Annotated in this window: 107 protein-coding genes, 1 tRNA gene, 1 other RNA gene, 1 pseudogene and 1 riboswitch (1 of these 111 cut by a window edge); of the genes and pseudogenes, 57 read left to right on the top strand and 53 right to left on the bottom strand. The window is 67.4% G+C overall.

The window, feature by feature from the left end; genetic code table 11:
* The 3 genes from DIE13_RS12030 to nadC all read left to right on the top strand — a co-directional run.
* Positions 1-18: the 3' end of an acyl-CoA desaturase gene (locus tag DIE13_RS12030; RefSeq protein WP_124827350.1), read on the top strand. 1,179 nt of this gene lie to the left of the window's left edge; 18 of the gene's 1,197 nt are visible here — the last part of the coding sequence; the start codon falls outside the window, past its left edge; the stop codon is at positions 16-18.
* A gap of 305 nt (positions 19-323) precedes the next feature.
* Entirely contained in the window at positions 324-1,460 is a 1,137-nt protein-coding gene (gene nadA, locus DIE13_RS12025) for a quinolinate synthase NadA (protein WP_096502508.1), read from the top strand.
* On the top strand, positions 1,457-2,338 hold the full coding sequence (gene nadC / locus DIE13_RS12020; protein ID WP_124827349.1) for a carboxylating nicotinate-nucleotide diphosphorylase: 882 nt from the start codon (positions 1,457-1,459) through the stop codon (positions 2,336-2,338). Before nadA ends, nadC begins: the two co-directional genes overlap by 4 nt.
* Positions 2,339-2,432: 94 nt before the next feature.
* Here the strand turns inward: nadC and nadB are convergent, their stop codons facing one another.
* The 4 genes from nadB to radC all read right to left on the bottom strand — a co-directional run bounded on the left by nadB (position 2,433) and on the right by radC (position 5,613).
* On the bottom strand, positions 2,433-4,019 hold the full coding sequence (gene nadB / locus DIE13_RS12015) for an L-aspartate oxidase (RefSeq protein ID WP_124827347.1): 1,587 nt from the start codon (positions 4,017-4,019) through the stop codon (positions 2,433-2,435).
* Positions 4,020-4,179: 160 nt separating this feature from the next.
* Positions 4,180-4,347 (bottom strand): 50S ribosomal protein L33, encoded by a 168-nt coding sequence (gene rpmG, locus DIE13_RS12010; RefSeq protein ID WP_006478046.1) that lies wholly within the window; start codon positions 4,345-4,347, stop codon positions 4,180-4,182.
* A 17-nt stretch (positions 4,348-4,364) separates the two neighbouring features.
* Positions 4,365-4,598, bottom strand: coding sequence for a 50S ribosomal protein L28 (rpmB, locus tag DIE13_RS12005; RefSeq protein WP_004186391.1), 234 nt, complete (start codon positions 4,596-4,598; stop codon positions 4,365-4,367).
* 238 nt (positions 4,599-4,836) lie between these two features.
* A complete protein-coding gene (radC, locus tag DIE13_RS12000; RefSeq protein WP_124827345.1) occupies positions 4,837-5,613 on the bottom strand; it encodes a RadC family protein in 777 nt (258 codons plus the stop codon).
* Positions 5,614-5,749: 136 nt separating this feature from the next.
* Here radC and DIE13_RS11995 point away from each other — a divergent pair, with 136 nt between their 5' ends.
* The 8 genes from DIE13_RS11995 to DIE13_RS11960 all read left to right on the top strand — a co-directional run bounded on the left by DIE13_RS11995 (position 5,750) and on the right by DIE13_RS11960 (position 13,104).
* On the top strand, positions 5,750-6,205 hold the full coding sequence (locus tag DIE13_RS11995; RefSeq protein WP_014896285.1) for a peptidylprolyl isomerase: 456 nt from the start codon (positions 5,750-5,752) through the stop codon (positions 6,203-6,205).
* A 2-nt stretch (positions 6,206-6,207) separates the two neighbouring features.
* A complete protein-coding gene (ispH, locus tag DIE13_RS11990; RefSeq protein ID WP_124827542.1) occupies positions 6,208-7,188 on the top strand; it encodes a 4-hydroxy-3-methylbut-2-enyl diphosphate reductase in 981 nt (326 codons plus the stop codon).
* Between the two features lie 271 nt (positions 7,189-7,459).
* Positions 7,460-8,293: a branched-chain amino acid ABC transporter gene (locus DIE13_RS11985; protein WP_124827541.1), complete on the top strand. Its 834-nt coding sequence runs from the start codon at positions 7,460-7,462 to the stop codon at positions 8,291-8,293.
* 211 nt (positions 8,294-8,504) lie between these two features.
* The gene (locus DIE13_RS11980; RefSeq protein ID WP_124827344.1) at positions 8,505-9,455 is read left to right on the top strand and encodes a branched-chain amino acid ABC transporter permease; all 951 of its coding nucleotides are present in this window, start codon (positions 8,505-8,507) and stop codon (positions 9,453-9,455) included.
* A 19-nt stretch (positions 9,456-9,474) separates the two neighbouring features.
* On the top strand, positions 9,475-10,644 hold the full coding sequence (locus DIE13_RS11975; RefSeq protein ID WP_124827343.1) for an ABC transporter permease subunit: 1,170 nt from the start codon (positions 9,475-9,477) through the stop codon (positions 10,642-10,644).
* A gap of 23 nt (positions 10,645-10,667) precedes the next feature.
* The gene (locus DIE13_RS11970) at positions 10,668-11,444 is read left to right on the top strand and encodes an ABC transporter ATP-binding protein (protein ID WP_059233415.1); all 777 of its coding nucleotides are present in this window, start codon (positions 10,668-10,670) and stop codon (positions 11,442-11,444) included.
* Positions 11,444-12,160: an ABC transporter ATP-binding protein gene (locus DIE13_RS11965; RefSeq protein ID WP_124827341.1), complete on the top strand. Its 717-nt coding sequence runs from the start codon at positions 11,444-11,446 to the stop codon at positions 12,158-12,160. The genes DIE13_RS11970 and DIE13_RS11965 overlap by 1 nt, the downstream gene beginning before the upstream one ends.
* A gap of 272 nt (positions 12,161-12,432) precedes the next feature.
* A complete protein-coding gene (locus DIE13_RS11960) occupies positions 12,433-13,104 on the top strand; it encodes a DUF2278 family protein (RefSeq protein WP_124827340.1) in 672 nt (223 codons plus the stop codon).
* A 19-nt stretch (positions 13,105-13,123) separates the two neighbouring features.
* On the opposite strand, the gene DIE13_RS11955 is transcribed toward DIE13_RS11960, so the two are convergent.
* The 3 genes from DIE13_RS11955 to DIE13_RS11945 all read right to left on the bottom strand — a co-directional run bounded on the left by DIE13_RS11955 (position 13,124) and on the right by DIE13_RS11945 (position 16,100).
* The gene (locus DIE13_RS11955) at positions 13,124-13,579 is read right to left on the bottom strand and encodes a GNAT family acetyltransferase (protein WP_124827338.1); all 456 of its coding nucleotides are present in this window, start codon (positions 13,577-13,579) and stop codon (positions 13,124-13,126) included.
* A 13-nt stretch (positions 13,580-13,592) separates the two neighbouring features.
* Positions 13,593-14,777, bottom strand: coding sequence for an acetylornithine transaminase (locus DIE13_RS11950; RefSeq protein WP_124827336.1), 1,185 nt, complete (start codon positions 14,775-14,777; stop codon positions 13,593-13,595).
* A gap of 291 nt (positions 14,778-15,068) precedes the next feature.
* Positions 15,069-16,100 (bottom strand): CDP-6-deoxy-delta-3,4-glucoseen reductase, encoded by a 1,032-nt coding sequence (locus tag DIE13_RS11945; RefSeq protein ID WP_124827334.1) that lies wholly within the window; start codon positions 16,098-16,100, stop codon positions 15,069-15,071.
* A 106-nt stretch (positions 16,101-16,206) separates the two neighbouring features.
* Between DIE13_RS11945 and DIE13_RS11940 the strand changes: the two genes are divergently transcribed.
* A complete protein-coding gene (locus DIE13_RS11940; protein ID WP_124827332.1) occupies positions 16,207-17,244 on the top strand; it encodes an SDR family NAD(P)-dependent oxidoreductase in 1,038 nt (345 codons plus the stop codon).
* On the opposite strand, the gene DIE13_RS11935 is transcribed toward DIE13_RS11940, so the two are convergent.
* The gene (locus DIE13_RS11935) at positions 17,227-17,415 is read right to left on the bottom strand and encodes a hypothetical protein (protein WP_059527680.1); all 189 of its coding nucleotides are present in this window, start codon (positions 17,413-17,415) and stop codon (positions 17,227-17,229) included. The two genes, DIE13_RS11940 and DIE13_RS11935, sit on opposite strands and share 18 nt — an antisense overlap.
* 104 nt (positions 17,416-17,519) lie before the next feature.
* Positions 17,520-18,236 (bottom strand): pseudouridine synthase, encoded by a 717-nt coding sequence (locus DIE13_RS11930; RefSeq protein WP_124827331.1) that lies wholly within the window; start codon positions 18,234-18,236, stop codon positions 17,520-17,522.
* 114 nt (positions 18,237-18,350) lie between these two features.
* Here DIE13_RS11930 and copC point away from each other — a divergent pair, with 114 nt between their 5' ends.
* The 4 genes from copC (at position 18,351) to DIE13_RS11910 (ending at position 21,369) form a co-directional block, all read left to right on the top strand.
* The gene (gene copC / locus DIE13_RS11925) at positions 18,351-18,725 is read left to right on the top strand and encodes a copper homeostasis periplasmic binding protein CopC (RefSeq protein ID WP_124827329.1); all 375 of its coding nucleotides are present in this window, start codon (positions 18,351-18,353) and stop codon (positions 18,723-18,725) included.
* Between the two features lie 73 nt (positions 18,726-18,798).
* Positions 18,799-19,299: a DinB family protein gene (locus tag DIE13_RS11920; protein WP_124827327.1), complete on the top strand. Its 501-nt coding sequence runs from the start codon at positions 18,799-18,801 to the stop codon at positions 19,297-19,299.
* Between the two features lie 182 nt (positions 19,300-19,481).
* Entirely contained in the window at positions 19,482-20,255 is a 774-nt protein-coding gene (locus tag DIE13_RS11915) for an SDR family oxidoreductase (protein WP_124827326.1), read from the top strand.
* A 184-nt stretch (positions 20,256-20,439) separates the two neighbouring features.
* Entirely contained in the window at positions 20,440-21,369 is a 930-nt protein-coding gene (locus DIE13_RS11910) for a LysR family transcriptional regulator (protein WP_124827324.1), read from the top strand.
* Between the two features lie 51 nt (positions 21,370-21,420).
* On the opposite strand, the gene DIE13_RS11905 is transcribed toward DIE13_RS11910, so the two are convergent.
* Complete coding sequence (locus tag DIE13_RS11905) at positions 21,421-22,317, bottom strand: LysR family transcriptional regulator (RefSeq protein WP_124827322.1); 897 nt, start codon at positions 22,315-22,317, stop codon at positions 21,421-21,423.
* Between the two features lie 105 nt (positions 22,318-22,422).
* Between DIE13_RS11905 and DIE13_RS11900 the strand changes: the two genes are divergently transcribed.
* A complete protein-coding gene (locus tag DIE13_RS11900) occupies positions 22,423-23,313 on the top strand; it encodes an alpha/beta fold hydrolase (protein ID WP_124827321.1) in 891 nt (296 codons plus the stop codon).
* Positions 23,314-23,465: 152 nt separating this feature from the next.
* Here DIE13_RS11900 and DIE13_RS11895 read toward each other — a convergent pair whose 3' ends face one another.
* The 4 genes from DIE13_RS11895 to DIE13_RS11880 form a co-directional block, all read right to left on the bottom strand.
* Complete coding sequence (locus DIE13_RS11895; RefSeq protein ID WP_233409923.1) at positions 23,466-24,143, bottom strand: SDR family oxidoreductase; 678 nt, start codon at positions 24,141-24,143, stop codon at positions 23,466-23,468.
* Positions 24,144-24,208: 65 nt separating this feature from the next.
* A tRNA-Leu gene (locus tag DIE13_RS11890) sits at positions 24,209-24,293 on the bottom strand.
* A gap of 92 nt (positions 24,294-24,385) precedes the next feature.
* A complete protein-coding gene (locus DIE13_RS11885) occupies positions 24,386-25,543 on the bottom strand; it encodes an ABC transporter substrate-binding protein (protein WP_124827317.1) in 1,158 nt (385 codons plus the stop codon).
* Between the two features lie 64 nt (positions 25,544-25,607).
* Positions 25,608-26,549 carry a CysB family HTH-type transcriptional regulator gene (locus tag DIE13_RS11880; protein WP_124827311.1) on the bottom strand — a complete coding sequence of 314 codons (942 nt, stop codon included), beginning with the start codon at positions 26,547-26,549 and terminating at the stop codon, positions 25,608-25,610.
* Positions 26,550-26,765: 216 nt separating this feature from the next.
* Here DIE13_RS11880 and DIE13_RS11875 point away from each other — a divergent pair, with 216 nt between their 5' ends.
* The 6 genes from DIE13_RS11875 to cobA all read left to right on the top strand — a co-directional run bounded on the left by DIE13_RS11875 (position 26,766) and on the right by cobA (position 32,963).
* Positions 26,766-28,445, top strand: coding sequence for a nitrite/sulfite reductase (locus tag DIE13_RS11875; RefSeq protein ID WP_124827309.1), 1,680 nt, complete (start codon positions 26,766-26,768; stop codon positions 28,443-28,445).
* A gap of 25 nt (positions 28,446-28,470) precedes the next feature.
* A complete protein-coding gene (locus tag DIE13_RS11870) occupies positions 28,471-29,013 on the top strand; it encodes a DUF934 domain-containing protein (protein ID WP_124827307.1) in 543 nt (180 codons plus the stop codon).
* Positions 29,010-29,759, top strand: a complete 750-nt coding sequence (locus DIE13_RS11865) for a phosphoadenylyl-sulfate reductase (RefSeq protein ID WP_124827305.1) — start codon at positions 29,010-29,012, stop codon at positions 29,757-29,759. The genes DIE13_RS11870 and DIE13_RS11865 overlap by 4 nt, the downstream gene beginning before the upstream one ends.
* A gap of 76 nt (positions 29,760-29,835) precedes the next feature.
* Positions 29,836-30,798, top strand: a complete 963-nt coding sequence (gene cysD / locus DIE13_RS11860; protein ID WP_124827303.1) for a sulfate adenylyltransferase subunit CysD — start codon at positions 29,836-29,838, stop codon at positions 30,796-30,798.
* A gap of 22 nt (positions 30,799-30,820) precedes the next feature.
* Positions 30,821-32,137, top strand: a complete 1,317-nt coding sequence (locus DIE13_RS11855) for a sulfate adenylyltransferase subunit 1 (RefSeq protein ID WP_124827301.1) — start codon at positions 30,821-30,823, stop codon at positions 32,135-32,137.
* A 76-nt stretch (positions 32,138-32,213) separates the two neighbouring features.
* Complete coding sequence (gene cobA, locus DIE13_RS11850; RefSeq protein WP_124827299.1) at positions 32,214-32,963, top strand: uroporphyrinogen-III C-methyltransferase; 750 nt, start codon at positions 32,214-32,216, stop codon at positions 32,961-32,963.
* A gap of 116 nt (positions 32,964-33,079) precedes the next feature.
* Here cobA and DIE13_RS11845 read toward each other — a convergent pair whose 3' ends face one another.
* From DIE13_RS11845 to lptF, 3 genes are read right to left on the bottom strand one after another with little or no spacing between them, the layout of a single operon-like run.
* Entirely contained in the window at positions 33,080-33,463 is a 384-nt protein-coding gene (locus DIE13_RS11845; protein ID WP_124827298.1) for a sirohydrochlorin chelatase, read from the bottom strand.
* Positions 33,464-33,488: 25 nt separating this feature from the next.
* Positions 33,489-34,637 carry an LPS export ABC transporter permease LptG gene (lptG, locus tag DIE13_RS11840; RefSeq protein ID WP_096502259.1) on the bottom strand — a complete coding sequence of 383 codons (1,149 nt, stop codon included), beginning with the start codon at positions 34,635-34,637 and terminating at the stop codon, positions 33,489-33,491.
* Between the two features lie 3 nt (positions 34,638-34,640).
* The gene (gene lptF / locus DIE13_RS11835) at positions 34,641-35,732 is read right to left on the bottom strand and encodes an LPS export ABC transporter permease LptF (protein WP_098550886.1); all 1,092 of its coding nucleotides are present in this window, start codon (positions 35,730-35,732) and stop codon (positions 34,641-34,643) included.
* Between the two features lie 122 nt (positions 35,733-35,854).
* Here lptF and DIE13_RS11830 point away from each other — a divergent pair, with 122 nt between their 5' ends.
* Genes DIE13_RS11830 through DIE13_RS11820 form a run of 3 tightly spaced genes read left to right on the top strand, consistent with a single transcriptional unit; the run spans position 35,855 to position 38,595 of the window.
* Positions 35,855-37,366: a leucyl aminopeptidase gene (locus DIE13_RS11830; protein WP_124827297.1), complete on the top strand. Its 1,512-nt coding sequence runs from the start codon at positions 35,855-35,857 to the stop codon at positions 37,364-37,366.
* 34 nt (positions 37,367-37,400) lie between these two features.
* Entirely contained in the window at positions 37,401-37,817 is a 417-nt protein-coding gene (locus tag DIE13_RS11825; RefSeq protein ID WP_059527631.1) for a DNA polymerase III subunit chi, read from the top strand.
* A 25-nt stretch (positions 37,818-37,842) separates the two neighbouring features.
* Positions 37,843-38,595 (top strand): DUF2486 family protein, encoded by a 753-nt coding sequence (locus tag DIE13_RS11820; RefSeq protein WP_124827296.1) that lies wholly within the window; start codon positions 37,843-37,845, stop codon positions 38,593-38,595.
* A 91-nt stretch (positions 38,596-38,686) separates the two neighbouring features.
* On the opposite strand, the gene DIE13_RS11815 is transcribed toward DIE13_RS11820, so the two are convergent.
* Together DIE13_RS11815 and ilvD are read right to left on the bottom strand one after the other, a co-directional pair.
* Entirely contained in the window at positions 38,687-39,016 is a 330-nt protein-coding gene (locus tag DIE13_RS11815; protein ID WP_124827295.1) for a c-type cytochrome, read from the bottom strand.
* Positions 39,017-39,143: 127 nt separating this feature from the next.
* A complete protein-coding gene (gene ilvD / locus DIE13_RS11810; protein WP_124827294.1) occupies positions 39,144-40,817 on the bottom strand; it encodes a dihydroxy-acid dehydratase in 1,674 nt (557 codons plus the stop codon).
* 135 nt (positions 40,818-40,952) lie between these two features.
* Here ilvD and DIE13_RS11805 point away from each other — a divergent pair, with 135 nt between their 5' ends.
* Together DIE13_RS11805 and lgt are read left to right on the top strand one after the other, a co-directional pair.
* A complete protein-coding gene (locus tag DIE13_RS11805) occupies positions 40,953-41,870 on the top strand; it encodes a LysR substrate-binding domain-containing protein (RefSeq protein ID WP_124827293.1) in 918 nt (305 codons plus the stop codon).
* An 80-nt stretch (positions 41,871-41,950) separates the two neighbouring features.
* On the top strand, positions 41,951-42,841 hold the full coding sequence (gene lgt, locus DIE13_RS11800) for a prolipoprotein diacylglyceryl transferase (protein WP_124827292.1): 891 nt from the start codon (positions 41,951-41,953) through the stop codon (positions 42,839-42,841).
* 130 nt (positions 42,842-42,971) lie between these two features.
* On the opposite strand, the gene DIE13_RS11795 is transcribed toward lgt, so the two are convergent.
* From DIE13_RS11795 to DIE13_RS11775, 5 genes are all read right to left on the bottom strand, one after another.
* Positions 42,972-43,712 carry an SIMPL domain-containing protein gene (locus DIE13_RS11795; RefSeq protein ID WP_124827291.1) on the bottom strand — a complete coding sequence of 247 codons (741 nt, stop codon included), beginning with the start codon at positions 43,710-43,712 and terminating at the stop codon, positions 42,972-42,974.
* A 180-nt stretch (positions 43,713-43,892) separates the two neighbouring features.
* The gene (locus DIE13_RS11790; protein ID WP_124827290.1) at positions 43,893-44,354 is read right to left on the bottom strand and encodes an EVE domain-containing protein; all 462 of its coding nucleotides are present in this window, start codon (positions 44,352-44,354) and stop codon (positions 43,893-43,895) included.
* Between the two features lie 69 nt (positions 44,355-44,423).
* Positions 44,424-44,605, bottom strand: a non-coding RNA gene (gene ssrS / locus DIE13_RS11785) — 6S RNA.
* Between the two features lie 80 nt (positions 44,606-44,685).
* Positions 44,686-45,000 (bottom strand): cell division protein ZapA, encoded by a 315-nt coding sequence (locus DIE13_RS11780; RefSeq protein ID WP_011885730.1) that lies wholly within the window; start codon positions 44,998-45,000, stop codon positions 44,686-44,688.
* Positions 44,997-45,347, bottom strand: coding sequence for an ATPase (locus DIE13_RS11775; protein ID WP_124827289.1), 351 nt, complete (start codon positions 45,345-45,347; stop codon positions 44,997-44,999). Before DIE13_RS11775 ends, DIE13_RS11780 begins: the two co-directional genes overlap by 4 nt.
* Positions 45,348-45,512: 165 nt before the next feature.
* A riboswitch (cobalamin riboswitch) is annotated at positions 45,513-45,767 on the top strand.
* 633 nt (positions 45,768-46,400) lie between these two features.
* Here DIE13_RS11775 and DIE13_RS11770 point away from each other — a divergent pair.
* The 5 genes from DIE13_RS11770 to cobC are packed head-to-tail and all read left to right on the top strand — an operon-like array spanning position 46,401 to position 50,651.
* Positions 46,401-47,399, top strand: coding sequence for an iron ABC transporter permease (locus DIE13_RS11770; RefSeq protein WP_124827540.1), 999 nt, complete (start codon positions 46,401-46,403; stop codon positions 47,397-47,399).
* Positions 47,396-48,208, top strand: coding sequence for an ABC transporter ATP-binding protein (locus tag DIE13_RS11765; protein ID WP_124827288.1), 813 nt, complete (start codon positions 47,396-47,398; stop codon positions 48,206-48,208). The genes DIE13_RS11770 and DIE13_RS11765 overlap by 4 nt, the downstream gene beginning before the upstream one ends.
* Positions 48,209-48,260: 52 nt before the next feature.
* A complete protein-coding gene (cobT, locus tag DIE13_RS11760; RefSeq protein ID WP_124827287.1) occupies positions 48,261-49,316 on the top strand; it encodes a nicotinate-nucleotide--dimethylbenzimidazole phosphoribosyltransferase in 1,056 nt (351 codons plus the stop codon).
* Positions 49,306-50,082 (top strand): adenosylcobinamide-GDP ribazoletransferase, encoded by a 777-nt coding sequence (locus DIE13_RS11755; protein ID WP_124827286.1) that lies wholly within the window; start codon positions 49,306-49,308, stop codon positions 50,080-50,082. The genes cobT and DIE13_RS11755 overlap by 11 nt, the downstream gene beginning before the upstream one ends.
* A complete protein-coding gene (cobC, locus tag DIE13_RS11750) occupies positions 50,067-50,651 on the top strand; it encodes an alpha-ribazole phosphatase (protein WP_124827285.1) in 585 nt (194 codons plus the stop codon). Before DIE13_RS11755 ends, cobC begins: the two co-directional genes overlap by 16 nt.
* A 75-nt stretch (positions 50,652-50,726) precedes the next feature.
* Here cobC and DIE13_RS11745 read toward each other — a convergent pair whose 3' ends face one another.
* The 4 genes from DIE13_RS11745 to cobU are packed head-to-tail and all read right to left on the bottom strand — an operon-like array spanning position 50,727 to position 54,151.
* Positions 50,727-51,644, bottom strand: a complete 918-nt coding sequence (locus DIE13_RS11745) for a cobalamin-binding protein (RefSeq protein WP_124827284.1) — start codon at positions 51,642-51,644, stop codon at positions 50,727-50,729.
* Complete coding sequence (gene cobD, locus DIE13_RS11740) at positions 51,641-52,660, bottom strand: threonine-phosphate decarboxylase CobD (RefSeq protein ID WP_124827283.1); 1,020 nt, start codon at positions 52,658-52,660, stop codon at positions 51,641-51,643. Before cobD ends, DIE13_RS11745 begins: the two co-directional genes overlap by 4 nt.
* Entirely contained in the window at positions 52,653-53,597 is a 945-nt protein-coding gene (cbiB, locus tag DIE13_RS11735) for an adenosylcobinamide-phosphate synthase CbiB (protein ID WP_124827282.1), read from the bottom strand. Before cbiB ends, cobD begins: the two co-directional genes overlap by 8 nt.
* Complete coding sequence (cobU, locus tag DIE13_RS11730; protein WP_124827281.1) at positions 53,591-54,151, bottom strand: bifunctional adenosylcobinamide kinase/adenosylcobinamide-phosphate guanylyltransferase; 561 nt, start codon at positions 54,149-54,151, stop codon at positions 53,591-53,593. Before cobU ends, cbiB begins: the two co-directional genes overlap by 7 nt.
* Positions 54,152-54,226: 75 nt before the next feature.
* Here cobU and DIE13_RS11725 point away from each other — a divergent pair, with 75 nt between their 5' ends.
* The 4 genes from DIE13_RS11725 (at position 54,227) to DIE13_RS11715 (ending at position 57,315) form a co-directional block, all read left to right on the top strand.
* Positions 54,227-55,729 carry a cobyric acid synthase gene (locus DIE13_RS11725; RefSeq protein WP_124827280.1) on the top strand — a complete coding sequence of 501 codons (1,503 nt, stop codon included), beginning with the start codon at positions 54,227-54,229 and terminating at the stop codon, positions 55,727-55,729.
* Positions 55,730-55,811: 82 nt separating this feature from the next.
* Entirely contained in the window at positions 55,812-55,952 is a 141-nt protein-coding gene (locus DIE13_RS32865) for a hypothetical protein (RefSeq protein ID WP_175751026.1), read from the top strand.
* A 164-nt stretch (positions 55,953-56,116) separates the two neighbouring features.
* Entirely contained in the window at positions 56,117-56,530 is a 414-nt protein-coding gene (locus DIE13_RS11720) for a DoxX family protein (protein WP_124827279.1), read from the top strand.
* Positions 56,531-56,655: 125 nt separating this feature from the next.
* Entirely contained in the window at positions 56,656-57,315 is a 660-nt protein-coding gene (locus DIE13_RS11715) for a ParA family protein (protein ID WP_124827278.1), read from the top strand.
* Positions 57,316-57,435: 120 nt separating this feature from the next.
* On the opposite strand, the gene panD is transcribed toward DIE13_RS11715, so the two are convergent.
* The 4 genes from panD to DIE13_RS11695 all read right to left on the bottom strand — a co-directional run bounded on the left by panD (position 57,436) and on the right by DIE13_RS11695 (position 60,008).
* The gene (panD, locus tag DIE13_RS11710) at positions 57,436-57,822 is read right to left on the bottom strand and encodes an aspartate 1-decarboxylase (RefSeq protein ID WP_096502215.1); all 387 of its coding nucleotides are present in this window, start codon (positions 57,820-57,822) and stop codon (positions 57,436-57,438) included.
* Between the two features lie 41 nt (positions 57,823-57,863).
* Complete coding sequence (gene panC, locus DIE13_RS11705) at positions 57,864-58,703, bottom strand: pantoate--beta-alanine ligase (protein ID WP_124827277.1); 840 nt, start codon at positions 58,701-58,703, stop codon at positions 57,864-57,866.
* 239 nt (positions 58,704-58,942) lie between these two features.
* The gene (locus DIE13_RS11700) at positions 58,943-59,815 is read right to left on the bottom strand and encodes a ScpA family protein (protein ID WP_096502211.1); all 873 of its coding nucleotides are present in this window, start codon (positions 59,813-59,815) and stop codon (positions 58,943-58,945) included.
* A 4-nt stretch (positions 59,816-59,819) separates the two neighbouring features.
* Positions 59,820-60,008, bottom strand: coding sequence for a DUF3460 family protein (locus DIE13_RS11695; RefSeq protein WP_044849219.1), 189 nt, complete (start codon positions 60,006-60,008; stop codon positions 59,820-59,822).
* A 244-nt stretch (positions 60,009-60,252) separates the two neighbouring features.
* Between DIE13_RS11695 and DIE13_RS11690 the strand changes: the two genes are divergently transcribed.
* Entirely contained in the window at positions 60,253-62,070 is a 1,818-nt protein-coding gene (locus DIE13_RS11690) for an autotransporter assembly complex protein TamA (protein WP_124827276.1), read from the top strand.
* Positions 62,071-62,097: 27 nt separating this feature from the next.
* Entirely contained in the window at positions 62,098-66,132 is a 4,035-nt protein-coding gene (locus DIE13_RS11685) for a translocation/assembly module TamB domain-containing protein (protein WP_124827275.1), read from the top strand.
* Positions 66,133-66,213: 81 nt separating this feature from the next.
* Here DIE13_RS11685 and DIE13_RS11680 read toward each other — a convergent pair whose 3' ends face one another.
* The 4 genes from DIE13_RS11680 to DIE13_RS11660 form a co-directional block, all read right to left on the bottom strand.
* On the bottom strand, positions 66,214-67,353 hold the full coding sequence (locus tag DIE13_RS11680; RefSeq protein ID WP_124827274.1) for a DNA methyltransferase: 1,140 nt from the start codon (positions 67,351-67,353) through the stop codon (positions 66,214-66,216).
* Positions 67,337-68,545 carry a hypothetical protein gene (locus tag DIE13_RS11675; protein ID WP_233409922.1) on the bottom strand — a complete coding sequence of 403 codons (1,209 nt, stop codon included), beginning with the start codon at positions 68,543-68,545 and terminating at the stop codon, positions 67,337-67,339. The genes DIE13_RS11680 and DIE13_RS11675 overlap by 17 nt, the downstream gene beginning before the upstream one ends.
* 210 nt (positions 68,546-68,755) lie before the next feature.
* Positions 68,756-70,918 (bottom strand): methionine--tRNA ligase, encoded by a 2,163-nt coding sequence (gene metG, locus DIE13_RS11670; protein WP_124827273.1) that lies wholly within the window; start codon positions 70,916-70,918, stop codon positions 68,756-68,758.
* A 378-nt stretch (positions 70,919-71,296) separates the two neighbouring features.
* Positions 71,297-71,941, bottom strand: coding sequence for an OmpA family protein (locus DIE13_RS11660; RefSeq protein WP_124827272.1), 645 nt, complete (start codon positions 71,939-71,941; stop codon positions 71,297-71,299).
* A 352-nt stretch (positions 71,942-72,293) separates the two neighbouring features.
* On the opposite strand from DIE13_RS11660, the gene apbC reads away from it, so the two are divergent.
* From apbC to DIE13_RS11635, 5 genes are all read left to right on the top strand, one after another.
* A complete protein-coding gene (gene apbC / locus DIE13_RS11655; RefSeq protein WP_124827271.1) occupies positions 72,294-73,385 on the top strand; it encodes an iron-sulfur cluster carrier protein ApbC in 1,092 nt (363 codons plus the stop codon).
* A gap of 133 nt (positions 73,386-73,518) precedes the next feature.
* Positions 73,519-74,055: a superoxide dismutase [Cu-Zn] gene (sodC, locus tag DIE13_RS11650; protein WP_124827270.1), complete on the top strand. Its 537-nt coding sequence runs from the start codon at positions 73,519-73,521 to the stop codon at positions 74,053-74,055.
* 195 nt (positions 74,056-74,250) lie between these two features.
* Positions 74,251-74,820 (top strand): dCTP deaminase, encoded by a 570-nt coding sequence (gene dcd, locus DIE13_RS11645; protein WP_006398615.1) that lies wholly within the window; start codon positions 74,251-74,253, stop codon positions 74,818-74,820.
* An 81-nt stretch (positions 74,821-74,901) separates the two neighbouring features.
* On the top strand, positions 74,902-77,181 hold the full coding sequence (locus DIE13_RS11640; protein ID WP_124827269.1) for an arginine/lysine/ornithine decarboxylase: 2,280 nt from the start codon (positions 74,902-74,904) through the stop codon (positions 77,179-77,181).
* The gene (locus DIE13_RS11635; protein WP_124827268.1) at positions 77,181-78,008 is read left to right on the top strand and encodes a lysozyme inhibitor LprI family protein; all 828 of its coding nucleotides are present in this window, start codon (positions 77,181-77,183) and stop codon (positions 78,006-78,008) included. Before DIE13_RS11640 ends, DIE13_RS11635 begins: the two co-directional genes overlap by 1 nt.
* 89 nt (positions 78,009-78,097) lie before the next feature.
* Here DIE13_RS11635 and DIE13_RS11630 read toward each other — a convergent pair whose 3' ends face one another.
* The 3 genes from DIE13_RS11630 to DIE13_RS11620 all read right to left on the bottom strand — a co-directional run bounded on the left by DIE13_RS11630 (position 78,098) and on the right by DIE13_RS11620 (position 81,201).
* Positions 78,098-78,781, bottom strand: coding sequence for an HAD family hydrolase (locus DIE13_RS11630; protein WP_124827267.1), 684 nt, complete (start codon positions 78,779-78,781; stop codon positions 78,098-78,100).
* Between the two features lie 94 nt (positions 78,782-78,875).
* Positions 78,876-80,285, bottom strand: a complete 1,410-nt coding sequence (gene argH / locus DIE13_RS11625; RefSeq protein ID WP_124827266.1) for an argininosuccinate lyase — start codon at positions 80,283-80,285, stop codon at positions 78,876-78,878.
* Between the two features lie 106 nt (positions 80,286-80,391).
* Positions 80,392-81,201, bottom strand: coding sequence for a helix-turn-helix transcriptional regulator (locus DIE13_RS11620; RefSeq protein ID WP_124827265.1), 810 nt, complete (start codon positions 81,199-81,201; stop codon positions 80,392-80,394).
* Between the two features lie 175 nt (positions 81,202-81,376).
* Here DIE13_RS11620 and DIE13_RS11615 point away from each other — a divergent pair, with 175 nt between their 5' ends.
* The gene (locus DIE13_RS11615) at positions 81,377-82,129 is read left to right on the top strand and encodes a class I SAM-dependent methyltransferase (RefSeq protein ID WP_124827264.1); all 753 of its coding nucleotides are present in this window, start codon (positions 81,377-81,379) and stop codon (positions 82,127-82,129) included.
* A gap of 128 nt (positions 82,130-82,257) precedes the next feature.
* Here the strand turns inward: DIE13_RS11615 and ppc are convergent, their stop codons facing one another.
* Positions 82,258-85,254 (bottom strand): phosphoenolpyruvate carboxylase, encoded by a 2,997-nt coding sequence (gene ppc, locus DIE13_RS11610; RefSeq protein WP_124827263.1) that lies wholly within the window; start codon positions 85,252-85,254, stop codon positions 82,258-82,260.
* A 217-nt stretch (positions 85,255-85,471) separates the two neighbouring features.
* On the opposite strand from ppc, the gene hemC reads away from it, so the two are divergent.
* The 3 genes from hemC to DIE13_RS11595 are packed head-to-tail and all read left to right on the top strand — an operon-like array spanning position 85,472 to position 89,633.
* Positions 85,472-86,473 (top strand): hydroxymethylbilane synthase, encoded by a 1,002-nt coding sequence (gene hemC, locus DIE13_RS11605; RefSeq protein ID WP_124827262.1) that lies wholly within the window; start codon positions 85,472-85,474, stop codon positions 86,471-86,473.
* On the top strand, positions 86,473-88,443 hold the full coding sequence (gene hemDX, locus DIE13_RS11600) for a fused uroporphyrinogen-III synthase HemD/membrane protein HemX (protein WP_124827261.1): 1,971 nt from the start codon (positions 86,473-86,475) through the stop codon (positions 88,441-88,443). Before hemC ends, hemDX begins: the two co-directional genes overlap by 1 nt.
* A gap of 2 nt (positions 88,444-88,445) precedes the next feature.
* Positions 88,446-89,633, top strand: coding sequence for a heme biosynthesis protein HemY (locus DIE13_RS11595; protein WP_124827260.1), 1,188 nt, complete (start codon positions 88,446-88,448; stop codon positions 89,631-89,633).
* A 101-nt stretch (positions 89,634-89,734) separates the two neighbouring features.
* Here the strand turns inward: DIE13_RS11595 and DIE13_RS11590 are convergent, their stop codons facing one another.
* From DIE13_RS11590 to DIE13_RS11580, 3 genes are all read right to left on the bottom strand, one after another.
* Positions 89,735-91,039 (bottom strand): MFS transporter, encoded by a 1,305-nt coding sequence (locus DIE13_RS11590; RefSeq protein ID WP_124827259.1) that lies wholly within the window; start codon positions 91,037-91,039, stop codon positions 89,735-89,737.
* Between the two features lie 134 nt (positions 91,040-91,173).
* Entirely contained in the window at positions 91,174-91,932 is a 759-nt protein-coding gene (locus DIE13_RS11585) for an SDR family oxidoreductase (RefSeq protein WP_124827258.1), read from the bottom strand.
* Between the two features lie 64 nt (positions 91,933-91,996).
* On the bottom strand, positions 91,997-93,436 hold the full coding sequence (locus DIE13_RS11580) for an aldehyde dehydrogenase family protein (RefSeq protein ID WP_124827257.1): 1,440 nt from the start codon (positions 93,434-93,436) through the stop codon (positions 91,997-91,999).
* Between the two features lie 232 nt (positions 93,437-93,668).
* Here DIE13_RS11580 and ppa point away from each other — a divergent pair, with 232 nt between their 5' ends.
* Positions 93,669-94,196 (top strand): inorganic diphosphatase, encoded by a 528-nt coding sequence (gene ppa, locus DIE13_RS11575; protein ID WP_006753432.1) that lies wholly within the window; start codon positions 93,669-93,671, stop codon positions 94,194-94,196.
* A gap of 57 nt (positions 94,197-94,253) precedes the next feature.
* Here ppa and DIE13_RS11570 read toward each other — a convergent pair whose 3' ends face one another.
* A complete protein-coding gene (locus tag DIE13_RS11570) occupies positions 94,254-95,072 on the bottom strand; it encodes a GIY-YIG nuclease family protein (protein ID WP_124827256.1) in 819 nt (272 codons plus the stop codon).
* A gap of 307 nt (positions 95,073-95,379) precedes the next feature.
* Positions 95,380-96,558 (bottom strand): GNAT family N-acetyltransferase, encoded by a 1,179-nt coding sequence (locus DIE13_RS11565; protein WP_124827255.1) that lies wholly within the window; start codon positions 96,556-96,558, stop codon positions 95,380-95,382.
* A gap of 109 nt (positions 96,559-96,667) precedes the next feature.
* Between DIE13_RS11565 and DIE13_RS11560 the strand changes: the two genes are divergently transcribed.
* Both DIE13_RS11560 and DIE13_RS11555 read left to right on the top strand, forming a co-directional pair.
* A complete protein-coding gene (locus DIE13_RS11560) occupies positions 96,668-98,398 on the top strand; it encodes an NAD+ synthase (RefSeq protein ID WP_124827254.1) in 1,731 nt (576 codons plus the stop codon).
* An 80-nt stretch (positions 98,399-98,478) separates the two neighbouring features.
* The gene (locus DIE13_RS11555) at positions 98,479-98,817 is read left to right on the top strand and encodes a P-II family nitrogen regulator (RefSeq protein WP_006398637.1); all 339 of its coding nucleotides are present in this window, start codon (positions 98,479-98,481) and stop codon (positions 98,815-98,817) included.
* Between the two features lie 139 nt (positions 98,818-98,956).
* Here DIE13_RS11555 and DIE13_RS11550 read toward each other — a convergent pair whose 3' ends face one another.
* Complete coding sequence (locus tag DIE13_RS11550; RefSeq protein WP_124827253.1) at positions 98,957-100,042, bottom strand: porin; 1,086 nt, start codon at positions 100,040-100,042, stop codon at positions 98,957-98,959.
* Between the two features lie 572 nt (positions 100,043-100,614).
* Entirely contained in the window at positions 100,615-101,586 is a 972-nt protein-coding gene (locus DIE13_RS11545) for a LysR family transcriptional regulator (protein ID WP_233409921.1), read from the bottom strand.
* A gap of 89 nt (positions 101,587-101,675) precedes the next feature.
* Here DIE13_RS11545 and DIE13_RS11540 point away from each other — a divergent pair, with 89 nt between their 5' ends.
* Positions 101,676-102,173 (top strand): GNAT family N-acetyltransferase, encoded by a 498-nt coding sequence (locus DIE13_RS11540; protein ID WP_124827251.1) that lies wholly within the window; start codon positions 101,676-101,678, stop codon positions 102,171-102,173.
* Between the two features lie 52 nt (positions 102,174-102,225).
* On the opposite strand, the gene DIE13_RS11535 is transcribed toward DIE13_RS11540, so the two are convergent.
* The 4 genes from DIE13_RS11535 to DIE13_RS11520 all read right to left on the bottom strand — a co-directional run bounded on the left by DIE13_RS11535 (position 102,226) and on the right by DIE13_RS11520 (position 105,426).
* Complete coding sequence (locus DIE13_RS11535; RefSeq protein ID WP_124827250.1) at positions 102,226-103,005, bottom strand: ABC transporter ATP-binding protein; 780 nt, start codon at positions 103,003-103,005, stop codon at positions 102,226-102,228.
* An 18-nt stretch (positions 103,006-103,023) separates the two neighbouring features.
* Entirely contained in the window at positions 103,024-103,737 is a 714-nt protein-coding gene (locus DIE13_RS11530) for an ABC transporter permease (protein ID WP_096502157.1), read from the bottom strand.
* Positions 103,734-104,423 (bottom strand): ABC transporter permease, encoded by a 690-nt coding sequence (locus tag DIE13_RS11525; protein WP_124827249.1) that lies wholly within the window; start codon positions 104,421-104,423, stop codon positions 103,734-103,736. Before DIE13_RS11525 ends, DIE13_RS11530 begins: the two co-directional genes overlap by 4 nt.
* A 226-nt stretch (positions 104,424-104,649) precedes the next feature.
* A complete protein-coding gene (locus tag DIE13_RS11520; RefSeq protein ID WP_148094085.1) occupies positions 104,650-105,426 on the bottom strand; it encodes an ABC transporter substrate-binding protein in 777 nt (258 codons plus the stop codon).
* Between the two features lie 366 nt (positions 105,427-105,792).
* Here DIE13_RS11520 and DIE13_RS11515 point away from each other — a divergent pair, with 366 nt between their 5' ends.
* The gene (locus DIE13_RS11515; protein ID WP_124827247.1) at positions 105,793-106,491 is read left to right on the top strand and encodes a pirin family protein; all 699 of its coding nucleotides are present in this window, start codon (positions 105,793-105,795) and stop codon (positions 106,489-106,491) included.
* A 71-nt stretch (positions 106,492-106,562) separates the two neighbouring features.
* Here DIE13_RS11515 and DIE13_RS11510 read toward each other — a convergent pair whose 3' ends face one another.
* Entirely contained in the window at positions 106,563-107,111 is a 549-nt protein-coding gene (locus DIE13_RS11510; protein WP_124827246.1) for a periplasmic heavy metal sensor, read from the bottom strand.
* Between the two features lie 226 nt (positions 107,112-107,337).
* On the opposite strand from DIE13_RS11510, the gene DIE13_RS11505 reads away from it, so the two are divergent.
* Both DIE13_RS11505 and DIE13_RS11500 read left to right on the top strand, forming a co-directional pair.
* Positions 107,338-108,063, top strand: a complete 726-nt coding sequence (locus DIE13_RS11505) for a response regulator (protein ID WP_009693256.1) — start codon at positions 107,338-107,340, stop codon at positions 108,061-108,063.
* On the top strand, positions 108,047-109,363 hold the full coding sequence (locus tag DIE13_RS11500) for an ATP-binding protein (RefSeq protein WP_124827245.1): 1,317 nt from the start codon (positions 108,047-108,049) through the stop codon (positions 109,361-109,363). Before DIE13_RS11505 ends, DIE13_RS11500 begins: the two co-directional genes overlap by 17 nt.
* Positions 109,364-109,403: 40 nt before the next feature.
* Here the strand turns inward: DIE13_RS11500 and DIE13_RS11495 are convergent, their stop codons facing one another.
* Positions 109,404-109,670 (bottom strand): hypothetical protein, encoded by a 267-nt coding sequence (locus DIE13_RS11495; RefSeq protein WP_027786765.1) that lies wholly within the window; start codon positions 109,668-109,670, stop codon positions 109,404-109,406.
* Positions 109,671-110,161: 491 nt separating this feature from the next.
* Here DIE13_RS11495 and DIE13_RS11490 point away from each other — a divergent pair, with 491 nt between their 5' ends.
* Both DIE13_RS11490 and DIE13_RS11485 read left to right on the top strand, forming a co-directional pair.
* Entirely contained in the window at positions 110,162-111,919 is a 1,758-nt protein-coding gene (locus DIE13_RS11490) for an ABC transporter permease (RefSeq protein WP_124827244.1), read from the top strand.
* A 22-nt stretch (positions 111,920-111,941) separates the two neighbouring features.
* Positions 111,942-112,114: pseudogene (locus DIE13_RS11485) on the top strand (ABC transporter ATP-binding protein); the annotation flags it as partial.

Genomic DNA, 112,114 nt, shown 5'->3' with positions numbered 1-112,114 from the left:
CTGCGTCGCTACGCCTGATTCGAAATCGATTAGAATCTCAGGACGTCACAAACCCCGCGTTGGCGGGGTTTTTTCTTTTGGGCGGCCGGTTTTTACAGGACGACCGGACGTGCCGGAATTCGTATGAGGATCGGGGCAGCGCCGACGTGGCTCCCCGGGGGCGAGCGCAGGATAGGGCCGAAGCAGGCGCCAAAGGGCTAACTCGGGTCGACCGCGAAGCATGGGACCGGAGTAAGCGCTAAAGGGCTAACTCGGGTCGACCGCGAAGCATGGGACCGGAGTAAGCGCTAAAGCGCTAACTCCGGTCGACAGGAGATATGGAGATGCAATCGACGATCAAATCCGTCGAGTATGACCGGCCGGTCTCGGCAGGGACCGTCTGTGGCGTCGGGCAAGCATGGGCCAAGGTGCCCGATGCACCGTCCGCGGAAGAGCGCGCCGCACTGAAGGCGCGCATCAAGGCGCTGCTCGTGCGTGAAAAAGCCGTGCTGGTCGCCCATTACTACGTCGATGCCGAATTACAGGAACTGGCCGACGAAACCGGCGGCTGTGTCGCCGATTCGCTCGAAATGGCCCGCTTCGGCCGCGATCACGATGCGCAGACGCTCGTCGTCGCCGGCGTGCGCTTCATGGGCGAAACCTCGAAGATCCTGAGCCCGGGCAAACGCGTGCTGATGCCCGATCTCGATGCGACCTGCTCGCTCGACCTCGGTTGCCCGGTCGACGAATTTTCCGCGTTCTGCGATGCGCATCCCGACCGCACCGTCGTCGTCTATGCGAACACCAGCGCCGCGGTGAAGGCGCGCGCCGACTGGATGGTCACGTCGTCGATCGGCCTCGAGATCGTCGCCGACCTGCATGCGCGCGGCGAGAAGATCATCTGGGCTCCCGACCGCCATCTCGGCAGCTACATCCAGAAGAAAACCGGCGCGGACATGCTGCTGTGGCAGGGTTCGTGCCTCGTGCACGACGAATTCAAGGGCATCGAGCTCGACCTGCTGCGCGCCGAATATCCGGATGCGAAGGTGCTGGTTCACCCCGAGTCGCCGGAAAACGTCGTCGCGCAGGCGGACGTCGTCGGCTCGACGACGCAACTGATCGACGCAGCCGTGAAGTTCGACGCGAAGCACTTCATCGTCGCGACCGATCTCGGCATCCTGCACAAGATGCAGCTCGCGGCGCCCGGCAAGACCTTCATCGCCGCGCCGACGGCCGGTAACAGCGCGACCTGCAAGAGCTGCGCGCATTGCCCGTGGATGGCGATGAACGGCCTCGCCAATCTCGCCGACGTGCTCGAGCGCGGTCACAACGAGATCTTCGTCGATCCCGCGATCGGCGAACGCGCGCGTCTGCCGATCGACCGGATGCTCGATTTCGCGGCCGCGCACAAGAAACGCGTGCAGGCGAGCGGCGATCTGCAGCGCGACCAGCAACTGTTTGCGAACGTGGGGGCGGCATGACGACAGCAGTCTCCCCGCTGTTCGACAGCGTTCGTGCGCAATACGGCGCGGCATTCGACGAAGCGATCGCGCGCAACGTCGCCGATGCGATCGCGGAAGACGTCGGCACTGGCGACCAGACCGGGCGGCTCGTGCCGGCCGGCGAGCGTCGCCGTGCGCGCATCATCGTGCGCGAAGAAGCAGTGTTGTGCGGCGTGCCGTGGTTCGAGGCCGTCATCGCACGGATCGATCCGTCGATCGTCGTGCAATGGCGCTATCGCGAAGGCGACCGGATGTCGCCGGATTCGACCGTCTGCGAACTCGAAGGGCTGGCGCGCGCACTGCTGACGGCCGAGCGCAACGGGCTGAACTTCCTGCAACTGCTGTCGGGCGTGGCGAGCGCGACGCGCCGTTACGTCGACCGTGTCGAAGGTACGCGCGCGAAGATTCTCGATACGCGCAAGACGCTGCCGGGCCTGCGGCTCGCGCAGAAGTACGCGGTGCGGGTCGGCGGCGGCGAGAACCAGCGTCTCGCGCTGTACGACGGCATTCTGATCAAGGAAAACCACATCGCGGCAGCGGGCGGCGTCGGCGAGGCACTCGACGCGGCGTTCGCACTCGAGTCGGGCGTGCCCGTGCAGGTCGAAGTCGAGACGCTCGCGCAGCTCGACACGGCGCTCGCACACGGTGCGCAGTCGGTGCTGATCGACAACTTCACGCTCGACATGATGCGCGAAGCGGTGCGCGTGGCGGCGGGCAAGGCCGTGCTCGAAGTATCGGGCGGCGTCAATTTCGATACGGTGCGCGCGTTCGCGGAGACGGGTGTCGACCGCATCTCTATCGGCGCGCTGACGAAGGACGTGCGCGCAACCGACTACTCGATGCGGATCGTCAACTGATCGCAAGTCGTGCCGCCTGACGAAAAAAGCCGCTGGCGCGAAACGCCAGCGGCTTTTTTTCCGGGTGCGGCAGCCGGAAGAAGGGTGTACCCGCTCAGCGTCGCGCGCGCGGCGTGAGCACGCTCGGCAGGGCCTTCGGCAGCGTATGCGGCCAGTCGCGGCTGTAGTGCAGCCCGCGGCTCTCGCGGCGCGAGTACGCGCTCTTCACGATCAGCGTCGCGACGTCGACGAGATTGCGCAGCTCGAGCAGGTCGCGCGTCACGCGGAAGTTCGCGTAGTACTCGTGGATTTCGTCGCGCAAAAGCGACAGTCGGTGCTTCGCGCGTTCGAGGCGCTTGTCGGTGCGCACGATGCCGACGTAGTTCCACATCAGGCGGCGCAGTTCGTCCCAGTTGTGTGCGACGACGACTTCCTCATCCGCATCCGACACGCGGCTTTCGTCCCAGGCGGGCAGCGTGGCCGGCGTGTCGGCATCGTAGCCGGCCGCCTCGATCGCTTCGGCCGCCGCGCGGCCGATCACGAGGCATTCGAGCAGCGAGTTGCTCGCGAGTCGGTTCGCGCCGTGCAGCCCCGTGTATGACGTCTCGCCGACCGCATACAGGCCCGCGAGATCGGTGCGCCCCGCGAGATCGGTGACGACGCCGCCGCACGTGTAGTGTGCGGCCGGCACCACGGGAATCGGCTGCTTCGCGATGTCGATGCCGAATTCGAGGCAGCGCGCGTGGATCGTCGGGAAATGTTCGCGCAGGAACGCTTCCGGCTGATGGCTGATGTCGAGATACACGCAGTCGATCCCGCGCTTCTTGATTTCGAAGTCGATCGCGCGCGCGACGATGTCGCGCGGCGCGAGTTCGGCGCGCGGATCGTGCGCCGGCATGAAGCGCGTGCCGTCGGGCAGCTTCAGCAGGCCGCCTTCGCCGCGCACGGCCTCCGAAATCAGGAACGACTTCGCGTACGGGTGGAACAGGCAGGTCGGGTGGAACTGGATGAATTCCATGTTCGACACGCGGCAACCCGCACGCCACGCCATGGCTATGCCGTCGCCAGTCGCGGTGTCGGGGTTGGTGGTGTACAGGTAGACCTTGCCTGCGCCGCCGGTCGCGAGCACCGTGTGCGGCGCCTCGATCGTGATCGTGCGGTCGTTGTCGACGTCGAGCGCATACAAGCCGTGACAGCGGCGCCCGGGCAGGCCGAGCCGGTCCGACGTGATCAGGTCGATCGCGTGGTGGTTTTCGAAGAAGGTGATGTTCGGATGCTGGCGCGCGCGCTCGGACAGCGTCGCGAGCACCGCATGGCCGGTTGCGTCGGCCGCGTGAATGATCCGGCGGTGACTGTGGCCGCCTTCGCGGGTCAGATGGAAGCCGAGCTCGGCCGCATCGTCCTTCGTGAACGGCACGCCCTGCGAGATCAGCCATTCGATCGCTTCGCGGCCGTGTTCGACGATATAGCGCGTCGCGCCTTCGTCGCAGAGTCCTCCACCGGCGACCAGCGTGTCGTCGACGTGGTTCTCGATGCTGTCCGCGGAGTCGAGGACGGCTGCGATGCCACCCTGCGCGTTATCGCTCGCGCCCTCCATCATCGAACGTTTCGCGATCAGCGCGACACGTCGCGTGCTGGCCAGGTTGAGTGCGACCGACAGCCCTGCCAGGCCGCTGCCGACGATCGCCACGTCGAATTTCATGCTGCATCTCCATCGTTACGCTTTAGATTTTGTGCGTTCCGTCGGCCGTGGCCGCGGAAAGGGGAGAGCATACCGCGTCGGGCTCATGCGTGCGCGCAAAACAAAAAGCCCCGCATGTGCGGGGCTTTTTGGTCGCCGTCAGGCTGGCAGAAACCGGAGATTACTTGATCTTGGTTTCTTTGTATTCCACATGCTTGCGGACGACGGGATCGAACTTCTTGATCGCCATCTTTTCCGGCATGTTGCGCTTGTTCTTCGTGGTCGTGTAGAAGTGACCCGTACCAGCGGTCGACTCGAGCTTGATCTTGTCGCGTGCGCCTTTTGCCATGATTGTGCTCCTTGGGCTTAGGCTTCGCCGCGTGCGCGCAGGTCAGCGAGCACGGAATCGATGCCGTTCTTGTCGATCAGACGCAGGCCGGCGTTGGAAACGCGCAGGCGCACCCAGCGGTTTTCGCTTTCAACCCAGAACCGGCGGTTTTGCAGGTTCGGGAGGAAGCGGCGCTTCGTCTTGTTGTTTGCGTGGGAAACGTTGTTGCCGCTCATCGGCGCTTTCCCAGTTACTTGGCATACGCGTGCCATGAGAGCACTCCTAATACGCTAAATTCGGGGTTCGATCGCCGATGAAGGTTCCATCGTACCGCCACGTGATCCATGGCTGCACTCAGAACGCCGAAGCCCTTACAGACAAGGCCCTTCGATGGCTAGAACTGGTTGGAAAAAAGACAGACGGCGATTCTAGCAGAAAAAGTTCAGAGAAATCAAACCCAATTTCGCATCGCCGTTGCGGCGGCCCCGGGGCGGGTCGCCGGGCCACAGTCTACAGCCAACCGGCGCGTGCGAACGAAAATGTATCGGCCGCGCCGACGACGACATGATCGAGCAGCTTCGCGTCGACGAGCTGGAGCGCTTCGTGCAGGGCGCGCGTGAGCCGGCGATCCTCCGCGCTCGGCTGCACTGCGCCGGACGGATGGTTGTGCGCGACGATCAGCGCGGCGGCATTCAGCGTCAGCGTGCGGCGTACGATCTCGCGCGGATAGACGGCCATCCGCGTCAGCGATCCGCGCGCGCTTTCTTCCACGTCGATGAGGCCGTGTCGGGCATCCAGGTACAGCGTGACGAATACTTCGTACGGACGTGTGCCGATCTTCAGTCGCAGATAGTCCTCGACCGCGCCGGGCGAATCGATCTGCACCCGCACGCGCGCCTTTTCGGCCAGCGCGCGCCGCGCGATTTCGGTCACGGCGATCAGCAGCGCCGAGCGCGCGGCGCCGATACCGGGGTGCGTGGCGAACACGTCGGGCTCCGCGTCGAGCATGTCGCGCAGCGAGTTGCCGAACCGCGCGAGCAGTGCGCTCGCGCTGTCGAACACGTTGAGGCCGCCGCCGCCGGTGCCGAGCAGCAACGCGATCAGCTCCGCGTCGGTCAGCGCGGCCGGCCCGCGTTCCAGCAGCCGCTCGCGCGGCAGATTCGGTTTCCAGTTGCGCGGGCGGCGCTTGCGCGGCCGGGCAGGGGCCGCGCGGCGGGCCGCAGCGGCCGGGGGATCGGCGGTATCGCGACATTCGGTCGCCGCGACGGCGAGGCGGGATGACAGCATGCTTGAACTCCATTGGCGGCGGGGCGTGCGCGCGACCTCGTCGCACTTTCAGCCTTGCGCGCTCAGGTGACTTACAATATTGGCTTTGCGCCGGGCCTTTCGGCCCATTTCGGGCGCCGACGAACACGAGTAATTCATGAGCCTCATCGATCTATCCGAAGTGAAGCCCGGTTCCCATGTCACGCTGCATTACCGGCTTGCACTGGCCGACGGCGCCGATATCGTCAACACGTTCTCCGACAAGCCCGCCACGCTGCTGCTCGGCGCGGGGCAACTGGCGCCGTCGCTGGAACAGATTCTGATCGGGCTCCGGGTCGGCGACCATTCGACTTTTCAGCTAACGCCCGAACAAGGGTTCGGTCCCCGCAATCCCGACATGCTCCAGCGCGTGACGCTGTCGACGCTGCGCGAGAACGGGATGGTCGGCGACGATTTCACGCCCGGCGAGCTGATCGAGTTCAACGCGCCGGACGGCGGTCGCTATGCAGGTGTGCTGAAGGAAGTCAGCGAAACCTCGGCGCTGTTCGACTTCAATCATCCGCTCGCGGGCCAGGCGCTCACGTTCGAAGTGAAAATCATCGGAATCCTGTAATCATGAGCACCACCGATACGCTGTCCGGACAGACCGTCGCCGCCGACGCCGAAATCCTGCTGGCCCAACCGCGCGGTTTCTGCGCGGGGGTGGACCGAGCGATCGAGATCGTCGAGCGCGCGATCGCGATGCACGGTGCCCCGATCTACGTCCGTCACGAGATCGTCCACAACAAGTACGTGGTCGAGGATCTGAAGAAGAAGGGCGCCATCTTCGTCGAGGAACTCGAGGAAGTGCCGGCCGGCAACACCGTGATCTTCAGTGCGCACGGCGTGTCGAAGGCCGTACGCGACGAGGCCGACGTGCGCGGGCTGCGCATTTACGATGCAACCTGCCCGCTCGTCACGAAGGTGCACGTCGAAGTGGCGAAGATGCGCCAGGACGGCGTCGATATCGTGATGATCGGACACAAGGGGCACCCGGAAGTCGAGGGCACGATGGGGCAGGTCGAACGCGGCATGCATCTGGTCGAAAGCGTCGAGGACGTGCAGAAACTGCAGCTCGCCGACCCGGAACGCATCGCACTCGTCACGCAGACGACGCTGTCCGTCGACGATGCGGCGGAGATCATCGGCGCGCTGAAGGCGAAGTATCCGAAGATCCGCGAGCCGAAGAAGCAGGACATCTGCTATGCCACCCAGAACCGTCAGGACGCGGTGAAGTTCATGGCGCCGCAGTGCGACGTCGTGATCGTCGTCGGCAGCCCGAACAGCTCGAATTCGAGCCGCCTGCGCGAAGTGGCCGAAAAGCGCGGCGTGGCGGCATACATGGTCGACGCACCCGACCAGATCGATCCGGCATGGGTTGTCGGCAAGCGCCGCATCGGCGTGACGGCCGGCGCATCGGCGCCCGAAGTGCTCGCCCAGGCCGTGATCGCGCGACTGCGCGAACTCGGCGTGCGCAATGTCCGCGCACTCGACGGGATCGAGGAAAACGTGTCGTTTCCGCTGCCCCGCGGGTTGAACCTGCCGCCTGCCGCCTGATTGCCGCATCGCACCCGAGATACACCCGAAGCGCGCCTCACGGCGCGCTTTTTTTTGCACCGCATAATTCACATCGCAACCATTATTCACATTAATAGTGCAACCCGGTTGCTATGGCGCCGCTTAACCGTCTCTCAAAATTGGTTGCAATGCAGGAAAACCCCATCGAATCAGGATTATTGGCGTCCTATAAATGGAGTTACAATGCGCCCGTTTTCAAGCCGGAATGGCTTTGAAATCGGGTTTTGGCAAGGCGCGGGAGACCTACTCGATGCATGTGAAGTTGGCTTACGCCATGTCCGTCGCCGCACCGGTTGCAATGCTTGCCGGTTGCAGCAAAAAGAGCGACGACGGGGCGGGCAGGGAGGCTGCGGCACTCGCAGAACCGGCGGCCAGCGACGTGCGCGCTGCCACGACCGCTGGTGCGGTGCCGTTGGCGTGCCGCATTGCGCAATCGGACAGGAACAAGGATAACGGGGCACGTTTGGCGATCGAGGAATTCAACGCGCAAGGCCCGAAGTTCGGCATGCAGGCAGCCCGGCACGCAGTACCCGCCGACGCCGCGGCCAACCGGGCAACGGGCACGCGAGTGGCCCGACAACGCGCTGCCGGCCGCGATGCGGCCGCAGCGGGGCGCGTCGATCGACGGACGCCCTGGTTTCGGGGCAACGCAGGCAACGTGCAGATGTCGCTGATCCCCTTTCATTTCGATTCGACGAAACAGCATGTCGCCGCGCCCCGTCGCGTTGCGGCAGGCGCGCTGTTTCATTCGACGGATTCCGACGGACTCCTGACGAAAGTCGGGTGTCGTCTTCGCGATGCCGGTGACGGCGTCGCGCGGGCGGCGGACGGCGCGCTTGCGAAGCAGGCGACGGCGTCCGGCATCGGAGCGCAAACCCTTGGCGGCAATGGCATGTGCGCCGCCAAGGTGGTCGAGCCCGCGCACGACGCGGCGCAGAACCTGATCTGTCCGGTTGCGGGTTTCATCGCGGCCCGGACGGAAAAAGGCACGGACTTCGGGAAACCGGACGACGGCTGTTTCGGCACGCAGCTCTACGACTTCAAGGAGGCCAAGTACACCGTCCTCGATGTCGTGACGATTTAGCGACGGGACTCATGATGGCACCGGAACAGTGCGGTGCCGTTTTTGTATCCGCTCCGGCGGCAGGTCCGGCTGTACAGGCCGGGCGGCGCGCGCCGGGACGATCCACCCTTACCGGTATCGACTAGTACCCGCAGTGTCGCCGAGAAGGCGCGATTCCTCGCTTACCCGCGGGGCGCAACGTCCTCCGGCAGCACGGGCCAAGGAGCTTTAAATGGATATCTTCGTCCAGCAGGTTCTCAACGGGCTGGTGCTCGGCAGTGTCTACGCCATCATCGCGTTGGGCTACACGATGGTGTACGGCATTCTCGGCATCATCAACTTCGCGCACGGCGACGTGCTGATGATCGGTGCGATGGTCGCGCTCTCCGCGATCACCGTGCTGCAGAACCACTTCCCCGCACTCGGCAACGTCGCGACGCTGACGATCGGTCTTGGCATCGCCGCGGTCGTCTGTGCATTCGTCGGCTTCGCGATCGAGCGGGTCGCATACCGGCCGCTGCGCCGCGCGCCGCGCCTCGCACCGCTGATCACCGCGATCGGCGTGTCGATCCTGCTGCAGACGGCTGCGATGATCATCTGGTCGCGCAACCCGCTGCCGTTCCCGCAACTGCTGCCGACCGATCCGATCAACGTGATCAAGGCCACCGACACGACGCCGGGCGCCGTGATCTCGGTGACCGAAATCGTGATCATCGCGGTGGCGTTCATCGTGATGGCAGGCCTCCTGCTGCTCGTGCACAAGACCAAGCTCGGTCGTGCGATGCGTGCGATCGCGGAAAGCCCGAACACCGCGAGCCTGATGGGCGTGAACCCGAATTTCGTGATTTCGGCGACGTTCATGATCGGCTCCGCGCTCGCCGCGCTGGCCGGCGTGATGATCGCGTCCGAATACGGCAACGTGCACTTCTACATGGGCTTCATCCCCGGCATGAAGGCGTTCACGGCCGCGGTGCTCGGCGGGATCGGCAACCTTGGCGGCGCTATGGTCGGCGGCGTGCTGCTCGGCCTGATCGAGCAGCTCGGCGCGGGCTACATCGGCAACCTCACGGGCGGCGTATTCGGCAGTAACTACCAGGACGTGTTTGCATTCATCGTGCTGATCATCGTGCTGGTGTTCCGTCCGTCGGGCCTGCTGGGCGAACGTGTCGCGGATCGCGCGTAACGGAAGGGGAGCAAACAACATGACATCCATTCAACCGATCGAATCGTCGACGTCGCTCGTCGAACAGCGCAACACGGCCAAGACCGTCACCATCGGCATCCTGACCGCGGCCCTCGTGATCGCGGCACCGATCGTGATCGGCTCGGCCGGCGGCAACTACTGGGTCCGCGTGCTCGACTTCGCGATGCTGTACGTGATGCTTGCGCTGGGCCTGAACGTGGTGGTCGGCTTCGCCGGCCTGCTCGACCTGGGCTACATCGCGTTCTACGCGGTAGGCGCTTACACGGCGGCATTGCTGAGCTCGCCGCACCTGACCACGCAGTTCGAGTGGATCGCGGCGCTGGCGCCGAACGGATTGCACCTTCCGTTCTTCATCATCGTGCCGATCGCGATGGCGCTCGCGGCGACCTTCGGGATACTGCTCGGCGCGCCAACGTTGCGCCTGCGCGGCGACTACCTGGCGATCGTTACGCTCGGCTTCGGTGAAATCGTCCGGATCTTCATGAACAACCTCGACCGTCCGGTGAACATCACCAACGGCCCGAAGGGGATCACGGGCATCGATCCGGTGCACGTCGGCGGCTTCAGCCTCGCGCAGACGCATACGCTGTTCGGCTTCCAGCTGCCGTCGGTCTACCTGTACTACTACCTGTTCGTGCTGTGCTCGCTGCTGGTGATCTGGGTCTGTACGCGTCTGCAGCACTCGCGTATCGGCCGTGCCTGGGCGGCGATCCGCGAAGACGAAATCGCCGCGAAGGCGATGGGCATCAACACCCGTAACGTGAAGCTGCTCGCGTTCGCGATGGGCGCGTCGTTCGGCGGCCTGTCGGGCGCGATGTTCGGCGCGTTCCAGGGCTTCGTGTCGCCCGAGTCGTTCACGTTCTGGGAATCGATCGTCGTGCTGGCCTGCGTCGTGCTCGGCGGCATGGGGCACATCCCGGGCGTGATCCTCGGTGCGGTGCTGCTCGCGATCTTCCCGGAATTCCTGCGCTCGACGATGAGCCCGCTGCAGCACGCGCTGTTCGGTCACGACATCGTCGATACCGAAGTGATCCGTCAGGCGCTGTACGGCCTCGCGATGGTGGTCATCATGCTGTACCGCTCCGAAGGCCTGTGGCCCGCGCCTAAGCATGAGGACAAGATCGCGAAACTGGCGAAGCGCAACAGCAAGAAGCCGGTGCGCGCTTAACCAACGGACAAGGGGATATACACATGAGCGACAAGCAAATCCGACTGTCCGTGCAGGGCGTGAACAAGCGCTTCGGCGGGCTGCAGGCACTGTCCGACGTCGGCCTGCAGATCAAGGAAGGCGAGATCTACGGCCTGATCGGCCCGAACGGCGCCGGCAAGACCACGTTCTTCAACGTGATCACGGGTCTCTACACGCCGGACTCCGGCGACTTCAAGCTGGATGGCACGAACTACACGCCGACGGCCGTGCACCAGGTGGCCAAGGCGGGCATCGCGCGCACGTTCCAGAACATTCGCCTGTTCGGCGGGATGACGGCCCTCGAGAACGTGATGGTGGGCCGCCACGTACGCACCAAGCACGGGCTGCTCGGCGCGGTGTTCCAGACGCCGGCCGAACGCCAGGAAGAGCGCGAGATCAAGGAGCGTGCGATCGAACTGCTCGAGTACGTCGGCGTGCTGCAGTACGCCGACTATACGTCGCGCAACCTGTCGTACGGCCACCAGCGTCGTCTCGAAATCGCGCGGGCACTGGCCACCGACCCGAAGCTGCTCGCACTCGACGAACCGGCGGCCGGGATGAACGCGACCGAGAAGGTCGAACTCACGCGCCTGCTCGACAAGATCCGTTCGGACGGCCGCACGATTCTCCTGATCGAGCACGACGTGAAGCTCGTGATGGGGCTGTGCAACCGGATGACGGTGCTCGATTACGGCAAGGTGATCGCCGAGGGTCTGCCGCAGGACGTGCAGAAGAATCCGAAGGTGATTGAGGCATATCTCGGCGCAGGGGTGCACTGATGGCAGCGGCAATGTTGAAAATCAAGGGCTTGCAGGTCAACTACGGCGGCATCCAGGCCGTCAAGGGCGTTGACATGGAAGTCCGTCAGGGCGAGCTCGTGACGCTGATCGGCGCGAACGGTGCAGGCAAGACCACGACGATGAAGGCGATCACGGGTCTCAAGGCTTATTCGGCGGGCGACATCGAGTACGACGGCAAGTCGATCAAGGGCGTGCCGTCGCACGAGCTTCTGAAGCGCGGCCTCGCGATGGTGCCCGAAGGCCGCGGGATCTTCGCGCGGATGTCGATCATCGAGAACATGCAGATGGGTGCGTATCTGCGCAACGACAACGAGCAGATCAAGAAGGACGTCGACCGGATGTTCGGCTTCTTCCCGCGTCTGAAGGAGCGCGCGACGCAGCTCGCGGGCACGCTGTCGGGCGGCGAGCAGCAGATGCTGGCGATGTCGCGCGCGATCCTCTCCAAGCCGAAGCTGCTGCTGCTCGACGAGCCGTCGATGGGCCTGTCGCCGATCATGGTCGAGAAGATCTTCGAAGTGGTGCGCGAGATCTCGAAGGAGGGCATCACGGTGCTGCTGGTCGAGCAGAACGCACGCCTCGCGCTGCAGGCTGCCGACCGCGGCTACGTGATGGACTCTGGCACGGTCACGATGGAAGGCGACGCGAAGCAGATGCTCGACGATCCGAAGGTGCGGGCCGCGTATCTGGGTGAATGAGCGAGTGAACGAGCGGGCCCGGCGGCGCGCGACGGCGGATGCCGGGCGCGTCGCACAAGAGCTTTCGAAAAGCTGTCACGGGATGCCGTGACAGCTTTTTTTTCGTGCCGGGCGATTCGGGCCGAACTTGTGCGTGCGTGCGGGACTCCATTCGACTGTCGTGCCGCGCCCGCGGCGCGGGAACGATCGGGCGGCCGTCCGCGGCAGGTCGCCTGCAAACCGACACACGGGCCGTGTAGCATCGAGGTCCCACCGGGACACGGAGAGCACGCATGAGTCTGGACTACGGTTTCGTGAAGGCGAAGGTGACATCGGTGGCGAAGCTGAAGGGCTCGCCGCACGGCAGCGAGATCCAGTATCACATCCACCTGACGCTGGCGTTACCGGGCGGCAACTGGGACGTCGCGATCAACGTCGGCACCAGCGACGCGGACGACTTGCTGAACTACAAGCTCGTTTACGATTTCCATCATCCGGTCACCGCGACGCTCGCGGCCGCGCCCGAAGGCTATACGGATCTCACCGGGCAGGCCGCGCTGCCGGCGCTCGACTATCTGCGTAGCGACATCCTGAACGAGACGGGCGCGTGGCGCGCCAGCGCGGTGATGGACGGCACCGAGAATCCGGAGCCGATCCCGTCGCTGCTGCGGCTCGTCAATGCCGCGCAGTCGCAGGGGCTCGATGTCGTCGTGTTCGGCCGCACGTATTCGGAAGGCAACGGCATTCACGACACGCACATGAACCAGGGTTCGACGGGCTCGAACTACCTGCATCGCGCGGGTGACGACCACAACGATCACAACGACGTGTGGCAGGACGGCGCACTGATCGTGCGCGTGAGCGATACGCAGTGGGCCGCGTATTTCGCGGCGTTCGAGCAGCAGGCCGTGCCGACCGACGCGCTCGGCAATCCGTTGCCGGGCGCGGGGCCGATCACGCGCTGACGAGGGTGGCTGCCGGCCGTCAGGCGGCCGGCAGCGTCTTGCCGAACGAGATGCGTTCCTCGACGCGATAGCCGAGCGCCGCATAGAAACGGCACGCATCGTCGTTGCCGGGCAGTACCTGCAGATTGATCTTCAGGCAGCCGCGCGCGGCGAGCGCACTTTCCGCATGCGCGATCAGCGCGCGGCCGATGCCGAGCCGACGTGCATCGTTCGATACGCCGAACGAGTAGAGCCAGCCGCGATGTCCGTCAAAACCCGCCATCAGCGTGCCGACGACCCGCGCGCCGCAGGTCGCGACGAAGAACAGCTCCGGCTGTGTCGCGAGCTTCAGCTCGATCGATCGCAGCGGATCGCGGTGCGGCGGCGCGCCGGTTTCATCGTACTGCGGGAACGCGTCACGCCAGACCGTGAGCACGGCATCGGTGTCGGCACGTTCGAACGGGCGGATAGCGACAGCATCGGCGGCGGCATCCATCGCGGCGGTCTCCTTACAGCGTGTCGAGGATCGACCGCAGCATCGCCATCATCTGGTCGATCTCTTCGGTCGTGACGTTCAGTGCAGGCATGAAGCGCAGCAGGTTCGGGCGCGCCGCGTTGAGCAGCAGGCCGTCGGGCTGCATCTCGCGAGCCTTCTCGACGATCTGCGGGCCGATGTCCTTGCCGAGCAGCAGCGCGCGCAGCAGGCCTTCACCGCGTTCGCCTTCGAAGCCGCGCTCTTCCGACAGTTCGAGCAGCTTGCGCTTGAGATACTCGCCGCGGGCGCGCACGCCTTCGAGGAAGCCGGGTGCGACGAGTTGCGAGATCACCGAGTAGCCGGCCGCCGTCATCAGCGGGTTGCCGTTGTACGTGCCGCCCTGGTCGCCGGCCTCGAACACCGCGACGTCGGCCTTCGACAACAGCGCCGCGAGCGGCACGCCGCTGCCGATGCCCTTGCCGAGCGTCATGATGTCCGGCTCGATGTCGGACAGTTCGTACGCGAACAGCGTGCCCGCGCGGCCGCAGCCGCTTTGCACTTCGTCGACGATCAGCAGCAGGTTGTGCTGCTTCGTCAGCGCGCGCAACTCGCGCATGAATTCGCGCGTCGCCGGAATCACGCCGCCTTCGCCCTGGATCGGCTCGAGCATCACGGCGACGGTCTTGTCGGTGATCAGCTTCTCGACCGAATTGATGTTGTTCAGTTCGGCCTTCGGGAAGCCCGGCACCTGCGGTGCGTAGATCGTGTCCCAGCCCGGCTTGCCGCTGGCCGACATGGTCGCGAGCGTGCGGCCGTGGAAGCTGTGGTCGAAGGTGATGATTTCGTACGCACCGTTGCGGAACTTGCGGCCCCACTTGCGCGCGAGCTTGATCGCGCCTTCGTTCGCTTCGGCGCCGCTGTTCGTGAAGAACACCTTGTCGAACACGCTGTGCTGCGTGAGCAGCCCCGCGAGCTTCGCCATCGGCTCGTTGTAGAACGCCGGCGACGGGTTCAGCAGCGTTTCCGCCTGCTTCTTCAGCGCTTCGACCACGCCGTCGTTGCAGTGGCCGAGACTGTTGACGGCCCAGCCCTGAATGAAGTCCAGATATCGCTTGCCCGTTTGATCGTAGAGCCACGAACCCTTGCCGTGCGTAAACACGATGTCGGGGCGGTTCGTGATGTACATCAGCGAGTCGATCGGGTAATCGTTCAGGGGCATGGCAGCAGACTCCAGCGGACGTTGAAAGGGAAACGGGCAATAAAAAAGCCACGGAATGCCGTGGCTGGTGGATCGAACAGCTGGTGCGTAACCGGTGAAGCGGGGAAAGGTTACGCGCGAGTCCGTGACGAGCCGGCGGCATCCGGGCGGAGCGGCGAGCGGCGACGTCGGAGAGCGGACAGGAAGCGGTTCATGTGCGCAAGCATAAGGCATCCCGCGCCCCACTGTAAACCGCCGCGATGCCACGGATGTGACACGGCGGCGCGCAGCGGGGGCGCGGGCGCCCGGTACTCAGACCGGATGTGCGAGATCGGCGGCGCTCGTGAACGAGTCCGCGTAGAACTCGTCGGCCGGCAGCGCGTGGTGCTGCGTGAAGTCGCGCTGCGCGGATTCGACCATCACCGGCGCGCCGCATGCGTACACCTGGTGGCCCGACAGATCGGGCAGGTCCTCGATCACCGCGCGATGGACGAAGCCGGTGCGGCCGGTCCACTGGTCGGCGTCTTCCGGTTCGGACAGCACCGGCACGTACTTGAAGTTCGGGATCTCGCGCGCCCACTGCTCGGCGAGCTCGCCGAGGTAGATGTCCTTCTTGCGGCGTGCGCCCCAGTAGAGTGTCATCGGGCGCGTGATGCCCGAATGCCTGACGTGCTCGATGATCGCCTTGATCGGCGCGAAGCCCGTGCCCGAAGCAAGCAGCACGATCGGCTTGTCGGAATCCTCGCGCAGGAAGAACGTGCCGAGCGGGCCTTCGAAGCGCAGGATGTCGCGTTCCTTCATCGCGCCGAACACGTGATCGGTGAACTTGCCGCCCGGCATGTGGCGGATGTGCAGCTCGATCGGGCCTTCCTCGTGCGGCGCGTTCGCCATCGAGTAGCTGCGGCGCGAACCGTCCTTCAGGATGAACTCGACGTACTGGCCCGCGAGGTACTGCAGGCGTTCGTTGGCGGGCAGTTGCAGCTTCACGATCATCACGTCGTCGGCGCGGCGCTCGAGCGCCGCGATCCGGCACGGCAGCTTCTTCACTTGCACGCCGTCGACGCCGGCGATTTCACGTACGTCGATCTCGAGGTCGCACTGCGCCTTCGAGCAGCACAGCAGTGCAAGACCGCGCGTGCGTTCGTCGTTGGACAGTGCCGACGCGGCGTGCGGACCCTGTTCGATCTGGCCCGACACGATCTGGCCCTTACAGGAGCCGCACGCGCCGTTCTTGCACCCGTACGGCAGATGGACGTTCTGGCGCAGCGCTGCCGCCAGCACGGTTTCGTCCGACTCGACCTGGAACTGCCGGCCGCTTTGCTTGAGAGTAACGTTGAATGCCATAGAACCAAATAGAACAAAATGTGGGGACCGTGCATATCGCGCACGGCAGCTACAATGCAAGCCCGTTGCGCGCCGCGCAACGGTGGCTACTGATTTCGCAACCAACATGATCGCGACTCGAATCCTGCGCCGGCCGCGTGTACTGATCGTCGGCTGCGGCGACGTCGGGCTGCGCTGCGTCGCGCAATGGCGCGACGCGCACCGCAACCTGCGCATCGTCGCGCTGACGAGCCATCCGGGCCGCTGCGACACATTGCGCGCGGCGGGCGCGACGCCGATCGTCGGCAACCTCGATCGCCGGGAGACGCTCGGTCGTCTCGCCGGGCTCGCCCGGACGATCCTGCATCTTGCGCCGCCGCAAGCCGACGGTCGCGACGACCTGCGCACGCGTGCGCTGATCGCCGCATTGTCCGTGCCCGCGCGGCGGCCGTCCGTACCGGCGGTATCGTCGGTCGGCCGGCTCCGCACGCTGCGCGCCGCTGCCCGACAGGCTGGCGCGCCGGTTCGGGCAGCGCGTATTGTACCCGACGCCCTTCGTGCGCCGACGCTCGTCTACGCCAGTACGACGGGCGTATACGGTGACTGTGGCGGCGCGCGAATCGACGAAACCCGGCCGCTGCGCCCTGCAAATTCGCGTGCGTTCCGGCGCGTGTCGGCCGAGCGTCAATTGCGGGCGGCGACGGTGCGCGGCGTGCTGTCCGCGCGCATCGTACGCATTCCCGGCATCTATGCGGCGAACCGGCTGCCGCTCGCGCGGCTCGAGCGCGGCACGCCGGCGCTCGACGCGGCCGACGACGTGTACACGAACCACATCCATGCGGACGACCTCGCGACGATCCTGCGCCGGGCAGCCGTGCGCGGCAGGCCGGCGCGCGCGGTGCATGCGTCGGACGACAGCGAACTGCGAATGGGAGAGTATTTCGACCGGGTCGCGCAGGCGTTCGGCCTGCCGCCGCCGCCGCGCATCAGCCGCGCGGACGCCGAGCGTCAACTCGAGCCGACGCTCCTGTCGTTCATGCGTGAATCGCGGCGCTTGTCCAATGCCCGGCTCAAGGCCGAATTGTGCGTGACGTTGCGCTATCCGACCGTAGACGAATTCCTTCAAACGGTCGCGCCGAGCGGTGCATCAGGTGAGCGCGGGTAACGCTTCGATCAGCAGGAAGCACAGCAGCGCACCGATCAGCGCGCCAATCAGGTTCGGATGATATTTGTGCTTCATGTGCATCGTGGCCAGCAGCCCGCCGATCACGATGGCGCCCACGACCGCGAACGCGATCGTCACGTACGAAAGTTCGAACGAATGGTTGATGTTCATGATGTCCCCCTGCGTCGCTGCTCGTACAGCTTGTGATTTCAGTATAGCGGGGGATGGCACGGCCGCGATGCGGCCGGACGTCGAACGATCGTGCGGATTTTCCCTTACAGGGTTTTGACGGAATTGCGCAGTGCTGAAAGGTCCGCTTCGCCGAGCCAGCGCCATGCGCCCGGTGCGAGGTCGTCCGGCAGCGTGAAGCCGCCGATGCTTTCGCGGTGCAGCGCCTCGACGCGATTGCTGGCCGCGGCGACCATTCGTTTCACCTGATGATATTTGCCTTCGAGCACCGTCAGCGCGAGCGCGTGCGTGTCACGCGCGTCGGCGGCGACCGCCGCGATCGGCTTCGGCTCGCCGTGCAGTTGCACCCCGGCGCGCAACGCCGCGAGCTGCGCGTCGTCGAGCGGGTGGCGCACGGTGGCGACGTAGGTCTTCGGCACCTTGCGTTTGGGGGACGTGTACGCATGCACGAACTGGCCGTCGTCGGACAGCAGCAGCAGGCCCGTCGTGTCCTGGTCGAGGCGCCCGACGCACTGCACGCCGCGCGCGACGAGCGGCGCCGGCAGCAGGCTGAACACGCTCGCGTGGTGCTGCGGGTCGCGCGAACACTCGTAGCCGGCCGGCTTGTTGAGCGCGAGATACGCGTGCGCGTGAAACGGCCATGCCGCGTCGTCGACCGAGAACACCAGGCCGTCGGTGTCGAACGATGCGTCGGGGTCGGTCGCGCTCGCGCCCGCGACGGCGACGCGGCCCGATTCGATCAGGCCGCGGCACTGGCGGCGCGAGCCGAAGCCCTGTGTGTAGAGAATGCTTTCGAGATCCATAGCGCGCGCATTCTATCAAGCGGCGCGCAGGCATCGGCGCGAATCGGTGCGCGCTGGTAAGCTGCCGGGACGTCGCGCCGCGCGCGGCGTTCGTTCATTCTTCACGGAAAGTCCATGCAATTCGATCCGCTGCAGTTCGGCCGCAAGGCCGCCGTCGTCGTGCTGGCCGCAATGGTCTCTTCGGCGGCATTCGCGCACGCGCACATCGCGAACAGCAATCCGGCCGCGAGCGCTGCGCTGGCCGCCGCACCGGCCGCCGTCACGATCGATTTCACCGAGCCGCTGGAGCCGGCGTTCAGCTCGATCGTCGTCGTCGACGGCGAAGGCAAGACCGTTTCCAACGGCCGCGCGAACATCGATGCCGCGACCGCCAGGCGGATGACGGTGCCGCTCGCCGCGATCGGCACGGGCGCCTATACGGTGAAATGGGTGGCGGTTGCGACCGACGGGCATCGCACGCAAGGGGCATACGGCTTCAGCGTGAAGTAGCGCCATGACGGCGGCTGGCTCGTGCCGGGGTTGCCGCCGTCTTTCCGTCTTCATCCGGCACGGAGCCTGCCGCATGAATCAGACGACGCTCGACGCACTCGCCGATTTTCCCCGCCTGCTCGAAGCCCATTTCGCCGCCGTGCCGGACGGCTATGCGCGCTGGATGCCCGACGACTGGAGCGGGATCCCGAGCGAGCGCTTCTCGCCGCTCGGGCAGCTCTGCCATGTGCGCGACATCGAGATCGACGGCTATCACGTGCGGCTGCGGCGCATGCTCGGCGAGGATCGTCCGCTGCTGATGTCGATCGACGGCGATGCGCTCGCGACCGAGCGCCGCTACGACGCCGCCTACGCGTCCGACGTGCTCGCGGCGATTCGCGATGCGCGGCGCGACACGCTCGACGTGCTCGCACGCCTCACCCCGGAACAGTTCGCGCGCACCGGCGAGTTCGAAGGCTACGGCCCGCTGACCGTGCGTGGTCTCGTTCATTACCTCTGCAGCCACGACCAGCAGCATCTGGCCGGCATGCAATGGCTGCTCGGCAAGATCGATGCAACGCTGCATGCGCGCTGAATTGCGCGGCCGCCCGCAATCGTCTCGAGCGGATTTCGGGTCGGTTGTCGGTGGGGCATGACACCGTTCCCGTATTCCGATTGGGTCATTTTTCTGGATAATCCATCCAGCCGCGCCCGGCTGACCGGTGCGTCGCGCGTGCCTACACTCCTAGTTTCATTCAACGCAAAAAGGAGTCAACCGTGGCCACTCACACGCTCGCAGACAAGGTCGTCCTGATCGCAGGCGGCGCCAAGAATCTCGGCGGCCTGATCGCCCGGGACCTGGCGAGCCACGGCGCGAAGGCGGTGGCGATTCACTACAACAGCGCGGCGTCGCAGGCGCAGGCCGAGGAAACGGCTGCGGCCGTGCGCGCGGCCGGTGCGCAAGCCGCGACGTTCCAGGCCGACCTGACGACGGCTGCCGCGGTCGAGAAGCTGTTCGACGACGCGAAGCAGCGCTTCGGCAAGATCGACATCGCGATCAATACCGTCGGCAAGGTGCTGAAGAAGCCGTTCACCGAAATCACCGAGGCCGAATACGACGAGATGTTCGCGGTCAACAGCAAGTCGGCATTCTTCTTCATCAAGGAAGCGGGGCGGCACCTCGAGGATCACGGCAAGCTCGTCACGCTCGTGACGTCGTTGCTCGGTGCATTCACGCCGTTCTACGCGGCCTACGAGGGGTCGAAGGCGCCGGTCGAGCACTTCACGCGCGCGGCTTCGAAGGAGTACGGCGCGCGCGGGATCTCGGTGACGGCGGTCGGGCCGGGCCCGATGGACACGCCGTTCTTCTACCCGGCAGAAGGCGCCGACGCGGTCGCGTATCACAAGACCGCGGCCGCGCTGTCGCCGTTCAGCAAGACGGGCCTGACCGACATCGAGGACGTCGTGCCGTTCATCCGCCATCTGGTGACCGACGGCTGGTGGATCACCGGGCAGACGATCCTGATCAACGGCGGCTATACGACGAAGTAACCGGCGAAGTCACGCCCGGCTGCGGTCGTTGCGGGCGCGTGGCGTACCGCAATGGCGCGTTTGCATGGACAATGGACGGGCGCGCGGGCACGAGGCCGCGCGCCCGTTCCTTCTGTGCCGCCGGAGCCGGCCGCTGCGCGCGACGGCGGTCGGTGACGGTTGCCCGAACCCACGTTTTCCGCCGATGGACAAGCTGGACCAGGTCAGGATCTTCCTTCAGGTTGCCGAGATGGGCAGCTTCATCAAGGCCGCGCATGCGCTCGACGTGCCGCGCGCGACCGTGTCGGCGGCCGTCCAGCAGCTCGAGACGGCGCTCGGCACGCGCCTGCTGCATCGCACGACGCGGCAAGTCCAGCTGACCGCCGACGGTGTGCTGCTACTCGAGCGCGGCCGGCGTCTGCTCGCGGAAGCCGACGAGCTCGACCGGCTGTTCCGGCGGCGCGATCGCGACGTGGTCGGGCGGCTGAACGTCGATGCGCCGAGCCGGATCGCGCGCCGCGTGATCGCGCCCGCGCTGCCGTCGCTGTTTCGCCGCCACCCGAAGCTGCAACTGTCGCTCGGCTCGACGGACCGCTCGATCGATCTGGTACAGGAAGGCGTCGACTGCGCGATTCGGGTCGGGCGGCTCGCGGACAGCAGCCTCGTCGTGCGGCCGCTCGGGCAGTTCGCGCTGATCAACTGCGCGAGCCCAGACTACCTGCGCGAATGCGGCGTGCCCGAGCATCCGGACGCGCTTGCGCACGGGCACTGGGCGATCGGCTATGCGTCGCCGACGACCGGGCGCGAACTCGACTGGGAATACTGCGCGGACAGCGGGCGGCACACGCTGGCGCTGCCGAGCCGCGTGATCGTCAACAACGCCGAAACCTATATCGCGAGCTGCATCGCCGGGATGGGGCTGATCCAGATTCCGCGCTTCGACGTCGCCCATCTGCTCGACAGCGGCGCGCTCGTCGAGGTGATGCCCGGTCACCGGGCCGCGCCGATGGATGTGTCGGCGGTCTATCCGCATCGTCGCCACCGGTCGCGGCGGCTCAACGCGTTCATCGAGTGGTTCGGGGCGCTGATGGCGGATGCGTTGAACGAAACCGGCGCGGCTACGGGCGCCCACTGAAGGGTGTCGGGCGCGAGCCGCGCGGGATTTGCAGGGCAGGGTAGCGAGGGATCAGCCCGTCTGCACGGCGAACCGCCGGGTGCGCCCCGTGGCGCGTACCGCATCGATCAGCGCGGCACAGGTCCCGTCGGGCTTCGACGCGAATGCGTAAAAGCGCGCGGCCGGCAGTGCCGGCAGCCCGTCATCCGGCCCGCACGCGCGCAGGCCGTCGCGCAACTGGCTGCGCGCGAGCGCCGTGACCGCGAAGCCCGCGAGTGCGGCCGACACGCAGCCGGCCATGCTGCCGCTTTCGAACTGCACGCGAAACGGCCGCAGCGCGGCGGCGAGCGCGGATACCGCCGCTTCACGGTACACGCAGGGCTCCGGAAACAGCGCGAGCGGCACGTCGCCTTTGGCCTCGAGTGCGGTGTCCGACGCGAATGCCCACACCAGAGGCTCTTCCCACAGCAGTTCCCCGGCCGAGTCGACCTGCCGGCATTGCTTGCCGAACACGACGTCGAGCCGGCCCAGCGTCTGCTCGCGCAGCAGCGATGCGGTGACGCCGACCTTCAGCTCGATCGACGAGCGTGGATGGCTGTCGCGGAACGTGCGCAATACCTGCGGCAGCCACGTGCCCGCGAAATCCTCCGACGCGCCGACCCGCAGCGGGCCATGTGCCGGAGCGCCGCGCAGCCGGGCCCGCACTTCGCGCTCCATATCGACGATGTTGCGTGCGTACGCGTAGAGGGTGTCGCCGGCCGGCGTCAGAGCGACGCGGCGCGTCGTGCGTGCGAGCAGCACCGTGCCTGCTGCCTGCTCGAGCCGCTTGATGTGGCCGCTGACCGCGGACGGCGTCAGCGCGAGGCGCTCGGCGGCCGGCGCGAAACCGCGGTTGTCGACGACTTCGAGGAAGGTGCGCAGCAGCGCGATGTCGAGTGCGGTCGACGCGGGGTCGGTGAGCGGTTCCATCGATCGATTCAACGCAATATTCGAAGAATGAATCATGATACTCCGCGAATCGTGATGAGATACGGATCTACCATCGACCTTCGGGTTCACTTGCCGGAGTACACGATGACCGCTTATCGATTTGCGACGACCGCGTCGCTCGAAGTCGCCTATCTCGAATGGAACCCGCGCGGCCAACGCGTGGCCGTGCTGCTGCACGGCTGGCCGGACAGCCCGGCTGGCTGGGCTGCGGTCGCGCAAGCGCTCGCCACACGCGGCTATCGCGTGCTCGCGCCCGCGCTGCGCGGCTTCGCGCCGACCCGATTTCGCGATCCGGCGGTGCCGCGCAGCGGCCAACTGGCGGCGCTTGGTCGCGACCTGCTCGACTTCGTCGACGTGCTCGGCATCGAGCAGCCCGTGCTGGTCGGGCACGACTGGGGCGCCCGTGCGGTCGCGAACGCGTGCGGCTTGCGCGACGGAGCGGCGTCGCATCTCGTGATGCTGTCGGTCGGCTATGGCACCAACGATCCGCTCCAGCCGCTGTCACTGCAGCAGGCGCGCAACTACTGGTATCACTGGTTCATGGCGACGCCGCGCGGCGAGCAGGCATTGCGCGACGACCGTCGCGCGTTCGCGCGCCTGATGTGGGACACGTGGTCGCCGCCGGGCTGGTATGGCGATGCGGAATTCGACGCGGCAGCCGACGCGTTCGACGGACCGGACTGGATCGACGTTGTGCTGCATTCGTACCGGCAGCGATGGGGTTTCGCGCCCTGCACGCCGGCCTATGCGGACGACGACGCGCGGCTGAACCCGGCGCCGGTCCTGTCGGTGCCGACGCTCGTGCTGCATGGCGGCGCCGATACCTGCAATCATCCGGACAGCTCGGCCGGGCGCGAGCGCTTCTTCGCCGGGCGCTACGCGCGGCAGGTGCTGGACGGGGTGGGGCATTTCCCGCAGCGCGAGGCACCGTCGGCGGTCGCGGAGGCAATCCTCGGGTTCTGCGAACGGAGCTGAGACGCACCGACCGGCCCGGCGCGTTGCGGCCGGCGCTTTCGCACGTCGACGAGCAGACTACATGGCGCGGCGCGCGACAATGACTTCCTTCGTGATCGATCTCCCGCAGGCGGCCGGCCCCCGTATGCGTTGTGCGCGATTCCCGGCGTCGGTCAGCACATGCCGCCGTTTGCGCGCAGGATCTGGCCGTTGAGCCACGCGCCGTCGGGGCCCGCGAGGCAGGCGACGACGCGGGCGATGTCCTCGGGTTGGCCCAGCCGCTCGAGCGGGTTCGTCTTCGCCATCCGCTCGACGAGTTCGGGGCTCTTGCCCTGCAGGAACGGCTCGGGCGCGCCGGCGCTCACGCTGATGCCGCGGCCGCGCAGCTCCTGCGCGAGTACCTGCGTCATCCCTTCGACGGCCGCCTTGTTCGCGATGTACACGCCGTAGGTCGGCAGGCGCATGCCGATCACGCTCGACCTCAGGTTCACTATGCGGCCGCCGTCGCGCACACGTTTCGCTGCCTCGCGGCTGACGTTGAACGTGCCCTTCAGGTTGATCGCGACGGTCTGGTCGAAGGCCGCGTCGTCGAACTCGGCGAGCTTCATGACGCCCGCGCTGTTGACGACCACGTCGATGCGTCCGGACGCGTGCTCGGCCGCATCGAACAGCGCACCAACCGCTGCCGGGGCGGCGACGTTCGACTGTACCGCGATGGCTTCGCCGCCGTCGGCGACGATCGCATCGACCACGTGCCGGGCCGGCCACGCGACGCGATGCGGGATATCGTCCGGAAACGGACGGGCGCCGAGGGGCGCGCGTGTTGCGACTTGTGCGGAGAGATGGGGCAACAAAAAACCCGCGAAGCGATGTGCTTGCGCGGGTTTCGAGTGCAGCGCGTGACGCTGCGAAATGCTGGTGCCCAGGGCCGGAATCGAACCGGCACGCCTTGCGGCGGGGGATTTTGAGTCCCCTGCGTCTACCAATTTCACCACCTGGGCCTTGATCCTGGCCGCGCATGCGATTGTGCGCGGCGAAGCGAGGATTATGGCGGAAAACGGGGCACCGGGCAAGCTGCCCGATACCGGCCGCGTTACTGGCTCAGATAGACGAATTGGCCGTGCCTCACGATCCCCATCACGCTCGCGCGCTGATCGAGCCCCACATGGTCCTTCTCGCTCGTATTGACCACGCCGTTCGGCACGACGAGTTCGTGCGCGCGTTCGAGCTCGCGCCGCAGCGCCGTGCGAAATGCCGGCGTGCCGGGCTGCGCGGTCTTCAGCGCGCGGCCGACCGCGTCCGCGAGACGCGGGTACACGCCCGCCGCGTCGCCCGCGAACTGCGTAACCGTGCCGGCGCCGTATTTCGCTTCATACGCGTCGACGAATGCCAGCGCGGCCTTGCGGGCCGGATGGTCGGCGGGCAGCGTGCGCGCGACGACCACCGGCTGGGTCGGGAACAGCGTCCCCTCGACATCCTTGCCGCCGAGCTTGATGAATTCCGGCGTCGCGATCCCGTGCGTCTGGTAGATCGCGCCCTTGTAGCCGCGCTCGATCAGCGTGCGCTGCGGCAGCACGGCCGGCGTGCCCGAGCCCGCGATCAGGATCGCGTCGGGCTTCGCAGCCATCAGCTTCAGCGCCTGGCCCGTGACGCTCGCGTCGGTACGGTTGAAGCGCTCCGTCGCGACGACGCGGATCTTGCGCACTTCGGCGAAGCGCGTGAATTCGTTGAGCCAGCTGTCGCCGTAGCTGTCCGCGAAGCCGATGAACCCGACCGTCTTCACGCCGTGGTTGGCCATGTAGCGTGTCATCACGTCGGCCATCGCGCTGTCGCTCTGCGCCATCTTGAACGCCCAGGTCCGCGCGCCTTCCTGCGGCTCGACGATCGCGCCGGAGCCGACCAGCGTGATCATCGGCGTCTGGGCGGCCGCCACCGCGTCGAGCGCCGCGAGCGCGGCGGGCGTGATGTTCGGCCCGACGACGACGTCGACATGATCCTCGTCCACCAGCTTGCGGATGTTGCGCACCGCGGCGCCCGGGTCGGACGCGTCGTCGAGCACCGTCACCTGCAGCGGCTGTCCGGCGATCGTCTTCGGCCACATCAGGATCGCGTTCTTGCTGGTGATGCCGATCGCGGCGGCCGGGCCGGTCGACGACAGGTCGACGCCGACCTTCAGGTCGGCATGCGCGGCCGCGCACGCGAGCACGAGGGTGGCACCGGCAGCGCGGCGCAACAGGGCGGGAAGCGTCATGCGGGAATCTCCGTCGGACAACGAAAAAGGGGCGCGATATGCGCCTCTCGTTTATACACGTCGGTCAAAGCTCGTACGATTCGGATTCGCCCTTGAGCGCCTGCTCGATCAGCTTGCGGTTCAGCGTCGGCGACAGCAGCTCGACGAGCGTATACACATAGCTGCGCAGGTAGGCGCCCTGCTTGAGCGCGACGCGCGTCACGTTGCTGCCGAACAGGTGGCCGACCGGGATCAGCCGCAGGCTGCGGTCGCGCTCGGGGTTGAACGCGATGTCGGCCATGATCCCGACGCCGAGGCCGAGCTCGACATAGGTCTTGATCACGTCGGCGTCGATCGCTTCGAGCACGATGTCCGGCGACAGCCCGCGCAGCGCGAATGCGTGGTTGATCTTCTTGCGGCCCGCGAACGCGTCGTCATACGTGATCAGCGGGTACTGGGCGAGATCGTCGAGCGTGACCGGCTTGCGTTCGAGCAACGGGTGGTCGGCCGGCACCACGGCCGCGTGGTGCCACTGGAAGCAGGGCAGCGACACGAGCTCCTTGTAGTCGGCGATCGCCTCGGTCGCGATCGCGAGATCGGCCTGGTCGTGGATCACCATCTCGGCGACCTGCGTCGGGCTGCCTTGCAGGATCGACAGATGCACTTTCGGGAAGCGCTTCTTGAACTCCGCGATCGCGGCCGGCAGCGAGTAGCGCGCCTGCGTGTGCGTCGCGGCGATCGTCAGGTTGCCCTGGTCCTGCGCTGCGTAATCTTTTCCGACCCTTTTAAGGCTTTCGACCTCCTGCAGGATCCGCTCGACCGACGCGAGGATGATCCGGCCCGGCTCGGTGAGCGAGCGCACACGCTTGCCGTGCCGCGTGAAGATCTCCACGCCGAGCTCGTCCTCGAGCTCGATGATCGCCTTCGATACCCCCGGTTGCGACGTATACAGTGCCTTGGCGGCCTCGGTGAGGTTGAAATTCTGCCGGACGGCCTCGCGCACGAAGCGAAATTGGTGCAGGTTCATTTATAACCCTTCCGCATATCAACAGAATTTTTTAGTCGTTTGAAATATAAGGCGAGTTTATTACGATTCACCGGAGTTTTTCAAATATGGATATCTGTTTTCGTCATTAGCAATCCAGCCGGGCAGCGGAAGGCCGGCGATGGCGGCGGAACGGAGATTCGGGCGCGACGTGGCTAGGACGTCGCGCGGTCACCACGAAAACCCTGGGGTCCCCGAATGTATCAGTACGACCAATACGACCAGACGATCGTCGACGAGCGAGTCGCACAGTACCGCGATCAGGTGCGCCGCCGCCTGTCGGGCGAGTTGAGCGAAGACGAGTTTCGTCCGCTGCGCCTGCAGAACGGCCTGTACATGCAGCGCCACGCGTACATGCACCGCATCGCGATTCCGTACGGTAACCTGCGCAGCGAGCAGCTCCGCATGCTGGCGCGCATCGCCCGCGAGCACGACCGCGGCTACGGCCACTTCTCGACCCGTTCGAACATCCAGTTCAACTGGGTCGAGCTGGAAGAAACACCCGAGATCCTCGCGAAGCTCGCATCGGTGCAGATGCACGCGATCCAGACGTCGGGCAACTGCATCCGCAACATCACGGCCGATCAGTTCGCTGGCGTGGCGCAAGACGAAGAGATCGATCCGCGTCCGTGGGCCGAGATCCTGCGCCAGTGGTCGACGTTCCATCCCGAATTCGCATGGCTGCCGCGCAAGTTCAAGATCGCGGTGTCCGGCTCGAAGGACGACCGTGCGGCCGTGCAGATCCACGATCTCGGCGTGTACCTGAAGAAGAACGCGCAGGGCGAAGTGGTCGCGAGCATCCTCGCGGGCGGCGGCCTCGGCCGTACGCCGATCATCGGCGCGGTGATCAAGGAAGACCTGCCGTGGCAGCACCTGATCACGTACTGCGAAGCCGTGCTGCGTGTATACAACCGCTACGGCCGCCGCGACAACCTGTACAAGGCGCGTATCAAGATCCTCGTGAAGGCGCTGTCGCCGGCGAAGTTCGCGCAGCAGGTCGAGGAAGAGTGGCAGCACCTGAAGGACGGTCCGTCGACGCTCACGCAGGCGGAAATCGACCGCGTGTCGCAGTACTTCAAGCCGCCCGTCTACGAGAAGCTGGCCGACACCGACGCGTCGTTCGAACAGCACCTGCTCGAGAACAAGGCATTCGCGCGCTGGGTCGAGCGCAACGTCGCGCCGCACAAGGTGCCGGGTTATGTGGCCGTCACGCTGTCGCTGAAGGATCACCGCGTGGCGCCGGGCGACGCGACGGCCGAGCAGATGGAGCAGGTGGCCGACTGGGCCGACGCGTACTCGCTCGGCGAACTGCGCGTGTCGCACGAGCAGAACCTGATTCTCGCGAACGTGAAGAAGCGCGACCTGTTCGCGCTGTGGGAAAAGGCCAAGGCGGCCGGCTTCGCGACGCCGAACGTCGGCCTCCTGACCGACATCATCGCGTGCCCGGGCGGCGACTTCTGCTCGCTCGCGAACGCGAAGTCGATCCCGATCGCGCTGGCGATCCAGCAGCGTTTCGACGATCTGGACTACGTGTACGACCTCGGCGACCTGTCGCTGAACATCTCCGGCTGCATGAACTCGTGCGGTCACCATCACGTCGGCAACATCGGCATCCTCGGCGTCGACAAGGACGGGGCCGAGTGGTACCAGGTGTCGCTCGGCGGCGAGCAGGGCACGGGCCGCAACGGCGCGCGCCTCGGCCGCGTGATCGGGCCGTCGTTCTCCGCTGAAGAGGTGCCGGACGTGATCGCGAAGCTGATCGAGACGTTCGTCGAAGCGCGCATCGACGGCGAGCGCTTCATCGACACGTACGACCGCATCGGCATCGCGCCGTTCAAGGAGCGCGTGTATGCGGCGCGCCAGGCAGTGAACGCGTAACCAACCGGGTAGAAGGAATTTGCAGATGGCTTCGATTATCAAGAACCGCGCAGTGATCGACGATGCATGGCAGGTCGTGCGCGCGGCACAAGACGGCGCGCTGCCCGCGGTCGACACGTTGCCGGCCGGCAAGGTGCTGGTGCCGTTCGCGCTGTGGCAGGCCGAGCGCGCGGCGCTCGTCGCCGCGAAGACGAAGGACGAACTCGGCGTATGGCTCGCGCCGGACAGCGAGCCGGCCGATCTCGTGGCCGACTTCGGCGCGATCTCGCTGATCGCCGTCGATTTCCCGCGCTTCGCGGACGGCCGCGGCTACAGCATCGCGCGCCTGTTGCGCGAGCGTCACGGCTGGACGGGCGAGCTGCGCGCGATCGGCGACGTGCTGCGCGACCAGCTGCTGTACATGTCGCGCTGCGGCTTCGACGCGTTCGCGGTGCGTGCCGACAAGGACATCCACGACGCGCTGAACGCGTTCGGCGAATTCACGCAGCGTTACCAGGGCGCATTCGACGAGCCGGCTCCGCTGTTCCGCCGTCGCGAGGCTGCGGCCGACACCGAGGTGAGCGCATGAGCACCGCGACCGCCATCGCGCTGACGCCGGAACTCGCCGCGAAGGTCGAGCGTCTCGATGCGCTGCTCGCGCAGATCGGCGCGCGCCACGACAAGGTGAAGTTCGCGAGCAGCCTTGCCGCGGAAGACATGCTGCTCACGCACGCGATCCTGTCGAAGGGCGCGTCGATCGGCATCTTCTCGCTGAACACGGGCCGCCTGCACGCGGAAACGCTCGGCATGATCGACCGCGTGCGCGAGCGCTACGGCTACGAGATCGAGCAGTTTCACCCGCAGCAGGACGCGGTCGACCGGTACGTCGCCGAGCACGGCCTGAACGCGTTCTACGAAAGCGTCGAGCTGCGCAAGTCGTGCTGCCACATCCGCAAGGTCGAGCCGCTGAATCGCGCGCTGGCCGACGTCGGCGCGTGGGTCACGGGCCAGCGCCGCGAGCAGTCGGTCACGCGCGCGGAGCTGCACGAGGAAGAGCAGGACGAAGCGCGCGGGATCGCGAAGTACAACCCGCTCGCCGACTGGACGGAAGCCGACGTGTGGGCGTACCTTAAAGCGTTTGACGTGCCGGTCAACCCGCTGCACGCCCGCGGCTACCCGAGCATCGGCTGCGAGCCCTGTACGCGTGCGATCCGCCCCGGCGAGGACAGCCGTGCGGGCCGCTGGTGGTGGGAGTCGCGCGACACGAAGGAATGCGGGCTGCACATCACGATCACGCCGATTCCCGCGGCAGCCGTTGCCGGCGCCGCGCACTGAAAGCCCGATAAGAAACTGAATATTGCGCCGCCTGCGACAGCGGGCGGCACGAACCCAGAAGAGAAGGACTGAAATCATGAGCACGACGCTCGAGCAATCCGCCTTTGCCCGGCCCACCGGTGCCGACAACCGCATGGGCCACCTCGACTGGCTCGAAGCCGAGTCGATCCACATCCTGCGCGAACTGGTCGCCGAGTGCAGCAAGCCGGCGCTGTTGTTCTCGGGCGGCAAGGATTCGGTCGTCGTGCTGCATCTTGCGCTGAAGGCATTCGGCCTCGGCGCGAACCGCAAGACGACGCTGCCGTTTCCGCTCGTGCACATTGACACGGGTCACAACTACGAGGAAGTGATCGACTTCCGCGATCGCCGCGCGAAAGAGCTCGGTGCCGAGCTGGTGGTCGGCCACGTCGAGGATTCGATCAAGCGCGGCACGGTCGTGCTGCGCCGCGAAACAGATTCGCGCAACGCCGCGCAGGCCGTCACGCTGCTCGAGACGATCGAGCAGCACGGCTACACCGCGCTGATCGGCGGCGCGCGCCGCGACGAAGAGAAGGCGCGTGCGAAGGAGCGGATCTTCTCGTTCCGCGACGAATTCGGCCAGTGGGATCCGAAGGCGCAGCGCCCGGAACTGTGGAGCCTGTACAACGCGCGCCTGCACAAGGGCGAGCACCTGCGCGTGTTCCCGATCTCGAACTGGACCGAACTCGACGTGTGGCAGTACATCGCACGCGAAAACCTCGAACTGCCGTCGATCTATTACGCGCACCAGCGCGAGATCGTGCGCCGCAACGGGCTGCTCGTGCCCGTCACGCCGCTCACGCCGATGCGTGACGGCGAGACGAGCGAGGTCGCGCAGGTGCGCTTCCGCACGGTCGGTGACATCAGCTGCACGTGCCCGGTCGAGAGCGACGCGGACGACGTCGAGAAGATCATCGCCGAGACGGCGGTGACCGAGATCACCGAACGCGGCGCGACCCGGATGGACGATCAGGCATCCGAAGCCGCGATGGAACAGCGCAAGAAGCAAGGTTATTTCTGAAGCACACGAGGACATTCACATCATGAGCATCATCGAGAACAACGAAGACCTCGGCGTGCTGCGCTTCATCACCGCAGGCAGCGTCGACGACGGCAAGAGCACGCTGATCGGCCGCCTTCTGTACGACAGCAAGGCCGTGCTGTCCGATCAGCTGTCCGCGCTGTCGCGCGCGAAGAACAAGCGCACGGTCGGCGACGAGCTCGACCTCGCGCTGCTGACCGACGGCCTCGAAGCCGAGCGCGAGCAGGGCATCACGATCGACGTCGCCTACCGCTATTTCGCGACCGCGAAGCGCAAGTTCATCATCGCCGACACGCCGGGTCACGAGCAGTACACGCGCAACATGGTGACGGGCGCATCGACCGCACATGCGGCGATCATCCTGGTCGACGCCACGCGCGTGACGGTCGAGAACGGCGTCGCAGAACTGCTGCCGCAAACCAAGCGCCACAGCGCGATCGTGAAGCTGCTCGCGCTGCAGCACGTGATCGTCGCGATCAACAAGATGGACCTCGTCGACTACAGCGAAGCGCGCTTCAACGAGATCCGCGATGCGTACGTCGCACTCGCGAAGCAGCTCGGCCTGACCGACGTGCGCTTCGTGCCGGTGTCGGCGCTCAAGGGCGACAACATCGTCGGCGCGAGCGAGCGCATGCCGTGGTACGCGGGCGAGCCGCTGCTCGACGTGCTCGAATCGCTGCCGGTCGAGACGCAGGCGCATGACGCGCTGCGCTTCCCGGTGCAGTGGGTCGCGCGCCAGGACGGCAGCTCGGCCGACGACTTCCGCGGCTACATGGGCCGGATCGAATCGGGCGAAGTGAAGGTCGGCGACGAAATCGTCGTGCTTCCGTCGAACCGCACCGCCACGGTCGCCGAGATCGTGGCACCGGTGCCGGGCGGCACGGCTTCCGTCGCACATGCGTTCGCGGGCCAGACGGTTACGATTCGCCTCGAAGAGGACGTCGACGTGTCGCGCGGCGACATGTTCGTCACGACCGCCGAGCCGGTCGCGCCGGCGAAGAAGCTCGAGGCCGACCTGTGCTGGTTCGACGAGACGCCGCTCTCGCCGCAGCGCAAGTATCTGCTGAAGCAGACCACGAGCACGGTGTTCGCGAAGATCGGCGCGGTCAAGGAAGTGCTGGACGTGCATACGCTGTCGCATGCCACCGACCGTCAGGAACTGAAGATGAACGACATCGGCCGCGTGGCGCTGACGCTGCAAAAGCCGATCGTCTGCGATACGTACGACGCACATCCGGGTACGGGCGCTTTTGTGCTGATCGACGAGGCGACGCACCACACGGTCGCCGCCGGCATGATCCGGGCGTTCTCGGCGTAACCGGCGTTGCGCGCCGCCCTCGCGGCGGCGCGCGCCGGTCGCCTTCCGCAGGGGCAGGACAAGCGAAGCGACAAACATGGGCAAGGTGTATCTGATCGGAGCAGGGCCGGGCGCTGCGGACCTCATCACGGTGCGCGGCGCACGGTTGCTCGCGCAGGCCGACGTCGTGCTGCACGACGCGCTGGTCGAGCCGGGGATGCTGGACTACGCGCCGAACGCGCGGAAGATCGCGGTCGGCAAACGCTGCGGGCAGCGCTCGACCGCGCAGCACTTCATCAACAAGCAGATCGTCGATGCGGCGCACGAGCATGTGTGCGTCGTGCGGCTGAAGGGCGGCGATCCGATGCTGTTCGGCCGCGCGGAAGAGGAAATGCGCGCGCTCGAGGCGGCGGGCATCGACTACGAGGTCGTGCCGGGCATTACCGCGGCGCTCGCGGGTGCTGCGACGCTGAAGCGCTCGCTGACGTTGCGCGGCGTGTCGCGCAGCGTCGCGTTCGCGACGCACAGTCGCGCGCCGGGCAGCGACGAGATTCGCGAAGCGGCACGCGCCGATTCGATCGTCTACTACATGGGCCGCGACAGCGCGCCCGGCATCGCGCAGGAACTGATCGACGCAGGCCGTGCGCCCGCGACGCCGGTGGCGATCGTCGAGGCATGCAGCACCGCGCGCGAACGCACGCTGACGCTGACGCTCGCGCAGATGGCGGCGGGCGATGCGCAGGCGTGGCTCGATCCGGCGGAGCCGAGCCTGCTGATGATCGGCGATGCGTTCGCCGAGCGTGCGCGGCTCGTGAAAGCGGGCGATGCATTGCGGGACGCTGCGTGAGTCGACGCGGCGGTGCGCACATGTGGCGCTCGTCTGTTGTTGCCCGGTAGCGGGCGAACCGCATAAAAAAGCGCTGGCAGAAGCCAGCGCTTTTTTCTTTGGAGCCGCGGAAGCCGCTACGCGTCGCCGCCGAGCTGATCGACGCAGTAGCGCGCGATCGCATCGAGCACGCCGTCGTCTTCTCCGACCGCGGTTGCGCAGCGGATCTCGACACCCGGATGCGCGGCGCGGCATGCATCGACGAGTTGCGGCAGGTCGCGGCGGACATGGCCGCCCTGACCGAAGAATACCGGCACCACGGTGATGCGTGTGCAGCCGGCCGCGACCTGGGCGGCGACGGCCGCATCGAGCGACGGCGTCATCAATTCGAGGAACGCGAGCGACACGTGCGGCGCAGACTCGCCCGCGCCGCGCAGCCGCGCGGCCAGCCGCTCGAACGGCTCGGCCCAGCGCGGATCGCGTGCGCCGTGGCCGAACAGGACGATGCCTTGCGAACTCATGTCGAAGCCTCCGCCGTCATGGCGCTCAGTGCCGGTCGACCCACTTCAGCGCGAACAGGCCGAGCGCGAGATAGATGAGTCCCGGCGTCGCCGCGGTCAGCGGCGCGGGCCAAGTATTCAGCGTGCCGATGTGCGAGAACAGCGTGTTGAGCAACTGGAAGCTCATGCCGAGCATGATGCCGCCGAACACCTTCACGCCGACCACGCCCGCACGCGTATGCAGGTACGCGAACGGCAGCGACAGCACGAGCATCACGAACACCGCGAACGGGTACAGCAGCTTGCGCCACAGCGCGATGTCGTAGCGCTGCGTGTCCTGCTGGTTCTCGCGCAAGTGCTGGATGTAGCGGAACAGGTTGATGATCGACATGCGTTCCGGCGACACGAGCAGCACCGACAGGATCTGAGGCGTCAGGTCCGAGCGCAGCCGGTATTCGGGCAGCGTGACCTGCTGCGACCGGTACACGGGGTTCAGCGCGTCGGCCGGCTGGCCGCTGATCGGCTTGATCGGGGTCAGCACCGTTTCCGTGACACCCTTGAGCAGCCAGTGGCCGGGCGGCTCGTAGCGGCCCGTCTGCGCGATCCGCACGTTCTGCAGCTGGAATTTCGAGTCGAACTCGTAGATGCGCACGTTGCTGATCGTCGAGTCCGGGGACAGGCTGCCGACGTTGACGAAGCGCGTGACCTGCTCGCCGTTCTCGCGCGCCGCGAGTGTGTCCTTCACCCACACGCCCGACTGGAAGTTCGACGACACCGATGCGCCGAGCGCCTGCAGCCGCACGCGTTCGGACAGCTGGTCGGCGTACGGGCCGACGAATTCGCCGATCAGGTAGGTGACGATCACGAGCGGAATGCCGATCTTCAGCAGCGAGCGCAGCGCCTGGTTGGTCGCGAGGCCCGACACGCGGAAGATCGTGAATTCCGAGTTCGCGGCCATCTGCGCGAACACGTAGATCGCGCTGATCAGCGCGGCGACCGGGATGATTTCGTAAAAGCGCGACGGCGTCTGCAGCGCGACGCGCAGCACCGCATAGCCGAACTTGTAGTTGCCGTGTCCGACCGAGTTCAGTTCGCTGATCAGGTCGAAGAAGAAGAACAGACCCGAGAACGCGAACAGAATGAAGACGAACGTGACGTAGATCTGCCGTGCGAAGTATTTTTCATAGAGCCGCATCGATCATGCTCCCGAGCGGCCGAACAGCGCGCGTGTAAACAGCGGACGATTGCGCACACGCAACCAGAAGATGAACGCGACGATCACCGCGACGATCGCATGCAGGCCGACGAGGCCGACGCCGAACGACATCTTGCCCTGTTCGATCTGCGACTGGACGACGTTCAGCAGGTTCGAGTACGTGAGGTAGATCAGCACGGCCATCACGAGGTTGATCGTGCGGCTGCGGCGCGGGTTCTGGTACGAAAGCGGGATGCCGAGCACCAGCAGGTTGATCGCGATCAGCGGCAGCCCCGCGCGCCATGCGAATTCCGCGAGGTTGTCGCGCGTCGGGTTGCGCAGCAGGTCCAGCGTCGGCGTGCTGTTGGTGGTCGGCACGTTGGTGACCGGGGTGCTCGTGATCTTCACGCCGTAGCGCTGGAACTCCATGATCTTGAAGTTCGGCTGGCCCGGCGTGCCGTCGTAGCGGCGGCCGTCTTCCAGCACGACGAAGCGATCGCCGTCCTTCGTCTCCGTATGGCCGGTGTGCGACACGACGACGTTGACCTTGCCGTTCTCCGTCGACGTGACGAATACGTTCTGCACCTTGCTCTGGTCCGGCGACATCTTCTCGATGAAGAACACGCGATGGTTCGTCGCCGATTCGCGGAACTGGCCCGGCGCGAGCAGCGAGATTTCGTCGCGCTGCTGGAAGCGTGCCTTGATCATCTTGCTCTGCTGGTTCGACCACGGCCAGCCGACGAATGCGAAGAACGCGATCAGCACGATGATCGGCGTCGCGAATACGCCGATCGGCTTGATCAGGCGCGTGAGGCTCACGCCGGACGCGAGCCACACCACCATTTCGGAGTCCCGGTACCACCGGGTCAGCACGAACAGGATCGACACGAACAGCGTGACGACGAGCATCACGGCGAGATAGCCGATCACGGTCAGGCCGATCAGCACGAGCACGTCTCGCGGATCGATTTCGCCGGACGCGGCGTAGCCGACGATGCGGATCATCATCGTCGTGAGCATGATCGTGAGCAGCACCATGAACACGGCGCCAGCCGTATACGCAAGCTCGCGCTGGAGGGAGCGTTCGAAGATCATTCTTGATGAGAAGAGGGCGGGAGGCTGCGCACGCGTGGTGGAGCGCTCGCGCCGCCACGGGAAAAATAGCGGATAATTGCGGCTTTCATCCTTAGCCCAGATTTTATCCGAGGACAAGCGCGATGGACTTTAGCATAAAAGGCTGTGATTGGAGCAAAGGCGAGGCCAAGGGGTTCCTGACCGGGAAGTCCGACTGCATCGTGCTCGGCATCTTCGAGGCGCAGACCCTATCTGGCGCGGCACTCGACATCGACACGGCCACCAACGGACTGATCTCGCGCATGGTGAAGGCCGGCGACATGGACGGCAAGCGCGGCCGGACGCTGTTCCTGCACGAAGTATCGGGCATCGGCGCGTCGCGCGTGCTGCTCGTCGGCCTCGGCAAGCAGGATGCTTTCAATCAGAAAGCCTACAACGACGCGGTGACGGCCGCATGGCGCGCGCTGCTTGCGACGAAGGTCGTGCAGGTCACGTTCTCGCTCGCGCAACTGCCGGTCGACGAGCGCGGCTCCGATTGGGGCGTGCGCGCGGCGATTCTCGCGCTGCGCAACGAGACGTACCGCTTCACGCAGATGAAGAGCAAGCCGGAGCCGGCATCGCACACGCTCAAGCGCGTCGTGTTCAGCGTCGATCCGTCCGACGAAAAGGCGGCGAAGCTGGCGATCAAGCAGGCCGTCGCGCTCGCCAACGGGATGGATCTGACCCGCGATCTGGGCAACCTGCCCGGCAACGTGTGCACGCCGACCTATCTCGGCAACACCGCGAAGAAGATCGCGAAGGATTGGGGCCTGAAGGCCGAGGTGCTCGGCCTGAAGCAGATCCAGGCGCTCAAGATGGGTTCGTTCCTGTCGGTCGCGCGCGCCTCGGTCGAACCGCCGCAGTTCATCGTGCTGCACTACCAGGGCGCCGCCGCGAAGGCCGCGCCGGTCGTGCTGGTCGGCAAGGGCATCACGTTCGACACCGGCGGCATCTCGCTGAAGCCGGGCGAGGGCATGGACGAGATGAAGTACGACATGTGCGGCGCGGGCTCCGTGCTCGGCACGATGCGTGCGGTCGCCGAGATGGGCCTGAAGATCAACGTCGTCGCGATCGTGCCGACCTGCGAGAACATGCCGGGCGGCAACGCGACGAAGCCGGGCGACGTCGTCACCAGCATGAAGGGGCTGACGATCGAAGTGCTGAACACCGACGCCGAGGGTCGCCTGATCCTGTGCGACGCGCTGACCTACGCGGAGCGCTTCAAGCCGGCCGCGGTGATCGACGTGGCGACCCTGACGGGCGCATGCGTGATCGCGCTCGGCGGCCACAACAGCGGCCTGTTCTCGAAGGACGATGCGCTCGCGGGCGAACTGCTCGACGCGTCGCGCGAGGCGAACGACCCGGCATGGCGCATGCCGCTCGACGACGAGTACCAGGATCAACTGAAGTCGAATTTCGCGGACATCGCGAACATCGGCGGACGTCCGGCCGGTGCCGTGACGGCTGCGTGCTTCCTGTCGCGCTTCACCGAAAGCTACCCGTGGGCGCACCTCGACATCGCGGGTACCGCATGGAAGGGCGGCGCGGCGAAGGGGGCGACCGGTCGTCCGGTGCCGCTGCTCGCGCAGTTCCTGATCGACCGCGCCGGCCAGTAATGGCGGTGCACACGACGATGCAGGTACGCGGGCAATGACGCGAATCGATTTCCATTCGAACGTCGGCGATTCGCTCGCGTACGCGTGCCGGCTGCTGCGCAAGGCCTATCTGGCCGGGCAGCCGGTCGTCGTGCTCGCCGAGCCCGCGCGCCTGCGCGCGCTCGACGAGCGGCTCTGGACCTTCTCGCCGCTCGATTTCATCCCGCATTGCGGCGTCGACAGCGCGCACGCAGCCGGCACGCCGATCGTGCTGACCGCCGACCTCGACCAGGCGCCGCATCATCACGTGCTGCTGAACCTCGGTGCCGCCGTGCCCGCGCAGTTCGCCCGCTTCGAGCGTCTGCTCGAAGTGGTCGGCAATGCGCCGGACGAACTCGCCGCGGGCCGCGACCGCTACCGCTTTTACCGCGATCGCGGATACGCGCTGAACAACTACAAGCAGGGCAGCTAGCCGAACCCGTCGACGGAGCGTTCCCGTGACACAAGCCGACTCATCCTCAATCCCGACGCTGACCGACGTGCTGGTGCCGGGCAAGCCGGTGCCGGCGCGTGCGTCCGCGGCAGATGCATCGTCGCCGCACGACGATGCCGCCATTCCGGTGCTGACCGACGTGGTTGCGCCGGCCCGTGCCGCCGAAGTTCCCGGCGCGCCGCAACACGTGGACACCGACCCCGAATCCGTGGTGGTCGAGCCGGTGCCGACGCCGTACGTACCGGCCGTCGAACTGCCCGGCGACAGCGATGCGCCGGCCGAACCCGGTGCCGCGGAGCGCGTCGTCGCAGAGGAATCCGCGGCGATGCAGGCGCCGCTTCGTTCGGCGCTCGCCGCCGACGATTCGCAGCCTCACGATCTCGCCGCGGTGCCGCACGAGACAGCCGGGCACTCCGAGGCAGCAGGGCTGCCCGAGGCGCTTGCACCGGCCGTTGACGCACCGGTTCCCGATCACCTCGCCGGCGTGCGGCAGCCGGATGCGGCTGCCGCGCTGACGGCGGAGGACGCACAGTGCATCGCCGAGCGTCTGCGCAACCGTCTGACGAATTATCTGACCGGGGAAGGGCGCGAGGCGATCGAGGCGCGTTGCCGCGACGCGCTGCACGACCATACAGCCTGGCTGGTTGGCCAGATCACGCGCGAAGTGGCGCTGGCGCTCGAAACGGAAGTGATGGATTGGGTTCGCGATGCGGTCGATGACGAGATCGCCCGCCGCCGGAGCGGTCATTCGGGCTGACCACGCGTTCGTTTCGGTGCAGGAACCGCGGGCGCGGTTCCGGTCGCCACCGGCGAACCTGCCGGCACGTGCGCGCGCCGGATCATTCCCTTCAGTGCAGCGATAGCACCCACTGCGCAAGCGTGTGCGCCTCGGCACTCGTCAGCTGCGTATTGGCGGGCATCGGCACGTTGCCCCACACACCCACGCTGCCGTTTACGATCGACTGCGCGAGGTAATCGGCGGCGTCCGTGCGGGCTGCGTACCGGCCGGCGATGTCGCGGAACGACGGACCCATCAACGGCTTGCCGACCGCGTGGCAGGCCAGGCAGTTCTTGCGCTGCGCGAGTGCGAGCCCGTCGGCGCCCGGGTCGGCGTGTGCGGCTGCCGCGCTGCCGGTCAGCAGCATCACGAGCAGCGCGCGCAATATCGTCTGTTTCATGCGGTTCTCCGCCGGCGGGGACGGCCGGCTTCACGGTCCGCGTGCATTATAAGAGTAAAGGGAACGCGCGTTTTGCGCGTTTCCCCGACGGCTGTCTGCAATGGGGTCGCATGACGCCAGACGCGCGTCAGCCGGTGACGGCCCCCTTGTTCGCCGGGCGGGCGAGGGCCGCGTACTTGGCCAGCACGCCGCGCGTGTAGCGCGGCGCCGGCTGCGTCCAGGCGGCGCGCCGGCGCGCGAGTTCCGCGTCGTCGACGTTCAGTTGCAGCACCAGCCGGTGCGCATCGATCGTGATCGAGTCGCCTTCCTGTACGAGCGCGATCGTACCGCCGACGAACGCCTCCGGTGCGACGTGGCCGACCACCATGCCCCAGGTGCCGCCGGAGAAGCGGCCGTCCGTGATGAAACCGACCGACTCGCCGAGCCCCTTGCCGATGATCGCCGACGTCGGCGCGAGCATTTCCGGCATGCCCGGGCCGCCTTGCGGGCCGAGATAGCGCAGCACGAGCACGTCGCCCGCGCGGATCCGGTCGCCGAGGATGGCATCCATCGCGCTTTGCTCGTCGTCGAACACGCGCGCCGGGCCGGTGATCACCGGGTTCTTCAGGCCGGTGATCTTCGCGACCGCGCCGTCCTCCGCGAGATTGCCCTTCAGGATCGCGAGATGGCCTTCCTTGTACAGTGCGCGATCGATCGGGAAGATCACGTTCTGGTCCGCGCGCGGCACGCCCGGCACGTCCTTCAGTTCCTCGGCGATCGTGCGGCCGGTGATCGTGATGCAGTCACCGTGCAGCAGCCCCGCATCGAGCAGGATTCGCAGCACCTGCGGGATGCCGCCCGCCTTGTGCAGGTCGGTCGCGACGTACTGGCCCGACGGCTTCAGGTCGCAGATCACCGGCACGCGTTTGCGGATGCGCTCGAAGTCGTCGATCGTCCAGTCGATCTCGGCCGCGTGCGCGATCGCGAGATAGTGCAGCACCGCGTTGGTCGAGCCGCCGGTCGCCATGATCAGCGACACGGCATTCTCGATCGACGCCTTCGTGATGATGTCGCGCGGCTTCAGGTCGCGCTTCACGGCCTCGACCAGCACGCGCGCCGATTCGGCGGCCGAATCGACTTTTTCCTGGTCGGGGTTGGCCATCGTCGACGAGTACATCAGCGACATGCCGAGCGCCTCGAACGACGAGCTCATCGTGTTCGCGGTGTACATGCCGCCGCACGAGCCCGACGTCGGGCACGCGTTCTGCTCGACCCCTTCGAAATCCTCCTGCGACATCCGGCCCGCGGTGAATTCGCCGACCGCCTCGAACGACGACACGATCGTCAGGTCGCGGCCCTTCCAGTGGCCGGGGCGGATCGTGCCGCCGTACACGTAGATGCCCGGCACGTTCAGGCGCGCGAGCGCGATCATGCCGCCCGGCATGTTCTTGTCGCAGCCGCCGACCACTACCACGCCGTCCATCCACTGACCCTGCACGCAGGTTTCGATGCAGTCGGCGATTACTTCGCGCGACACGAGCGAGTACTTCATCCCCTCCGTACCCATCGACATGCCGTCCGAGATCGTCGGCGTGCCGAAGATCTGCGGGTTCGCGTCGGCGGCCTTCACCGCGGCAACAGCGGCGTCCGACAGGCGCTGCAGGCCCGAGTTGCACGGCGTGATCGTCGAGTGACCGTTCGCGATGCCGATCATCGGTTTGTCGAAATCGTCCTTCTGGTAGCCGAGGGCGTAATACATCGAGCGATTCGGCGAACGGGCCACGCCTTGCGTGATGTGCTGCGAGCGGCGGTTGTACGACATGGGGGACTCCATCGTTGTGTTGGCGACGCCCGCGAACGGCGTGCCGGTTCGGATGAAACAAGAATGGAGTTTCCGGTTTGGGATGTCCAATATATTATTTGTCGCTTACTAAGTCGTTTTACGAATGAGTGAAGCATGGCAGATCCGACGCCCGACCTGCGCCAGTGGCGCTATTTCGCAACCGTTGCCGACGAGCGCCATTTCGGCCGCGCGGCCGAACGGCTGTCGATGACGCAGCCGCCGCTGTCGCAGGCGATCCGCTCGCTGGAGGATGCGCTCGGCGTCGCGCTGTTCGTGCGCACCAAGCGTTCGGTTGCGTTGACGGCGGTCGGCGCCGCGCTGCTGCCCGACGTGCGCCGGCTGCTCGCGTCGGCCGACGCGCTGCCGCCGCTCGCGCGGCGTCTCGCGCGCGGCGAGGCCGGCTCGTTGTCGCTCGCGTTCGTATCGACCGCCGATTACGGGCTGCTGCCGGCGCTGCTACGTGCGTTCGGCGCGCGCTATCCGCAGGTGCGGCTGCAACTCGCGGAAGCGACGAGCGACGTGCAGATCGACGAACTCGTCGCGGGCCGCATCGACGCCGGGCTCGTGATTCCGCCGGTGCCGCCGCGCCACGCGGCCGGGCTGTCGTACCTGCCGGTCGTGCGCGAGCCGCTGGTGGTTGCGATGCCGGCGTCCGCCGCGCCGGATGCAGGGGAGGACGAACCGGTGCACCTGGCCGAGGTGGCCGCGCTGCCGCTGGTGATCTTCCCGCGTCGTTTGGCGCCCGGCTTTTATGACATCATTACGGGCTGCTACGGCGCGGCGGGGGAAACCCCGCGCATCGGCCAGGAGGCGATCCAGATGCAGACGATCGTCAGCCTCGTGTCGGCCGGCATGGGCGTCGCACTGGTGCCGCAGTCTCTGCGTAACCTGCGGCGCACCGGCGTGGTCTACCGGCCGCTCGCCGGCGACGCCCCCGTCGTCGAGACGGGCCTCGTGTGGCGCACGGGCGACGTGAGTCCGGTGCTCGCCGGCTTCATCGACGTCGTGCGTGCGCACGGTCTCACCGCGTGACGCGAACGTTGGCGCGCCGGCGCCGTCCAATGCGCGGTGCGGGAGCACCGTACCGCATTCGAAAACTTCATCGCTAACCCATGATCATTCACCCGAATTTCGACCCCGTAGCGATCCATCTCGGGCCGCTCGCCGTGCGCTGGTACGGTCTCATGTATCTCGTCGGCTTCATCGCGGCGATCGTCGTCGGCCGGATCCGCCTGAAGCTGCCGCACGTCGCGGCGCAGGGCTGGACCGCGAAGGACATCGACGACATGATGTTCTACGGCGTGCTCGGCACCGTGCTCGGCGGCCGGCTCGGCTACGTGCTGTTCTACAAGGCCGACTTCTACTTCGCGCATCCGCTCGACGTCTTCAAGGTGTGGGAAGGCGGGATGTCGTTTCACGGCGGCTTCCTCGGCGTGACGCTCGCGATGGTGCTGTTCGCGTGGCAGCGCAAGCGCCACTGGCTGCAGGTCACCGATTTCGTCGCGCCGATGGTGCCGACGGGGCTCGCGGCCGGGCGGCTCGGCAACTTCATCAACGGCGAGCTGTGGGGCCGCGTGACGGATCCGCATGCGCCGTGGGCGATGATGTTCCCGGGCGCGATGCGCGACGATGCGGCATGGCTGCCGAAGCATCCGGCGCTCGTCGAGAAGTGGCATCTCGCCGACGTGTTCATGCAGTACCAGATGCTGCCGCGTCATCCTTCGCAGCTCTATGAAATCGCGCTCGAGGGCATTACGTTGTTCTTCGTACTGTTCTTCTTCTCGCGCAAGTCGCGGCCGATGGGCGCCGTATCCGCGCTGTTCCTGATCGGTTACGGCCTCGCGCGCTTCACCGTCGAATTCGCACGCGAACCGGACGATTTCCTCGGCCTGCTCGCACTCGGCCTGTCGATGGGGCAGTGGCTGTCGCTGCCGATGATCATCGTGGGTATCGCGCTGATGATGTGGGCGTATCGCCGCCACGCAAAGCATGCGGCTGCGTAACCGTCGATGCAGGTGATGCATCCGGTGCGATGCCGATGGGTACGATCGGCATCGCACGCAAGGTCACCAATGAAAAACGCCGGCCCTCGGGCCGGCGTTTTTGCATCTGCCTGCGGCGGCGCGATGCGCGTTACTTCATCTGCACGGAGCCGTTGACCGTCACCGAGACGGTCGCCTTGCCGCCTTCGACCGCGATCGGCGCGCTCATCTTCGCGCTGTCCATCGGTGCCGCGGCCATCGCCATCATGCGCGGATAGGGCTGAACGTTGCGGCCGCCGCCGACGTTCACATCGCGGATCGAGTAGCTGCTGTAGCCAAAGGCCTTCGCGGCTTCGTCCGCGCGCGCGCGGAACGACTTGATCGCCTCGGTGGTGAGCTTCTGCTCGGCTGCGCGCTGCGCTTCGGGCGACAGCGAGAATTCGACGTTCGCGACCTGCATCTGGTTCGACAACTGGCCCGCGAGCTTCGAGGCCGCCGCGAAATCGCGCGATTCGAGCACGACTTCGGTGCGTCCGCGCCACGCGGAAATCTTCCCGTCGCGATCGGTGCTCGGATACACGGAGAACGCGCCGGTGTGCGCGGTAACGCCCGACACGCCCTTCGCCTGCGCAAGCGCCGCGTCGGCGCGCTGGTTCAGCGCGGACGTGAGGCTGCCCGGATCCTTCGCTTGCTGCTCGTAGAACAGCGTGATGTGGATGATGTCCTGCGGCACGTCGGCGCTGGCCTGCGACGACAGCGACAACACGCCCGCCGGCTCGGGAAAGTGCGGGTTCGCGGTTTGCGCATGCGCGGCCGGCGACGTGAGCGTCAGCGCGACGGGCACAGCGGCGGCGAGGGCGAGGGACAGCGCGAGTGCGGATTTCTTGGTCATTGTTGGACTCCTTGTGCGAGGGCGCGCACGCGGATCACGCGTGCGCGACGCGGGCGTACCGCGCGACGGAAAAACCGCCGTCGGCCAGATCGGCGGACGGCGGTTGCTTAGGTTGCGCGAATGCGCCGCGAGTTCCGTGGCGGTGGCGCGTGTTGACCGGATTTGACCTTTCGCGCATGCCTACTTCATCAGCTTTTCGGTAATGAAGCGCCATTCCGCACGCGTGACGGGCGTGATCGACAACCGGTTGCCGCGCGCGAGCACGCGCATGTCCGCGAGCTCGTCGTGTTCGCGCAGCGCCGCGAGCGGCACGAGCGGCGACTTCTTCACGAAGCGCACGTCGACGAGCAGCCAGCGCGGCGTTTCCTGCGTCGACTTCGGGTCGTAATACGGACTCTTCGGATCGAACTGGGTGGGATCGGGGTAGGGCGTCGACGACACTTCGGCAAGGCCCGCGATGCCGGGCTCGGGGCAGCTCGAGTGATAGAACAGCACACCGTCGCCGATCTTCATCGTGTCGCGCATGAAATTGCGCGCCTGATAGTTGCGCACGCCAGTCCATGGCAGCGAACGCTGCGGTGCGTTTGCGAGATCGTCGATGCTTGCTTCGTCCGGTTCGGACTTCATCAGCCAGTATTGCATGGATCGTAATCGACGCAGAAAGGGCTGCTACAAAAGGAAACGGCATCGGGAGTTCCCGATGCCGTTGGATAGGCCCCCGCCTTGGCCGCTAGGCCGGCATCCTGAACCTGGGGTTCAGAATTGGTCGCAGTTAGCAGCACTTCGGGTACATCAGACAGAGTGACGCGCGCGCCCGTGCTACAAATTTCCGCAACCGTGCACATGGCATTGGTTCAAGGAATATATGACCTTGGCGAACCAGGCAGGGAAGCTGACTGAACTGTGTTTCGTTGCGCCAATTTGACCACCGTTGATCGCCGAGATCAAGGGGAATCGACGCATCGATCAAACGTTACTGCGTCTCGTGCTGTGCGAGCACCGCGCCGAGCTGTTCGTTCATTTGATGCATTGTACGACGGATTTCCTCCGCCGGAAATGCTTCACCGTGCCGCACGCTGGTTTGCAGTCGCAGCAATTCGGATGCGAGCGACAATGCGGCCATCACCGCGATACGATCGGTGCCGCGCACCGAACTGTTCGCGCGGATCTTCGACATTTCGGCGTCGACGCGCGCGACGGCCTCGAGCAGCGCCGCTTCGGTCTCGGCCGAACAGGCGAGCCGATAGGGCTGACCGAGAATCGAGACTTCGATCTGCTTGGTGCTCATGCATGTTCTCCGTGGCTGGCCGCGTCATCGCTATCCGTACGCGCCTGCGCGTCCAGCAGATCGAGCTGGTTGTCGGCCTGCTCCGCGCTCTTCGAGCGCGGCAGTTTTTCGAGAATCGCGTTCAGTTTGACCTGGGCGTCGTCGATCTTTGCCGACAGGTTGTCGCGCTCGGCCGCGAGCGCATTGCGTTCCTCGCGCAGTTGCGCGAGTTCCGCGCGGACCGCGTCCGCTTCCGCGCGCAATTGCGCGACTTGCTCCTCGAGCGCGAGCCGTTCCGTGTGATAGCGCTTGTTCAGCGAAATCAGACGGCCAATATTTTGAGATAAGGTTTCGAGTTCGTTGAGCATCTGCTGCGTCCTCTAAAGACCCAGCATTTTAGCGCGGAATAACGCGCATTCCGACATCTGTAACGTTTCCAGTCGTAACACCCTCGCTTCTTGCCTCGAATATGCGTGTCGCGCGTGCTCCGAAACGCGCGCGGACCGCTTTCTTGACGCTCGCGCGGCCGGCTCCTAAACTGGCGCCGCCTCGGTGCTCGCGCGTGCGTCGCGCGGTTAAACGGGAAGCAGGGCGCGTACTCCGCCAGGAAAGCGCCAACCTGCGCTGCCCCCGCAACGGTAAGCGGCCGCGTCGTACGACGCAGGCCGGCTCGGGCGTGTCCGACGTGCAGGTTTCGCACGCGGGCACGGGCCACTGCGCGCGACACGCGCGGGAAGGCGAGCCGGTACGCTGCAGCCCGGATACCGGCCGAGGCGAGGGGCCCGCACGGGCTTCGTGACGCGCGGCCTGCGGGGAAGCGGGGCGCGCAGTGCTTCACGGGACTTGTCTTCGATGCTGACCCCAATCGTCCGTACTGAGTTCGGCGCGCCGCGCGGATTGTCGCTCGCCGCCGTCACGCGGACTGCCGTGCGCGCCGATTCGGCGAGATTCGCGGCGACGCGTGCCGCCGCAGTCGCCAATGTGCCGTGGCCGGCGACGATCGTATCGCGCACGCTCGCGGATGCAGCCGCGCGGCGCACCGGATTCGAGACGCCGGATCTCGCCGCGCGCGCGGACACCGACCCGATACGGCGGCTTCCACTATATTGCGCAGAACCTCGGCCGCACGCAGGTGCCGCGGCTCGCCGGATCGTCGCGACATCGAGCCGGTACGGTCGATGCACGGCTGGCTGCGATGTCGCGGGGTGCGGCTCGGCGGCCACGGGATCGTCGACGTCGCGGTGCGCGATGACATTGCCGCGTCGCGATACGTGCGTAGACGCTTCAACAACGCCCTGTTCCACAAGGATGACGAGCTTGCGTATCCCCACAACATGCCGCAGCGCTGCGACCGTGCCGCGTTCGGCCGGCGACGGCGGTCAGCCGATGCGTCGCGCGTCGCGCGCGATGCCGCGCAGCGCATGAGCGCCGCTCGGGCCGCCACGATCTGGGCCGTGCTCGTGGCCGTGGTCGCGTTGCTGTTCGTCGCGTCGCTGTCGATCGGCAGCGTGCCGATGTCGCCGTGGCAAGCGCTCGCGTCGCTCGTCCCGCATGGCGGCGATGCGCTGTTCGCCGACATCGTGCGCACGCTGCGGCTGCCGCGCGCACTCGCCGGCTTCGCATGCGGCGCGCTGCTCGCGCTCGCCGGTGCGCTGCTGCAGGTGCTGCTGCGCAATCCGCTCGCGGAGCCGTACGTGCTTGGCGTGTCGGGCGGCGCGGCCGGCTTCGCGCTCGTCGCGATGATCGCGGGTGCCGCATGGTGGCTCGTCGATGCGTCTGCGTTCGCCGGCGCGCTCGTGTCGGTCGCGCTGGTGCTCGGACTCGCGCGTCGCGAGCTGTGGCGCGGCGAATCGCGCGATGCATCGCCGCGACTGCTGCTCACCGGGGTCGTGATCGCGGCGGGATGGGGCGCGCTCGTCACGCTGCTGCTGTCGCTCGCGCCCGACGGCCGGCTGCGCGGCATCCTCTTCTGGCTGACCGGTGACCTGAACGGCGTGACGGCGCCGTGGTTCGCATGGGGCGCGCTGCTGCTGGCCGCGTGCATCGCGCTGCCCACCGCACCGCAACTGAACGTGCTGCTGCGCGGCGACGCGACCGCGCTCGCGCTCGGCGTGCCGGTCGCGCGACTGCGGGTGCGGATCTACCTCGTCGCGTCGCTGGCCGCCGCAGCGGCGGTGACGACGGCCGGCACGATCGGCTTCGTCGGCCTCGTCGTCCCGCACGCGCTGCGACTTGCGTTCGGCAACGACCAGCGCATGCTGCTGCCTGCAGCGATGCTCGCGGGCGGTGGCGGCGTGATGGCGGCCGATCTGCTCGCGCGCACCGCGATTGCACCCGCGCAATTGCCCGTCGGCGTGATGACCGCGTTGATCGGCGTGCCGGTGTTCCTGTGGATGTTGCTGAGGAGGCCGATGCGATGACGCTCACCGCAACGCGCACCGCGGGCGACATGACCTACGCTGCGGCTGGCGTGACGCTGAAGGCCGGCGACCGGACGTTGCTTGGCGGCTTCACGCAGACGTTCCGGCCGGGCGAGATCTGGTGTGTCGCCGGGCCGAACGGCGCCGGCAAGACGACGCTGCTCGCGACGCTTGCGGGGCTGCAGCCGCCGGCCGGCGGCCAGGTCGAGATCGACGGCCGGCCGCTTGCCGCATGGCCGCCCGAACAACTGGCGCAGCGCCGTGCGCTGATGCCGCAGCAACAGCACGACGCGTTCAGCGCGACGGTATTCGATACGGTGCTGCTGAACCGCTTTCCGTATCTCGGCGGCTGGGGCTGGGAGCGTGACGGCGATCGCGCGGCGGCGCGCGATGCGCTCGCGACGTTCGGGCTGGCCGCGCTCGCATCGCGCGACGTGCTGTCGCTGTCCGGCGGCGAGCGCCAGCGCGTCGCGCTGGCCGCGACGCTGTGCCAGGATGCGCCGCTGATGCTGCTCGACGAGCCGCTCGCGCATCTCGACCTGCATCACCAGATCGATTGCCTGAGCGCGCTGACCGCATGGCTCGACGCTGGCCCGCGCACGGTGCTGTTCTCGTGCCACGACCTGAATCTCGCGCGGCGTTTCGCGACGCACGCGCTGTTGCTCGACGGCCGCGGCCGTGCGTGGGCCGGCCCCGTGCACGACGTGCTGACGCCGGCGCGTGCCAGCGAGGCCTTCGGCTATCCGCTCGTGCTGATCCGCGAGAACGGCCGTGACGCGCTGCTGCCCGCGTGGCCCGAGCGGCGATGATCTTCCTTTTTTCGATGCGCGGCACCGGCCGCGCCAACGAGGCAACCTTCCGATGACGAACCCGACCGACTTCCCGCCCGCGATTGCAGCGCTCGACGACACGCTGCGCAAGCGCCTGCAGCATGTGATCGATCACAAGACCAAGCCGCCCGGCAGCCTTGGCCAGCTCGAGGCGATCGCGTTGCAGATCGGGCTGATCCAGCGTACCGAGCGGCCGCACGTGCAGCGTCCCGTGACGATCGTGTTCGCAGGCGACCACGGGATCGCGGCCGAAGGCGTGAGCCCGTATCCGCAGTCGGTCACCGCGCAGATGGTGGCGAACTTCCTGGCGGGCGGCGCGGCGATCAACGCGTTCTCCGGCGTCGCGCAGAGTGCGCTCGAGATCGTCGATGCCGGCGTCGCGTCGCCGCTGCCGGTGTCCGACCGGCTGGTGTCGCTGCCGATCGCGCGGGGCACGCGCAACTTCGCGGTCGAGCCCGCGATGACGCGCGACGAGGCGAACACCGCGCTCGCGGCCGGCGCCGCACGCGTACGCCTGCATGCATCGCTCGGCACGAACGTGATCGGCTTCGGAGAAATGGGGATCGCGAACACGTCGTCGGCCGCGTGCCTGATGAGCCGGCTGCTCGACGTGCCGATCGACGCGTGCGTCGGGCGCGGCACGGGGCTCGACGACCAGGGGCTCGCGCACAAGCGCGCGGTGCTCGGTCGAGCGCTCGTCAGGCATTCGCACGCGATCGCGCCGATCGACGTGCTCGCGACGTTCGGCGGCTTCGAGATCGCGATGATGACGGGGGCGTATCTCGCGGCCGCGAGCGAACGGATGACGATCCTCGTCGACGGTTTCATCGCGACGTCTGCGTTGCTCGTCGCGGAACGCATCGCGCCCGGCGTGCGCGACTATTGCGTGTTCTCGCATGCATCGCACGAGGCCGGACACCGGCGCATGCTCGAGCATTTCGGCGCGAAGCCGCTGCTCGCGCTCGACCTGCGGCTCGGGGAAGGCACGGGCGCGGCACTCGCGCTGCCGCTCGTGCGCGCGGCGGCCGCGTTCCTCGCCGAGATGGCGAGCTTCGAGTCCGCCGGCGTCGACAACCGTGACGCCTGAGCGCGCGCGCGGCGTGCGCGCCGAACTGCGGTACTTCCTCGTCGCGCTCGGCTATTTCACGCGCGTGCCGGTGCCGCGCGCGATCGGCTACGAGGCGGGCGATCTCGACCAGGCAGCGCGTTATTTCCCGCTGATCGGCGCCTGCGTCGGCGCGTGGGGCGCGCTCGTCTATCTCGCCGCGCTGCGCGTGCTGCCGGCGTCGATCGCGGTCGGACTGTCGATGGCCGCGACGCTGCTCGTGACCGGCGCGTTTCACGAGGACGGTCTTGCCGACAGCTGCGATGCATTCGGTGGGGGGTACGCGCGCGACGACGTGCTGCGGATCATGCACGATTCGCGGATCGGCACGTTCGGCGCGGTTGCGCTCGTGATCGCGCTTGGGCTGAAATGGCAGGCGCTTGCAGCGATGCCGCCGCTGCGCGCCGCCTGGACGATGATCGCCGCGCATGCGGCGAGCCGCGCGGCGGCGGTGAGCCTGCTGATGTCGCTCGACTACGTTCGTCCGGAAGGCAAGGCGAAGCCGGTTGCGCAGCGCATGGGCGCGCGTGCGGCATGGGTCGCGGCCGTGTTCGGGCTGCCGTGGCTGTTCTGGCCGGACTGGCGCGCGGGCCTCGCCGCGTTCGTCGCGCTCGTGCTCGTGCGCGCATGGGCCGCCCGCTATTTCGTGAAGCGGATCGGCGGGTACACGGGCGACTGTCTCGGCTTCGCCCAGCAACTGGGCGAGCTTGCAATCTACCTGGTGATGCTCGGATGGATGTCGTCCTGATTCGCCATCCGGCCGTCGCCGTCGAGCCTGGCGTCTGTTACGGACGCAGCGACGTGCCGCTCGCCACACCGGCCGAGCCTGGTGCGCTTGCCGTGCGTGATCATCTGCTGGCGCTTGGGGCGCCGGCGCCCGCACAGGTCTGGACGAGTCCGCTGATGCGGTGTTCATCGGTTGCCGATCGGCTTGCGCAGGCGCTCGACGTGCCGTTGCGTTGCGATGCGGGCTGGCAGGAAATGGACTTCGGCACGTGGGAAATGCAGCGCTGGGACGATATCGACCGCGCTGCGCTCGATGCGTGGGCGGCCGACCTGATGCATGCGTGCGCGCACGGTGGCGAGAGCGTCGCGCGGTTCGCCGCGCGCGTCGCACGAGTGGCCGACGCGCTCACGCAGGCCGACGCGCCGTACTGGGCGCTCACGCATGCGGGCGTGATTCGCGCGTTCGCCTCGCACGTGTTGCGCGTGCCGCTCGATACGTTGCTGTCGCGACCGGTGCCGACGGGCGGCGTCGTCTGGTTGCGTGCGGACGATGCGGCGCGAACCTGGGAAATCCTGCACTGGGACGAGTAGGCGATCGCGCACCGGTGTGCCGCCGGCTTGCGATCGTGCGTGCTTCGGCAGCGCAAAGGCATGCCGTCACCCGGATCAGTGTGCCGGCCGCCGTGCTCGCGCGGTGTCGAGATCCTCGCACAGCGCAGCCGCGCCCTGTACGATCCGCGGCGACGGTCGCGTCAGCAGATCGCCGTCGATCGCGAACAGGTTGTTGCGCGCCACGGCCGTCATCGCGGGCCATGCGCGCCAGCGCGCGAGGCTCGGCAGCGGCGCGTCCGAGCGTGTCGCCCCGGCGCTCGTCGTCACGATCGCTTCCGGATTCGCGGCCAGCACGGCTTCGTCGGTGACGGTCGGCACGAGCGGCTTCAGCGCGGCGAATACGTTACGGCCGCCGCACAGCGTGATCACGTCGTTGATCAGATGATCGCCGTTGAGCGTCATCAGCGGCCGGTCCCATACCTGGAAGAACATCGTGACGGGCGGACGTGTCGCGTAACGCGCGCGCAGCGCCGCGATGTCGCGCGAGAACGATGCGGCGGCGGCATCGGCCGCCGGTTCCGTGCCGAGCAGCGTACCGAGCCGGCGCAGCGACGACGCCACGTCGTCGAGATGCTTCGGTTCGCTGAAGAACAGCGGGATGTGCAGCGCACGCAGCGCGTCGATCTGCCGTTCGGCGTTGCCGTGCCGCCAGACGACGATCAGGTCCGGCTTCAGCACGGCGATCCGCTCGAGGTCGAGCGCCTTGTTGTCGCCGACGCGCGGCACGGCCTGCGCGGCGGGCGGATAGTCGCTGTACGTGACGGTGCCGACGAGCTTCGCGCCGCCGCCGGCCGCGTAGACCAGCTCGGTCGCGTGCGGGGCGAGACTGATCACGCGCTGCGCGGGCGCCGGAAGCGTGACGGTATTGCCGGCATCGTCGCGGGTCGTGACGTTGGCGTGAGCGAAGGGCGCGTGCGCGAGCGCGACCACCATTGCGAGCGGCGGCAGCCGGCGGAGCGTGCGGGCGTTCATGCGGATTCCTGTTGTAACGTCGGGACGCACTGCGCGAGCGCCTCGATCACGCGCTGCCATTCGGCTTCGCTGCCCGGCAGGCCGATGCGCACGCTCGACGGTTGCGGGAAGTGCCGCGTCCAGATCCCGTGCGCGGCGAGCGCCGCATGCAGCGCGGCCGCGCGCGGGTCGCCGGTCCAGCTGAAGAGCGGTGTCGCGCGCACCGCGAAGCCGTGCGCGCGCAACAGCGCGGCGAGCCGCCCGCCGTCCGCGGTGAGCCGTTCGCGCGCGGCGGCCTGCCAGGCACGATCGCCGAACGCGGCGCCGACCGCATGACGTGCGGGGCCGCTCACGGTCCATGCGCCGAGCGTGTCGCGCAATGCGGCGATGTGCGCCTCGCACGCGAGCACGAAGCCCGCGCGGATGCCGGCGAGACCGAAGAACTTGCCGACCGAGCGCAGCACGACGAGGCCCGCGCGATCCGCGTATTGCGCGAGCGACGGCGTGGCGCCGGTATCCGCGAACGCTTCGTCGACGATCAGCGTGCCGCCGCGTGCCGACAACTGCGCATGCCAGCCGAGCAGGCGTTCGGCCGGAACGAGATCGGCCGTCGGATTATTCGGATTCCCGACGATGACGTGACGCAGCGTCGCGGGCAGCACGTCCATGTCGATGTCGAGCGGCACGACGCGATGACCGTGACGCGCGAATGCCGGCGCGTATTCGCCATACGCGAGCGCCGCGACGCCGGCGTCGCCGGCCGGCAGCAGCGCTGGCAATGCGCGGATCGCGGCCTGGCTGCCGGCAACCGGCAGCACGTGCGCGGCATCGGGTGCGCCGTAGTAGCGGGCCGCGCATGCGGCGAGCGCGTCGCCGTCGTCGGGGAGCCGGCGCCATGCGTCGGCCGGCACGGGCGGCACCGGATAGCCGACCGGATTGATGCCGGTCGACAGGTCGAGCCACGCGTCGTACGGAATGCCGTGGCGGCGTGCGGCTTCGTGCAGGTTGCCGCCGTGCGGGATGCGTGCGTCAGACATGATGGGTAGCGAGGATGAGGGCGCCGCTCGCGACGAGCAGCGCGAGCCACAGCGCGAGCGTGCGCGTGACGAGCGACAGCGCGGCGGCGACGTGCGCGGCCGTCGCGGGCGCGCCGGTGCCGAGCGAGGGACGGTCCTCGATTTCGCCGTGATAGACGGCCGGGCCGCCGAGCTGCACGTTCAGGCTGCCGGCGCCCGCGGCCATCACGGGGCCTGCATTCGGGCTGTCCCAGTGACGTGCCTGCGTGCGCCAGCAGCGCCACGCGGCGGCGGTGTCGCCGAGCAGCGCATAGCTCGCGGCAGTGAGGCGCGCGGGAATCCAGTTCAGTGCGTCGTCCAGGCGTGCGGCGGCCCAGCCGAAGGTCAGGAAGCGCGGCGTGCGATAGCCCCACATCGCATCGAGCGTGTTCGCGAGCCGGAACAGCAGCGCACCGGGGCCGCCCGCGACGACGAACCAGAAGAGCGCGCCGAAGATCGCATCGTTGCCGTTCTCCAGCGCCGATTCGACGGCCGCGCGCGACAGTGCACCTTCGTCGGCTTCGCTCGTGTCGCGCGATACGATGCGCGCGGTCAGCGCGCGCGCGGCGTCGAGGTCGTGCCGCAGCAGCGCGGCGGCGATCGGCGCGACGTGGTCGGCGAGGCTCTTCGCGCCGAGCGCGAACCACAGCAGCGCGACGTGTAGCGCCGCTGCTAGCGGCCAGGGCAGCACGGCCGCGAGCCACGCCGCGACGGCCACCGGCGGCAGCACGGCCGCGCTCCACGCGGCGACGCCGATTGCGCGGCCGCGCCGGCCCGTGTTCATGGCGTCCTCGATGCGCGCGGCAAGCCGGCCGAACGCGACGAGCGGATGCCAGCCAGCCGGTTCGCCGAACAGGCGATCGACGATCGCGGCCGCGACTGCAAGCATCGCGACGATCGGCAGCGACAGCATCAGCATGACGGCGCTCCGGCCTTGATCTCGAGCGGCAGTCCGGCAACCAGCAGCGTCACGCGCGTCGCGAGTGCGGCGATGCGCTGGTTCAGGCGTCCGAGCTCGTCAACGTAGCGGCGCGTGACCGAGCCGAGCGGCACCACGCCGAGCCCGATTTCGTTGCTGACGACGATCACCTTCGCACGGGCGCTGCGCAACGTGTGTTCGAGTTGCGCGACCTGCGCTGCGTATTGCGCGTCGTCGAGCGGTTCGCCGTCGAGCGGGCACAGCAGGTTCGTGAGCCACAGCGTGAGGCAGTCGACGAGCAGGCACGCGCGCGGATCGTCGAGCCGCGCGAGCGTGCCCGCCAGATTGACGGGCGCGTCGGCGAAGCCCCAGTCGGCCGGCCGGCGCGCGCGATGATGCGCGATGCGCTGTTCGAATTCGGCATCGGCGGCCGTCGCGGCCGCGGTCGCAATATAGGTGACGGGGCGGCCGCTGTCGGCGGCAAGCCGCTCGGCATGCGCGCTCTTGCCCGAGCGTGCGCCGCCGAGGACGAAGGTGAGGTCGTGCTGAATCATCGCGTGATTGTAACGGCGCGCGCGTGCCGGCGCGGGCGATAATGCGGCCTTCGCTTCGCCACGACTTTGCATACGATGAACGCACCCGAACCGCAGCCGCGCGGCACGTTGATGATCCAGGGCACGACGTCCGACGCGGGCAAGAGCACGCTCGTCGCCGGCCTGTGCCGCCTCGCGCGCCGCGCGGGCGCGCGCGTCGCGCCGTTCAAGCCGCAGAACATGGCGCTCAACAGCGCGGTGACGGCCGACGGCGGCGAGATCGGCCGCGCGCAGGCGCTGCAGGCGCTTGCCGCGGGCGTCGCGCCACATACCGATTTCAACCCGGTGCTGCTGAAGCCGACGAGCGATCGCGGCGCGCAGGTGATCATTCACGGCAAGGCGCGCGCGAACCTCGATGCGCGGGCGTATCACGACTACAAGCCGGTCGCGTTCGACGCGGTGCTGGAGTCGTACGCGCGGCTGCGCGCCGGCTACGACATAGTGCTCGTCGAAGGCGCGGGCAGCCCGGCCGAGATCAACCTGCGTGAAGGCGACATCGCGAACATGGGCTTCGCCGAACGCGTGGATTGCCCGGTCGTGCTCGTGGCCGACATCGATCGCGGCGGCGTGTTCGCGCATCTGGTCGGCACGCTCGCATGCCTGTCGGACAGCGAGCGCGCGCGCGTGCGCGGTTTCGTGATCAATCGCTTTCGCGGCGATTTCAAGCTGCTCGAACCGGGCCTCGACTGGTTGCGTGCGCAGACGGGCAAGCCGGTGTTCGGCGTGCTGCCGTACCTGCACGGGCTGCTGCTCGATGCCGAGGATATGCTGCCGTCGCAGGCGCGCAGCGCCGCCGCGCGCGGCGACGCCGGCGTGCTGCGCGTGGTGGTGCCCGCACTGCCGCGGATCAGCAATCACACCGATTTCGATCCGCTGCGCGCTCATCCGCAGGTCGAATTCACGTACTGGAAGAGCGGGCCGGTGCCGGATGCCGACCTGCTGATCCTGCCCGGCTCGAAGAGCGTGCAGCGCGATCTCGCGTGGCTGCGCGAGGCGGGCTGGGACCCGGTGATCCGCCGGCACCTGCGCTATGGCGGCAAGGTGATCGGCATCTGCGGCGGGATGCAGATGCTCGGCCGCACGCTGGACGATCCGCTCGGCCTCGAAGGCGCGCCCGGCAGCGTGCCGGGGCTCGGGCTGCTCGACTTCGGCACGACGCTGCTGCCGGACAAGACGCTGAAGAACGTGACCGGGCGTCTCGCACTGCCGGGCGCGGCCGCCGTGCACGGCTACGAGATCCACATGGGCGACACGCGCGGGCCCGCGCTGGCGGCGCCTGCGCTGGAGTTGGCGGACGGCGGCGCGCCGGACGGCGTGCGCACGGACGGCGCGGTGTCGGCCGACGGGCAGATTCTCGCGACCTACGTGCATGGCCTGTTCGACGCGCCCGACGCGTGCGCGGCATTGCTCGCGTGGGCCGGGCTCGGCGGCGCGGAGCGCATCGACTACCCGGCACTGCGCGAGGCGTCGCTGGAGCGTCTGGCCGATTCGTTCGCCGAGCATCTCGACCTGGGCGCGCTGTATGCGGAATTCCGCTGACGCACGGACGCTGCGGCCTGGCTTTTTCCGCCGGATCGCATACAACTCAGGTGGGCGGAGGTCCGCCCGCAGGAGCGTGACGATGAAGGCTCGATGGTGGTTGAGCATGCTGCTCGCGGCGCTGCTGGGCGCGTCGGCGATTGCGCACGCTTGCGACGGCTACGGCCCGGGCAGTGGCCCGGCCGGCTCGGGCGACGCGACACAAGGTAGAAGCGGCGGCTGAGGTTCGCTTCAGGTATCGGCTGGCGGGGCATGATCTGTCATGCCCTTTTTTATTGCCAGATTAATTCCTGTATGGAATCAGTTAAAGCCAAATTGCTTGTTTATTGGTTTAATCAGTTCGAATAAAGTGCGATCCATCCTCATCCACTCACGAAGGAATTCGCCATGAACCCCAATCGCCTGAACGATCTTGGCGCGACACTGCTGCGCGTTGCCCTCGGCGTGCTGTACCTCGCGCACGTCGCGCAGAAGGTGTTCGTCTTCACGTTGCCCGGCACCGCGCAGTTCTTCGCGTCGATCGGTCTGCCGGGCTGGCTTGCGTACGTGACGACCTTCGTCGAGCTGGCCGGCGGCCTCGCGCTGCTCGCGGGCTTCCGCGTGCGCATCGCGGCGCTCGTGCTGTTGCCGTTCATGCTCGGCGCGGTGTCCGCGCATCTGCCGAACGGCTGGAGCTTCGCGTCGCCGAACGGCGGCTGGGAATACCCGGCGTTCTGGGCTGTCACGCTGGCCGTGCAGGCGCTGCTGGGCGGCGGCGCGTTCGCGCTCGGCGCACCGCGGGCCGCGACACGTACCGCATAAGCGGAGCGACATCGGCGCAACCCGTTCCGGTGACCCCCCGTTTGCCGATATCATCGCTCCCTGTATCCGCATTCGAGCGGCGCGTGTCACACGGCACGCGCCGCACGGCTTTTTCGGGGGAATTCATGACGGTTATCGTGGTGGCGAATCCGAAGGGCGGCGTGGGCAAGAGCACGCTGTCCACCAATCTTGCCGGCTATTTTGCGGCGCAGGGCGCATGGGTCGCGCTCGCCGATCTCGACCGGCAGCAGTCCGCGCATGCGTGGCTCGACCTGCGTCCGGCCGGGCTTCCGGCGATCGAGGCGTGGGATCTCGATCCGGATGCGCCGTCGAAGCCGCCGCGCGGCCTCGAATATGCGGTCATCGACACGCCGGCCGGGCTGCACGGCAACCGGCTGAACGTCGCGCTGCAGCTTGCCGACAAGGTGATCGTGCCGCTGCAGCCGTCGATGTTCGATATTCTCGCGACCCAGCAGTTTCTGGAGCGTCTCGCCGGCGAGAAGGCGGTGCGCAAGGGCAGCGTCGAGGTCGGGATCGTCGGGATGCGCGTCGATGCGCGCACGCGTTCGTCCGACCAGTTACACCGGTTCGTCGAAGGGCTCGGCCTGCCGGTGCTCGGCTACGTGCGCGACACGCAGAACTACGTGCAGATCGCTGCGCACGGCCTGACGCTGTGGGACGTCGCGAAGAGCCGCGTCGACAAGGATCTCGAGCAATGGCGGCCGATCGTCGAGTGGGCCGAGCGGCGCGCGCCGAAAGCGGAGAAGGCCGCCAAGGCGTCCTGAGCGCTGCGCGACTGGGGCAGTATGAAAAGGGCCTGATCGGGCATCGTGCCGGACCAGGCCCTTCGTTCGTCTGCGGCGGGGGCTACCCGGTGCGCCGCGGCACGCCGGTGGCCATGCGGATTACGTCCAGTTCTGCGTCGGCACGTGATCGCGGTGGCCCTTGATCCTGTTGCCTTCGTCGATGAACACGAGCTTCGGCTTCCAGCCGGCCTGCAGCTCGGCTTCGTCGACCATCGCGAACGCCGCGATGATCACGAGGTCGCCGAGTTGCGCACGGCGCGCAGCCGAGCCGTTCAGCGAGATCATCCCGCTGCCGCGCTCGCCCTTGATCGCATATGTCGAGAAGCGCTCGCCGTTGTTGATGTTCCAGATGTCGATCCGTTCGTTTTCGATGAGGCCCGCCGCTTCGAGCAGGTCTTCGTCGATCGCGCACGAGCCTTCGTAATGCAGCTCGCAGTGCGTGACGGCCGCGCGGTGGATCTTCGATTTGAGCATGTGGCGCTGCATGGGTGTCTCCGTGATGCGTGAGAGGCGAGGCCGGGCGGCCGTCAGATTTCCAGGTTGTCGATGAGGCGCGTCGCGCCGAGCCTGGCCGCGGCGAGCACGACGAGCGGCTCGCCGGCTTCGAGTTCGGCAGCGCTCGGCGCAATCAGGTTCGCGCGGCGGCGGATCGCGATGTAATCGGGCACCCAGCCGCGCTCGGCCAGGTGCGCGCGCGCGTTCTGCTCGAGCTTGCCGAGGTCGCGTTCGCCGCCGAGCACGCTGTCGCGCATGCGTTGCAGCGTCCTCGCGAGTTCGGGCGCTTCCCGGCGCTCGTCGGTCGTCAGGTAGCGGTTGCGCGACGACAGCGCGAGGCCGTCCTCGTCGCGCACCGTCTCGGCCGCGATGATTTCGACCGGCAGCGCGAGCTGCTGGCACATGCGGCGCACGATCATCAGCTGCTGGTAATCCTTCTTGCCGAACACGGCGACGCGCGGCTGCACGCACGACATCAGCTTCGTGACGACCGTGCACACGCCGGTGAAGAAACCGGGTCGGAACTCGCCCTCGAGAATCCCGCCGAGGTCGTCCGGCGGCAGCACGCGATACTCCTGCGGCTCCGGATACATGTCGCGCTCGGTCGGCGCGAACAGCACGTAGACATTGTCCTTCTGCAGCTTCTCGATATCGTCCTGCAGCGTGCGCGGATATTTGTCGAAATCCTCGTTCGGGCCGAACTGCAGCCGGTTGACGAAGATGCTCGCCACGACCGGATCGCCGTGCTGGCGCGCGAGACGCATCAGCGACAGGTGTCCTTCGTGGAGGTTGCCCATCGTCGGCACGAACGCCGTGCGGTTCTGTCCGCGCAGTTGGTCGCGCAGTTCCTGGATCGAGCTGATGACTTTCATGATCGGGTAGCGGGTTCCTCGCGCGTGCGCGCGTTGGCGCCGCAACTGCGGCGTCGGGGTCGAAGCGGAGAACGCCGGCGCGCAGGCGGCGCATCGGGCGTCGGCGGATTGTAGAGGATTTGGCCGCCGGATGCATCGAAAAAAGAACGATCGTTCACTTTTTAATCGGGCGCACCGCTGGCGGCGCGCGCAGCAGCGGCACGCGCCCGCACGGCGGAATCACGTAGAGTGGCGGGGCTTTAGGCGGGCAGGTACGCGAGGCGCACGTAGATCGGCGCGAACGGCTCGGGCTGCGTGATCTCGACGAGCGATTCGCGCGCGAGTTCGAGCATCGCGATGAAGTTCACGACGACGACCGGCACGCCGCGCGACGTGTCGAACAGGTCGGCGAACTCCATGAAGCGCGCGTTCTGCAGCTTGCGCAGGATCAAGCTCATGTGCTCGCGTACCGACAGCTCCTCGCGGGAGATCTTGTGGTGCTGAACAAGCTTCGCGCGCTTGAGCACGTCGGCCCACGCGGCGCGCAGGTCGTCCGAGTCGACGTCGGGAAAGCGGGGCGTGATGCTCTGCTCGATGTACACCTCGGCGCGCAGGAAGTCGCGGCCGAGCTGCGGCAACTGGTCGAGGCGCTGCGCGGCGAGCTTCATCTGCTCGTATTCGAGCAGGCGACGCACGAGTTCCGCGCGCGGATCCTCGGCTTCCTCGCCGGTGTCGGCCTTCTTGACCGGCAGCAGCATCCGCGACTTGATCTCGATGAGCATCGCGGCCATCAGCAGGTATTCGGCTGCCAGTTCGAGGTTCGACGTGCGGATCTGGTCGACATAGCCGAGATACTGCGCGGTGACCTGCGCCATCGGGATGTCGAGCACGTTGAAGTTCTGCTTGCGGATCAGGTACAGCAGCAGGTCGAGCGGGCCTTCGAACGTCTCGAGGAACACCTCGAGCGCATCGGGCGGGATGTACAGATCCTGCGGCAGCTTGAAGAGCGGCTCGCCGTACAGGCGAGCGAACGCCGCGACACCGTCGACCGTGTCGGGCGTCGAATCGGCGCCCGCGGGCGCGGCGATCGCGTCGTCCTGCCGGGCGGCGCTGGCCTCGTCGGCGGCGCTCACGTCGTCAGAAATTCTGGTAGTAGACGTAGGACGTTTGCTTCACGCGCGATTCCTGCTGCTCGGCGCGCTCGTCGAGGTCGATCGGCTGCTTGTCCCACAGCAGGGAACGGCCCTTGCGCTGCTCTTCTTCGAGCGTCGGCTTCTGTTGCTTGAGCTGGTTCAGGAATTGCGTGACGTCGGACTGATACGGCATGGCTTGGCTTTCCGTTTCGGGCGGCGCAGGAGGCGCCGGATTCTGCGAATGCAGGATTTTACCGCATCGCGGGGAACAGCCGGCGCCAATCGCGCGTCGAATCCGCTGGCCGGCGCCCGACGGGCGCCCGGGCGCGGTGCGTTGCGCGCACGCGTCAAAGCGGCGCCCGCGCTGGCGCGGCGGCCGCCCTGTGGTCAAATACAGGGTTTTCCAAAAAACACGACAACCGAGGGCGAGGTCATATTTGGCGGGTCAGGCGAACCAGCAAGCACATACGGCGCATGACGCAGGGCGGCGCACGGCCCGCCGGCGCGCACGACGTCGCGCCGCGGCCGTGGCCAGGGCAGCGCTCGTCGGTTGTCTTGCCGCGTTCGTCGCACTGCCGGCCTGCGCGAAGTACGACGTCGACATCGACGCGCCGCGCTCGATCCGCAAGCTGCTGAAGGCCCATCTCGATATTGCCCGCTTCGCGAAGCGCGACGACATCAGCGACGACCAGTTCGACTTCCTCGTGACCGCCACGCCTCAGCAGGTTCGCGACCTGACCGCGACGGCCGGCTATTTCTCGCCGATCGTGCGCACCGACGTGCGCACGCACGACGGCAAGCGCGACGTGCGCGTCGCCGTCGATCCGGGGCCGCAGACCGTGGTGTCGACGGTCGACCTGACGTTCAAGGGGCCGGTGGCTGCCGAGGATCCGAAGCAGGAGGCCGCGACCCGGTTTGCGTTCTCGCTGAAGCCCGGCGACCCGTTTACGCAGTCCGACTGGGACGGCGCGAAGGGCGCGGCGCTCAAGCAGCTGCAGTCGCGCCGCTATCTGGGCGCGAAGATCACGTCGTCGGAGGCGCGCATCGATCCGCGCACGCAGCGCGCGACACTGGCCGTCACGTTCGACAGCGGCCCGACGTTTACGATCGGCAAGGTCGACGTCGACGGCGTGCGCCGCTATCCCGAGAAGATCGTCACGAACGTCAATCCGCTGTCGGAAGGCGAGATCTACGACGTGCAGCGGATCGCCGAACTGCAGCGGCAACTGCAGAACACGCCGTACTACGCGAGCGTCGCGATCGACGTCGGCGACGACACGTCGAAGCCCGAGCGCACGCCCGTGCACGTGAAGGTCAGCGAGTTCCCGTACAACAGCATTCGCGGCGGCGTGGGTTACGCGACCGATACGGGCCCGCACGTGCAGGGCTCGTACACGTACCTCGACACGTTCGGCGCCGCGTGGCCGCTCACCGTGTCGGGCCGGCTCGACCAGATCCAGCAGTACGGTCAGGTCCAGCTGTCGATGCCGCCGGGCGAGAAAGGCTGGACCAACAGCGTGCTCGCGTCGTACACGAACACCAATGTGTCGGACACGCGTATCTACAGCGCGCGGGTCGGCGTGCAGCGCACGCGCACCGGGCAGTTCATCGACTACGCGTACTCGCTGATGTTCTACCAGGACCGGCTCGACCAGAACAGCGCCGGCCCCACCACGAGCCGCGCGCTCGTGCCGCAATGGGCGTGGACGCGCCGCAACGTCGACGATCCGCTGTTCCCGCGCTCGGGCAACCTGATCCACGCGGAGGCCGGCTTCGCGATCAAGGGCGTGCTGACCGACCAGACCTTCGTTCGCGGATACGCGCGCGGCCAGCAATACGTGCCGATCGGGCGACGCGACCTGTTCGTGTTCCGCGCGGAGCTCGGCGGCGTATTCACGAGCGGCAGCTCGACCGGCGTGCCGGCGTCGCTGCTGTTCCGCGCGGGCGGCTCGAACTCGGTGCGCGGCTACGGTTACCAGAGCATCGGCAACAACGTGGACGGCTCCGTGCTGCCGACCAAGTATCTGATGACGGGTACCGCCGAATACCAGCACTGGTTCAACCGCGACTGGGGCGCCGCGACGTTCTTCGACATCGGCACCGCGACCGATGCGTGGGGCGAGCGGGTGTTCTACCCGGGCGTCGGCATCGGCGCGCGCTGGCGCAGCCCCGTCGGCCCGATCAACGTCGATGTCGCATACGGGCTGCGTAACCGCAGCGTGCGCCCGTACCTGACACTTGGCATCGCTTTCTGACCTGTTGCCCGACCCACGACGAACCGCATGACGAAGGACCCGAACGACACGCCGCCGCCCCACGATCCGGACTCGCCCGAGCGCGCGCCCGATGCGCCGCCGCGTCGCGTGCGTGCGGGCCGCGCCGTCGCGTGGACGCTCGCGACGATCGTGCTGCTCGTCGTGCTGGCGGCCGGGCTCGTGCTGGCCGCGGCGACGACCGAGCGCGGCACGCGGCTCGCATGGCAGACGGCCGTGCGGGTGCTGGGCGGGCGGCTGACGGGGACGCTCGACGGCGGTTCGCTCGCGACCGGCGTGCGGCTGCACGGGTTCGCATGGACGAGCCCCGGCGGCGCCGGCACCGAGGTGCGGATCGACTGGCTCGACGGACGCTGGGCGCTGACCCGCGCGCCGTGGCGGCTGTCGGTCGCGTACCTGCGCGCGGGCACCGTCGACGTGCGGATCGTGCCGGGGCAGCCGGCACCGGCCACGACGCCGCAGGACCTGAGCCTGCCGCTGCAGGTGCGGATCGACGACCTGCGCATCGATCACCTGGCGATCCATGAAGGCGGCTCGACGACGCAGCTCGATCATCTGGCGCTGAACGGCCGCAGCGACGGCCGTCACCACGAACTTCTGCTCGATGGCGTCGACACGCCGTACGGCGCGCTGACCGCGCGCGTGAAGCTCGACGGCGTGAAGCCGTTCGCGCTGACGGGCGATGTGACCTATGCGGGCAAGTTCTCCAACGAACCGGTCAACGCGAGCGCGAACGTGTCGGGTTCGCTCGAAGCGCTCGTCGCGGACGTCACCGCGAGCGGGATGAAGCTGAACGGGCGCGCGCACGTCGAGGCCGCGCCGTTCGGCGCGGTGCCGCTTACGCGTGCCTCGCTCGCGTTCGATCACGTGAATCCGCAGGCGATTTCGCCAGGGGCGCCGGCCGCCGATCTCGCGGTGCGCGCCGAACTCGCGCCCGTGACCGCGCCGGCCGGCTCCGCGGCGGCGAAGGGCTTCGCGGTGACGGGCCCGGTGTCGATCGTCAACGCGAAGGCCGGCACGCTCGGCGACCATCTGCTGCCGGTCGTCGACGCGCACGCGACCGTGCATCTCGACGCGCACGCGCAGCGGATCGACGACCTCGCGCTGAAGCTGATCCGCGACGGCAGCGTGACCGGCAGCGGTACGCTGACGGGCGGCAAGGGCCGCTTCGACCTGAAGGTCGCCAATCTCGACCTCAATGCCTTCGTCGCCGAATTGCGGCCGATGCGTCTGGGCGGCCCGCTCGGCGTGACGCTCGCGGGCGACGTGACGACCGTCGATTTCAACCTGAACGACCCGAAGCTCGCGCTCGGCGCCCGCGCGAAGGTCGCGCTGACGTCGCAACAGACGGTGCTGACCGACGCGCGCGTGACGGCAGGCAAGGGCCGGATCGACCTGACCGGCGTGTTCCGCCACGACGCGCACGCGAGCTACGACGCGAAGGCGACGCTGACCGCGTTCGATCCGCTGCTGCTCGCCGCGATGAATGCGCCGAAGGCGCCCGGCGGCAAGCCGGCCGCGAAAAGCGCCAAGGCGCCGGCAAAGCGCGGCGAGACGCGCGTGTCGGGCACGTTGACGGCCTCCGGCGCGTTCGCGCCGCAGGTGTCGACGAAGGCGACGTTCAAACTCGGCGACAGCCTGTACGACGGCGTGCCGTTGACCGGCGCGGGCGTGCTGCAGCTGGCCGGCACGCGGATCCTGCCGAGCAACGCGAACCTGTCGATCGCCGGCAACCACGTCGACCTGCGCGGCAGCTTCGGCGCGCCCGGCGACCGGTTGCGCTTCGTCGTCGATGCGCCGCAGCTCGACCGGCTCGGTTTCGGCTTCCAGGGGCTCGTGCAGGCGCAGGGCGACCTGACCGGCAGCTTCGCGCATCCAAACGTGACGGCTACCTACAAGGCCGAGCACGTCGTGATCGGAGCGAACCGGATCGGCGCCGCGCAGGGCCACGCCGACATCCGCGACGGCGCGAACGGCGCGCTCGTGTTTACGGCCGACGCGACCGACATCGCGCTCGGCTCGCTGCAGCTGAAATCGCTGCGTGCGAACCTCGGCGGCACGCGCGCGAAGCACACGCTCGACGCGTCGGCGATCGGGGTGGCTGGCGGCCGCGTGATCGACCTGACGCTCTCCGCGAACGGCGGCGTGGTCGAGAACCGCGACGGGATGCGCTGGGACGGCACCGTCACGCGCCTCGCGAACCGCGGCATGCCGGCGCTCGCGCTGCAGTCGCCGCTCGCCGTCTCGGCCGGCGCCGGCCGCGTGACGCTCGGCGCGACGCGGCTCACGCTCGAAGGCGCGGCGATCGATCTGAAGTCGTTCGTGTTCGATCACGGCCAGATGCGTTCGGCGGGCTCCGTGAGCGGGGCGTCGGTCGCGCGTTTCCTGGAGGTTCGCCAGGAGTTGACGGGCCAGCGGCCTCCCGTGCGTACCGACGTCGTGCTCGATGCGGACTGGGATTTCTCGCTCGGTGCGAACGCGACGGGTTACGTGCAGGTGAAGCGGCGCGGCGGCGATGTGACGATCGAGAGCGGGCGCGGTATCGCGTCGCTCGGGCTGACCGACCTGTCCGCGCGCGCGAGCTTCGCGCCCGGCAACCGGCTCAACCTGGTGGCGCTCGCGAAGGCGAACCGGATCGGCTCGCTCGACGCGAACGTGACGGTGCCGTTCGCGCTGCGCGACGGCGTGTTCGGCGTCGCCGACGACGGCCCGCTGTCGGGCCGCATCGATGCCGACCTTCCGTCGCTGAAGGCGACCGGCAACCTGTTCGGGCCGAGCTATCTGCTCGGCGGGCGCGCGGCGCTGAAACTGACGGTCGGCGGCACACCGGCGAAGCCGAACGTGTCGGGGATGCTGACGGGCGACGATCTGTCGGCGACGCTGGTCGACCAGGGCGTGCAACTGAAGGACGGCATCGTGCGCGTGAAGCTCTCGGACAACCTCGTCGAATTCCAGCAGGTCGAGTTCCACGGCGGTGACGGGACGCTGCGCGCGATCGGTCGCGTGCGGCTCGATGGCGAGGCACCCGACCTGACCGCGAGCATCGTCGCGGACAAGCTCGAGCTGTTCGCGGCGCCCGATCGAAAGCTGTCGCTGTCGGGCAAGGCGACCGTCGCGAACGACGGGCCGCGCGGCGCGCTGTCGATCGACGGCAAGTTCGTCGTCGATCGCGCGCTGTTCGATCTGCCGGAGGACGCGGCGCCGCACCTGTCCGACGATGTCGTGATCGTGCAGCCGGACGGCACGGTGCGTGGCGAGACGCCGACGGGCACGGCGGCCGCGAAGCCGCAGAAGGTGACGGACAAGCCGGCGCCGTCGCTCGCGCCGCGCGCGAACATCGACATCGACCTCGGCAACAACTTCCGCTTCAAGGGCCACGGTGCGGATCTCGGGCTGCGCGGCACGATCACCGTGATGAGCGCGCCCGGCGTGCCGTTGCGTGCGGTCGGCAACGTACGCGTGACGGAAGGGTCGACCTATACGTCGTTCGGCCGCAAGCTCGCGATCGAGAACGGCTTCTTCACGTTCAACGGCCCGGTGTCGAACCCGGGCGTGAACATTCTCGCGATGCGGCGCAACCAGGAGGTCGAGGCAGGGGTGCAGGTCACCGGCACGATCCAGTCGCTGACGGTCAAGCTGGTGTCGGAGCCGAACGTCACGGACAACGAAAAGCTGTCGTGGCTGCTGTTCGGGCACGGCACCGACCAGGGCAACAACGTCGGCCAGCAGGGCACGATGACGGCCGCGCTTGCGCTGCTCGGCAGCGTGACCGGCAAGCGCGTCGCGCAGACGTTCGGCCTCGACGAGTTCTCGATCGGCCGCAGCGACGTCGGGCTGACCGATCCGCAGGTAATCCAGGTGTCGAAGGCGATCAACGAGCGTTTCGTGCTCGGCTTCGAGCAGGGCCTGCAATCGGCGAGCAACGCGTTCAAGGCGACGATCAACCTGACGCGCTTCTGGTCGGTGTCCGCGTATGGCGGCACGTTCCAGGGCGTCGATCTCAACTACACGCGGCGTTTCGATCGCTGGTTCTCGCGGCGCTGACGAACGGGCGGCACCCGTCGTGGCGGGAGGCGTGCCCGTTTGCTCGGCGCTTGCGACGCGTGCGGCCTCGTTTTTTTCGGCTCAGGCCGCCGCACCCGGCATCGGAGCGGCGCGCAGACATGACTCGAACCCTTCCTGCGTTTCGGCCACCGTCACGTCGACCTGCAACAATCGGCCGTGCGCGTCGATGCGCCGCGCGCGGAAGTAATGACGGTAGCGCAGCGCGGCAGCCGCCACCGGCGGCGCGATGCGCGCATTCCACGATTCGATCGCGAAGCCGTCGGCCTCGAGCCATTGCAGCAGCCGCGACACGCCCGCATCGTCGGGCGGGACGACAAGGTCGACGTCGTTCAGCGGCGCATCGGCGCCGATAGCGTTCGCGTTGCCGGCCAGGCGCCGCGCGAAGCTGCCGATCACCGTGAATGCGAAGCCGTCGCGCGTCAGCGCGGCAACCAGCGCGCGGGCCGCGTCGGCGTCGCTCGCGAGCGGCGCCTTGCGGCACACGAGCGCGTATTCATGCGTGCGATCGGTGGCGCCGGCGCCGTGTGGCGCGGGGCCGTCCGCCCGTTCGTAGATCAGCACGCGTTCCTCGTGCAGCACGAAGCGCTCGCCGAGCAGCCGCGCAACATCCCACGCGAGCGGCACGAAGCGGCCGCCGATGCGCAGGTTCTGCGCCATCGCGATGCACCAGCCGCCCGGTTCGAGCAGCGCGTGCACGCCGGCAAACACGTTGCGCATCCGTTCGAGATACGGCGCGTAATAGCCGACGCCGTACAGCTGTCCGTCGCTCGGGCGGCCGGGCAGGCCGCTGCAGCCGAAATACGGCACGCTCGTCAGGCATAGCGTGAACGGGCCGCCCGCGTCGCGCGCGGCAGCCTGCGTCGCGGTGCTCGACAGATCGCCGGCCAGCACCGGATAGCGGGGGTACGCGGCGCCGGCGCGTGCGAGCCGTTCGCGTGCGAACGCGACGCGCTGCGGGTCGATTTCGACGCCGAGCGCCGGCACGCCGCACCGCGCTGCGGCGACGAGCGTCGTGCCGAAGCCGCCGAACGGATCGACGATCCAGTCGCCCGGCGTCGCGTGGCTGCCGATGAACGGCACCATCTGCTCGACCCAGCCGCAATCGCGCACGTCGAACGAATCGCGGGCACGCAGATCGGCGGGCAGGGTGGTGTCGGCGGCCTCGTCGGTCAGGCGCAACCAGCTAGTCACGGCGGTCATCGCTGCTCCAGAGAATGTCGCGCGTCGGTTGCCAGCCCGCGCACAGGTTGCCGTTCGGGTGGAACACGAGCTTGTACACGGCGTCGCGCAATTCGTGTTCGCGCATCGCGCCGTAGTCGGAGGTTTCGAACACGACGTCGAGGCCGTCGCGATGCGCCCAGCGCGCGTTCCAGAAGTAGTAGCCGCCCGTCAGTTCGATGGGTTCGCACTGCGCGGAAAACGCGCGGTCCGCCGCGCACGCGAGCAGCAATGCGTCGATCGGAATGCGCGTGCGGTCGATATGGCGCCGCGTTGCGTTGTGCCGGTAGGTATCGGGCAGTGCCGAGAATTCGCGGAAGATCACCGAGCGGGCGCCGAGTGCGCGGGCGTGGGCGACATAGCGCAGCACGTCCGCGGGCGTCTCGATGCCGCCGCGCTGCACGATGCAGACGAGCTTGACCGGAAAGTGCTCGCGCGCGGCGACGAAGGCTGCCTCGAACGCGGGCTGGTGCATGATGCGCTGGCCGGGCCGAAAGCGCATGATCGACTGGTTCACATCGTCGCGGTCGTGATGACGGGACCATTCGAGCCACGACAGTCCGAAGCCAGCGAGCGCGGGCAGCAGTGCGTCGCGATGGTCGACGAGGCCGGCGCCGTTCGTGTACAGCACGCTGCCGTTCGCGTCCGGACCGTCGTCGCCGGCAGCGCGCAGCGTCGCGAGGAGCGACAGCAGCCAGTGCGGATCGTCCGTGTTCTCGAGCCCCGACAGCGAATACGACAGCGGCACGCCGCGCAGCGCCCGCAGCGCGCGGCGAAGCGTGTCGAAATAGTCGGCCGGCGGCCGCAGGCTCGCCGCCATCGGCCCCACCGCGGTGTCGTCGACGAGCGTTTCCGAGCAGAACCGGCAGCGTGCGGAGCAGGGCTGCGCGGCTGCGTACGGCGTGAACGTCAGCGGCTGCGCGAAGCGGAGCGTGCGGCCTGCAACGGTGTGGACATGCCATCGGCCGGCATCGGCGGGGGGCGGCTCGCGCAAGGCGAGCCACGCGAAGCGCTGCGCGAGCGTGTCGAACGCGCGGCTGCGCGCGACGAGCGGCGCGACGGCGTTTGCGTCGGCAATGGGTACGAGCGGAATCGTCATCGCCGCGCACGCATCGCGCGTGCGCGGCGAAGCGCGCGTCCGCTCGGTGGACGGGGCGTCGGGTACGTTTGTCATATCGTTGTTGTGACGAGGAGCCCGCCGCCACGGCCAGGGTCGACCGCTCGATCGACGCGGCCTTCGGAATCCGGCGGGTCCGATGCAGCCGCTATGGTAACGGAACGCGTCCGCGCGCCATGCCTGCCGGGCAGGGCATCTTCGCGCGGCGGCATGAAAAAAGCCCCGCACAAACGTGCGGGGCTTGGTCAGGCAGGCAGCCGCGTGCGCTTACTTCACGCGCATGCCGGGCTTCGCGCCGCTGTGCGGCTCGAGGATGTACAGGCCCGGTTCCGCCTTCTCGTCGGCGGCCGACGCGGCGAGCACCATCCCTTCGGACAGCCCGAACTTCATCTTGCGCGGCGCGAGGTTCGCGACCATCACCGTCAGCTTGCCGACGAGCTGCTCGGGCTGGTACGCCGACTTGATGCCCGAGAACACGTTGCGGGTCTTTTCCTCGCCGATGTCGAGCGTGAGCTGCAGCAGCTTGTCCGAACCTTCGACGGCCTGACAGGCGACGATCTTCGCGATGCGCAGATCGACCTTCGCGAAATCGTCGATCGAGATCGGGCCGTCGTCGGCGCCGTTCGCGGCGGCCGGCTGCGTGCTTGCCTTGGCGTTCTTCGCGCCCTTCGACTCCTTGGCGGCGTTGGCGCCCGCGGCAGCGGCGCCGGCGGCATCGGCCTGCAGCGAATCGCGGTTCGCGGCGAGCAGCGCATCGATCTGCTTCGGGTCGACGCGCGTCATCAGGTGCTGGTACGCCTTGATCGGCTGTGCAGACGACAGCGGCTTCGCGGCATCGGCCCAGGTAAGCGGCGCGATCCCGAAGAACGCTTCGACGGATTCGGCGACACGCGGCATCACCGGCTTCAGCGCGAGCGACAGCAGGCGGAACGCCTCGAGGCTCACGCTGCAGGTTTCGTGCAGCGCAACCGCATTGGCCGGATCCTTCGCGAGTTCCCACGGCTTCGCGCCGTCGACGTACGCGTTCACTTCGTCAGCGAGCTCCATCGTGTGGCGCAGCGCGCGGCCGTATTCACGCGCTTCATAGTTCGCGGCGATGTGCGCAATCGCATCGCGCAGCTTCGCGACGAGCGGATGATTCATCGCGCTATCTTGCACGCGGCCGTCGAAACGCTTGATCAGGAAGCCCGCCGCGCGGCTCGCGATGTTCACGTACTTGCCGACGAGGTCGCTGTTCACGCGGGCCTGGAAGTCCTCGAGGTTCAGGTCGAGGTCTTCCATCGTCGCGTTCAGCTTCGCGGCGAAGTAGTAGCGCAGCCATTCGGGGTTCAGGCCCGTGTCGATGTAGCTCTGCGCGGTGATGAACGTGCCGCGCGACTTCGACATCTTCGCGCCGTCGACCGTCAGGAAGCCGTGCGCGAACACGTTGGTCGGCGTGCGATGGCCCGAGAATTCGAGCATCGCCGGCCAGAACAGCGTGTGGAAATACAGGATGTCCTTGCCGATGAAGTGGTACTGCTCGGCGGTCGAGCCCGAGCGGATCCACGCGTCGAAGTCGATGCCCTTGCGGTCGCACAGGTTCTTGAAGCTCGCGTAGTAGCCGACCGGCGCGTCGAGCCACACATAGAAGTACTTGCCGGGCGCGCCCGGGATCTCGAAGCCGAAGTACGGCGCGTCGCGCGAGATGTCCCAGTCGGCGAGCTTGGCTTCGCCGGCATCGCCGAGCCATTCACGCATCTTGTTGGTGGCTTCGGGCTGAGCGAGGCCGCTGACCCATTCGCGCAGGAACGACTCGCAGCGCGGGTCGGACAGGCGGAAGAAGTAGTGCGTCGACTTCTTGCGCACCGGCGTCGCGCCGGACACGACCGAGTACGGGTTCAGCAGTTCGGTCGGCAGGTAGGTCGAGCCGCACACTTCGCAGTTGTCGCCGTACTGGTCCTTCGCGTGGCACTTCGGGCACTCGCCCTTGATGAAGCGGTCCGGCAGGAACATTTCCTTGACGGGGTCGTACGCCTGCTCGATCTCGCGCTCGGCGATCAGGTCGTTTTCCTTCAGCGCGAGGTAGATCTTCTCGCTCAGCACGCGGTTCTCGTCCGAGTCGGTCGAGTAGAAGTTGTCGAACGACACGCCGAAGCTGTCGAAGTCGCGCTTGTGCTCGGACCATACGCGATCGATCAGCTGCTTCGGCGTGAGGCCCTCCTTCTCCGCACGCAGCATGACTGGCGTGCCGTGCGTGTCGTCGGCGCCAATGTAGTAGACCTCGTGGCCATGCATTCGCAGCGTCCGCACCCAGATGTCGGTCTGGATGTACTCGACCAGGTGGCCGATGTGGATCTGCCCGTTGGCATAGGGCAGTGCGGACGTAACGAGGATCTGGCGGCTGCCTTGCGGCGCCGCAGCCTGCACGGAAGTGAGGTCGGATGCGGACATAGGGTCTGTAGAAGAACGGCGGAAACGACGGAGGAAACTGCGATTCTAGCAGGGGCGCGCGCAGGTCAGTCGGGGGCGGTGCCGCGGACAGGACGGCGCAAGGGGCGGGAGCGTCGGGCGGACGTGCGTGGCGGCATCGTGTTGCGGCGCAGCACGCATTTTTCGGGCAAAAAAAACCGGGGCGGATACGGCCCCGGAGCAACAACGACAAGAGGAGAATGGTGACGCGCCGGCAGCGCCAGCCGCGTACCGTAAAGACAGACCGCGGGTCGCGACAGAAGTTCGAAATTTTTTTCGATTTGTTGACGTCCCGCGGCGAGCCTTGAGCGACGGGGCTGAGCGCCCGGCGCGCGCCCCCGTTTCCTCTCGCTACGCTGCTTACTGGTGCTGCGGCGCGCGCAGGTAGATCTCGACGCGGCGGTTTTGCGCGCGGCCGGCTTCGGTCGCGTTGTCCGCGATCGGGTTCGACGCGCCCATGCCTTGGGCCGACAGGCGGCCGCCGGCGACGCCGCGCTGCACGAGCGCGTTCACGACGCTCTGCGCACGGTTCTGCGACAGCGTCTGGTTCAGCTGTGCCGAACCCGTGCTGTCCGTGTAGCCGACGATCGAGGCCGTCACTTGCGGGTTCTGGTTCAGCGTCGTCGCCAGGTCGTTCAGGAGCGGCGTGAAGGCCGGCGTGATCGCGTACTGGTTCGTCGCGAACGTCACCGAGCTCGGCACGTTCAGCTTCAGCGAGCCGTCCGGCTGCTCGGTCACTTGCGTGCCCGTCTGCGCTGCCGACGGCGCGAGCTTGTTCTTGATCGCCTGCCAGTTGTAACCCGTCACGCCACCCACCAGTGCGCCGACGCCCGCGCCGATCGCCGCGCCCTTGCCGCCACCCGCCAGTGCGCCGATACCTGCGCCCAGCGCCGCACCCGTGCCGGTGCCGACGGCCGTATTGTTGCCTTGCTGCGTGGCGCAGCCTGCCAGCAGTGCGCCGGCGAGTGCGAAGACGGACAGGCGAGTCGCGATTTTCATGGTCATCTTGGATTCCTCTCTTGGTTGAACGAGTCGACAACGACGACAAACAACAGTTACGGCTCCCTGCACGGACCGCCCGAAAAAGGAGGGCGGGCCCGCGCTCGCGGCAGCCGCGGAGGCGGCCGCATGCCCTGTTCGCCAGCGTGGCTGTTCGGACAGGGTGACGCGTCAGCCTCTACAATATAGGCGGTTGGCGGCCGATTTGGCCCCATAGCGTGCCGCACGCGAAGATTGCTCCGCCGCGCGCGTTCGCGCAATGGCGTGCAACAGATTCTTTCACTTTTCCCGCTTTTCGCAGCGTTATTTGATATTTCTTGACGTTTGCGCGCGAAAAAAACGTTTTCACGGAGTTTCGATGAGCATTGACCGGGCACAAGTCGACGCCGCACTGGCGGCTGTCGTCGACCCCAATACCGGCCGTCCGTACGCGGCGAACAAGGGCGTGCGCAACGTCGCGATCGACGGCGACGTCGTGGCGGTCGACGTGGTGCTCGGCTATCCGGCACGCAGCCAGCACGACGACGTGCGCGCGCGCATCGCCGATGCGCTGAAGGGCGTGGCGGGCGTGCGCGATGCACGCGTCGCCGTGTCGCAGGAGATCGTCGCGCACACGGTACAGCGCGGCGTGAAGCTGCTGCCCAACGTGAAGAACATCGTCGCGGTCGCATCGGGCAAGGGCGGCGTCGGCAAGAGCACCACGGCCGTGAACCTGGCGCTCGCGCTCGCCTCGGAGGGCGCATCGGTCGGCATTCTCGACGCCGATATCTACGGCCCGTCGCTGCCGACGATGCTCGGCATTCACGGCCAGCGCCCGGAGTCGCCCGATAATCAGTCGATGAACCCGCTGGTCGGCCACGGCCTGCAGGCGAACTCGATCGGCTTTCTGATCGAGGAAGACAACCCGATGGTGTGGCGCGGCCCGATGGCGACGTCCGCGCTCGAGCAGTTGCTGCGCCAGACCAACTGGCGCGAGCTCGACTACCTGATCGTCGACATGCCGCCGGGCACCGGCGACATCCAGCTCACGCTCGCGCAGCGCGTGCCGGTGACGGGTGCCGTGATCGTGACGACGCCGCAGGACATCGCGCTGCTCGACGCGAAGAAGGGCCTGAAGATGTTCGAGAAGGTCGGGATTCCGATTCTCGGTATCGTCGAGAACATGAGCATCCACGTCTGTTCGAACTGCGGCCACGAAGAGCACATCTTCGGCGCTGGCGGGGCCGAGCGGATGGCGAAGGATTACGGCGTGAACGTGCTCGGCAGCCTGCCGCTCGACATCGCGATCCGCGAGCGCGCGGACAGCGGGACGCCGACGGTCGCGGCCGAACCGGACGGTGCGCTGGCGCGACGCTACCGCGACATCGCGCGCGGCGTGGCACTGGCGATTGCCGAGCGTTCGCGCGACATGACGTCGAAGTTCCCGTCGATCGTTGTTCAAAATACGTAAAACCCTTGCGGGGCGGGGCCTCACGCTGTTTACGGCGCCGCGAGGCGCGGTATCATGGCGACTTTTCCCGGGTCCCTTTACCCGCCCGGCATGGCCGCCGTGTCGAACGGCCGCCAGCCGGCATGAGGATCGAATGAACCAACGACATCACGGCGTGCGCGCCGGCCGCGCGCGGCGCGCGCTGCTGGCCGCCGCCGCGCTGGGCCTGCTGGCCGGCTGTACTTCTTTTTCCTCGTCGCACGAAAAGCGCGCCGACGCGCAGTTGCAGCCGACCGTCGGCTCGCAGACGCGCGGCGCGGTGACGTTCGTCGAGCGCCCGGACGGCGTCCAGGTCACCTACAACCTGGTCGGCCTGCCGCCAAACAGCGATCACGCGCTGCAGGTGCACGAACGCGGCGACTGCAACGCGGGCGACGGTTCGAGCGCCGGCCAGGTGTTCGCGCCAGCCGCCGACCGGCTGCGCGCGGGCGCGCGCGTCGCCGGCGACCTCGGCAACATCCATGCGGACGCGAACGGCGTCGCGGCCGGTTTCATCGTCGCTCCCGATCTGGCCCTCGATGGCGTGCGCTCCGCGCAGAACCGCGCGGTGCTGGTCCACCACGACTCCAGCGATTCCGCGTTTCCGCAGCACGGCGCGGGGCCCGCGCTCGCGTGCGGCGTGATCCGTTGACGGCCGCTGCGTGCGCGAGCCGATGATCGCGTAAAATGTGCGCCTTTCCGGGTCGCTGCCTCGCGCCAGTGGCCCTTACCGATTGTCACGCAGCGTTTCCAGGCGCCCCGATATGAAACGACCCCAACGCTCACTTCGTTCGCTGTCCCCCGAGGGGACGGCCAGCCTTCTTGGGACGGCCCGGCGGAGGCTGGCATGAGCATCAAGTCCGACAAGTGGATTCGGCGCATGGCCGAAGAGCACAAGATGATCGAGCCGTTCGTGCCCGATCAGGTTCGTGCATCCGAGGACGGTCGCAGGATCGTCAGCTACGGCACGTCGAGCTACGGCTACGACATCCGCTGCGCGGACGAATTCAAGATCTTCACGAACATCAACTCGACGATCGTCGATCCGAAGAACTTCGACGAGGGTTCGTTTGTCGATTTCAAGGGCGACGTGTGCATCATCCCGCCGAACTCGTTCGCGCTGGCCCGCACCGTCGAATATTTCCGCATCCCGCGCACCGTGCTGACCGTCTGCCTCGGCAAGTCGACTTACGCGCGCTGCGGGATCATCGTCAACGTGACGCCGTTCGAACCCGAGTGGGAAGGCTACGTCACGCTGGAATTCTCGAATACCACGCCGCTGCCGGCGAAGATCTACGCGAACGAAGGTGTCGCGCAGGTGCTGTTCTTCGAAAGCGACGAGGTGTGCGACGTGTCGTACGCCGATCGCGGCGGCAAGTATCAGGGTCAGCGCGGTGTCACGCTGCCGAAAACCTGATCTGGTTGCATAACGTCTCACCAGTTTCCGGGTGACCGCTGCGCGTGACGCGCCGCGGTCGTTCTTTTTGGAGAATCGCCCATGAAGTTTCGTTTCCCCGTCGTCATCATCGACGAAGATTTCCGCTCCGAGAACATCTCGGGCTCCGGCATCCGGGCGTTGGCCGAAGCGATCGAGAAGGAGGGCGTCGAAGTCCTCGGCCTCACGAGCTACGGCGATCTGACGTCGTTCGCGCAGCAGTCGAGCCGCGCGTCTTGCTTCATCCTGTCGATCGACGACGACGAACTCATGCTCGGCGAAACGGGCCCGGACGGCGAGCTGCCCGAACTGGCGACCGCGATCATCGAGCTGCGTGCGTTCGTCACCGAAGTGCGCCGCCGCAACGCGGACATTCCGATCTTCCTGTACGGCGAGACGCGCACGTCGCGCCATCTGCCGAACGACATCCTGCGCGAGCTGCACGGCTTCATCCACATGTTCGAGGACACGCCGGAGTTCGTCGCGCGCCACATCATCCGCGAGGCGAAGGTCTATCTGGACTCGCTCGCGCCGCCGTTCTTCAAGGAGCTGGTGAAGTACGCGGACGAAGGCTCGTACTCATGGCACTGCCCTGGCCACTCGGGCGGCGTCGCGTTCCTGAAGAACCCGCTCGGCCAGATGTTCCACCAGTTCTTCGGCGAGAACATGCTGCGCGCGGACGTGTGCAACGCCGTCGACGAACTCGGCCAGCTGCTCGATCACACGGGCCCGGTCGCGGCGTCCGAGCGCAACGCGGCGCGCATCTTCAGCGCGGACCACCTGTTCTTCGTGACCAACGGCACGTCGACGTCGAACAAGATCGTCTGGCACGCGACGGTCGCGCCTGGCGACATCGTGCTGGTCGACCGGAACTGCCACAAGTCGATCCTGCACGCGATCACGATGACGGGCGCGATCCCCGTGTTCCTCACGCCGACGCGCAACCACTTCGGCATCATCGGGCCGATCCCGCGCGACGAATTCAAGCCCGAGAACATCCGCAAGAAGATCGAGGCGAACCCGTTCGCGCGCGAGGCGCTGCGCCAGAATCCGGACCTGAAGCCGCGCATCCTGACGATCACGCAGAGCACCTACGACGGCGTCGTCTACAACGTCGAGATGATCAAGGACCTGCTCGGCGACCTGCTCGACACGCTGCACTTCGACGAAGCGTGGCTGCCGCACGCGACGTTCCACGACTTCTACCGCGACATGCACGCGATCGGCGACGGCCGTCCGCGCACGGGCGCGCTCGTTTTCGCGACGCACTCGACGCACAAGCTGCTCGCGGGCATCTCGCAGGCGTCGCAGATCGTCGTGCAGGATTCGGAGAACCGCACGTTCGACAAGCACCGCTTCAACGAGGCGTACCTGATGCACACGTCGACGAGCCCGCAATACGCGATCATCGCGTCGTGCGACGTCGCGGCCGCGATGATGGAGCCGCCGGGCGGCACCGCGCTCGTCGAGGAGTCGATCGCCGAGGCGATCGACTTCCGCCGCGCGATGCGCAAGGTCGACGCCGAATACGGCGACGACTGGTTCTTCAGCGTGTGGGGCCCGGACGACCTGTCCGAAGAGGGCATCGGCTCGCGCGAAGACTGGATGCTGAAGCCGAACGACCACTGGCACGGCTTCGGCCCGCTCGCGGAAGGCTTCAACATGCTCGACCCGATCAAGGCGACGATCATCACGCCGGGGCTCGACGTCGACGGCGAGTTCGGCGAGACGGGCATCCCGGCCGCGATCGTCACGAAGTACCTGGCCGAACACGGGATCATCGTCGAGAAGACCGGCCTGTACTCGTTCTTCATCATGTTCACGATCGGCATCACGAAGGGCCGCTGGAACTCGATGGTGACCGAGCTGCAGCAGTTCAAGGACGACTACGACAACAACCAGCCGCTGTGGCGCGTGCTGCCCGAATTCGTCGCGCAGCATCCGCGCTACGAGCGTGTCGGCCTGCGCGACCTGTGCACGCAGATCCACGACGTCTACCGCGCGAACGACATCGCGCGCCTGACGACGGAGATGTACCTGTCGGACATGGAGCCGGCGATGAAGCCGTCGGACGCGTTCGCGAAGCTCGCGCACCGCAAGATCGACCGCGTGCCGCTCGACGAGCTCGAAGGCCGCGTGACGAGCATCCTGCTCACGCCGTACCCGCCGGGCATTCCGCTGCTGATCCCGGGCGAGCGCTTCAACAAGACGATCGTGAACTACCTGCGGTTCGCGCGCGATTTCAACGAGCGCTTCCCGGGCTTCCACACCGATATCCACGGCCTCGTCGCGGAAGAGGTGAACGGCCGCGTCGAGTACTTCGTCGACTGCGTGCGCGACTGATGGCGGCGCGTGGACGAATCCGGGCGATGCGCGCGGCGCTGGCCGCGCTCGTCGTCTGGGCGACGTGGCTGGCGGGGCCGATCGGGTTGAATGCGGCGCACGCGGAAGTGGCCGCTGCCGACCCGATCGACGTCGCGATGCGGCAGTGTTTCGCACGGCGCGACCGGTCGTCGACGGCCGGCCAGATCCAGTGCATGGGCGAAGCGCAGCAGCAGTGGCAGGCCGTGATGGATGGCGCATACCAGCGCCTGTCGAAGGATGCGCCGGCCGACGTGAAGCGCGGCTGGCAGGACAGTCAGCGCCGCTGGGTCACGTGGCGCAAGGATGAACTGCATCTGCTGAAGGCGGTGTACGACACGACGCGCGGGAGCGCATACACGATGTCCAGCGCCGACATGCAGCTGCAGCCGGTGCGCGATCGCGCGCTCGCGCTGCGCGCGGCGGCCGACCGTTATGCGCCGCCGGCCGCCGTGCCGGTCGCGGCGACGAGCGGTGCGCAGGGCGGCGCGAGCACGGCGCAAGGCGCTGCCGCGGCAGCCGGCGGCAAGCCGGCGAATGCCGCGCGCGACCCGGCGATCCAGCGCGTGCGGCCGTGCGTGCAGGATGCCGCGTGCGAGCACGCGGTATTCGACCTGAACCGCTATTACCAGAAGCTGCGTCGCAAGATGCCTGCGCATTCGGCCGCGACGCTCGTGCGCGCGCAGCGCGCGTGGGTGGCGTTCCGCGACGCGACGGCGCCGCTCGTCGGCGAGGACGGGCGGGTCGACCTGATCGGCGCGCGCATCGCGACGATGAAGCGGCTGTCGGAGACGGCCGGCAACAAGTAACGCGCGGGTCGCGACGGCGATCGTGCGTGACAACGCGAAACGGGCACCCTAGGGTGCCCGTTTGGCATTCGGGACGCTGCGTGACGTGCTTACGCGGATTGCTGCGTATCGAGGCGGCCGAACCACGACGGCACGAGCGCGACCGCGTCGTCGAGCGATGCGAGTACGTGCAGGCTCAACGCGACGATCTCGGGCGTGGGCGTCTTCAGGTCCGGTACGGTGACGACCGATGCGCCGGCGCCGGCCGCCGACTGCGCGCCGAAGTCGCTGTCCTCGAATGCGACGCATGCCTGTGCCGGCACGCCGAGGCGTTCGGCCGCGAGCCGGTAGACGGCCGGGTCGGGCTTGCCGCGCGAGACTTCGTCGCCGCCCGCGATCGCGCGAAAGAACGGCAGCACGCCGACCGCATCGAGTCGCGCACGGATCACGTCGCGTGCGGACGACGATGCGACCGCGCACGGAATGCCGGCCTGTGCGAGCGCCTCGAGCAGCGCGAGTGCGCCGGACTTCAGCGGAAACTTCGGATGGGGTTCGGGCGCGGCAAGCTGTTCGCGCACGCGGGTGCGCACGGCGTCGAACGTGTCGGGGTTGCCGATCAGTCGCGCGAGGATCACCTGGCCCTCGGCGAACGAGCGGCCGACGATCTGCAGGTAGTCGATCTCGGTCAGCACGACGCCGTGGGCGTTCGACACGTCGATCCACGTGTTCATGATGGTCCGCTCGGAATCGACGAGCAGGCCGTCCATGTCGAAGAGCGCGGCGGAGAAAATCATCGGCGGTATCCGGGAAGCGGGGAAGGCGACGGGCGGTGCGACGGCCGCCCGGATGAAAAACGGACGCCGAAGGCGTCCGTTCGTGACAGCAGGCTTACTTGCCGAGCGCGGCGCGGGCGGCCTTGACCGCCGCACGCACCTGGTCGGGCGCGGTGCCGCCCGGGTGATTGCGGCTCGCGACCGACCCTTCGAGCGTCAGGTAGCCGAACACGTCGTCGCCGATCAGGTGCGCGACGTTTGGCAGTTCCTGCTTCATCTCGTCGAGCGTCAGGTCGGCGAGATCGATCCCGCGGTCGTCGCAGATCTTCACCGCGTGCGCGACGGCTTCGTGCGCGTCGCGGAACGGCAGGCCGCGCTTCACGAGGTAGTCGGCGAGGTCGGTGGCGGTCGAGAAGCCCTGCAGCGCGGCCGCGCGCATCGCGTCCGGCTTCACGGTGATGCCCGCGACCATTTCCGCGAAGATCCGCAGCGTGTCGGCGACGGTGTCGACCGTGTCGAACAGCGGTTCCTTGTCTTCCTGGTTGTCCTTGTTGTACGCGAGCGGCTGGCCCTTCATCAGCGTGAGGAGCGCGATCAGGTGGCCGTTCACGCGGCCGGTCTTGCCGCGCGCGAGTTCGGGCACGTCCGGGTTCTTCTTCTGCGGCATGATCGAGCTGCCGGTGCAGAAGCGGTCGGCGATGTCGATGAAGCCGACGCGCGGGCTCATCCATAGCACGAGCTCTTCGGAGAAGCGCGACACGTGCGTCATCACAAGCGCGGCTGCCGCCGTGAATTCGATCGCGAAGTCGCGATCCGACACAGCGTCGAGCGAGTTCGCGCAGATGCCGTCGAAGCCGAGCGTCTTCGCGACCGCGTGACGGTCGATCGGGTAGCTGGTGCCCGCCAGCGCGGCCGCGCCGAGCGGCAGGCGGTTCACGCGGGTGCGGCAGTCGCGCATGCGTTCCGCGTCGCGCGTGAACATTTCCACATAGGCGAGCAGGTGATGGCCGAACGTGACGGGCTGCGCGACCTGCAGGTGCGTGAAGCCCGGCATGATCGTGTCCGCGTTCGTCTCGGCGAGGTCGATCAGTGCGCCGCGCAGGTCGGTCAGCAGGCCGCCGATGCGGTCGATCTCGCCGCGCAGCCACAGACGGATGTCGGTCGCGACCTGGTCGTTGCGCGAGCGGCCCGTGTGCAGGCGCTTGCCGGCGTCGCCGATCAGCGCGGTCAGGCGCGCCTCGATGTTCAGGTGGACGTCCTCGAGGTCGAGCTGCCATTCGAATTCGCCGCGCTCGATCTCGCCCTTGATCTGTGCCATTCCGCGTTCGATCGCGGCGAGGTCGTCGGCGCTGATGATCTTCTGCGCCGCGAGCATGCTCGCGTGCGCGAGCGAGCCGGCGATGTCGACGAGCGCGAGGCGCTTGTCGAAAAATACCGACGACGTGTAGCGCTTGACCAGCTCCGACATCGGTTCCGAGAAGCGGGCCGACCAGGCCTCGCCCTTTTTGTGCAGTTGGGACGTCATGGCGATTCTTCGAAGGGGAGTTGGGCGGCGTGCGCCGCCGAGGGAATCCCGCGATTCTAACATTCGCGGGGCGGCCCGCCGGCCTTTGCCGGCGCGGGCCGCTCGCTCAGTCGCGCACGAGGACCACGAGCTTCAGGTCTTCCCGGTGCGCGGGCTTCAGCGTGATCTGCTGGTACACGAGGCGGCCGTCGGCCGGGTGATCGAACTCGCGCAGGCCGCCTTCGCGCTCGAACACGTCCTGCGACGCCCAGTACTGCGCGAACGCGTCGCTGCCGGCCATCAGCGCGTCGATCAGCGCGCGGGTCGGCGCGTCGGCCAGGTGGCGGATCGAGTCGGCGCGGAATTCGGCCGCGAGGCGTCGCGCACGGGTTTCCCAGTCGACGATCAGCGTGCGCGCGGCCGGCGACATGAACGTGAAGCGCAGCAGGTTGCGGTCATGCTCGCCGTCGAGCCAGCCGGCAAACAGCGCCGCGGCCGGTACGTTCCACGCGAGCGCGGTCCATTGGCGGTCGAGCACGTAGGCGGGCGTGGCGATCGCGGCGACGGTCGCCGCGAGCGTCGGCGGCAGGTCGCCGGCCGCGACGTCGGGCTCGGCCGGGTCGCGCTGCGCGGCCAGCTCGAACAGGTACGCGCGCTCGGCCTTCGACAGCTGCAATGCGACGGCGATCCGGGCGAGCGCGTCGGCCGACGCCGACACCGGGCGGCCCTGCTCGATCCACGTGTACCAGGTCGGGCTGACGCCGCAGAGCTGCGCGACTTCCTCGCGCCGCAGGCCCGGCGTGCGGCGGCGCGGGCCGGGCGGCAGGCCGACGGCTTGCGGCGACAGCCGTTCGCGGTGCGCGCGGATGAATTCGCCGAGCGCGCGGGCGGGCGTCTCGTCGAGTGGCGGGGTGGGGGCGGAGGACGACGGGTTCATGCGAAAACGGCCGAAACGACGAAAAGGGAAAAAGGCGCTGGGCGCGGCGAGAATCAGGCAGGTGTAACGAATACCAGAATAACTGCTTAACTTGTACTGGTACAAGCGCGGCCCTATTGTAGCGATTCGCGCGCTGGCAGGCAGCGAGCGCCCCCACCAAAAGAAGGAGCGAACGATGAAACACCACGACCAGGTCGCCGATGCATTCGGCACGACGGCCGCCGCCTACCTGACGAGCACGGTCCACGCGACGGGCGCCGATCTGCAGGCGCTGGCCGACGCCGTGCGCGCGACGCCCGATGGCGCGGTGCTCGATCTCGGTTGCGGCGCGGGCCACGCGAGTTTCGCGGTCGCGCCGCACGTGCGCGACGTGGTCGCTTACGATCTTGCCGCGCCGATGCTCGCGACCGTCGACGGCGCCGCCCGTGAGCGCGGGCTCGCGAACGTCCGCACGCAGCAGGGCCCGGCCGAGCGGCTGCCGTTCGACGCGGGGACCTTCGACTGGGTGGTGAGCCGGATGAGCGCGCACCACTGGCACAACGTGCGCGCGGCGCTCACCGAGGTGCGTCGCGTGCTCAAGCCGGGCGGCCGCGTGCTGATGATCGACATTGCGGGCAACGACCATCCGCTGCTCGACACGTATCTGCAGGCAGCGGAAGTGTTGCGCGACGCGTCCCACGTGCGCGATTACCGTGCCGACGAGTGGCTCGCGATGTTCCGCGGCGCCGGGTTCGATGCGCACGTGGAGAGCCGCTGGCGCCTGCCGATCGATTTCGATACGTGGGTCGAGCGCATCCGCACGCCGGCCGACAGCGTCGCGGGCATCCGCGCGCTGTGGGCGCACGCACCCGACGAGGTGCGCGCTTACTATGCGGTGCAGGCGGACGGATCGTTCGAGCACGACGCGTTGCTGATCGACGCGCACTGAGTGCGCGGCGCGGCGGCTCGCACCGTCGCGCTTGCCGATGAAAAAAGCCTCGATACGCGCGGGCCGCGTATCGAGGCTTTCGATCTGCACCGCCGGCCGGCGCGGGGCGAACCCGCGCCGCACGTGGATCAGCCCGTATTGCGCAGGCCGGCCGCGATTCCGTTGATCGTCAGGTGAATCCCGCGCCGCAGCCGCGCGTTCGTGTCGCCCGCGCGGTGACGCTTGATCAACTCGACCTGCAGGTGGTTCAGCGGATCGAGATACGGGAAGCGGTTCTTGATCGAACGCGCGAGCAGCGGGTTGGTCGCGAGGCGGCCTTCGTGCCCCGTGATTTCCGCGAGCGCCTGCGACGTGCGCTCCCATTCCGCGACGATCCGCTCGAACACGTGCTTGCGCAGCTTGCGATCGGCAACGAGCTGCGCGTAGCGCGACGCGACCGCGAGATCGGTCTTCGCGAGCACCATGTCCATGTTCGACAGCAGGTTCGCGAAGAACGGCCAGGTCTTGTTCATCTTCCTGAGCAGCGTGACGCGCTTCGCGCGTTCGGCCGCGTCCTGCGCGCCGTCGAGATACGCGCTCACCGCGCTGCCGAAGCCGTACCAGCCCGTCAGCAGCAGCCGGCACTGCCCCCACGAGAAGCCCCACGGAATCGCGCGCAGATCCTCGATCCTGCGGTTCTTCGGATCCTGCAGCTTGCGCGACGCCGGACGGCTGCCGATGTTCAGCTCGGCGATCTCGGTGATCGGGGTCGACGAGAAGAAGTAGTCGGTGAAGCCCGGCGTTTCATAGACGAGCGCGCGATACGACGCCATCGCGGCATCGGACAGCGTCTGCATTGCGGCTTCGAACGCGGGCAGTTGCGCGGGCGCGTTCGACTGCGGCAGCAGCGACGCCTCCAGCGTGGCGGCCACGACCGTTTCAAGGTTGCGCCGGCCGATCTCGGGGTTCGCGAACTTGCTCGCGATCACCTCGCCCTGTTCGGTCAAGCGGATCTGGCCGTTCACGGTGCCCGGCGGCTGCGACAGGATCGCCTGGTAGGTCGGGCCGCCCCCGCGGCCGACCGTGCCGCCGCGGCCGTGGAACAGGCGCAGCGTGATCTTGCGTTCGCGGAACAGGTCGACGAGCGCGAGCTCCGCGCGATACAGCTCCCAGTTCGACGTGAGGAAGCCGCCGTCCTTGTTGGAGTCCGAGTAGCCGAGCATCACTTCCTGTTCGGCGCCCTGGTGCGCGATCAGCGCGTCGACGCCCGGCAGTGCGAAGTACTCGCGCATGATGCGCGCGGCGTCGCGCAGGTCGGGGATCGTCTCGAACAGCGGGATCACCATCAGGCCGCTTTTCGCGTTGCCGCCGAGCGTGCCGTCGAGCAGGCCCGTCTCCTTCTGCAGCAGCAGCACCTCGACGAGATCGCTGACGGTTTCCGTGTGCGAAATGATGTAGTTGCGTACCGCGCGCGGACCGAACTGCGCACGCACGTCGCGCGCCTTCTCGAACACGCCGAGCTCGCTTTGCGCGAGCGCCGAGTATTCGAGGTACGGCGAGCGCAGCGGACGCGGATCGGCGAGCGCGGCGAGCAGCACGCGCAGCTTGTCTTCCTCGGCGAGCGCCGCGTAGTCGGCTTCGACGCCCGCACGCGCGAACAGCTCGGCGACCACGGACTCGTGGATGTCGGAGCTCTGGCGCAGGTCGATGCTCGCGAGGTGGAAGCCGAACACTTCGGCCGCGCGCATGAGCGGCGCGAGGCGCGGTGCGGCGAGCGACGTGCCGTGATGCTCGTCGAGCGATGCGGTCAGCACCTTCAGGTCGGCGACGAACGCTTCGGAATCCGCGTACGGCACGGCGCGTACCGGCGGCGCACCGCGGCCCGCGCTGCGCACCGGCACCGTGCCCTCGCCGAGACGCACGCGCGCGCTCGCGGCGAGTCGCGTGTAGATGCCGATCAGCGCGCGGCGATACGGTTCGTCGACGCGATGCGGCGACTGGTCGGGCGATGCCGCCGCGAGCGCCTTCACCGCGTCGTTCGCGCCGACCAGCAGGTTCGATACCGACAACTCGGCGCCGAGCTTGTGCACTTGTTCCAGATAGTGTTCGAGGATCACCGCGGCCTGGCGGGTGATCGCTTCGTCGAGCGTCGGGGCCGTCACGTTCGGGTTGCCGTCGCGGTCGCCGCCGATCCAGCTGCCCATCTGGAAGAACGCGGGCACGCGCGCTTGCAGGCCGTGCTCGGCGAGCGCGGCCTCGATGTCGCCGTACAGCGCCGGCAGTTCGTCGAGGAATGTCGCGCGGTAGTACGACAGCGCGTTCTCGATCTCGTCGCCGACCGTCAGGCGTGCATCGCGCAGCATGCGGGTCTGCCACAGCGCGGTGACGCGCGCGCGCAGCATCGATTCGTTGTATGCGCGTTCGCGCGCGGTGAGCGGCTGGTCGCGCTCGGCGAGCAGGCGTGCGATGTCGTGCTGCGCATCGAGGATGCTCTTGCGCTGCACTTCGGTCGGGTGAGCGGTCAGCACCGGGACGATCAGCGCATCGTCGAAGAAGCGCTGCAGCAGGCGCTTGGACGCGTTGCCGGTGGTCTTCAGCTGTTCGAGCGCGTACGCGACGGTGCCGGGCTGCGGCGTGGAACCGGCCAGCGCGTGGATGCGGCGGCGGCGGTTGTGGTGGCGGTCTTCCGCGATGTTCGCGAGGTGCGAGAAATAGCTGAACGCGCGCACGACGCTCACCGTCTGCTCCGGCGTCAGCTTGCGCAGCTTCTTCTCGAGTGTCTGCGCGGCCTCGCTGTCGTCTTCGCGGCGAAACTTCACCGCCGTCTGGCGAATGGTTTCGACGACGTCGAACACCGTGTCGCCTTCCTGCTCGCGCACCACGTCGCCGAGCAGGCGGCCGAGAAAGCGGATGTCTTCGAACAGCGGGCCGTCCTTGTCCTCGCGTGTACGGGCGCCGGGCTTCGATGCGCGGGCCGCCGGACCGGCGGTCTTGATGGTGCGTTTTGTCTGACGTATCGGGTCTTTCGGTTTCGTTGCCGTTTTCGCACGGCCGTTCGCGGCAGTGGCGACGGTGCCCGTCTGGGCGTCGGAGGAGGGCAGGGCAGCATTGCGGCGCGCCGTACGCGCCGATCCGGAAGACTTCACGATGGGTTTCCTTGGGAAAGCTCGAGTCAAAAGGGACTGCGGGGACTGCGGAAACTACGGGAACTGCGGTCAAGCAACCAGCTACGTGCGGCACATTCGCGCATCGGTGTCGCCGCCCGCGCCGAAGCGCGGCGGGCGCAGGCTCCGGGCCCGGGCGGGCTGGGGCGTGCGTGCTACCATTGTTCGATCTTCAATCCCGTCCTTCGATGTTCCAGCAATGAATTCCGAGATTCCTGCGGCAGGGCCGCGACAGACGCAGCCGCCCGCGACGCTGACGATTGCTTCGCGTGAGAGCCGCCTGGCGATGTGGCAAGCCGAACATGTGCGTGATGCGCTGCGCAAATTATATCCAGCTTGTGACGTGAAAATCCTCGGGATGACGACCCGTGGCGATCAGATTCTCGATCGTACGCTGTCGAAGGTCGGCGGCAAGGGCCTGTTCGTGAAGGAACTGGAGAATGCGCTCGCCGACGGTCGTGCCGATCTGGCCGTGCATTCGCTGAAGGACGTGCCGATGGCGCTGCCCGACGGTTTCGCGCTGACGGCGATCATGGAGCGCGAGGATCCGCGCGACGCGTTCGTGTCGAACGACTACGCGTCGCTCGACGCGCTGCCGGCCGGCGCGGTCGTCGGCACGTCGAGCCTGCGCCGCGAGGCGATGCTGCGCGCGCGCTATCCGCACCTCGACGTGCTGCCGCTGCGTGGCAACCTCGACACGCGCCTGTCCAAACTGGATCGCGGCGATTACGCGGCGATCATCCTCGCGGCCGCGGGCCTGAAGCGCCTCGGCCTGGAAGCGCGGATCCGCGCGCTGATCGATGTCGAGGACAGCCTGCCGGCCGCCGGTCAGGGTGCGCTCGGCATCGAGATCGCCGCGCACCGCGCCGACGTCGCGGCGTGGCTGGCACCGCTGCATGACCGCCAGACCGCGCTCGCGGTCGAGGCCGAGCGGATGGTGTCGCGTGCGCTCGGCGGCAGCTGCGAAGTGCCGCTCGCCGCGCATGCGGTGTGGCGCGCGGGCGAACTGTACCTGACGGGCCGCGTGTCGACGACCGACGGCCAGCGCGTGCTGACGGCCGACGAGTGCGGAGCCGTCATGACGGTTGCCGATGCGCTTGCGCTCGGCCGCGCGGTGTCCGACGCGCTCGAGTCGCAGGGCGCGCTCGACATCGTCAACGCACTGCTCGCCGCGTCGCAGGCCGGCAAGGGCGACGCCTGATGGCGGGCGGCGCGCGCGCGTTCACCGCCGTCCTGACCCGCCCGGACGGCCAGTCGGCCGCACTCGCGTCGCAGCTGGCCGAAGCCGGCTGCGACGTGCTCGAATTTCCGCTGATCGACATCGCGCCGGTCGACGATCCGGCGCCGCTCGACGCCGCGCTCGCGGCGCTCGCCGACTACGCGCTCGTGATCTTCGTGTCGCCGAATGCGATCGAGCGCGCGCTCGCGCAGTACGGTGCCATCTGGCCGAATGCGTTGCCGGTCGGCGTCGTCGGGCCGGGCAGCGTCGCCGCGCTCGAGCGCCACGGCATCGCGGTGCCCGCGCATCGCGTGATCGCACCGCAGGTGCCTGCCGACGGCGGCGTCCCTCATTACGATTCCGAAAGCCTGTTCGCGAGCATCGAGGCCGCGTTCGGCGGCGCGCAGGCGCTCGCCGGCAAACGCGTGCTGATCGTGCGCGGCGACGGCGGGCGCGAATGGCTCGCCGAGCGCCTGCGCGAAGCCGGTGCGGACGTCACGCTCGTCGCGGCTTACCGGCGCGTCGTGCCGGAGCCGCGCGTGGCCGTGTGGGAGCGCGTGCATGCGCTGCTCGCCGGCGCGCCGCATGCGTGGCTCGTCACGAGCTCGGAAGGCGTGCGCAACCTGCACGAACTCGCCCGCACGCACCTGAACGACACGGAGATCGACGCGCTGAAGCATGCGCCGCTCGTGACGCCGCACCCGCGCATCGAGCAGACCGCGCGCGCACTGGGTTTTGATAGGATTACGCTGACCGGCGCGGGCGATGAGCGCATCGTCCGCGCGTTTCGAACGATGGCCGACGAGGCCGTCCAACCGGCGACAGCCGCACCGGTGACTAAACGCATGACAGATACCAACGATTCCAAAAGCGTCGCTTCCCAGCCGGCCGCTGCATCCGCACCGCCGCCCAGTCCTCCTTATCTCGGGTCCGAGCCGCATGCGCGCCGCGGCGGCAGCGCGGCGCTGTGGTTCGTCATCGTCGTGCTCGGCTGCGCGGCCGGTGTCGGCGGCTACGCGTTGAACCGCAAGGTCGACCGGCTCGGCGATTCGTTCGTCGCGCGCCAGAAGACGCTCGATGCGCAGACGGCCGAGACCCGCATGAAGACCGAGCAGGCGCTTGCGAGCACGCATCAGGTCGACACGCAGCTCGCGCAGCTCGACGGCAAGCTCGCCGATGCGCAGAGCGCGCAGCAGGCGCTGCAACAGCAGTACCAGGACCTGTCGCGCAACCGCGATGCATGGATGCTCGAGGAAGTCGACCAGATGCTGTCGAGCGCGAGCCAGCAGCTGCAGCTGACGGGCAACACGCAACTCGCACTGATCGCGCTGCAGAATGCCGATGCACGCCTTGCGACGTCGCAGAGCGCGCAGGCTGTCACGGTGCGCAAGGCGCTCGCTCTGGACATCGAGAAGCTGAAGGCCGCGCCATCTGCCGACCTCACGGGCCTCGCGATCAAGCTCGACGACGCGATCGCGAAGATCGACACGCTGCCGCTGTCGGGCGAGGCGATCGTCCCGCACGCGACGCCGAAGGCCGCGCCGTCCGCCGCCGCGTCGTCGGTCGCCGCCGACACGCCGCGCTGGAAGGTGTGGTGGCATGACTTCTCGGCCGGCCTCGGCCAGCAACTGAAGGGCCTCGTGCAGGTGCGTCGGATCGACAACGCCGATGCGATGCTCGCGTCGCCCGACCAGGGCTACTTCGTGCGCGAGAACGTGAAGCTGCGCCTGCTCACCGCGCGGCTGTCGCTGCTCGCACGCAACGACAGCGCGATGAAGGCCGACCTGCACGCCGCGCAGGCGTCGCTCGGCAAGTATTTCGACCAGGCATCGAAGGACACGCAATCGGTCGAGGATCTGCTCAAGCAGGTCGACAGCGCATCGCTGACGGTCGCGGTGCCGAACCTGAACACGAGCCTGAACGCCGTTCAGCAGTTCAAGAGCCGGGGGTAACGATGACGCTTCGAGGAATCGTCTGGCTCGCGATCCTGTTCGCGATCGCCGTGGCACTTGCCACCATCGGCCATTTCGATGCGGGGCAGGTGCTGCTCGTCTACCCGCCGTACCGGGTCGACGTGTCGCTGAACCTGTTCGTGATCGCCATCGTCGTGCTGTTCATCGTCGTGTATGCGCTGCTGCGCATCGTGCGCAACATCTGGCGCATGCCGCAGCGGGTCGCTGCGTATCGCGCGCGTTCGCGTAACGAGAAGGCCCAGGCGTCGCTGCGCGATGCGATCGCGAACCTGTACGCGGGCCGCTTCTCGCGTGCCGAGAAGGCCGCGCGCGATGCGCTCGCGGTCGATGCGAACCAGGGCGCCGCGAGCCTCGTTGCCGCGACGGCCGCGCACCGGATGCACGAGTACGCGCGTCGCGACGACTGGCTGTCGAAGGTCGATGCGCCCGAGTGGCAGGACGCACGGCTGCTCGCGTCGGCCGACATGCGCGCCGACGCACGCGATGCGGATGGCGCACTCGCCGCGCTGGCCGACATGCAGGCGGGCGGCAAGCGTATTCATGCGCAACAGGTCGCGCTGCGCGCGCAACAGCAGTTGAAGAACTGGGCCGAGGTGCTCAAGCTCGCGAAGGCGCTGGAGAAGCGCGAGGCGCTGCATCCGGCCGCGGCCGTGCGGCTGCGCCAGCAGGCCGCGGAGAACCTGCTGCGCGAACGCCGGCACGATCCGGATGCGCTGCTCGAAGTGTGGCAGTCGCTGTCGCCGCTCGAGCGCCAGTCGCCGCGTCTCGCCGATCTCGCGGCTGACCTGCTGGTGCCGCTCGAGCGCCGCACCGAAGCGCGCCGCATCGTCGAGGACGCGCTCGCGCACAACTGGGATGCACGTCTGCTGCGCCGCTATCCGGACACCGCCGGCGGCGATGCGCTCCCGCTGATCCAGAAGGCCGAAGGATGGAAGAAGGATCACCCGGACGATGCCGACCTGCTGTTCGCGTTGGGCCGCCTCTGCCAGCAGCAGCAGCTGTGGGGCAAGGCGCAGTCGTTCCTCGAGGCGGCGCTGAAGCAGGCCGACAACGAGGCGCTGAAGGTGCGTGCGCACCGTGCGCTCGCGCGCCTGTTCGAGCATCTCGGCGAAACCGACAAGGCCGCCAGGCACTACCGCGAAAGCGCGCTCGCGATCACCGTGGTCTGACGCGCCGCTGCGTCCAGAGCCCCTAACGCCGATCGGCCTTCGGGGCTTTTTCGTCCGTTGCAAGCCGGCCCGAATGCGTTACGCGCCGAGCTTGCGCAGCATCACTTGTCGACCAGCCGTTTCGGCACCGACAGCGCGAGCAGCCCGCCGAGCACGAGGAACGCGGCGAGCATGTACATGCCCGCGTCGTTCGCGCCGGTCGCCTGCTTGAGCCAGCCCATCATGTACGGGCTCAGGAAGCCCGCGAGGTTGCCGATCGAGTTGATCATCGCGATGCCGGCGGCGGCGGCCGCGCCGCCGAGGAATGCGGTCGGCAGGCTCCAGAACAGCGGCAGCGTGGTCAGGATGCCCATCGTCGCGAGCGTGAGGCCGAGCATCGCGAGAGCCGTCTGATGCGCCCAGATCACCGACAGCACGAGGCCGAGCGCGCCGAACGCGGCTGGAATCGCCAGGTGCCAGCGTCGTTCGCGGCGCTTGTCTGCACTGCGCGCGATCAGGATCATCGCGACGACCGCCACCGCATACGGAATCGCCGACAGCAGGCCGATCATGAACGTGTCGACGACGCCGGTCGCCTTGATGATCGTCGGCAGCCAGAAGCCGACGCCGTAAAGGCCCATCACGAACGAGAAGTAGATGAGCGCCATCAGCCACACGCGCGGGCTCGACATCACCGTGCCGAGCGGCAAATCTTCCTTCGTCGCTTCTTCCGCTTCGACGTTGCGCGCGAGCAGCGCCTTTTCGTCGTCGGTGAGCCATTTCGCCTTCGAGATCCGGTCGTCGAGCGCGAAGAAGATGAGCACGCCGGCCAGCACCGACGGAATCCCTTCGAGCAGGAACAGCCATTGCCAGCCGTGCCAGCCGCTCACGCCGTTGAACGCCTTCAGGATGAATCCGGAGATCGGGCCGCCGATCACGCCCGACAATGCGACGGCCGTCATGAAGAACGTCGTCATCCGGCCGCGGCGGTGCGCGGGATACCAGTACGTGAGGTACAGGATCACGCCGGGGAAGAAGCCGGCCTCGGCGACGCCGAGCAGGAAGCGCATCACATAGAACATCGCCGGCGTCGTGACGAACATCGTCAGGATCGAGATCACGCCCCACGTCGCCATGATGCGCGCGATCCACACGCGTGCGCCGACCTTGTGCAGGATGATGTTGCTCGGGACTTCGAACAGAAAGTAGCCGAAAAAGAAGATCCCGGCGCCGAGCCCGTAGACGGTGTCGCTGAGGTTCAGGTCGCTCGCCATCTGCAGCTTCGCGAAGCCGACGTTCACGCGGTCGAGATACGCGACCACGTAGCACAGCAGCAGCAGCGGGGTGAGCCGCCAGGACACCTTGCGGTAGGTTGCTTCCTCGAATGCGCCGGACGAGCCCGGCAGCGACTGCGTCGATGTTGCCATGTTGTCTCCTGTCCTTTCTTGTGGTGGCCGGAGCCGGCGCGGCGGCGCCCGATCCGGGGTCGTGCGAGGCAATGCTCATGCGAAGATGCGGCGCCGGCCGGCATTGCCGGCGTGGCGCAATCACGGTCGTGCGGCTAGATGCAGCGCCCGCCGTCGACTTCGAGACAGACGCCGGTGATGAACTCGGCTTCGTCGGATGCGAGGTAAAGGGCCGCGTTCGCGATGTCCTGCGGCGTCGAGAAGCGGCCGAGCGGAATCGTCGCCAGGAACCGGCGGCGATTCTCGGGCGTGTCCTCGCAGCCCATGAACTCGGTCATCAGGGCCGTCTCGCCGAGCACCGGATTGATGCAGTTCACGCGGATCCGGTCGGCGCCGAGCTCGGCCGCGAGCGACTTGCTCGCGGTGATCATCGCGCCCTTCGTGCTGTTGTACCAGACGAGGCCCGGGCGCGGGCGCACGCCGGCCGTCGACGCGACGTTCACGAACACGCCGCCGCCCTGCGCGCGAAAGTACGGAACGAAGGTCTGCACGCTCCAGAACAGGCTTTTCATGTTGACGGCATACACGCGGTCGAACTCCGCTTCCGTGACGTCGAGCACCGGCTTGTTGCGGTGCGTGGTGCCGGCGTTATTCACGACGATCTGCACCGAATGGAAATCGTCGAGCGCGGCCTGCAGCAATGCGCGCCAGTCTTCGTCCCGCGACACGTCGCCCGCGACCGCGATGGCCTTGCCGCCCGCCAGCGCGATCTCGCTCGCGACGCGCTCGGCCGCCGCACCGTTCAGGTCGTTGACGACGACGTTCGCGCCTTCGCGCGCATACGTCTTCGCGATGCCTTCGCCGAAGCCCGAGCCGCCGCCCGTGACGATGGCCGTCTTGCCGCTCAACCGCATGGTGTGTCTCCTGGGTTGGATGAGTGCCTGGTGGGCCGATGCGGCCGGTCGCTGCCGGCCGTGCTCAGCCGTGCCGGATTGCGATCGTCTTCAGCGTGGTGAAGCCGTACAGCGCCTCGAAGCCTTTCTCGCGGCCGTGCCCCGAGTGGCCGACGCCGCCGAACGGCAATTCGACGCCGCCGCCTGCACCGTAGTTGTTGATGAACACCTGGCCCGCGCGCAGCCGGCGCGCGAGACGCATCTGGCGCGCACCGTCGCGCGTCCAGATGCCTGCGACGAGGCCGTACGGCGTGCCGTTCGCGAGCGCGACCGCTTCGTCTTCGTCGGCGAAGCGCATCGCGGCGAGCACCGGGCCGAACACTTCCTCCTGCGCGAGCCGGTGCGACGACGGCACGTCGCGCAACAGCGCGGGTGCCTGGTAGAAGCCGCTTTCGGGCGCGTCGGCGACGACCTGGCCGTGCGCGGCCATCGGAATGCCGTCGTGCTGCGCATCGGACAGGAAGTCCCACACGCGCTGCTGCTGCTTCGCGTTGATCAGCGGGCCGCAGTCGAGGTCCGCGCGGCTCGGGCCGACCCGCAGCCCGTTGAATGCGGTCGCGAGCCGTTCGAGGAGTGGTTCGTAGATCGCGCGCTCGATCAGCACGCGGCTGCCGGCCGAGCAGGTCTGCCCGCCGTTCTGCACGATCGCCGACACCAGCACGGGCAGCGCCGCTTCGAGATCGGCGTCGGCGAACACGATCTGCGGCGACTTGCCGCCGAGTTCGAGCGTGACGGGGACGTGGTTTTCGGCGGCCATCTGCGTGACCAGCTTGCCGGTCGCGGGCGAGCCGGTAAACGAGATGTGATCGATGCCGGGGTGGCGCGCGAGCGCGGCGCCCGCTTCATGGCCGTAGCCGGTGACGACGTTCAGCGCGCCGGCCGGCAACCCGGCTTCGGCGGCCAGCTCGGCGACGCGCAGCACCGACAGGCACGCGTCCTCGGCCGGCTTCACGACGCACGCGTTGCCAGCCGCGAGCGCCGCGCCGACGCTGCGCCCGAAGATCTGCATCGGGTAGTTCCACGGCACGATGTGACCGGTGACGCCGTGCGGCTCGCGCACGGTGAGCACCGTGTAGCCCGCATGATAGGGCAGCGTTTCGCCGTGCAGTTTGTCGGCGGCGCCCGCGTAGAACTCGAAGTAGCGCGCGAGCGCGGCCGCGTCTCCACGTGCCTGCTTCAGCGGCTTGCCGGTGTCGCGCGCCTCGATCGCGGCGAGTTCCTCGAGGTGGTCGGCGACGCGTGCGGACAGCCGCATCAGCACGCGGCCGCGTTCGGCGGCGCTTGCCGCGCCCCACGGGCCCGCGAACGCGTCGCGGGCCGCGGCGACTGCGCGCTCGATGTCGGGGGCCGTGCCGCGCGCGATCGTCGCGAACGGCTGGCCGTCGGAGGGATCGACGACGGGGATCGTTTCCAGTTGCGCGGGCAACGTCCATTCGCCCGCGATGAAGTGCTTCGCTTCTTCCATACCTGCTCCGGTCGACCCGAGTTAGCGCTTTGGCGCTGACCCGGATTCCATGCTTTGCGCTCGACGTGCAACGGGGCCAGTGGCCGGACATCGGGAACGATTATCGCGCCGATCGTCATCCGGACGCCACCGGTCGATTGGCTATAATGGCGCATTCCTTGCGGGGACGCCCGCGGCGGTGCATCGGCCGCGGCGCCCTGTCCCGAATTCCATCGACCAACAGAGAGCGCTCATGAGCTTCAACCATGTTCCGGCCGGCAAGGACCTGCCGCACGATTTCAACGTGATCATCGAGATCCCGGCGCAAAGCGACCCGGTGAAGTACGAGGCGGACAAGGAGCTGGGTCTCCTCGTCGTCGACCGCTTCATCGGTACCGGCATGCGTTACCCGGTGAACTACGGCTACATCCCGCAGACGCTGTCGGGCGACGGCGATCCGGTCGACGTGCTGGTGATCACGCCGTTCCCGCTGCTGGCCGGTTCGATCGTGCGCTCGCGCGTGCTCGGCATGCTGCAGATGACCGACGAATCGGGCGTCGACGCGAAGCTGGTCGCGGTGCCGCACGACAAGGTCTGCCCGATGACGGCCAACCTGAAGTCGATCGACGACGTGCCCGAGTACCTGAAGGACCAGATCAAGCACTTCTTCGAGCAATACAAGGCGCTCGAGAAGGGCAAGTGGGTGAAGGTCGAAGGCTGGGCCGGCATCGATGCCGCGCACAAGGAGATCACCGACGGCGCCGCCAACTACAAGAAGTAAAGCCGGCTTGCCGGCCTGACGGCCGGTTCGCCCGCCACGCAAGCCGCGCGTGCCTCCTCAGGAGGCCGCGCGGTTTTGTTTTTCGCGAGCAGAACGCTTCTTGCGCGCGGCAGCGGGTAGGGCGGCGGGAGGCGGGGCGTCCTTCGCACGTTTTGCCGGGGTTGCGCGGCGCGGCGTGGCAGCGGTGGCGGTGGCCTTCGCTGTCGGTGCACGGCTGCGCGCCGGTGCGCGAGCAGCGTCGTCGCGTCCGTTCGTGGCGGGCTTGCCGCCGGATGCTTTCTCGGCGAGCGACGATTTCGCGACCGGTTTGATCGGCTTCCCCGCTTTACCCGCTCTGGCCGGCGTGCCGCGCGTCGAGGTCTTTTTCGTTGGCGCATCGTCGCCGGTTTTCGCCCGCTTCGCGGCGGGTGCGGCCTTTGCCTTCTTCGGTGTCTTTCCTGTTTGCACGGCCTTCGCCGGTTTTTCGGCCTTCGCCGTCTTCTTCGGGACCCTCCCGGTTTCAGCCGATTCCGCCGCCTCGCCGGCGTTCTTCGCATTTACTTTCTTCCGCCCGCGCATGCTGGCCGCCACAACGGCCACATCGAAGTTCCCGTCGATCGACATCCCGGCCGGCAACACCGACTCGAGCGTCCGGATCCCTGCGGCGAGTTCGCGTTTCTGCGCGGCCGTGAGCCGTTTCACCCAGTATTCCGCGCGCGATGCGATCGACCGGTCGGGCAGCGGAAACGATGCGAGTACCGCACGCGGCTTGCGCGAGCGCGTGTAGCGTGCGCCCTTGCCGGCCGCGTGCTCGTCGAAGCGCGCGGCGACGTCGGTCGTGATGCCCGTGTAGACGCTGTCGTCGGCGCATTCGATCAGATACAGAAACCAGGACATGGAGGAGCGGCGGGATGCGAAGCCGCCAGTGTCTCAGAAAAGATCGGGCGAACCGCCGGATTTTGCGGCGGCAGCATATCGACCGGCGCGGCGGGGGCGTGTGCGGGCTCCGATCATCGGCCGGCACGACGGTACGCGCAACGACGCATGCTGCTCGTAACCTCACGCAGGCGCATGAACGGCCTCGGCCTCGGAGCGCACCCGGTTGCTGGTGCCTTTCAGCGAATCTCGCCACGAGCCGTGACGCATCGTAACGTGCGCGATGCGGCGCGAGCCGAATGGCGCATCGGTCGCCGGTGCATGGCCGCTACTCCGCGCTGCGCCGGAACGGATCGTGTTCGCGCAGCTCGTCGACGTACGCGTGAATATGTTCGGTCTCGCGTTCGAGAAAGCGCGCGACGGCGTCCGAGAATGCCGGGTGCGCGAGCCAGTGCGCGGAATGCGTGACGGTCGGCAGGAAGCCGCGTGCGAGTTTGTGTTCGCCCTGCGCGCCGCCCTCGAACGTATCGAGCCCGGCCTCGATGCAGAACTCGAGCAGTTGATAGTAGGCCGTTTCGAAGTGCAGGCAGGGCACGTGTTCGAGCGCGCCCCAGTAGCGACCGTACAGCGTGCCGCCGCCGTTCGCGCCACGCCGGTAGACGGCGAGCGAACTCGCGATCGGTTTGCCGTCGGCCTGCGCGATCACGAGCAGCAGGTTCTCGGGCATCGTCGCGCCGATCGCGCGGAAGAAGTCGAGATTCAGGTAAGGGCTCGAATAGTGTTCGCGGTAGGTCTGCCGGTAGCAACGCGAGAAGAAGCGCCAGTCGGCATCGGTGATCATGTCGCCGGTGAGCCGGCGGAACGTCACGCCCGCATCGTGCACCTTGCGGCGTTCCGCGCGGATGTTCTTGCGTTTTTTCTGCTCGAGCGTGCCGAGGAAGTCGTCGAAATCGCGGTAGCCGTCGTTGATCCAGTGAAACTGCACGCCTTCGCGCAGCATCATCCCCATCGATTCGAACAGTTGCGCTTCCTCGCCGGTCGGGAACAGCACGTGCAGCGACGACACGTCGCTCTGCTCCGCGAACGCGAGCAGTGTGGCCGCGAGCCGGCTGCGCGCATCGTCGTCGGCGGCGAGGAGGCGGGTGCCCTGGACCGGCGTGAACGGCACCGCGCACAGCAGCTTCGGGTAGTAGGACAGCCCGTTGCGCTGGTACGCGTCGGCCCATGCCCAGTCGAACACGTATTCGCCATACGAATGCTGCTTCGCATAGACGGGCGCGGCGGCCGCGAGCCGCCCCGTGTGCGCGTCGGTCAGCGTGACGAAATGCGGCGACCAGCCGGTGTCGTCGACTGCACAGCGCGCGACGTGCAGCGCGTCGAGGAATTCGTGGCGCAGGAACGGTGTCGGCTGCGCGTCGCGCTCGAGCAGCGCGTTCCATTCTTCGGCCGAGACCTCCGAGGGGGACGACAGGATGCCCGTGCGATAATCGATGCGTTCGTGTTTCAAGCGTAAATCCGTACTGTTGGATGCCGCCGGATGCGTGCCGCCGTGGCCTGCGTCCGGGACGATTTCGTCAGCCATTCAGGGCGCGCCGCCGGGCTGCGCCGATCCTGTCATGAAGACCCGACTCGCTCTCGCCCAGATCAACGTCACCGTCGGCGACTTCGCCGGCAACGTCGCGCGGATCGTCGCGGCCGCGCGCGCCGCGCACAACGATGGTGCGCAGCTGATGATCGCACCCGAACTCGCGTTGTCCGGCTATCCGCCGGAGGACTTGCTGCTGCGGCCGGCGTTCTACGCGGCGGCGGCTGCCGCGCTCGATACGCTCGCCGATGCACTGCGCGCGTTCGACGGGCTCGCGGTGCTGGTCGGCCATCCGTTGCGCGGGCCGGGCAGGGGTGCGGGCAGCAGCACCGGCGACGATGCGCGCACGCCAGCCGTCGATGGTAATGCAAACCGTCCAATCGAGCGCGGCGTGCCGCCGACCGACACCTACAACGCGGTGTCGCTGATCGTCGGCGGCGAGATCGTCGGCACCTATCGCAAGCAGGATCTGCCGAACGCCGACGTGTTCGACGAAAAACGCTATTTCGCGACGGACACCGAGCCGTTCGTGTTCGAGCTGAACGGCGTCAGATACGGCGTCATCATCTGCGAGGACGCGTGGCATGCATCGGCCGCGCAGATCGCGAAGGCGGCCGGCGCGCAGGTGCTGCTGATCCCGAACGGTTCGCCGTATCACATGGACAAGGAAGCGCTGCGCATCGACATCCTGCGCGCGCGGATTCGCGAGACCGGGTTGCCGATGGTGTACGTAAACCTCGTCGGCGGCCAGGACGAACTCGTGTTCGACGGCGGCTCGTTCGTGCTCGACGCACAGGGCGCGCTCGTCGCGAAGATGCCGCAGTTCGACGAAGGACATGCGATCGTCGAATTCGACGGCACGCGGCCGCTGCCTGGCGCGATCGCGCCCGATCTGCCGGTCGATGCGCAGGTCTATCGCGCGCTCGTGACCGGCGTGCGCGACTACATCGGCAAGAACGGTTTTCCCGGCGCGCTGATCGGGCTGTCGGGCGGTGTCGATTCGGCACTCGTGCTCGCCATCGCATGCGACGCGCTCGGGCCCGAGCGCGTGCGCGCGGTGATGATGCCGTCACGCTATACGGCCGACATCTCGACGACCGACGCGGCCGAGATGGCGCGGCGCGTCGGCGTGCGCTATGACGAGATCGCGATCGCACCGATGTTCGACGCGTTCCGCGCGGCGCTCGCGAACGAATTCGCGGGCCGGGCGGAAGATGCGACGGAAGAGAACATCCAGGCGCGTATCCGCGGCACGCTGCTGATGGCGCTGTCGAACAAGTTCGGCTCGATCGTGCTGACGACCGGCAACAAGAGCGAGATGGCGGTCGGCTACTGCACGCTGTACGGCGACATGGCCGGCGGTTTCGCGGTGATCAAGGACATCGCGAAAACGCTGGTTTACCGGCTCTGCCGCTATCGCAACGCGAGCGCCGACTTCGGGCCGCGCGACGTGATTCCCGAGCGGATCCTGACGCGCGCGCCGTCGGCCGAGCTGCGCGAGAACCAGACGGACCAGGACAGCCTGCCGCCGTACGACGTGCTCGACGCGATCATGCGGATGTACATGGAAGAGGACCGGCCGCTCTCGGAGATCGTCGCGGCCGGCTATGCGGAGGCCGACGTCGCGCGCGTGACGCGGCTCATCAAGGTCAACGAATACAAGCGCCGTCAGGCGCCGATCGGAATTCGCGTCACGCATCGCGCCTTCGGGCGAGACTGGCGCTATCCGGTCACGTCACGCTTTACCGAACGTCTCGACTGAGCCGCACGCCGCTGGCCGGCTTACGGCTTACAATCGGGATCGCGATTTTTCATCCAAACGAGCATCGAGGGACAACCATCATGAAACGCATCACCGCCATCATCAAGCCGTTCAAGCTGGACGAAGTCCGCGAAGCGCTCGCCGAAGTCGGCCTCACCGGCCTGACCGTGACGGAAGTGAAGGGCTTCGGCCGCCAGAAAGGGCACACCGAGCTGTATCGCGGCGCCGAGTACGTCGTCGACTTCCTGCCCAAGATGAAGATCGAGGTGGTCGTCGCGGAAGCGCAGGTCGACCAGGTGATCGATGCGGTGATCGGCGCGGCGCGCACGGGCAAGATCGGCGACGGCAAGATCTTCGTGTCGGACGTCGAGCGCGTGATCCGCATCCGCACCGGCGAAGAGAACGAAGCGGCGGTCTGAGCGCCGCATCCGGCAAGGGCTGCGCAAAACCGGCCCGCCAATAAAAAACGGTGCGATACCCGGTTGGGTACCGCACCGATACGCGCCTCTCGCAGCAGCGTGGAAAGTGTTGTCGAATCGCTCCTTGAACGGCGCCCGATCAGAACAGGTGCTGGATGCCGGCGTAGACGCCGGTCTGGCTGCCGCCCGGGTTCGGGTTGCCGGTCGACACGGCCGTGCCCGCGCCGTTCGCGTTCAGGCCGAAGTTGGCCGTCGAGCTGTTGCGTACGGTTGCGACCTGCAGGTCGAACAGTGTGCGCTTCGAGATGTTGTACGAACCGCCGACCGTATAGATGTTCGCGTTGCCGCCGCCGTGGTTCGCGTTCACGTGATACACGGCCGCGATCAGCGCTGCCGCCGGCGTTGCCTGCCACGTCACGCCGCCCCACACCTGCTGGGTGCCCGTCACGCCGGCGTTCACTGCCGGGCCGCCGCTGCCGTCCGCGCGCGATGCCTGGTAAGCCGCCTGCAGCTTGAACTGGCCGAGGAACACGTTCACGCCCGCGAAGTATTCACGCGAGTAGTTGAACACGTCCGAGAAGCGGCCGTTGCTGTCGCGCGTTTCGTCGTAGATGCCGCGCAACTGGAACAGCGAGTTCGTGTACGTGACCTGCGCGCCGGCTGCACGACCCGGCTGGCCGGCCGTCGTGTTGCCGTTGAAGCTCGTCGAGTTCGAGAACGAGAACTGGCCGTAGAAGTCGAGGCCGTAGAGCGACGGCGACTGGTACGACACGTTGTTGCTGGTCTTGTTCCAGTTGCGGCCGCGCACCAGCGAGGCCGTCGACCAGGCCGACTGGCCGAACGGGTCGAAGTCCCACACGCCGTTGGCGATCGCGAGTTCGCGACCCAGCAGCAGCGTACCGTAGTGGTCGTTGGAGATGCCGACGGTCGCGAAACGATCCCAGATCGAGCCGCTCGTGCCGAGGCCGCCGTTCATCGTGTTGAATGCGCCTTCGAGGTGGAACAGGACCTTGTTGCCGCCACCGATGTCTTCGCTACCCTTCAAGCCCCACAGGCTCGTGCCCCAGTCGCCGCTTTCCGCGCGCACTTGGTGGCCGTTTTGCAGGCCGTTCATGTACTCGATGCCTGCATCCAGGCGGCCGTACAGCGTGACGCTGCTCTGCGCGTGCGCCGTAACCACCCCAGCAGCCATCAGCGCGGCCGCGACCAAAGCTTTCTTCATCATCTCCTCCATACCCTGTCAAAAAGTCAACCCAGACTGCACGAGATGCCCGGCGCAACGAACGCCGGGCAAAAGCGAAAAGCGGGATAACCAGGGAGACCTCGTGCAGGGCCGGTAAGCGCGGCACGCGGGCAAGCGGACGGAAAACCGTTGAATGGTCCCGCGCAGCCGGGTCGGCTTGCGGGGTCTCCTTGTTGTGTCGTGAAGCTAAACTACATTTCACGAACTTCGTTTTGCTACTTTGGTTACTAATTTAGCAAAAATACAATTTTGTGGCGATGGAAATCGTTGTTTGACTAACACCTGTCGCCAAATTGCCATGCAACAGAGGGGGCGGAGGGGCGCGGCGAGCCCGCAGATGGCCGGAAAACCCTTGTCGGACAAGGGAGACACGGATTCCGCGGCCATGGGTCAAGGATTGCCACTATTGACGTCACCGGGGCACCGGCGTAAGCGCCGGAGAGATGAAATTAGTAAGTATTTCGTAATAAGTTGACGGCGGGCTGGCGGCGTTGCGTCGTGCCTGAAACGCCCGGGTGGCCGTGGCACGTCGCCTGCCGGAAGGCGCGTCCGGATTAACCGGGTGTCGGCCGGGCGTCGAGCAACTGCGCGCGAATCCACCGGTGCGCATCGGTGCGCGCGTGCTTCGCGTGCGAATAGACCTTCACCGTGTAGCGCGGGATCTCGAACGGCGCGGGGAAGATGCGGATCGGCGCCGCACGGCGCAGCGCCTGCGCGGCGCGGTTCGGTATGGTCATCAGCAGCGACGATTCCGCGATCACGAACGGGGCGGCCAGCACGCTCGGCAACTGCACGGCCACCTGCCGCTCGACGCCGAGCCGGTCGAGCACGTAGTCGACGACGCCGCGCGACTCGTTCCACGGCGTGACGACCAGGTGGCGCGCCGCGAGGTACTGGTCGAGCGTCAGCCGCCGGTGAAGGTCCGGATGCCGCGCGCTTGCGATGACCACGTAGTCGTCCGAGAACCAGTCGAAATCCTCGATGCCGGGCGCGTCGGCCGTCGATTCCTCGTGATAGCCGAGCGCGAAATCGATGCGTCCGGCGGCGAGTTCGTCGACGGATATCTTGCGCTCGGAATGGACGACCCGGATGCGCAGGCGCGGCGCGATGCGTTCGATACGCGTGAGGAACGCCGGCAGCACCGCGAATGCCGTGTAGTCGCTCGCGGCGAACACGAACGTGCGGTCGCTTTGCGCGGGATCGAAACGGCGTGCGCGGGCGAGCCCTTTCGACATCGTGTCGAGCGCGTCGCCGGCCCATGTAGCGATGTCGTCCGCGCGCACGGTCGGCTGCATTTCGTTGCCGAGCCGCACGAACAGCGCATCGCCGATCGCGTCGCGCAGCCGCGCGAGCGCATGGCTCAGCGCGGACGGACTCATCGCCAATTCGTGCGCGGCAGCGGTGACCGACCGGTGTCGGTACAACGCGTCGAACGCGAGCAGCAGGTTCAGGTCGAGGCGGCGCAAATCGGGATGCATGGCTTTCATGTTTTGATGAAGAAACTGCACTTCCTGCAGTGGAGCCATGAACGTAGCATGTCGATCTGACCTGCGCCAGCGCGATTGCGCGGGCGTTGCATCCCGTTTCCGGCCAGAGCCGAAGGAGGGCTCACACCGTGCAAATCGATATCCGTCCCGCCACCGTCGCCGACGTGCCGCAAATCCTGCGTTTCATCACCGAGCTGGCCATCTACGAGAAGGCCGAGCATGAAGTGATCGCGACGCCCGCGTCGCTCGAGCGCAGCCTGTTCGGCGAAGGCTCGCCGGCGCGCGCGCTGATCTGCGAGGTCGGCGGCGAGCCGGCCGGCTTCGCCGTGTATTTCTTCTCGTACTCGACGTGGCTCGCCCGCCAGGGGCTGTATCTCGAGGATCTGTACGTGTCGCCGCGCTTTCGCGGCGCGGGCGCGGGGCTGCGGCTGCTGAAGGCGCTTGCGCGGATCGCGGTGGATTCGGGCTGCGGGCGTTTCGAATGGAGCGTGCTCGACTGGAACGAGCCGGCGATCCGCTTCTACGAAAGCGTCGGCGCGGCGCCGCAGAACGAATGGGTGCGTTACCGGCTCGCGGGCGATGCGCTGCGCGCGTTCGCCGATGGCACATCGTTCGACGCCGCGTAAACGCAAAACGGGCGCCGGACGGCGCCCGTTTTGCGTATCGCGATGCGTGCGTTTACTTGAGGCTGCCCGACAGGAACCCGCGCAGGCGCTCGCTCTTCGGGTTGGCGAACACTTCCGACGGCACGCCTTCTTCTTCGACGCGCCCCTGGTGCAGGAACATCACGTGATTCGACACGTTGCGCGCGAAGCCCATCTCGTGCGTGACGACGATCATCGTGCGGCCTTCCTCGGCGAGCTTCTGCATCACCTTCAGCACTTCGCCGACCAGTTCCGGATCGAGCGCCGACGTCGGCTCGTCGAACAGCATCACGTCCGGATGCATCGCCAGCGCGCGCGCGATCGCCACACGCTGCTGCTGGCCGCCCGAGAGGTGCGACGGATACTGCTTCTCGACGCGCGGCGCGAGGCCGACCTTCTCGAGATATTGGCGCGCGCGATCCTCGGCTTCCTTCTTCGGGATGCCGAGCACGTTCACCGGCGCTTCCATCACGTTCTCGATCACGTTCATGTGCGACCAGAGATTGAAGTGCTGGAACACCATCGACAGCTTGGTGCGCACGCGCTGCAACTGCTTCGGGTCGGCGGCGCGCAGTGCGCCCGTCTTGTCCTTCGTGGTACGCACTTCCTCGCCGTCGACGACGATGCGGCCCGCGTTCGGCTGCTCGAGGAAGTTGATACAGCGCAGCATCGTGCTCTTGCCGGAACCGGACGAGCCGATCACGCTGATCACGTCGCCCGAGTTCGCCTTCAGCGACACGCCTTTGAGTACCTCGTTGTCGCCGTACCGCTTGTGCAGATCGTCGACGAAAAGCTTCTGGGTCTGGGGATTCATCAATAGTCCTGCGAAAACTTACTTGCCTTGCGGGCGCAGATACGCGAGCCAGCGACGCTCGGCCTGGCGGAACAGCCACACGAGCGTGAACGAGATCACGAGATAGAGCAGGGCGGCGATGCCGAATGCGTGGAACGACATGTAGGTCGCCGAGTTCACGTCGCGGGCGATCTTCAGGATGTCCGGCACGGTCGCGGTGAAGGCCACCGTGGTTGCGTGCAGCATCAGGATCACTTCATTGCTGTAGAGCGGCAGCGAGCGGCGCAGCGCGGACGGCAGGATCACGCGGCGATACATCGTGAACGTGGACATTCCGTACGCGCGCGCGGCCTCGATTTCGCCGTACGACGTCGACTTGATCGCGCCGGCGAAGATCTCGGTGGTGTACGCGCAGGTGTTCAGCGTGAACGCGAGCAGCGTGCAGTGCATCCCGTCACGGAAGAACGAGTCGAGCAGCGGCGTGCCGCGCACGAACTGCAGGCTGTAGAGGCCCGTGTAGCAGAGCAGCAGCTGCACGTAGAGCGGCGTGCCGCGGAACACGTACGTGTAGAGCCACACCGCGCCCGACAGCCACTTCTTCTTCGACACGCGGGCTACCGCGAGCGGCACCGACAGGCAGAAGCCGAGGCCGATCGACACGACCAGCAGCCACAGCGTGATCGCGACACCGGTGATCCGGAAACCGTCGGTGTACAGATAGTTGCGCCAGTATTCTTGGATGAGTTCGATCATAGGTCAGCCTTGCGGACACCGGTCGAGTAGCGCTTTTCGAGCCACATCAGCACGAAGTTCGAGATCGTGGTGATGGCGAGATAGACCGCACCGGCGATCAGCGTGAAGAAGAAGAACCGCAGCGTGCCCTTGCCGGCGTCCTGCGACGCCTTCACGACGTCTGCGAGGCCGATGATCGACACGAGCGCGGTCGACTTCACGAGCACCTGCCAGTTGTTGCCGATACCCGGCAGCGCGAAGCGCATCATCTGCGGAAACATGATCCGCGTGAACACCTGCCAGTTGGTCATCCCGTATGCGCTGCCGGCCTCGAGCTGGCCGCGCGGCACCGACAGGAAGGCGCCGCGGAACGTCTCGGTGAAGTACGCGCCGTAGATGAAGCCGAGCACGAGCACGCCGGCGAGGAACGGGTCGATGTCGATCTGATCCCAGCCGAGCGCATCGGTCGCCATGTTCAGCCAGATCTGCAGGCTGTAGAACAGCAGCAGCATCAGCACGAGGTCGGGCACGCCGCGGATCAGCGTCGTGTAGACGGTTCCGGCGCCGTTCGTGAAGCGGTTGCGCGACAGTTTCGCGCCCGCGCCGAGCAGGCCCAGCAGGAACGAAAGCGCGAGCGAAAGCACCGCCAGTTTGACGGTTTGCCAGGTGCCCGCGAGGATCAGCGGGCCGTAACCTTCTAGAAACATGTGTGGTCCCTGGTGTGGTCCCTGAGGGCGCACGCGGTGCGCCGCGAAATACGCGTCCGCCAAGTTGCGCGGAACGCCCCGTGCGTATCATGCCGTCCGCCCCGGCAACGGTGCCGGGCAGGCCCGTCGCGCGAGCGCGGGCGAGGGGGCGGGCGGCGCGTGGTTGACTGCCTGTACTGCCCGGACGCGGGGCCGCCCCCGCATCCGTTCCCGTCATTGTCGGCGCTCAGCGGGCCGAGTAGACGCTGAATGCGAAATACTTGTGCGACAGCCGGTCGTAAGTGCCATCCTTGTGCATGTCGGCCAGCGCCCTGTTGATCTTGAGCTTCAGGTCCGTATCGTCCTTGCGCAGGCCGATCGCGGTGCCGTCGCCGATCGTTTTCGGATCCTTCACTTCCGGCCCGGCGAACGCGAAGCCCTTGCCGCGCGGCGTGCGCAGGAAGCCGTAGTCGGCCTGCAGTTCGTCCTGCAGCGTCGCGTCGAGGCGGCCCGAGCCGAGATCAGCGTAGACCTGATCCTGGTTCTGGTAAGGAATGATCGTCACGCCCTGCGGTTCCCAGTACGCCTTCGCGTACGATTCCTGCGTGGAGCCCTGCTCGACACCGACACGCTTGCCCTTGAGCGACGCGACCGTCGGCAGCAGCGGCGAGCCGGTCTTCGCGATCATCCGTGCCGGTGCGTCATACACCTTGTCGGAGAAGTCGATCTGTTCGCGACGCTTGTCCGTGACGGTCAACGACGACACGATGATGTCGTACTTCTTCGCCTTCAGCGCGGGGATGATCCCGTCGAGATCCTGCGAGACCCACACGCACTTCACGTTGATCCGCTTGCAGATTTCCTTGGTGAGATCGACGTCGAAACCGACGATCTCGCCGCTCGGCGCGGTCGACTCGAACGGCGGGTAGCTGGCATCGACGCCGATCCGCACGGTCTTCCACTCCTTCGCGAAGGCGCTGCCCGCCACGAGGGCGAGGGCGGCGCACAGGGCGGCCTTCTTCATTTCCATCCTTTTGTCGCTCACTTCCGGGAGGGCGCTCGCGGCCGGTCGGGCCGGGCGCCGCGGCGTATTCTAGACGGCCAAAATTCGTGTTTCGGCGCGCTGGCAACGGCGCCCGCCGGACGGGCGAACGCCAAAAGGGCGGTATTTTACCCGAACGCGATACCCGGAAAACGGCAATCCGGTCGACCGGTCGATTCTTCGATTCGGCCGTTGCGGCAATCGTGGTATTCGCAACGAGTATCGCGCCGATTGAGCTCGTGAGTGCAACGATGCAGTGCGCGGAAAGCGGATTGTGGCGTGGCCGCGCCGCCCCTACAGTGCAGGTAAACCCGACAAAGAACATCTGCCTGCCGGAGTGCCCGCCCCATGTTTCAGATTCGCCGCGCCGCCGACCGTTGCCACACGCGCCAGGGCTGGCTCGAATCGAGCCACAGCTTCCCGCTAGCCGGCCATGCCGGGGCCACGCATCCGCCGTTCGGGGCGCTGCGCGTGCTGAGCGAGGACCGGATCGCGCCGACTCGTGGCTTCGGCATGCAGCCGCGCCGCGACCTCGAAATCGTCACCTATGTGCTGGACGGCGCGCTTGCGCATCGCGACAGCCTGGGCAACGGCGCGATCGTGCGGGCTGGCGGGATTCAGCGGATGAGCGCGGGCACGGGACTCGTGCACAGCGAGACCAACGCGTCGTGCCACCGCGCGCTGCATCTGCTGCAGATCTGGCTGCAGCCGGCCGAGCGGGGCGGGCGGCCGGGCTACGCGGAACGGCGTTTCGCCGACGACGAGAAGCGCGGCCGGCTGCGGCTGGTGGCGTCGCCGGATGGCGACGACGGCGCGTTGTCGATGCGCGCCGACGCGCGGATCTTCGCGGGGCTGATCGACGGGGACGAGGAGACGGCGTTCGACGTGCGGGCCGGGCGCAGTACCTATGTGCACGTGGCGCGCGGCGACGTGGAAGTCAACGGTCATGCGCTGGGCACGGGCGACGGCGTGCGGATCGCCGGGGTGGACGCGGTCGCGTTCGCGCGCGGCCGGGCGGCCGAGGTGCTGCTGTTCGACGTTGCCTGAAATGAAATCGGGGACGCGGGCCGGATGCCCGAGTCCCCGTCGGTGCCACCCCGGGAGGGCGGCCTGCCGGCTTACTGCGCCGGCGCCGATGCGGCCTTGGCCGCGCGATGCTGCTGCCAGTGCTCCTTCATTTTCTCGTGGCGCTGCTCCATCCGTGCGAACTGCTGCTTCAGCGCGGTGCTGACGGTGGTCTTCTGCTGGTCGTTCAGCCCGTTGTAGAACGCGAGCCAGGCGGCCGAGCTCTGTTCGCGCAGCTGTGCATTCTGCTGTTCGGCCTGCTGGCGGGCCGCGTTCATCGCGCTCAGGTCGAGGATCGGCTGGTTCTGCTGAGCCTTGAACTGCTCGCGCATCTGCTCGTGGCTCTTGCGCATCGCCTCGTGGTTCTGCTTCATCGTGTTGACGGCCGTCTGCCATTGCTGTTCCTGCGACGCGTTCAGCTTCAACTGATCGTGCAGCTTCATGATCACGCCGAACGGGCCGCCGTCGTGGCCGTGCATGTGATGCATGCCGGGGCCGCCTTGCGGGGGCATGTTGTTGGGCTGCGCGGCTTGCGCGGTGCCGAATGCGAGAGCGAGCACGGTAGCGGCCGCGATGGCCACGCGGGAAGTCTTCTTATACATTTCAGAAACTCCTTGTATCCAAAGGGTCCGGCGATGCGGTGCGCGGGGTGGCCCGTGTGCCGCATCCGGTAAGAGGCAGGTTAGCGGCGCAAACCTCGGCCGGTGTTACGCGGGAAGCCTGCCGGGTTACGGCGCATTACAGTTGCCTTGCGCGGTAACCCGCAGTAACCCTTTCGTCCCTTTGTTTCGTTCTTTGACTCCGCGCTCGCGCGGTAAACTTCAAGCCATGACTACCCAGATCCTCATCGTCGACGACGACCAAGAACTCCGAGACCTGCTGCGCGACTATCTCGTGCGCCAGGGGATGGAAGTGTCCGTGCTGCACGACGCGGCGACGCTCGAGAAGCGCCTCGAGCGCGAGCGGCCCGACCTGATCGTGCTGGACCTGATGATGCCGGGCGTCGACGGCCTGACCGCGCTGCGCCAGTTGCGCGCGGCCGGCGACGACATCCCCGTGATCATGCTGACCGCCCGTGCGGACGACGTCGACCGCATCGTCGGGCTGGAGCTCGGCGCCGACGACTATCTCGGCAAGCCGTTCAACCCGCGCGAGCTGCTGGCGCGCGTGCAGGCCGTGCTGCGCCGCCGCCGCGCGACGCCGTCGGCCGCCGCGCCCGAGCAGCGCGAGCCGTTCGCATTCGGCCGTTTCGTGCTCGACTTCCAGGCGCGCACGCTGTCGGTCGACGGCAAGCCCGCAACCCTGTCGAGCAGCGAATTCGCGCTGCTGAAGATCTTCGTGAACCACGCGCTGCGCACGCTCACGCGCGAGCGGCTGCTCGAGCTGCTGCACGGGCCGGAGTACGACGGCACCGACCGCGGCATCGACGTCCAGGTGTGGCGTCTGCGCCGTATCCTGGAAACGGATCCGTCGACGCCGCGTTTCATCCAGACGGTCCGCGGGCGCGGCTACGTGTTCGTGCCCGACGGCGAGGCCCATGCGCAAACCCATTGATTCACTGTTCGGGCGACTGGCGTTGCTGGTCGTCGGCGTTCTGCTCCTGTCGCATTTCGCGTGGTTTTTCGCGATGCGGCTCGAGCGCAGCCAGATGCAGACGCGCTATGCGGTCGAAGAGGCCGCATTCCTCGTCGACGCGGTACGCCAGCACGTCGAGCGCACGCCCGATCAGCCGCTGCCGTCGCGCGTGCGGCTCGTATCGCCGGACAGCCCCGATGTGCCGAAGAGCGGCGACTCGAACATGCCGGCGCCGCTCAAGCGTTTCCGTGACGACGTCAGCGAGCGAATGCCCGCGGGCACCCGGGTCGAGATTGGCCAGCCGGGCCATCCGCCGGTGCTGTGGGTCAAGGAGCCGACCGACCGCAACTGGATCGTGGTGCCGGTGCAGCCGTTGCGCCCACCGCGCTCGCTCGACGGGATGCTGTTGTGGCTCGGCACGATTTTCTCGGCCGGCGTGATCGCAGCGCTGTTCGCGGCGTGGCAGCTTCAGCAACCGTTGCGCTCGCTCGCGCGCGCCGTCGCGCGCTTCGGCCGTGGCCAGCCGGTGCCGCCGCTGCGCGAGCGCGGCCCGCGCGAGCTGCGCCAGCTCACGCACGGCTTCAACCAGATGGTGGAGCAGGTGTCACAGGCCGAGAGCGACCGCGCGGTCATGCTCGCGGGCGTCGCGCACGACCTGCGCACGCCGCTCGCGCGGATGCGCCTGCGGGCGGAAATGATGGATGACGCGCGTTTGCGCGACGGCGTCGTGCGCGATGTCGACTCGATGTCGCACATCGTCGACCAGTTCCTCGTGTTCGCGCACGGTGGGGCGGACCGCAGCGAGCCCGTGCCGGTCGACCAGACCTGCGAGCGGATCGCGCGCACCTATCGGGCGGTCGCGCCGAACGCGCCGACGGTCCAGACGCGTCTCGCGGCCGATCCGGGCTTCCGTCTGCCGACCGCGACGCTCGACCGGATCCTGTCGAATCTGCTCGACAACGCGCATGCATATGGCGCGCCGCCCGTGCTCGTCGAGACGGTGCGCACGTCGGCCGGCTATGTCCTGTCGGTCAGCGACAGCGGTGGCGGGATCGCGCCGCGCGACCTCGCGGCCGCGACGCGGCCGTTCGTGCGTCTCGACCCCGCGCGCGGCGGGAACGGCCACAGCGGACTCGGGCTCGCGATCGTCGAGCGGCTGGTCGTCAGGCTGGGCGGGGCGTGCGAGATCGGCAACCGTCCCGAGGGCGGCCTGCGCGTGGCGATGACGTTCCCGTTCGACGTGGTGCCGAAGGACGAACTTCACGCACAGGCGGCGTAAGCGGCGTAAGCGGCGCCTGCCGGGCAGGCGCCGCGCGGCATCATTCGCCGAACAGCGTGCCGAGCGTCTCGGCGGCATTGCTGTCGATGGTGTTGTAGGTCACGCTCGTGGCCTCGAAGATATAGACGGTCGTGTAGCGGCCGAGGCGCTCCAGGATTTCCTCCTGCAGCGATTCCGGCACGACGTTCATGTTCAGGTACCACGCCGTCGACGACAACCGCGTCTGGAACGACCCGTATTCCTGCATCAGCTCGTAGAACGCGTCGGCATCCTGATCGCGGCAGACGATCACCAAATTTCCTGCCATTCCCTTCCTCCCGCTGGTCGAACGATCCCTAGGGGCTGTCTGTCGGCAGACTCTAAGGGCTAGCCCCGATCATACCTGCTTCACCGCATTCGTCCGCTGACGTGCGGCATGGTTTGCGTTCACGTGCGCCGGGCGGGTTCACGGCCGGCCCGGATCACGGCATAATTCGGGGCCTGCATGCCGGCCGACCGACTGCGGCCGGGTTGCTCCGCACCGCGCGCCACCGTCCGCCCGCGCGCCGGGCACGAACCGTGCGGCGGCCGCGCGTCGCCCCGTCCCCGGACGGTTGTACCTGAAATACAGGTTGGTGTAGTGTCGTGCCGTCGCGGCCTGACTCGGCCGCCGGGGCGCAGCTTGCACGCACGGCGCGTCGCGCCGGCGTGAAATCGTGAATCCATCGAATTACCGCGTCGAATTACCGCGCCCGAGCGCTTTGCCATGAATCAACATCGTTTGCCTGCTTCGTTCGGCCTTACCGGGGAGGGCGCCTGATGGACGTCGGATTCTTCAATCCGAACCGGACCGCCAACGCGTCTGCTTGGCGCGTCCTGCCGAACCGGTGGGATTTCATCGCGTTTCCGCTGATCATCTGCCTGATCGCGATGGCGGTCGTCGGTTTCCATGAAACGATGGCGCCGATCGGTGTACTGCAGACGCAGAAGATCTCGCTCGATCCGTCGAACCTGCCCGAATACGCGTTGCGCACCACGCTGCGGATGCTCGCCGCGATGATCGCGTCGCTCGTGTTTACGCTGGTCTACGGCACGCTCGCCGCGAAAAGCCGGCGAGCGGGCATGGTGCTGATCCCGATCCTCGACATCCTGCAGTCGGTGCCGGTGCTCGGCTTCATCTCGTTTACGGTCACGTTCTTCCTCGCGCTGTTCCCGAGCCGGGTGCTCGGCGCCGAGCTCGCGGCGATCTTCGCGATCTTCACGAGCCAGGCGTGGAACATGACGTTCAGCTTCTACCAGTCGCTGCGCACCGTGCCGCGCGACCTGGACGAAGTGTCGCGCGGCTTCCACCTGACGTCGTGGCAGCGCTTCTGGAAGCTCGAGGTGCCGTTCTCGATGCCGGGCCTGATCTGGAACATGATGATGTCGATGTCGGGCGGTTGGTTCTTCGTCGTCGCATCGGAAGCGATCACCGTCGGCAACCAGACGATCACGCTGCCGGGCATTGGCGCATATCTCGCGCAGGCCATCTCGGACAAGAACCTCGGCGCGATCGGCTGGGTGATTCTCACGATGACCGTCGTGATCCTCGCTTACGACCAGTTCCTGTTCCGCCCGCTGATCGCGTGGGCAGACAAGTTCCGGATGGAGAACACCGCGTCGGGCGATGCGCCGCAATCCTGGCTGCTCGACCTCGTGCGTCGCACGCGCCTGATCCATCAGCTGCTCGTGCCGGCCGGCTGGTTCTTCGCGAAAGCCGCGCGGATCCCGCTGCGCCTGCCGCTGTCGGGTGCGATGCGCTTCTCGCTGCCGAAAGTCGAGAAGAAGGCATCGCGCACGGTCGACATCGCGTGGGCGATCCTCATGTTGATCGGCACCGCCTATATTGTGTGGCGCGTCATCAGCTTCGTATCGACCGGCGTGACGATGGCCGAAGTCGGCCACGTGCTCGTGCTCGGGCTCATCACGCTGCTGCGCGTGGTCGTGCTGATCGCGATCGCTTCCGTGATCTGGGTGCCGATCGGTGTATGGGTCGGGCTGCGTCCGAAGCTGGCCGAAAAGCTGCAGCCGCTCGCGCAGTTCCTCGCCGCGTTCCCGGCCAACCTGCTGTTCCCGGTGTTCGTGATCGTGATCGCGCGCTTCCATCTGAACCCGGACATCTGGCTGTCGCCGCTGATCGTGCTCGGCACGCAGTGGTATATCCTGTTCAACGTGATCGCTGGCGCGACGTCCTATCCGAACGACTATCGCGAGGCCGCGACGAATTTCCGCATCCGCGGCTGGCAATGGTGGCGGCAAGCGATCCTGCCGGGCATCTTCCCGTACTACGTGACGGGCGCGATTACCGCATCGGGCGGCGCGTGGAACGCGAGCATCGTGTCGGAAGCCGTACAGTGGGGCAACACCAGGATCGAGGCGCATGGCCTCGGCGCGTACATCGCGCAGACCACCGCCGCCGGCGACTTCCCGAAGATCATCCTGGGCATCGCCGTGATGTCCCTGTTCGTCACCCTGTTCAACCGCCTGCTGTGGCGCCCGCTGTATGCCTTCGCCGAAGCGAAGCTGCGGCTCGACTGAGACCGATTGAGAGCGAAACGCGATGCACAATCCGAATGCTGTAAACGCCCCCGTCCAGACGTCCCAGCCGCCGCGCCTCGGCGAGGAAATCCTGCGCGTCGACCACGTGAACCGCGGTTTCAACAAGACGCAGGGCGAACTGCTCGTGCTCGACGACGCGAACCTGTCGCTGCGCGAAGGCGAGATCGTCGGGCT

It is taken from the genome of Burkholderia sp. Bp9016, from assembly GCF_003857765.1.
Taxonomy (GTDB): Bacteria; Pseudomonadota; Gammaproteobacteria; order Burkholderiales; family Burkholderiaceae; genus Burkholderia.
Note: the sequence above shows the minus strand (reverse complement) of the source record. Positions and strands in the feature narration are given on the sequence as shown.

Coding starts and splice junctions, on each gene's coding strand:
- nadA (WP_096502508.1), top strand. CDS start 324: ATGCAATCGACGATCAAATCCGTCGAGTATGACCGGCCGGTCTCGGCA.
- nadC (WP_124827349.1), top strand. CDS start 1,457: ATGACGACAGCAGTCTCCCCGCTGTTCGACAGCGTTCGTGCGCAATAC.
- nadB (WP_124827347.1), bottom strand. CDS start 4,019: ATGAAATTCGACGTGGCGATCGTCGGCAGCGGCCTGGCAGGGCTGTCG.
- rpmG (WP_006478046.1), bottom strand. CDS start 4,347: ATGGCAAAAGGCGCACGCGACAAGATCAAGCTCGAGTCGACCGCTGGT.
- rpmB (WP_004186391.1), bottom strand. CDS start 4,598: ATGGCACGCGTATGCCAAGTAACTGGGAAAGCGCCGATGAGCGGCAAC.
- radC (WP_124827345.1), bottom strand. CDS start 5,613: ATGCTGTCATCCCGCCTCGCCGTCGCGGCGACCGAATGTCGCGATACC.
- DIE13_RS11995 (WP_014896285.1), top strand. CDS start 5,750: ATGAGCCTCATCGATCTATCCGAAGTGAAGCCCGGTTCCCATGTCACG.
- ispH (WP_124827542.1), top strand. CDS start 6,208: ATGAGCACCACCGATACGCTGTCCGGACAGACCGTCGCCGCCGACGCC.
- DIE13_RS11985 (WP_124827541.1), top strand. CDS start 7,460: ATGCATGTGAAGTTGGCTTACGCCATGTCCGTCGCCGCACCGGTTGCA.
- DIE13_RS11980 (WP_124827344.1), top strand. CDS start 8,505: ATGGATATCTTCGTCCAGCAGGTTCTCAACGGGCTGGTGCTCGGCAGT.
- DIE13_RS11975 (WP_124827343.1), top strand. CDS start 9,475: ATGACATCCATTCAACCGATCGAATCGTCGACGTCGCTCGTCGAACAG.
- DIE13_RS11970 (WP_059233415.1), top strand. CDS start 10,668: ATGAGCGACAAGCAAATCCGACTGTCCGTGCAGGGCGTGAACAAGCGC.
- DIE13_RS11965 (WP_124827341.1), top strand. CDS start 11,444: ATGGCAGCGGCAATGTTGAAAATCAAGGGCTTGCAGGTCAACTACGGC.
- DIE13_RS11960 (WP_124827340.1), top strand. CDS start 12,433: ATGAGTCTGGACTACGGTTTCGTGAAGGCGAAGGTGACATCGGTGGCG.
- DIE13_RS11955 (WP_124827338.1), bottom strand. CDS start 13,579: ATGGATGCCGCCGCCGATGCTGTCGCTATCCGCCCGTTCGAACGTGCC.
- DIE13_RS11950 (WP_124827336.1), bottom strand. CDS start 14,777: ATGCCCCTGAACGATTACCCGATCGACTCGCTGATGTACATCACGAAC.
- DIE13_RS11945 (WP_124827334.1), bottom strand. CDS start 16,100: ATGGCATTCAACGTTACTCTCAAGCAAAGCGGCCGGCAGTTCCAGGTC.
- DIE13_RS11940 (WP_124827332.1), top strand. CDS start 16,207: ATGATCGCGACTCGAATCCTGCGCCGGCCGCGTGTACTGATCGTCGGC.
- DIE13_RS11935 (WP_059527680.1), bottom strand. CDS start 17,415: ATGAACATCAACCATTCGTTCGAACTTTCGTACGTGACGATCGCGTTC.
- DIE13_RS11930 (WP_124827331.1), bottom strand. CDS start 18,236: ATGGATCTCGAAAGCATTCTCTACACACAGGGCTTCGGCTCGCGCCGC.
- copC (WP_124827329.1), top strand. CDS start 18,351: ATGCAATTCGATCCGCTGCAGTTCGGCCGCAAGGCCGCCGTCGTCGTG.
- DIE13_RS11920 (WP_124827327.1), top strand. CDS start 18,799: ATGAATCAGACGACGCTCGACGCACTCGCCGATTTTCCCCGCCTGCTC.
- DIE13_RS11910 (WP_124827324.1), top strand. CDS start 20,440: ATGGACAAGCTGGACCAGGTCAGGATCTTCCTTCAGGTTGCCGAGATG.
- DIE13_RS11905 (WP_124827322.1), bottom strand. CDS start 22,317: ATGGAACCGCTCACCGACCCCGCGTCGACCGCACTCGACATCGCGCTG.
- DIE13_RS11900 (WP_124827321.1), top strand. CDS start 22,423: ATGACCGCTTATCGATTTGCGACGACCGCGTCGCTCGAAGTCGCCTAT.
- DIE13_RS11885 (WP_124827317.1), bottom strand. CDS start 25,543: ATGACGCTTCCCGCCCTGTTGCGCCGCGCTGCCGGTGCCACCCTCGTG.
- DIE13_RS11880 (WP_124827311.1), bottom strand. CDS start 26,549: ATGAACCTGCACCAATTTCGCTTCGTGCGCGAGGCCGTCCGGCAGAAT.
- DIE13_RS11875 (WP_124827309.1), top strand. CDS start 26,766: ATGTATCAGTACGACCAATACGACCAGACGATCGTCGACGAGCGAGTC.
- DIE13_RS11870 (WP_124827307.1), top strand. CDS start 28,471: ATGGCTTCGATTATCAAGAACCGCGCAGTGATCGACGATGCATGGCAG.
- DIE13_RS11865 (WP_124827305.1), top strand. CDS start 29,010: ATGAGCACCGCGACCGCCATCGCGCTGACGCCGGAACTCGCCGCGAAG.
- cysD (WP_124827303.1), top strand. CDS start 29,836: ATGAGCACGACGCTCGAGCAATCCGCCTTTGCCCGGCCCACCGGTGCC.
- DIE13_RS11855 (WP_124827301.1), top strand. CDS start 30,821: ATGAGCATCATCGAGAACAACGAAGACCTCGGCGTGCTGCGCTTCATC.
- cobA (WP_124827299.1), top strand. CDS start 32,214: ATGGGCAAGGTGTATCTGATCGGAGCAGGGCCGGGCGCTGCGGACCTC.
- DIE13_RS11845 (WP_124827298.1), bottom strand. CDS start 33,463: ATGAGTTCGCAAGGCATCGTCCTGTTCGGCCACGGCGCACGCGATCCG.
- lptG (WP_096502259.1), bottom strand. CDS start 34,637: ATGCGGCTCTATGAAAAATACTTCGCACGGCAGATCTACGTCACGTTC.
- lptF (WP_098550886.1), bottom strand. CDS start 35,732: ATGATCTTCGAACGCTCCCTCCAGCGCGAGCTTGCGTATACGGCTGGC.
- DIE13_RS11830 (WP_124827297.1), top strand. CDS start 35,855: ATGGACTTTAGCATAAAAGGCTGTGATTGGAGCAAAGGCGAGGCCAAG.
- DIE13_RS11825 (WP_059527631.1), top strand. CDS start 37,401: ATGACGCGAATCGATTTCCATTCGAACGTCGGCGATTCGCTCGCGTAC.
- DIE13_RS11815 (WP_124827295.1), bottom strand. CDS start 39,016: ATGAAACAGACGATATTGCGCGCGCTGCTCGTGATGCTGCTGACCGGC.
- ilvD (WP_124827294.1), bottom strand. CDS start 40,817: ATGTCGTACAACCGCCGCTCGCAGCACATCACGCAAGGCGTGGCCCGT.
- DIE13_RS11805 (WP_124827293.1), top strand. CDS start 40,953: ATGGCAGATCCGACGCCCGACCTGCGCCAGTGGCGCTATTTCGCAACC.
- lgt (WP_124827292.1), top strand. CDS start 41,951: ATGATCATTCACCCGAATTTCGACCCCGTAGCGATCCATCTCGGGCCG.
- DIE13_RS11795 (WP_124827291.1), bottom strand. CDS start 43,712: ATGACCAAGAAATCCGCACTCGCGCTGTCCCTCGCCCTCGCCGCCGCT.
- DIE13_RS11790 (WP_124827290.1), bottom strand. CDS start 44,354: ATGCAATACTGGCTGATGAAGTCCGAACCGGACGAAGCAAGCATCGAC.
- DIE13_RS11780 (WP_011885730.1), bottom strand. CDS start 45,000: ATGAGCACCAAGCAGATCGAAGTCTCGATTCTCGGTCAGCCCTATCGG.
- DIE13_RS11775 (WP_124827289.1), bottom strand. CDS start 45,347: ATGCTCAACGAACTCGAAACCTTATCTCAAAATATTGGCCGTCTGATT.
- DIE13_RS11770 (WP_124827540.1), top strand. CDS start 46,401: ATGAGCGCCGCTCGGGCCGCCACGATCTGGGCCGTGCTCGTGGCCGTG.
- DIE13_RS11765 (WP_124827288.1), top strand. CDS start 47,396: ATGACGCTCACCGCAACGCGCACCGCGGGCGACATGACCTACGCTGCG.
- cobT (WP_124827287.1), top strand. CDS start 48,261: ATGACGAACCCGACCGACTTCCCGCCCGCGATTGCAGCGCTCGACGAC.
- cobC (WP_124827285.1), top strand. CDS start 50,067: ATGGATGTCGTCCTGATTCGCCATCCGGCCGTCGCCGTCGAGCCTGGC.
- DIE13_RS11745 (WP_124827284.1), bottom strand. CDS start 51,644: ATGAACGCCCGCACGCTCCGCCGGCTGCCGCCGCTCGCAATGGTGGTC.
- cobD (WP_124827283.1), bottom strand. CDS start 52,660: ATGTCTGACGCACGCATCCCGCACGGCGGCAACCTGCACGAAGCCGCA.
- cbiB (WP_124827282.1), bottom strand. CDS start 53,597: ATGCTGATGCTGTCGCTGCCGATCGTCGCGATGCTTGCAGTCGCGGCC.
- cobU (WP_124827281.1), bottom strand. CDS start 54,151: ATGATTCAGCACGACCTCACCTTCGTCCTCGGCGGCGCACGCTCGGGC.
- DIE13_RS11725 (WP_124827280.1), top strand. CDS start 54,227: ATGAACGCACCCGAACCGCAGCCGCGCGGCACGTTGATGATCCAGGGC.
- DIE13_RS32865 (WP_175751026.1), top strand. CDS start 55,812: ATGAAGGCTCGATGGTGGTTGAGCATGCTGCTCGCGGCGCTGCTGGGC.
- DIE13_RS11720 (WP_124827279.1), top strand. CDS start 56,117: ATGAACCCCAATCGCCTGAACGATCTTGGCGCGACACTGCTGCGCGTT.
- DIE13_RS11715 (WP_124827278.1), top strand. CDS start 56,656: ATGACGGTTATCGTGGTGGCGAATCCGAAGGGCGGCGTGGGCAAGAGC.
- panD (WP_096502215.1), bottom strand. CDS start 57,822: ATGCAGCGCCACATGCTCAAATCGAAGATCCACCGCGCGGCCGTCACG.
- panC (WP_124827277.1), bottom strand. CDS start 58,703: ATGAAAGTCATCAGCTCGATCCAGGAACTGCGCGACCAACTGCGCGGA.
- DIE13_RS11695 (WP_044849219.1), bottom strand. CDS start 60,008: ATGCCGTATCAGTCCGACGTCACGCAATTCCTGAACCAGCTCAAGCAA.
- DIE13_RS11685 (WP_124827275.1), top strand. CDS start 62,098: ATGACGAAGGACCCGAACGACACGCCGCCGCCCCACGATCCGGACTCG.
- DIE13_RS11680 (WP_124827274.1), bottom strand. CDS start 67,353: ATGACCGCCGTGACTAGCTGGTTGCGCCTGACCGACGAGGCCGCCGAC.
- DIE13_RS11675 (WP_233409922.1), bottom strand. CDS start 68,545: ATGACAAACGTACCCGACGCCCCGTCCACCGAGCGGACGCGCGCTTCG.
- metG (WP_124827273.1), bottom strand. CDS start 70,918: ATGTCCGCATCCGACCTCACTTCCGTGCAGGCTGCGGCGCCGCAAGGC.
- DIE13_RS11660 (WP_124827272.1), bottom strand. CDS start 71,941: ATGACCATGAAAATCGCGACTCGCCTGTCCGTCTTCGCACTCGCCGGC.
- apbC (WP_124827271.1), top strand. CDS start 72,294: ATGAGCATTGACCGGGCACAAGTCGACGCCGCACTGGCGGCTGTCGTC.
- sodC (WP_124827270.1), top strand. CDS start 73,519: ATGAACCAACGACATCACGGCGTGCGCGCCGGCCGCGCGCGGCGCGCG.
- dcd (WP_006398615.1), top strand. CDS start 74,251: ATGAGCATCAAGTCCGACAAGTGGATTCGGCGCATGGCCGAAGAGCAC.
- DIE13_RS11640 (WP_124827269.1), top strand. CDS start 74,902: ATGAAGTTTCGTTTCCCCGTCGTCATCATCGACGAAGATTTCCGCTCC.
- DIE13_RS11635 (WP_124827268.1), top strand. CDS start 77,181: ATGGCGGCGCGTGGACGAATCCGGGCGATGCGCGCGGCGCTGGCCGCG.
- DIE13_RS11630 (WP_124827267.1), bottom strand. CDS start 78,781: ATGATTTTCTCCGCCGCGCTCTTCGACATGGACGGCCTGCTCGTCGAT.
- argH (WP_124827266.1), bottom strand. CDS start 80,285: ATGACGTCCCAACTGCACAAAAAGGGCGAGGCCTGGTCGGCCCGCTTC.
- DIE13_RS11620 (WP_124827265.1), bottom strand. CDS start 81,201: ATGAACCCGTCGTCCTCCGCCCCCACCCCGCCACTCGACGAGACGCCC.
- DIE13_RS11615 (WP_124827264.1), top strand. CDS start 81,377: ATGAAACACCACGACCAGGTCGCCGATGCATTCGGCACGACGGCCGCC.
- hemC (WP_124827262.1), top strand. CDS start 85,472: ATGAATTCCGAGATTCCTGCGGCAGGGCCGCGACAGACGCAGCCGCCC.
- hemDX (WP_124827261.1), top strand. CDS start 86,473: ATGGCGGGCGGCGCGCGCGCGTTCACCGCCGTCCTGACCCGCCCGGAC.
- DIE13_RS11595 (WP_124827260.1), top strand. CDS start 88,446: ATGACGCTTCGAGGAATCGTCTGGCTCGCGATCCTGTTCGCGATCGCC.
- DIE13_RS11590 (WP_124827259.1), bottom strand. CDS start 91,039: ATGGCAACATCGACGCAGTCGCTGCCGGGCTCGTCCGGCGCATTCGAG.
- DIE13_RS11585 (WP_124827258.1), bottom strand. CDS start 91,932: ATGCGGTTGAGCGGCAAGACGGCCATCGTCACGGGCGGCGGCTCGGGC.
- DIE13_RS11580 (WP_124827257.1), bottom strand. CDS start 93,436: ATGGAAGAAGCGAAGCACTTCATCGCGGGCGAATGGACGTTGCCCGCG.
- ppa (WP_006753432.1), top strand. CDS start 93,669: ATGAGCTTCAACCATGTTCCGGCCGGCAAGGACCTGCCGCACGATTTC.
- DIE13_RS11570 (WP_124827256.1), bottom strand. CDS start 95,072: ATGTCCTGGTTTCTGTATCTGATCGAATGCGCCGACGACAGCGTCTAC.
- DIE13_RS11560 (WP_124827254.1), top strand. CDS start 96,668: ATGAAGACCCGACTCGCTCTCGCCCAGATCAACGTCACCGTCGGCGAC.
- DIE13_RS11555 (WP_006398637.1), top strand. CDS start 98,479: ATGAAACGCATCACCGCCATCATCAAGCCGTTCAAGCTGGACGAAGTC.
- DIE13_RS11550 (WP_124827253.1), bottom strand. CDS start 100,042: ATGATGAAGAAAGCTTTGGTCGCGGCCGCGCTGATGGCTGCTGGGGTG.
- DIE13_RS11545 (WP_233409921.1), bottom strand. CDS start 101,586: ATGGCTCCACTGCAGGAAGTGCAGTTTCTTCATCAAAACATGAAAGCC.
- DIE13_RS11535 (WP_124827250.1), bottom strand. CDS start 103,005: ATGAATCCCCAGACCCAGAAGCTTTTCGTCGACGATCTGCACAAGCGG.
- DIE13_RS11530 (WP_096502157.1), bottom strand. CDS start 103,737: ATGATCGAACTCATCCAAGAATACTGGCGCAACTATCTGTACACCGAC.
- DIE13_RS11525 (WP_124827249.1), bottom strand. CDS start 104,423: ATGTTTCTAGAAGGTTACGGCCCGCTGATCCTCGCGGGCACCTGGCAA.
- DIE13_RS11520 (WP_148094085.1), bottom strand. CDS start 105,426: ATGAAGAAGGCCGCCCTGTGCGCCGCCCTCGCCCTCGTGGCGGGCAGC.
- DIE13_RS11515 (WP_124827247.1), top strand. CDS start 105,793: ATGTTTCAGATTCGCCGCGCCGCCGACCGTTGCCACACGCGCCAGGGC.
- DIE13_RS11510 (WP_124827246.1), bottom strand. CDS start 107,111: ATGTATAAGAAGACTTCCCGCGTGGCCATCGCGGCCGCTACCGTGCTC.
- DIE13_RS11505 (WP_009693256.1), top strand. CDS start 107,338: ATGACTACCCAGATCCTCATCGTCGACGACGACCAAGAACTCCGAGAC.
- DIE13_RS11500 (WP_124827245.1), top strand. CDS start 108,047: ATGCGCAAACCCATTGATTCACTGTTCGGGCGACTGGCGTTGCTGGTC.
- DIE13_RS11495 (WP_027786765.1), bottom strand. CDS start 109,670: ATGGCAGGAAATTTGGTGATCGTCTGCCGCGATCAGGATGCCGACGCG.
- DIE13_RS11490 (WP_124827244.1), top strand. CDS start 110,162: ATGGACGTCGGATTCTTCAATCCGAACCGGACCGCCAACGCGTCTGCT.